Source organism: Cupriavidus pauculus (assembly GCF_008693385.1).
Taxonomy (GTDB): Bacteria; Pseudomonadota; Gammaproteobacteria; order Burkholderiales; family Burkholderiaceae; genus Cupriavidus; species Cupriavidus pauculus_D.
In genome coordinates, this window is the sequence record NZ_CP044065.1 from 3,474,460 (window position 1) to 3,588,385 (window position 113,926).

Below are 113,926 nucleotides of genomic sequence, written 5' to 3' on the forward strand. Positions count from 1 at the left end.
TGATCAGCCGCTTGCGCGAAAACGCGAGAAAAAATGGGCAAAAAAAACCCGCGCAGGTTTGTGCGCGGGCTGGAATCCACCGAGGTGGTGGAGGAGACAGACTTCACTATACATGACTTGCTGCGTCGCACCAAGCTTCTTTTCGCCGGATGACTACAGCACCGCACATTCGTTGTCATCGTACAACACGGTCGTTCAGAATTTAGCGAAACAGATAGGCAATCCACACGGCCGCGCCGAGTCCCACGACATCCGCGAACAGCGCGCAGGCGAGGGCATGGCGGGTGTTGCGCACATTCACGCTCCCGAAGTAGACCGCGAGGACATAGAAGGTCGTCTCGGTCGATCCCTGGATGATCGCGGCCAGCCTTCCCTGGAACGAGTCGACGCCGTACGCGGTCATCACGTCCACCATCAGCCCGCGGGCCCCGGCGCCAGACAGTATCTTCATGAGCCCGACAGGCAAGGCCGGCACGAAGTCCGTGTTCATCCCCACCCAGGCGAACAACGCGGTCAGGCCGCCCATGAGCACATCCATGCACCCGGTCACGCGAAAGAGGCCGATCGCGACCAATATGGCAACCAGATAGGGAATGATCTGCACCGCGACGCCGAACCCTTCCTTGGCGCCATCGATAAATGCGTCATAGACGTTGACGCGCCGAATCGCGCCGCACAGCAGGAAGATCATGATCAACGTCATGATGAACCCGGCGCCGGCCAGCGCGGTCACCTGGCTGACCCGATCGGGTGGCGCATGCCGCAGCCACAGAAAGAGCAGCCCGATGAACGCCGCCACCACGGCAAACGCTCCCAGCACGGCCGGCTTCCATAGATTGAGCCGCTGCACCCACGCTACCGCGAGAAAGCCGGCCAGGCAGGAGGCGCCCGTGGCGAGCAGTGTCGGCAGAAAGATATCCGCCGCATTGAATCCCACCAGCCCTTGCTTGACCGCAATCGCCTGGCGGATGGCGATCACCGAGGTCGGGATCAATGTCAGGCCCGCCGTATTGAGCACGATGAACATGATCTGCGCGTTGGTCGCCGTATCGGGCGTCCGATTCAACGTCTGCAGCTCGCGCATCGCGGTCAGCCCGAGCGGCGTCGCCGCGTTGTCCAGTCCAAGCAGGTTGGCGGACACGTTCATCATCATCGCGCCCTGCGCCGGGTGGCCCTGGGGCACGCCGGGGAAGAAGTGCCGCAGCAGCGGGTTCACCAGCCGCGCGAAGAGGTCGATCACGCCCGCGCGTTCGCCCACGCGCATGATCCCGATCCACAGGCTCATCACGCCGGCCAGCCCCAGGGAGATCTCGAACGCCGTGCGCGCGCTGTCGAACAGGCTGGCGAGCATCGCGGGGAAGACGGCCGTATCGCCGAGCGCCAGCTTCACGCAGGCGGCCAGAAAGGCGAGCAGGAAGAAACCGAGCCAGACCAGGTTCAGTGCCATGGAGAGTTCACGTGCCGGCAAAGCTTGGCATCTTAGCCTGCCGACGCGCCGCTCAGATCAGCTTCGCACCCCGCTCGGCCAGCAGCGCCCGAAGAATCGACCGATGGCAGTAGTGCTCCTCCTCGCAGTAGCACCCGAGAGAGAAGTTCGTCTGATGCGATAGCGCCGCCAGCAGATCGAGCGTGCGGCTGGTATCGGCGACGGCCATCTCCGCCCGAAATTTCCGGACGAAGACGCGCCACGCCTTGTCATCCCGGGCGTGCTGGGCCGCCAGCGCCTCCGCCACCAGCTCCGCGGTCGGCGCAAGCACCGGGTACCAGACATCGTAGTAGTCGCGACTGGCAAACTCGGCCCGCGGCACCCCGCGCGGCGGCCGCCGCACCGTACCAAGACGCAAGCCCTCCTCCGCAGCGCGCGGCGATCCGAGACGGACGATACGAATGGCCAACGGAGCCTCCTGAACAAGAAAAAAAGCGATCGTGAAAAAAGTCCTTGCCAACCTCGTTTGCCCAGCTTAATATTCGCCCCCTCGCAACACAAACCGAACGCAGCAGCAGGCGGAAACGCAGCAGCGGCGCGGGTTGCGGGGAGATGGGGAGTAGGTCAGCAAGCGAGTCGGTTGAAAAAATAAATCGACGAACTAGTTGACGCGAAGCAAGAAACGCTACATACTCTCGCTTCTTCGCTGCAACGAAATACGCAGCGACAAGGCAGCAAAAAACGCAGGCGACAAAGTCGAATGCGCAAGTTCTTTAACAAACAAACAACCGATAAGTGTGGGCGCTTGATGACGGCGCACCGAAAGATCTTTGGTCTCTCGGCAAGCTTCAAAAGTTATCAGTGCTCGCACAGTAAAACATGTTGGTTTCGTCTTCGGACGGAGCCAGTCAGTTTTCTGAGAGTGAGCGACCGCTCGAAAGAGCGAGGTGCTTCGGCACCACACAGGTATTGAACTGAAGAGTTTGATCCTGGCTCAGATTGAACGCTGGCGGCATGCCTTACACATGCAAGTCGAACGGCAGCGCGGACTTCGGTCTGGCGGCGAGTGGCGAACGGGTGAGTAATACATCGGAACGTGCCCTGTTGTGGGGGATAACTAGTCGAAAGATTAGCTAATACCGCATACGACCTGAGGGTGAAAGCGGGGGACCGTAAGGCCTCGCGCAATAGGAGCGGCCGATGTCTGATTAGCTAGTTGGTGGGGTAAAGGCCCACCAAGGCGACGATCAGTAGCTGGTCTGAGAGGACGATCAGCCACACTGGGACTGAGACACGGCCCAGACTCCTACGGGAGGCAGCAGTGGGGAATTTTGGACAATGGGGGCAACCCTGATCCAGCAATGCCGCGTGTGTGAAGAAGGCCTTCGGGTTGTAAAGCACTTTTGTCCGGAAAGAAATCGCGTTGGATAATACCTGACGTGGATGACGGTACCGGAAGAATAAGCACCGGCTAACTACGTGCCAGCAGCCGCGGTAATACGTAGGGTGCGAGCGTTAATCGGAATTACTGGGCGTAAAGCGTGCGCAGGCGGTTTTGTAAGACAGGCGTGAAATCCCCGGGCTCAACCTGGGAATTGCGCTTGTGACTGCAAGGCTAGAGTGCGTCAGAGGGGGGTAGAATTCCACGTGTAGCAGTGAAATGCGTAGAGATGTGGAGGAATACCGATGGCGAAGGCAGCCCCCTGGGACGTGACTGACGCTCATGCACGAAAGCGTGGGGAGCAAACAGGATTAGATACCCTGGTAGTCCACGCCCTAAACGATGTCAACTAGTTGTTGGGGATTCATTTCCTCAGTAACGTAGCTAACGCGTGAAGTTGACCGCCTGGGGAGTACGGTCGCAAGATTAAAACTCAAAGGAATTGACGGGGACCCGCACAAGCGGTGGATGATGTGGATTAATTCGATGCAACGCGAAAAACCTTACCTACCCTTGACATGCCACTAACGAAGCAGAGATGCATTAGGTGCCCGAAAGGGAAAGTGGACACAGGTGCTGCATGGCTGTCGTCAGCTCGTGTCGTGAGATGTTGGGTTAAGTCCCGCAACGAGCGCAACCCTTGTCTTTAGTTGCTACGCAAGAGCACTCTAGAGAGACTGCCGGTGACAAACCGGAGGAAGGTGGGGATGACGTCAAGTCCTCATGGCCCTTATGGGTAGGGCTTCACACGTCATACAATGGTGCATACAGAGGGTTGCCAACCCGCGAGGGGGAGCTAATCCCAGAAAATGCATCGTAGTCCGGATCGTAGTCTGCAACTCGACTACGTGAAGCTGGAATCGCTAGTAATCGCGGATCAGCATGCCGCGGTGAATACGTTCCCGGGTCTTGTACACACCGCCCGTCACACCATGGGAGTGGGTTTTGCCAGAAGTAGTTAGCCTAACCGCAAGGAGGGCGATTACCACGGCAGGGTTCATGACTGGGGTGAAGTCGTAACAAGGTAGCCGTATCGGAAGGTGCGGCTGGATCACCTCCTTTCCAGAGGCTGCGCGCCTTAAGTCAAGCGTTCACACTTATCGGTTTGTTTGCTGTTACAGCCAAGGGTCTGTAGCTCAGGTGGTTAGAGCACCGTCTTGATAAGGCGGGGGTCGTAGGTTCAAGTCCTACCAGACCCACCAAGTCACGATGGTGCGAGCGAAAGTTCTACGGTAATTCACAAGAACCAAGCGAGACGCGAAGCGAGGTTGCGCAGCATAGCGGAAGCTATGTAAGCAGCCGAGCGACAAAGTATCGCGCCGGTTATTGTGGATTAGCGACGGGGGATTAGCTCAGCTGGGAGAGCACCTGCTTTGCAAGCAGGGGGTCGTCGGTTCGATCCCGTCATCCTCCACCACTACCTTGGATTGGTCGCCAAATGAAAGCACTTAAGACTGAGTGCTTTCATTTGGCTTTGCCAAGATCGTTCAGACGAAGTCTGATCGGCTGTTCTTTAACAATATGGGATGTAGTAAAGGTGTCGCGAAGCGTTGATGAGACGCTGAATTACCCAACGCGATACCGGGTTGTGATTGTATCAACCAAATGTAATCCAGTGATCGAAAGATGACTTGGAATACGGCACAAACGCGAGAACTCAGAACCTATGGTGAGCAGTGTCCTTGAGACACACTCGTTATAGGGTCAAGCGAACAAGTGCATGTGGTGGATGCCTTGGCGATCACAGGCGATGAAGGACGCGGTAGCCTGCGAAAAGCTTCGGGGAGCTGGCAAACAAGCTTTGATCCGGAGATGTCCGAATGGGGAAACCCGGCCCGAATGGGTCATCCCTTGCTGAATACATAGGCAAGGGAAGCGAACGCGGCGAACTGAAACATCTAAGTAGCTGCAGGAACAGAAATCAACCGAGATTCCCAAAGTAGTGGCGAACGAAATGGGAAGAGCCTTGTACTCTTTAGCAGTGGTGTTAGCAGAACGGGATGGAAAGCCCGGCCATAGCAGGTGATAGCCCTGTATGCGAAAACACGATTGTGGAACTAGGTGTACGACAAGTAGGGCGGGACACGTGAAATCCTGTCTGAAGATGGGGGGACCATCCTCCAAGGCTAAATACTCGTGATCGACCGATAGTGAACCAGTACCGTGAGGGAAAGGCGAAAAGAACCCCGGGAGGGGAGTGAAATAGATCCTGAAACCGCATGCATACAAACAGTCGGAGCCTGGAAACGGGTGACGGCGTACCTTTTGTATAATGGGTCAGCGACTTACATTCAGTGGCAAGCTTAACCGATTAGGGAAGGCGTAGCGAAAGCGAGTCCGAACAGGGCGTTGAGTCGCTGGGTGTAGACCCGAAACCAGATGATCTATCCATGGCCAGGTTGAAGGTGCGGTAACACGTACTGGAGGACCGAACCCACTAATGTTGAAAAATTAGGGGATGAGCTGTGGATAGGGGTGAAAGGCTAAACAAATCTGGAAATAGCTGGTTCTCTCCGAAAACTATTTAGGTAGTGCCTCGTGTCTCACCTTCGGGGGTAGAGCACTGTCATGGTTGGGGGGTCTATTGCTGATTACCCCGCCATAGCAAACTCCGAATACCGAAGAGTGCAATCACGGGAGACAGACATCGGGTGCTAACGTCCGGTGTCAAGAGGGAAACAACCCAGACCGCCAGCTAAGGTCCCCAAGATTGGCTAAGTGGGAAACGAAGTGGGAAGGCTAAAACAGTCAGGAGGTTGGCTTAGAAGCAGCCACCCTTTAAAGAAAGCGTAATAGCTCACTGATCGAGTCGTCCTGCGCGGAAGATGTAACGGGGCTAAGCCAGTCACCGAAGCTGCGGACGCGCGCAAGCGCGTGGTAGGAGAGCGTTCTGTAAGCCTGTGAAGGTGTCTTGTAAAGGATGCTGGAGGTATCAGAAGTGCGAATGCTGACATGAGTAGCGATAAAGGGGGTGAAAGGCCCCCTCGCCGTAAGCCCAAGGTTTCCTACGCAACGTTCATCGGCGTAGGGTGAGTCGGCCCCTAAGGCGAGGCAGAGATGCGTAGCTGATGGGAAGCAGGTTAATATTCCTGCACCGTCGTATGATGCGATGGGGGGACGGATCGCGGAAGGTTGTCCGGGTGTTGGAAGTCCCGGTCCCTGCATTGGAGAAGGCGCTTAGGCAAATCCGGGCGCGGAATTCAAGAGTGTGGGGCGAGCGGCTTTATGCTGCGAAGCAATCGGAAGTGGTTCCAAGAAAAGCCTCTAAGCTTCAGTCATACGAGACCGTACCGCAAACCGACACAGGTGGGCGAGATGAGTATTCTAAGGCGCTTGAGAGAACTCGGGAGAAGGAACTCGGCAAATTGGTACCGTAACTTCGGGATAAGGTACGCCCTGGTAGCTTGACTGGCCTGCGCCAGAAGGGTGAAGGGGTTGCAATAAAATGGTGGCTGCGACTGTTTAATAAAAACACAGCACTCTGCAAACACGAAAGTGGACGTATAGGGTGTGACGCCTGCCCGGTGCCGGAAGATTAAATGATGGGGTGCAAGCTCTTGATTGAAGTCCCGGTAAACGGCGGCCGTAACTATAACGGTCCTAAGGTAGCGAAATTCCTTGTCGGGTAAGTTCCGACCTGCACGAATGGCGTAACGATGGCCACACTGTCTCCTCCCGAGACTCAGCGAAGTTGAAGTGTTTGTGATGATGCAATCTCCCCGCGGCTAGACGGAAAGACCCCATGAACCTTTACTGTAGCTTTGCATTGGACTTTGAACCGATCTGTGTAGGATAGGTGGGAGGCTTTGAAGCGTGGACGCTAGTTCACGTGGAGCCGTCCTTGAAATACCACCCTGGTTTGTTTGAGGTTCTAACCTTGGCCCGTGAATCCGGGTCGGGGACAGTGCATGGTAGGCAGTTTGACTGGGGCGGTCTCCTCCCAAAGTGTAACGGAGGAGTTCGAAGGTACGCTTGGTACGGTCGGACATCGTACCTAAAGTGCAATGGCAAAAGCGTGCTTAACTGCGAGACCGACAAGTCGAGCAGGTGCGAAAGCAGGACATAGTGATCCGGTGGTTCTGAATGGAAGGGCCATCGCTCAACGGATAAAAGGTACTCTGGGGATAACAGGCTGATACCGCCCAAGAGTTCATATCGACGGCGGTGTTTGGCACCTCGATGTCGGCTCATCTCATCCTGGGGCTGTAGCCGGTCCCAAGGGTATGGCTGTTCGCCATTTAAAGAGGTACGTGAGCTGGGTTTAAAACGTCGTGAGACAGTTTGGTCCCTATCTGCCGTGGGCGTTGGAATCTTGACGGGGGCTGCTCCTAGTACGAGAGGACCGGAGTGGACGTACCGCTGGTGTACCTGTTGTCTCGCCAGAGGCATCGCAGGGTAGCTATGTACGGAAGAGATAACCGCTGAAAGCATCTAAGCGGGAAACTCGCCTGAAGATGAGGATTCCCTGGAGGCTTGACCTCCTTGAAGGGTCGTTCGAGACCAGGACGTTGATAGGCTGGGTGTGGAAGCGCAGTAATGCGTTAAGCTAACCAGTACTAATTGCCCGTAAGGCTTGATCCTATAACCAGTGTGTCTTGCCTGGTGATAGCGTTCCGCTAATGTGCCGGCCATATACGACACAACCCCCTTTACTACACCCAGATTCGTCACGCTGACCTCCGGTCAGCGTGACAACCCCTTATGCCTGGTGACCATAGCGAGTTGGAACCACCCCTTCCCATCCCGAACAGGACCGTGAAACAACTCCGCGCCGATGATAGTGCGGATTACCCGTGTGAAAGTAGGTCATCGCCAGGCTCTTATGCTCAGAACCCCTCAGCGCACTCCGCTGAGGGGTTTTGTTTTTGGTGCGATCGACGGTGCGATCGTGCCGCGATGAGATCGTTACGCTGCTTTCAGCGCCCTGGCGGCGCCCCTATAGGGTGAGAGCGTGATGTTCATCGCGTCGGTTGTGGTTCGCTTCTGCGGCGTTTCTTGCCGCGGCAGGCAGTCTGACAAGACTTACCGCAAAGCCTCCGCCTGTAAGGTTTCAGGGCGAAGTGCTTGACAGTCTTGGCCAGATTCACCATAATCTCAAGTTCTCTGCGGAGAGGTGCCCGAGTGGCTAAAGGGGGCAGACTGTAAATCTGTTGGCTTACGCCTACGCTGGTTCGAATCCAGCCCTCTCCACCAGAATGCAAGACAGCAACCCGGCTTAGCCGGTGTGAAGCAGGAAGTAGCCCGGGCGGGTGTAGCTCAATGGTAGAGCAGAAGCCTTCCAAGCTTACGACGAGGGTTCGATTCCCTTCACCCGCTCCAGCGTCGCGGTTGCCGTCAGCGAAGTAGTTCCAAGTTTCGCCCATGTGGCTCAGTGGTAGAGCACTCCCTTGGTAAGGGAGAGGTCGGCAGTTCGATCCTGCCCATGGGCACCAAATACCCGCACTGGCAGTTGCTACCGAGACAGGAGTCGCGAAATGGCAAAGGAAAAGTTCGAACGGACCAAGCCGCACGTGAACGTTGGCACGATTGGTCACGTTGACCATGGCAAGACGACGCTGACGGCGGCAATCGCCACGGTGCTGGCTTCGAAGTTCGGCGGCTCGGCAAAGAAGTACGACGAAATCGACGCGGCGCCGGAAGAGAAGGCACGTGGTATCACGATCAACACGGCACACGTGGAGTACGAAACGGCGAACCGCCACTACGCCCACGTTGACTGCCCGGGCCACGCTGACTATGTGAAGAACATGATCACGGGTGCGGCGCAGATGGACGGCGCGATCCTGGTGTGCTCGGCCGCTGACGGCCCGATGCCGCAGACGCGCGAGCACATCCTGCTGGCGCGCCAGGTTGGTGTGCCGTACATCATCGTGTTCCTGAACAAGTGCGACATGGTGGACGACGCCGAGCTGCTCGAGCTGGTGGAAATGGAAGTGCGCGAGCTGCTGTCGAAGTACGACTTCCCGGGCGACGACACGCCGATCATCAAGGGTTCGGCCAAGCTGGCGCTGGAAGGCGACAAGGGCGAGCTGGGCGAAGTGGCGATCATGAACCTGGCCGACGCGCTGGACACGTACATCCCGACGCCGGAGCGCGCGGTTGACGGTACGTTCCTGATGCCGGTGGAAGACGTGTTCTCGATCTCGGGCCGCGGTACCGTGGTGACGGGTCGTATCGAGCGCGGCGTGGTGAAGGTCGGCGAAGAAATCGAAATCGTGGGTATCCGCCCGACGGTGAAGACGACCTGCACGGGCGTGGAAATGTTCCGCAAGCTGCTGGACCAGGGTCAGGCTGGCGACAACGTGGGTCTGCTGCTGCGCGGCACGAAGCGCGAAGACGTGGAGCGTGGTCAAGTTCTGTGCAAGCCGGGCTCGATCAAGCCGCACACGCACTTCACGGGTGAGGTCTACATTCTGTCGAAGGACGAAGGTGGCCGTCACACGCCGTTCTTCAACAACTACCGCCCGCAGTTCTACTTCCGTACGACCGACGTGACCGGCTCGATCGAGCTGCCGAAGGACAAGGAAATGGTCATGCCGGGTGACAACGTGTCGATCACGGTCAAGCTGATCGCCCCGATCGCCATGGAAGAAGGTCTGCGCTTCGCTATCCGCGAAGGTGGCCGTACCGTCGGCGCCGGCGTCGTGGCAAAGATCCTCGACTAAGCAGTATCACTGGCGAACGCGATACCAACCGGTCGCGTTCGTTTGCCAGAGGGGTTGGCCTGGTGCCGACCCCGCAGTTGTTTTAGGGGTATAGCTCAACTGGCAGAGCGTCGGTCTCCAAAACCGAAGGTTGGGGGTTCGATTCCCTCTGCCCCTGCCAATTCAATCAGCCGCGTCGCGAGGAGCAATCGCGACGCGGCTTAGTCTCGTTTGCGAAACATGGCCAATCCCAATGTCGAAACCGTAGGTGCCTCGAGCGGCAAGTGGCTGCTCGCGGTGGCGGTGCTGCTGGTGGTTGCCGGAGTCATCGGATTCTACGTGCTGGCGCAGCAGCCGGCCTACGTGCGTGGTGCTGCGCTGTTCGCCGGGCTCGCGCTCGGCGTCGTCGTCGCGCTGGTCTCCGCCCCCGGCAAGGACTTCGTTGGATTCGCCAAGGAATCGTATCGGGAAGTTCGCAAGGTCGTATGGCCGACGCGCAAGGAAGCAGGTCAGATGACGGGACTGGTGTTCGTCTTCGTCGTTGTCATGGCGCTGTTCCTGTGGTCGGCCGACAAGCTGATCGAATGGGTGATCTTCTCGCTCGTTCTTGGCTGGAAATAAGAGGTAGCACATGACGGATAACGCCCAGCAGGAAACCACCGCCGCGGAATCGCCTTCGTCGAAGAAGCGCTGGTATGTCGTGCATGCTTATTCCGGCATGGAAAAGAGCGTGCAGCGCGCGCTGCAGGAGCGCATCGATCGCGCCGAGATGCAGGACAAGTTTGGTCGCATCCTCGTGCCGTCGGAAGAAGTTGTCGAGATCAAAGGCGGTCACAAGTCGGTGACCGAGCGTCGTTTCTTCCCGGGCTACGTGCTCGTGGAAATGGAAATGACCGACGAGACGTGGCACCTCGTGAAGAACACGAGCAAGGTCACCGGTTTCGTGGGCGGGGCGCGTAATCGCCCGAGCCCGATTTCCCAGCGGGAAGTCGACAAGATCATGACCCAGATGCAGGAAGGGGTCGAGAAGCCGCGTCCCAAGACGCTGTTCGAAGTGGGCGAAATGGTGCGCGTCAAGGACGGCCCGTTCACCGACTTCAACGGCAACGTCGAGGAAGTGAACTACGAGAAGTCGCGTCTGCGCGTCTCGGTCACGATCTTCGGACGCGCGACGCCGGTCGAGCTCGAGTTCGGCCAGGTCGAGAAGGTGTAAGGAGCTTTGCCCGGCGCGACCCGAAAGGGAAGCGACGGGATGATCCGGCCACGTGCCGGATCCAAAGAGGAGCGTGAGGTCACGCCAGGCGTGGCGACAGCGCGTTATGACTCAACTGGATCGTTCCGTGAACGGAAGATCCGTATGGAGTAAAGATGGCCAAGAAGATCGTTGGCTTTATCAAGCTGCAAATTCCGGCTGGTAAGGCGAATCCCTCCCCGCCCGTTGGTCCCGCACTGGGTCAGCGTGGTCTGAACATCATGGAGTTCTGCAAGGCGTTCAACGCCCAGACCCAGGGCATGGAACCTGGTCTGCCGGTGCCGGTGGTGATTACCGCCTTCGCCGACAAGAGCTTCACGTTCGTGATGAAGTCGCCCCCCGCGACCGTGCTGATCAAGAAGGCAGCCGGCGTGACCAAGGGCTCGCCGAAGCCGCACACCGACAAGGTGGGCAAGATCACCCGCGCCCAGGCTGAAGAAATCGCCAAGGCCAAGAACGCCGATCTGACCGCTGCCGATCTGGACGCAGCCGTTCGCACGATCGCCGGCTCGGCACGTTCGATGGGCATCACCGTGGAGGGTCTGTAAATGGCTAAGGTTTCGAAGCGCGTCGCCGCCAACAAGGCGAAGATCGAGCGCACCAAGTTCTACGCGATCGACGAGGCTCTGGGCCTGGTGAAGGGTGCTGCCACCGCCAAGTTCGACGAGTCGATCGACGTGGCCGTGCAACTGGGCATCGATGCGAAGAAGTCGGACCAGGTGGTTCGCGGTTCCGTGGTGCTGCCGGCCGGTACCGGCAAGTCGGTGCGCGTGGCTGTGTTCGCCCAGGGCGACAAGGCACAAGCCGCCAAGGACGCTGGCGCCGACGTGGTCGGCATGGAAGACCTGGCCGAGCAAGTCAAGGCCGGTAACCTGAACTTCGACGTCGTGATCGCTTCGCCGGACACGATGCGTATCGTCGGTACGCTGGGCCAGATCCTCGGCCCGCGTGGCCTGATGCCGAACCCGAAGGTCGGCACGGTGACGCCGGACGTGGCCCAGGCTGTGAAGAACGCCAAGGCCGGTCAGGTGCAATTCCGTGTGGACAAGGCCGGTATCATCCACGCCACCATCGGTCGTCGTTCGTTCGAAGACACCGCGCTGAAGAGCAACCTCGCCGCGCTGCTGGACGCGCTGGTGAAGGCCAAGCCGGCCACGAGCAAGGGCGTGTACCTGCGCAAGATCGCCGTGTCGTCCACGATGGGCGTTGGCGTGCGCGTTGACCAGGCTTCGCTGGCAGCCTGATCGCTGCTGGCAGTCGCTGACCGGAACCCGATAACGCCGGTTGGACAGAAATGAGAGATCCCGCTTCGCGCGGGATCGGCCCCGGGCCCGGAAGGGCAGGGGGCAAGGCTTTGGGCAGTGGAGCTCGCTCCGCTGGTTATCAAAGACCGCTGGTGTCCGCGGGCGCAGGTTGGCCTCGTGGACTTAATCGGAAGGCTGGGCGTGAAACGCCCTGATCCGACCCGCCAGCGCAGATGGCGAACCCGAAGGAATTGAAGGATCCGGGCAACCGGGTGATTCGGTTCAATCGGACGCCGTTCGTTTGGACTGATGCGTGACGTTGGATCGTGGATTCGACACCGCATCGTTTTGGAGCTTAACCGTGCCACTCAATATTGAAGATAAGAAGGCCGTCGTTGCTGAGGTATCGGCGCAAGTCGCCGCCGCCCAGACCATCGTCGTCGCCGAATATCGCGGCATCACGGTTGGCGATCTGACCAAGCTGCGTGCTACCGCCCGCCAGCAAGGTGTGTACCTGCGCGTTCTGAAGAACACGCTGGCCCGCCGCGCTGTGGAAGGTACGCCGTTCGCTGGCCTCGCAGAGCAGATGACCGGTCCGCTGATCTACGGTATTTCCGCAGATGCAGTCGCTCCGGCCAAGGTTCTGAACGACTTTGCCAAGACCAACGACAAGCTGGTTCTGCGTGCAGGTTCGTTCGACGGCAAGGTCCTCGATGCTAACGCCGTCAAGGCGCTGGCTTCGATCCCGAGCCGCGACCAGCTGCTGGCTCAGCTGCTTGGCGTCATGCAGGCACCGGTGTCGGGCTTCGCCCGTCTGCTGGCTGCAGTGGCTGCCAAGAAGGCAGAAGGCGCACCTGCGGAGGCCGAAGCGGCTCCCGCGGACGCAGCCTGAGCTTCGCGTCGTCTCGCATAGACAGATCGCAATACCGATACCGAATCACATCTAGGAGTAATTCCAAATGGCAATCACCAAAGACGACATCCTCGAAGCCGTAGGCGCGATGTCCGTGATGGAACTGAACGACCTGGTCAAGGCGTTCGAAGAGAAGTTTGGCGTGTCCGCTGCTGCGATGGCTGTTGCCGCCGCTCCGGGCGCTGGTGGTGGCGCTGCCGCTGCTGAAGAAAAGACCGAGTTCAACGTTGTTCTGGCCGAAGTCGGCGCAAACAAGGTTGGCGTGATCAAGGCCGTTCGCGAAATCACCGGTCTGGGCCTGAAGGAAGCCAAGGACCTGGTCGATGGCGCACCGAAGCCCGTCAAGGAAGGCGTGGACAAGGCTGCTGCCGACGAGGCCAAGAAGAAGCTGGAAGACGCCGGCGCGAAGGTCGAAGTCAAGTAAGTGGTATGCGCGTGCCCTCAGGCACGCCATCAGGGCTGGCAAAGGGGAATCCCGGCGCCAGCCTTTTTGCGCTTCTGTGGGGTGTGTTTGATGCGGCACCCGAAACGTTCGTCGGAAGGCTTCGGCGGCGCGGAATGCGCAAGAATGTGATTTAACAGGTACTGCGACGGCGAAGATTCGATCTTGCCGCAGCAGAAGCCAAACATCAGTGGCACACTAGGTGGTTGCTGATGTTTGTCTTCTGAACCGACTGCAGAAGACAAGTTTGGTCGGGTGTCCCCCGGGCGAGTACAGGCATTGCGCCGATGCAATGACCACACCGCCCGCAGCGTGCGGACACCGTCAGCCAGAGGTTGGTAGCGGCCAACCGCCAAATCCCCTCCCAGTCGCTGAACACCTCAGGGTAGGACAGGTCCACCTGCCCTGCGATGATTCGGAGATCCCATGGCGTACAGCTTCACCGAAAAGAAGCGCATTCGCAAATCGTTTGCGAAGCGCGCGACGGTCCATCAGGTTCCATTCCTGCTTGCCACTCAGATTGAATCCTACACCCAGTTCCTGCAAGCGGATACCGCTGCCGCACGCCGCAAGAGCGAGGGGTTGCAGGCTGCTTTCAACGCGATCTTCCCCATTTCGTCCCATAACGGGCTTGCCCGTATGGAATTCGTTTCGTATCACCTGTCCAACCCGCCGTTCGACGTCAAGGAGTGCCAGCAGCGTGGCCTGACGTTCCACTCGGCGCTTCGTGCCAAGGTTCGCCTGATCATCAACGATCGCGAGAACCCGGGCAAGGTGAAGGAAGTGAAGGAGCAGGAAGTCTACATGGGCGAGATTCCGCTCATGACGTCGACCGGCTCGTTCGTGATCAACGGCACCGAGCGTGTCATCGTGTCCCAGCTGCACCGTTCGCCTGGCGTGTTCTTCGAGCACGACAAGGGCAAGACGCACAGCTCGGGCAAGCTGCTGTTCTCGGCACGGATCATCCCGTACCGCGGTTCGTGGCTCGACTTCGAATTCGATCCGAAGGACATCCTGTACTTCCGCGTCGACCGCCGCCGCAAGATGCCGGTGACGATCCTGCTGAAGTCGATCGGCCTCACGCCCGAACAGATCCTCGCGCACTTCTTCGTGTTCGACAACTTCACGCTGCAGTCGGAAGGCGCGCAGCTGGAGTTCGTGCCCGAGCGCCTGCGCGGTGAAGTCGCGCGCTTCGACATCGCCGACAAGAACGGTCGCGTGGTCGTCGAGAAGGACAAGCGTATCAACGCGAAGCACATTCGCGACCTGGACTCGGCTGGCACCAAGCTGATCAGCGTGCCGGAAGACTATCTGCTCGGCCGCGTGCTGGCGAAGAACATCGTCGATCCCGACACGGGTGAGGTGATTGCCAACGCCAACGACGAGCTGACGGAAACGCTGCTCGAGAACCTGCGCGAAGCCGGCGTCAAGGAAATCCAGACGCTGTACACGAACGACCTCGACCAGGGCCCGTACATGTCGCAGACGCTGCGCGTGGACGAGACCGTGGATCAGACCGCCGCGCGTATCGCGATCTATCGCATGATGCGCCCGGGCGAGCCGCCCACCGAGGAAGCCGTGGAAGCGCTGTTCCAGCGCCTGTTCTACAGCGAGGAATCGTACGACCTGTCGCGCGTTGGCCGCATGAAGGTCAACAGCCGTCTGTCGCGCCCGAGCGGCGAGGGCAGCATGGTGCTGCAGGACGAGGACATCCTCGAGACGATCAAGATCCTCGTGAACCTGCGTAACGGCAAGGGCGAGGTCGATGACATCGATCACCTGGGCAATCGTCGTGTGCGTTGCGTGGGCGAACTGGCCGAAAACCAGTTCCGCGCCGGTCTGTCGCGTGTGGAGCGCGCGGTCAAGGAACGTCTGGGCCAGGCCGAGACGGAAAACCTGATGCCGCACGATCTGATCAACTCGAAGCCGATCTCGTCGGCGATTCGCGAGTTCTTCGGTTCTTCGCAGCTGTCGCAGTTCATGGACCAGACCAACCCGCTGTCGGAAATCACGCACAAGCGTCGTGTCTCCGCACTGGGCCCGGGCGGTCTGACGCGCGAACGCGCGGGCTTTGAAGTCCGCGACGTGCACCCGACCCACTATGGCCGTGTGTGCCCGATCGAAACGCCGGAAGGTCCGAACATCGGTCTGATCAACTCGCTGGCACTGTATGCGCGCCTGAACGAGTACGGCTTCCTCGAGACGCCGTACCGCAAGGTCGTGGACAGCAAGCTGACTGACCAGGTGGATTACCTGTCGGCCATCGAGGAAGGCAAGTACGTGGTGGCCCAGGCCAACGCGACCGTGGATGCCGAAGGCAACCTGATCGACGAACTGGTTTCCGCGCGCGAAGGTTCCGAGCGCGAAACCCGTATGGTCACGCCGGACCGCGTGCAGTACATCGACGTGGCGCCGTCGCAGATCGTGTCGGCGGCTGCCTCGCTGGTGCCGTTCCTCGAGCACGACGATGCAAACCGTGCACTGATGGGCGCGAACATGCAGCGTCAGGCCGTGCCTTGCCTGCGTCCGGACAAGCCGCTGGTGGGTACCGGTATCGAACGTACCGTGGCCGTCGACTCGGGCACCGCCGTCCAGGCGATGCGCGGTGGCGTGGTCGACTACGTCGATGCGATGCGTATCGTGATCCGTGTGAACGACGACGAAGCCGTGGCCGGTGAAGTCGGCGTGGACATCTACAACCTGATCAAGTACACGCGCTCGAACCAGAACACGAACATCAACCAGCGTCCGATGGTCAAGGTGGGCGACATCGTGGCCCGCGGCGACGTGGTGGCCGACGGTGCGTCGACCGACCTCGGCGAACTGGCGCTCGGCCAGAACATGCTGGTGGCGTTCATGCCGTGGAACGGCTACAACTTCGAAGATTCGATTCTGATCTCCGAACGCGTGGTGGCCGAAGACCGCTACACCTCGATCCACATCGAGGAACTGTCGGTCGTCGCCCGTGACACGAAGCTGGGACCCGAGGAAATCACGCGCGACATCTCGAACCTCGCCGAAGCGCAACTCGCGCGTCTGGACGAGTCGGGCATCACGTACATCGGCGCCGAAGTGGAAGCCGGTGACGTGCTGGTCGGCAAGGTGACGCCGAAGGGCGAAACCCAGCTGACGCCGGAAGAGAAGCTGCTGCGCGCGATCTTCGGCGAGAAGGCATCGGACGTGAAGGACACCTCGCTGCGCGTGCCGTCGGGCATGAGCGGCATCGTGATCGACGTCCAGGTCTTCACGCGTGAAGGCGTGACGCGCGACAAGCGCGCCCAGTCGATCATCGACGACGAACTGAAGCGCTACCGCCTGGACCTGAACGACCAGCTGCGTATCGTGGAAGGCGATGCGTTCCAGCGTCTGGAGCGTCTGCTGCTCGACAAGACCGTCAACGGCGGTCCGAAGAAGCTGGCCAAGGGCGCCAAGCTGACGCGCGAGTACCTGGCCGATCTGGACAAGTACCACTGGTTCGACATCCGTCCGGCCGACGAGGAAGTGGCTGCCCAGCTGGAAGCCGTCAAGGAAGCCATCGAGCAGAAGCGCCACGAGTTCGACCTCGCGTTCGAAGAAAAGCGCAAGAAGCTCACGCAGGGCGACGAACTGCCGCCGGGCGTGATCAAGATGGTCAAGGTGTACCTGGCCGTCAAGCGCCGCCTGCAGCCTGGCGACAAGATGGCAGGCCGTCACGGTAACAAGGGTGTCGTGTCGAAGATCACGCCGATCGAAGACATGCCGTACATGGCGGACGGTACCCCGGCCGACATCGTGCTGAACCCGCTGGGCGTGCCGTCGCGGATGAACGTGGGCCAGATTCTGGAAACCCACCTCGGCTGGGCCGCGCGCGGTCTGGGCGAGCGCATCGGCAACATGCTGAAGGCGCAGGTGAAGGCCCAGGAACTGCGCAAGCTGCTTGCTCAGATCTACAACGAGAGCGGCAAGGCCGAAGACCTGGACAGCCTGTCCGACGCGGAAGTGCTCGAACTGGCCACGAACCTGAAGAAGGGCGTGCCGTTCGCGACGCCGGTGTTCGACGGTGCGCACGAAGACGAAATCCGCCGCATGCTGGATCTCGCCTATCCGGAAGACATCGCCAAGGAGAAGGGTCTGACCGCCTCCAAGCAGCAGGTCACGCTGCACGATGGCCGCACCGGCGAAGCGTTCGAGCGTCCGGTCACGCTGGGCGTGATGCACATGCTGAAGCTGCATCACCTGGTCGATGACAAGATGCACGCGCGCTCGACGGGTCCGTACTCGCTGGTGACGCAGCAACCGCTGGGCGGCAAGGCGCAGTTCGGTGGCCAGCGTTTCGGTGAGATGGAAGTGTGGGCACTGGAAGCCTACGGCGCGTCGTACGTGCTGCAGGAAATGCTGACGGTCAAGTCCGATGACGTGAACGGCCGTACCAAGGTGTACGAGAACATCGTCAAGGGCGAGCACTCGATCGATGCCGGCATGCCGGAGTCGTTCAACGTGCTGGTGAAGGAAATCCGCTCGCTGGGTATCGACATCGACCTCGATCGCTACTGATCGCGGCACCCCGGCTAAGCAGGATTTCTCACAGGATGAATGCCACCCCTTCGGACAATGTCCGGGAGGGTGGCGAAACAAGGAGTTGCAATGAAAGCATTGCTCGATCTCTTTAAGCAGGTACAGCAGGAAGAGCAGTTCGACGCGATCAAGATCGGTCTCGCCTCGCCCGAGAAGATCCGTTCGTGGTCGTACGGTGAAGTGAAGAAGCCGGAAACGATCAACTACCGCACGTTCAAGCCCGAGCGCGATGGTCTGTTCTGCGCCAAGATCTTTGGCCCGATCAAGGACTACGAGTGCCTGTGCGGCAAGTACAAGCGCCTGAAGCACCGCGGCGTGATCTGCGAGAAGTGCGGCGTGGAAGTAACGCTGGCCAAGGTTCGCCGCGAGCGCATGGGCCACATCGAACTGGCTGCGCCGACCGCGCACATCTGGTTCCTGAAGTCGCTGCCGTCGCGTCTGGGCATGGTCCTGGACATGACGCTGCGCGACATCGAGCGCGTGCTGTACTTCGAAGCGTTCGTGGTGCTCGAGCCCGGCATGACCCCGCTCAAGAAGAGCCAGATCATGTCCGAGGACGACTACATCGCGAAATGCGACGAGTACGGCGAGGGCGAGTTCGTGGCGATGATGGGTGCCGAGGGCATCCGTGAACTGCTGCGCGGCATCGACATCGAGAAGCAGATCGAACAGATCCGCGCCGAACTGCAGGCCACGGGTTCGGAAGCCAAGATCAAGAAGTTCGCCAAGCGCCTGAAGGTGCTCGAGGCCTTCCAGCGTTCGGGCATCAAGCCCGAGTGGATGATCCTCGAAGTGCTGCCGGTGCTGCCGCCCGAGCTGCGCCCGCTGGTGCCGCTGGATGGCGGCCGCTTCGCGACCTCGGACCTGAACGATCTGTACCGCCGCGTGATCAACCGTAACAACCGGTTGAAGCGTCTGCTCGAGCTGAAGGCGCCCGAGATCATCGTGCGCAACGAAAAGCGCATGCTGCAGGAAGCAGTGGACTCGCTGCTGGACAACGGCCGTCGCGGCAAGGCGATGACCGGCGCCAACAAGCGTCCGCTGAAGTCGCTCGCCGAAATGATCAAGGGTAAGGGCGGTCGTTTCCGTCAGAACCTGCTGGGCAAGCGCGTGGACTACTCGGGCCGTTCGGTCATCGTGGTGGGCCCGACGCTCAAGCTGCATCAGTGCGGCCTGCCCAAGCTGATGGCGCTCGAACTGTTCAAGCCTTTCATCTTCCACAAGCTGGAAACGATGGGCATCGCCACCACGATCAAGGCGGCGAAGAAGGAAGTGGAAAGCCAGACGCCGGTGGTGTGGGACATCCTCGAAGAGGTGATCCGCGAGCACCCGGTGATGCTGAACCGCGCGCCGACGCTGCACCGTCTGGGTATCCAGGCGTTCGAACCCGTGCTGATCGAAGGCAAGGCCATCCAGCTGCACCCGCTCGTCTGCGCGGCGTTCAACGCCGACTTCGACGGTGACCAGATGGCCGTTCACGTGCCGCTGTCGCTGGAAGCGCAGATGGAAGCGCGCACGCTGATGCTGGCGTCGAACAACGTGCTGTTCCCGGCCAACGGCGATCCGTCGATCGTGCCGTCGCAGGACGTGGTGCTGGGTCTGTACTACACGACCCGCGACAAGATCAACGGCAAGGGCGAAGGCATGACCTTTGCCGACGTGAGCGAAGTGCTGCGTGCGTACGAGAACAAGGAGGTCGAACTGGCTTCCCGCGTGAACGTGCGTATCGTCGAGTACGACCTCGTGGACAAGGACGCGCAGGGCGATGCCCGCTTTGCGCCGAAGATCACGCTGCAGGCCACGACGGTCGGCCGCGCGATCCTGTCCGAGATCCTGCCGAAGGGTCTGCCGTTCTCGGTGCTGAACAAGCCGCTGAAGAAGAAGGAAATCTCGCGCCTGATCAACACGGCATTCCGCAAGTGCGGTCTGCGCGAAACGGTGATCTTCGCGGACAAGCTGCTGCAGTCGGGCTTCCGTCTGGCTACGCGCGCCGGTATCTCGATCGCGATCGACGACATGCTGGTGCCGCCGCAAAAGGAGAAGATCATCTCCGAAGCGGCTGCCAAGGTGAAGGAATACGACAAGCAGTACATGTCGGGTCTGGTGACGGACCAGGAGCGTTACAACAACGTCGTGGACATCTGGGGCGCCGCCGGCGACCAGGTGGGCAAGGCGATGATGGAACAGCTCCAGCACGAAGACGTGGTTGACCGCGAGGGCAAGACCGTCAAGCAGGAATCGTTCAACTCGATCTACATGATGGCCGACTCGGGCGCGCGGGGTTCCGCGGCGCAGATTCGTCAGCTGGCCGGCATGCGGGGCCTGATGGCCAAGCCGGATGGCTCGATCATCGAAACGCCGATTACGGCGAACTTCCGTGAAGGCCTGAACGTTCTGCAGTACTTCATCTCGACCCACGGCGCGCGTAAGGGCCTGGCGGATACGGCACTGAAGACCGCGAACTCGGGTTACCTGACCCGTCGTCTGGTCGACGTGACGCAGGATCTGGTCGTGGTGGAAGACGATTGCGGTACGTCGAACGGCGTGGCCATGAAGGCGCTGGTCGAAGGCGGTGAAGTCATCGAAGCCCTGCGCGACCGTATCCTCGGCCGCGTGACCGTGGCCGACGTGGTGAACCCGGAAACGCAGGAAACCGCGATCGAGACGGGCACGCTGCTCGACGAAGATCTGGTGGACCTGATCGACAGCCTGGGCGTGGACGAAGTGAAGGTGCGCACGCCGCTGTCGTGCGACACGCGCTACGGTCTGTGCGCGAAGTGCTATGGCCGCGATCTGGGCCGTGGCGTGCTGGTGAACTCCGGCGAAGCGGTGGGCGTGATTGCCGCGCAGTCGATCGGTGAGCCGGGTACCCAGCTGACCATGCGTACGTTCCACATCGGTGGTGCGGCATCGCGTGCGGCAGTGGCCTCGAGCGTGGAAGCCAAGGCGACCGGTACGGTCCGCTTCACGGCGACCATGCGCTACGTGACCAACGCCAAGGGTGAACTGATCGTGATCTCGCGTTCGGGCGAGACGCTGATCACGGACGACCATGGCCGCGAGCGCGAGCGTCACAAGATCCCGTACGGCGCCACGCTGCTGGTGCAGGACGGTCAGTCGATCAAGGCCGGTACGCAGCTGGCCACGTGGGATGCACTGACGCGTCCGATCGTCTCGGAGTACTCGGGCACCATCAAGTTCGAGAACGTCGAGGAAGGCGTGACCGTTGCGAAGCAGATGGACGAAGTGACGGGCCTGTCGACGCTGGTCGTCATCGACGCCAAGCGCCGTACCGCCGCGACGAAGGGTCTGCGCCCGCAGGTGAAGCTGCTGGACGCGAACAACCAGGAAGTGAAGATCCCGGGCACGGACCACTCCGTGACCATCGGCTTCCAGGTTGGCGCACTGATCACCGTGAAGGACGGTCAGCAGGTGCACGTGGGTGAAGTGCTCGCGCGTATCCCGACCGAGTCGCAGAAGACCCGCGACATTACCGGTGGTCTGCCGCGTGTGGCCGAGCTGTTCGAAGCGCGTTCGCCGAAGGATGCCGCCGTGCTGGCGGAAGTCACCGGCACGACGTCGTTCGGCAAGGACACCAAGGGCAAGCAGCGTCTGGTCATCACGGATCTCGACGGCAATGCGCACGAGTTCCTGATCGCCAAGGAAAAGCAGGTGCTGGTGCACGATGGCCAGGTGGTGAACAAGGGCGAAATGATCGTGGAAGGTCCGGCGGACCCGCACGACATCCTGCGCCTGAAGGGCATCGAGGAACTCGCGCACTACATCGTCGACGAAGTGCAGGACGTGTACCGTCTGCAGGGCGTGAAGATCAACGACAAGCACATCGAAGTGATCGTGCGTCAGATGCTGCGCCGTGTTCAGATCGTGGACGTGGGCGACACCAAGTTCATCCCGGGTGAACAGGTGGAGCGTTCGGAACTGCTCGACGAGAACGATCGCGTGATTGCCGACGGCAAGCGTCCGGCCACGTACGAGAACCTGCTGCTCGGTATCACCAAGGCGTCGCTGTCCACGGACAGCTTCATCTCGGCGGCATCGTTCCAGGAAACGACGCGCGTGCTGACGGAAGCCGCGATCATGGGCAAGACCGACGACCTGCGTGGTCTGAAGGAAAACGTGATCGTGGGTCGTCTGATCCCCGCCGGTACCGGCCTGGCCTACCACCGTGCCCGCAAGGCGCGCGAGGCAGCCGAACGCGAACGCGCCCAGGCGATCTCGGACGAAGAGCAATCGCTCTTCATCGAGCCGCCGGTGGTGCAGGCGACCGAAGGCGACGGCGACGCAGTCTGAGCCCCGCATCTCGCCACCCCTGTGGTGGCGACGTGAAAAGCCCGGCCTTCTGGCCGGGTTTTTTTTTGCCTGCCGCGCGCGTGTTGCGCATATTTCGCGGGAATGCGATTTCCTGTTTTCTGGTGCATGCGGATGCTATGCGTGTCGATCGCACGCAAAGGAGGCGTCCGTGACCGTTGGCCCGCTGTTGCTCTGTCCCATGCCGCTGACCGTCGCCGCGCTGTGCGCCCTGGCGTTCCCGGGCGATGCGGGGCCGCAGGCCGCCTCCCGGCTGTCTCCCGGCGCGTCGGTGACGCAGGCCGCGCCGAAGGCATGGCTCGACCTCACGCCCGGCGCCGCGATGCTGAACCTCAATGATTTGCACACGCGCGAGCGCGTCGAGCGCGCCTGCGCAAGTGGCCGGCCCACGTCCCCCGACGATTGCGCGCAACTGGAGGCGCTGCGCCGGCACGAGGCCTCGCAACGCCCCGGCGCGCCCGACCGGGGCGGCGTGGCGCCGCCGCCCGAACAGCGCTGGCCCACGGATACGGGATTTCCGCCGCCGGGCGGGAGGGGGGATGCGATGCCGTATCCGTGCGCCCCGGCGAACCCATGTCAGCGCTGATTGCAAACATGCCGGCTTCAGGCACGGGGCTTAGTGGTAAGGTTACGGCCTTTACGGCTTTCCGCATTTCCGTTGTCTATGTCGCGCGCGCTGGCGATTCTCAAGGATGTCTTCGGCTACCACGCCTTTCGCGGCCGGCAGGCGGAGATCATCGACCATGTCGCCGACGGCGGCGACAGCCTCGTGCTCATGCCTACGGGCGGCGGCAAGTCGTTGTGCTATCAGATTCCCGCGCTGCTGCGGCAGCGAGCGGGCCATGGCACGGGCATCGTCGTGTCGCCGCTGATCGCGTTGATGCAGGATCAGGTGGCCGCGCTCACGGAAGCGGGTGTCCATGCGGCCGTGCTCAACTCCACGCTGACCAGCGCGGAGGCGTCCGCGGTCGAGCGTGACCTGCTCGCGGGCCGGCTCGAGATCCTCTACGTGGCGCCGGAGCGGCTGATGACCCCGCGCTTCCTCGATCTGCTCGAACGCACCCGCGTCGGCGTGTTCGCGATCGACGAGGCCCACTGCGTATCGCAGTGGGGCCACGATTTCCGCCCCGAGTACATCCAGCTGTCGGTACTGCACGAGCGGTTCCCGCGCGTGCCGCGCATCGCGCTGACCGCCACCGCCGATGCGGTCACGCGCAACGAGATCGTCGAACGGCTCGCGCTGGACGAAGCGCGCGTGTTTATCTCCAGCTTCGACCGGCCCAATATTCGCTATCGCATCGTCGAGAAGGACAACGCGCGCCAGCAGCTGCTGGCCTTTATCAAGGCCGAGCACATGGGGGCTGGCGGGTCGCACGACAGCGGCATCGTCTATTGCCTGTCGCGCAAGAAGGTCGAAGAGACCGCGAGCTGGCTCGCGAGCCATGGCATTCAGGCGCTCGGATACCACGCGGGCATGGATGCGCAGGTGCGCCAGCACCATCAGGCGCGTTTCCGCGAGGAAGAAGGCATCGTGATGGTCGCGACCATCGCGTTCGGCATGGGGATCGACAAGCCCGATGTCCGGTTCGTCGCCCATCTGGATCTGCCCAAGAGCATGGAGGGCTATTACCAGGAGACCGGCCGCGCCGGCCGCGACGGCCTGCCCGCCAATGCCTGGATGGCTTATGGCCTGGGGGACGTCGTGCAGCAGAAGCGCATGATCGACGAGTCCGAGGCAGACGAAGCGCACAAGCGCGTCTCCTCGTCGAAGCTCGATGCCCTGCTGGGTTTGTGCGAGACGCCGGGATGCCGGCGCGTACGGATTCTTGCGTACTTCGACGAGTCCGCCGAGCCCTGCGGCAACTGCGATACGTGCCTCGAGCCGCCCGCGACCTGGGACGGCACGCGCGAGGCGCAGATGGCGCTGTCCTGCGTCTACCGGACCGCCCAGGCCAGCCGCGTGCATTTCGGAGCGACGCACCTGATCGACGTGCTGCGCGGCAATGCCTCGGAAAAGGTGCGGCAGTGGGGGCACGACAAGGTGTCCACCTTCGGCATCGGCGCCGACCGCTCGGTGTCCGACTGGCATGCGATCTTCCGCCAGCTGATCGCGCACGGGCTGCTCGTCATCGACCACGGCGGCCACGGTGCGCTGCTGCTCGGCGATTCCGCGCGCGCAGTACTCAAGGGCGAGCAGTCGATCACGCTGCGGCGGCAGGTCAGCAAGCCCGGCCGGAGCACCGACCGGGCCGCACGGGGCAGCCGCACCGACCATACCGCGGACATGGACGAGGATGCGCTGGCCAACTGGGAAGCGCTGCGCCGCTGGCGCACGGAAACCGCGCGCGAGCACGGCGTACCGGCCTATGTCATCTTCCATGACGCCACGCTGGCAGAGCTCGCGCGCAGTGCGCCCGAAACCCACGATGCCCTCGCGGAAGTGCCCGGCATCGGTGCCTCGAAGCTCGAACGGTACGGCGACGACATCCTCGAAACACTGCGCGCGGTGCCGTAATCGGGCGCGCTCGGTATACCTGTCGCGGTATACCGCCGAGACGCTTGACCGTTGCCAGTCACCCCGCTATAGTGCCAGATTCGAGTTTTTGGCTTCGGATTTCGCGCGCCTGTGAAAATGTGAACGTCTGTTCGCTACAGGTTGTGTCGGCGGGATCCAGGCGAGCTCGCGCTCTTTGGCAAGTCTGTCACTTCACAGTCCCTTCCCTCGAGCGTTCGCTCAATCCTCTCGCCCAAAATTCGTAGTGCCCCTCCGGCCGGCTGATGCGGTGGAGGGGTGTTTTTGTAAAACCAAGCTGGATTGAACAATGCCAACTATCAACCAACTGGTTCGCAAGCCGCGCGTCTCTGAAGTCGTCAAGAGCAAGAGCCCCGCGCTTGAGAACTGCCCGCAGCGTCGCGGCGTGTGCACCCGCGTGTACACCACGACGCCGAAGAAGCCGAACTCGGCACTGCGTAAGGTCGCCAAGGTGCGCCTGACCAACGGTTTCGAGGTCATCTCGTACATCGGCGGTGAAGGCCACAACCTGCAGGAACACTCGGTCGTGCTGATCCGCGGCGGCCGTGTGAAGGATCTGCCGGGTGTGCGTTACCACATCGTCCGTGGCTCGCTCGACCTGCAAGGCGTGAAGGACCGCAAGCAGGCACGTTCGAAGTACGGCGCGAAGCGTCCGAAGGCTGCCTAACTGGCAACCTGGGCATAACGCCCGAAGCAACAAGCGATGGCCTGTGGCGCATGCGTCATGGAGCTGTCACCAGGCGGCGGTACAACGGAGTGTTTAGCGCCGTGCCGTCGAGTAAGTGGTCACCCGGCGAATTTGCCCGAAGCGAATACCGAGGCAAGCTAGTTGGTGGCCGGAGAGTGCGAATTGAAATCCGCTCTCAACTGAATCTAGAGGAAAGAAGATGCCACGTCGTCGTGAAGTCCCCAAGCGGGAAATTCTGCCTGATCCGAAGTTCGGTAACGTTGAAGTTGCCAAGTTCATGAACGTGCTGATGCTGGACGGCAAGAAGTCGGTTGCCGAGCGTATCGTGTACGGCGCGTTCGATCAGATCGAAAAGAAGGCAGGCAAGGCCCCGATCGAAGTGTTCTCCGTTGCCATCAACAACGTGAAGCCGGTGGTCGAAGTGAAGAGCCGCCGCGTTGGCGGTGCCAACTATCAGGTTCCGGTCGAAGTTCGTCCGTCGCGTCGTCTGGCATTGGCGATGCGTTGGCTGCGCGAGGCCGCGAAGAAACGCAGCGAGAAGTCGATGGCGCTGCGCCTGGCAGGTGAACTGCTCGAAGCATCGGAAGGCCGTGGCGGCGCGATGAAGAAGCGCGACGAAGTGCACCGCATGGCCGAAGCCAACAAGGCGTTCTCGCACTTCCGCTTCTAAAGCGCGCGATTACGCGGTTGGTTGCCGGGCGGGCTGTGTCGTTACACATCTCGCCCGTTTGTGTTAGGGGCGTAGACGAAGAGATGTCTGCGCCTCATGGACGAAATAGAGGATTAAAGTGGCTCGTAAGACTCCCATTGAGCGCTACCGTAACATCGGTATTTCGGCTCACATTGACGCGGGTAAAACCACCACGACCGAGCGGATCCTGTTCTACACCGGTGTGAACCACAAGATCGGTGAAGTGCACGACGGCGCGGCCACCATGGACTGGATGGAGCAGGAGCAGGAGCGTGGCATCACGATCACGTCCGCTGCGACCACCGCCTTCTGGAAGGGCATGGGCGGCAACTACCCCGAGCACCGCTTCAACATCATCGACACCCCGGGACACGTGGACTTCACCATCGAGGTGGAGCGTTCCATGCGCGTGCTGGATGGCGCCTGCATGGTGTACTGCGCGGTGGGTGGCGTGCAGCCGCAGTCGGAAACCGTCTGGCGTCAGGCCAACAAGTACGGCGTGCCGCGTCTGGCGTTCGTCAACAAGATGGACCGTACCGGCGCGAACTTCTTCAAGGTCTACGACCAGCTGAAGACCCGCCTGAAGGCCAACCCGGTGCCCGTCGTCGTGCCTATCGGCGCTGAAGACGGCTTCCAGGGCGTCGTCGATCTGCTGGAAATGAAGGCGATCATCTGGGACGAAGCCAGCCAGGGCGTGAAGTTCGAGTACCAGGACATCCCGGCCGAACTGAAGGCTACCGCTGACGAATGGCGCGAGAAGATGGTCGAGTCCGCCGCCGAAGCCAGCGAAGAGCTGATGGAAAAGTACCTGGGCGGCGAAGAGCTGACCCGTGCCGAGATCGTCAAGGCACTGCGCGACCGTACCATCGCCTGCGAAATCCAGCCGATGCTGTGCGGCACCGCGTTCAAGAACAAGGGCGTGCAGCGTATGCTCGACGCCGTGATCGACTTCCTGCCTTCGCCGGTCGATATCCCGCCGGTCAAGGGCGTGGACGAGAACGACGACGAGAAGAAGCTCGAGCGCAAGGCCGACGACGGCGAGAAGTTCTCGGCGCTGGCATTCAAGATCATGACGGACCCGTTCGTGGGCCAGCTGATCTTCTTCCGCGTCTACTCGGGCAAGATCAATTCGGGCGACACCGTGTACAACCCGGTGAAGCAGAAGAAGGAGCGTTTGGGCCGTATTCTGCAGATGCACGCCAACCAGCGCGAAGAAATCAAGGAAGTGCTGGCCGGCGACATCGCCGCGGCCGTCGGCCTGAAGGACGCGACCACCGGCGATACGCTGTGCGATCCGGCTGCACCGATCGTGCTCGAGCGCATGATCTTCCCGGAGCCCGTGATCTCGCAGGCCGTCGAGCCGAAGACCAAGGCCGACCAGGAAAAGATGGGTATCGCCCTGAACCGCCTGGCTGCCGAAGATCCTTCGTTCCGCGTGCGCACCGATGAAGAATCGGGCCAGACCATCATTTCGGGCATGGGCGAGCTCCACCTCGAAATTCTGGTCGACCGCATGAAGCGCGAATTCGGCGTGGAAGCCAACATCGGCGCGCCGCAGGTGGCTTACCGCGAAACCATCCGCAAGACCGCGGAAGGCGTCGAGGGCAAGTTCGTCAAGCAGTCGGGCGGCCGTGGCCAGTACGGTCACGCCGTGATCACGCTGGAACCGCAGGAGCAAGGCAAGGGCTTCGAGTTCATCGACGCGATCAAGGGCGGTGTGATTCCTCGCGAATACATCCCCGCGGTCGAAAAGGGTATCGTGGACACGCTGCCGTCCGGTATCCTCGCCGGCTTCCCGGTGGTGGACGTGAAGGTCACGCTGACGTTCGGTTCGTACCACGACGTGGACTCGAACGAAAACGCGTTCCGCATGGCCGGCTCGATGGCTTTCAAGGAAGCCATGCGCAAGGCCAGCCCGGTGCTGCTCGAGCCGATGATGGCCGTGGAAGTGGAAACGCCGGAAGACTACACGGGTACCGTGATGGGCGATCTGTCGTCCCGCCGCGGCATCGTGCAGGGCATGGACGACATGGTTGGCGGCGGCAAGATCATCAAGGCCGAAGTCCCCCTGTCGGAAATGTTCGGTTATTCCACGTCGCTGCGCTCGGCCACGCAAGGCCGCGCCACGTACACCATGGAATTCAAGCACTACGCTGAAGCACCGAAGAACATTGCCGAAGCCGTGATGTCGGCCAAGGCCAAGCAATAAAAGCTTCGCCGCCACGCGCGATCCGCGTGGCGGCGCAATGAATTGAATCAGACTGCATTCCATTAGGAGCTGAAAAATGGCAAAGGAAAAGTTCGAACGGACCAAGCCGCACGTGAACGTTGGCACGATTGGTCACGTTGACCATGGCAAGACGACGCTGACGGCGGCAATCGCCACGGTGCTGGCTTCGAAGTTCGGCGGCTCGGCAAAGAAGTACGACGAAATCGACGCGGCGCCGGAAGAGAAGGCACGTGGTATCACGATCAACACGGCGCACGTGGAGTACGAAACGGCGAACCGCCACTACGCCCACGTTGACTGCCCGGGCCACGCTGACTATGTGAAGAACATGATCACGGGTGCGGCGCAGATGGACGGCGCGATCCTGGTGTGCTCGGCCGCTGACGGCCCGATGCCGCAGACGCGCGAGCACATCCTGCTGGCGCGCCAGGTTGGTGTGCCGTACATCATCGTGTTCCTGAACAAGTGCGACATGGTGGACGACGCCGAGCTGCTCGAGCTGGTGGAAATGGAAGTGCGCGAGCTGCTGTCGAAGTACGACTTCCCGGGCGACGACACGCCGATCATCAAGGGTTCGGCCAAGCTGGCGCTGGAAGGCGACAAGGGCGAGCTGGGCGAAGTGGCGATCATGAACCTGGCCGACGCGCTGGACACGTACATCCCGACGCCGGAGCGCGCGGTTGACGGTACGTTCCTGATGCCGGTGGAAGACGTGTTCTCGATCTCGGGCCGCGGTACCGTGGTGACGGGTCGTATCGAGCGCGGCGTGGTGAAGGTCGGCGAAGAAATCGAAATCGTGGGTATCCGCCCGACGGTGAAGACGACCTGCACGGGCGTGGAAATGTTCCGCAAGCTGCTGGACCAGGGTCAGGCTGGCGACAACGTGGGTCTGCTGCTGCGCGGCACGAAGCGCGAAGACGTGGAGCGTGGTCAAGTTCTGTGCAAGCCGGGCTCGATCAAGCCGCACACGCACTTCACGGGTGAGGTCTACATTCTGTCGAAGGACGAAGGTGGCCGTCACACGCCGTTCTTCAACAACTACCGCCCGCAGTTCTACTTCCGTACGACCGACGTGACCGGCTCGATCGAGCTGCCGAAGGACAAGGAAATGGTCATGCCGGGTGACAACGTGTCGATCACGGTCAAGCTGATCGCCCCGATCGCCATGGAAGAAGGTCTGCGCTTCGCGATCCGCGAAGGCGGCCGTACCGTCGGCGCCGGCGTCGTGGCAAAGATCCTCGACTAAGCATCCTTTCGGGGCGTGCCTCCGGGCATGACCCCTTTATCCCGGGCCGCTGGCCCATCGCTCTTTAAGGAACAATCATGCAGAACCAGAAGATCCGTATCCGCCTGAAGGCTTTCGACTATCGCCTGATCGACCAGTCGGCCGCCGAAATCGTGGATACCGCCAAGCGCACCGGCGCGATCGTCAAGGGTCCCGTGCCCCTGCCGACCCGCATCCAGCGCTTCGACATCCTGCGTTCGCCGCACGTCAACAAGACCAGCCGCGATCAGTTCGAGATCCGCACGCACCAGCGTCTGATGGATATCGTCGATCCGACCGACAAGACCGTGGACGCGCTGATGAAGCTCGACCTGCCGGCTGGCGTGGACGTCGAAATCAAGGTGTAAGCATGAACCCAGGCGGCGCCAGCCGCCTGTGATCGGCTCGGAACGGCGGACTTCGGTCCGCCGTTTTGCTTTCGGAAGCGCTCAAAGTATCCCCCGCGCCGCAAACGTGTCGCATTCACGTCGTCTACGCGCACCGTACACACACGATCATCTAGAAATATGCGCGATGGTTGTTGTTCTTTCCAAAGTACTGAGATATAGTGTACGGCTACCCGTTTCTTCGGGTAGTGGGTGGCCATTTTGGCCGTGCGCAATCTTCTTCGCGCAACCCGCTCACACAGTTTTCGTGTATCAATCAGCCCCGGCCAATCGCAGCTGGGAATGGAGCAAACCATGAGCCTTGGCCTTGTAGGTCGCAAGGTTGGCATGACCCGTATTTTCACGGACGACGGTGATTCGATTCCCGTTACCGTGGTCGAGGTCGGCGACAACCGCGTGACGCAAATCAAGACGGACGAGACCGACGGTTATACCGCGGTTCAAGTCACCTTCGGCAGCCGACGCGCAAGCCGTGTCACCAAGCCGCTGGCGGGTCACCTCGCCAAAGCCGGTGTCGAAGCCGGTGAAGTCATCAAAGAGTTCCGTATCGATGCCGCAAAGGCTGCCGAGCTGCAAGCCGGCGCCGCGCTGTCGGTCGACCTCTTCGAAGTCGGTCAGAAGATCGACGTTCAAGGCGTGAGCATCGGTAAGGGCTACGCCGGTACCATCAAGCGCTACCACTTTGCGTCGGGTCGTGCCACCCACGGTAACTCGCGTTCGCACAACGTGCCGGGTTCCATCGGTATGGCGCAGGATCCGGGCCGTGTGTTCCCCGGCAAGCGCATGACGGGCCACCTGGGTGACGTCACCCGCACCGTCCAAAACCTCGAGATCGCCAAGATCGACGCAGAGCGCAAGCTGCTGCTGGTCAAGGGTGCCATCCCGGGTTCGAAGGGCGGCAAGGTCATCGTTACCCCGGCCGTCAAGGCCAAAGCCAAAGCTTAAGGAGCGCATCAATGGAACTCAAGCTCCTCCAGGACAATGGCCAGATCGGCGCCGGCGTGAACGCCTCGCCGGAAGTGTTCGGCCGTGACTACAACGAAGCCCTCGTTCACCAGATCGTGGTTGCTTACCAGGCTAACGCGCGTAGCGGTAACCGTAAGCAGAAGGATCGTGAAGAGGTCAAGCACACGACCAAGAAGCCGTGGCGCCAGAAGGGTACGGGCCGTGCTCGTGCCGGTATGTCTTCCTCGCCGCTGTGGCGCGGGGGCGGCCGTATCTTCCCGAATTCGCCGGAAGAGAACTTCAGCCAGAAGGTCAACAAGAAGATGTTCCGTGCCGGTATGCGCTCGATTTACTCGCAGCTCGCACGTGAAGGTCGTATCAACGTCGTGGACGGTTTCACGGTCGACGCGCCCAAGACCAAGCTCTTGGCCGACAAGTTCAAGGCCATGGGCCTGGACTCGGTGCTGATCATCACCGACAGCCTCGACGAAAACCTCTACCTGGCTTCGCGCAACCTGCCGCACGTGGCAGTTGTCGAGCCGCGCCAGGCAGATCCGCTCTCGCTCGTGCACTACAAGAAGGTGCTCGTGACCAAGGCGGCTGTCGCGCAGATCGAGGAGTTGCTCAAATGACGCAAGTAGCCAAGAACGATCATCGTTTGATGCAGGTGCTGCTCGCGCCGGTGGTTTCCGAAAAGGCAACCCTGGTCGCCGACAAGAATGAGCAGGTTGTGTTCGAAGTGGCCCGCGATGCTAACAAGCTCGAAGTGAAGGCCGCCGTCGAACTGCTGTTCAAGGTCGAGGTGCAGTCCGTTCAGATCCTGAACCAGAAGGGCAAGCAAAAGCGTTTCGGTCGCTTCATGGGTCGTCGTAACCACGTGAAGAAGGCCTACGTTTCGCTGAAGCCGGGTCAGGAAATCAATTTTGAAGCGGAGGCCAAGTAATCATGGCACTCGTCAAGACCAAGCCGACGTCGCCGGGTCGTCGCACCATGGTGAAGGTCGTCAACAAGGACCTTCACAAGGGCGCGCCGCACGCTCCGCTGCTGGAAAAGCAATTCCAGAAGTCGGGTCGTAACAACAACGGCCACATCACCACCCGTCACAAGGGCGGTGGTCACAAGCACCACTACCGTGTGGTCGACTTCAAGCGCAACGACAAGGACGGTATCCCCGCCAAGGTCGAGCGCCTGGAATACGATCCGAACCGCAGCGCGAACATCGCGCTGGTGCTGTTCGCCGACGGTGAGCGCCGCTACATCATCGCCACCAAGGGCATGGTTGCCGGTCAATCGCTGCTGAACGGTTCGGAAGCGCCGATCAAGGCCGGTAACAACCTGCCGATCCGCAACATTCCGGTCGGTACCACGATCAATAACGTCGAAATCCTGCCGGGCAAGGGTGCGCAAGTCGCACGCGCTGCTGGCGGTTCCGCCGTGCTGCTGGCCCGCGAAGGCGTGTACGCCCAGGTGCGTCTGCGCTCCGGTGAAGTGCGCCGCGTGCATATCGAATGCCGCGCCACCATCGGTGAAGTGGGCAACGAAGAGCACAGCCTGCGTGTTATCGGCAAGGCCGGTGCAACGCGCTGGCGCGGTATTCGCCCGACCGTCCGCGGTGTGGTGATGAACCCGGTCGACCACCCGCACGGTGGTGGTGAGGGTCGTACTGCCGCCGGTCGCGATCCGGTCTCGCCGTGGGGTACCCCGACCAAGGGCTACCGTACCCGCAGCAACAAGCGCACTGCCAGCATGATCGTGCAGAAGCGCCACAAGCGTTAATCGGTAGGTAGGAGCTAAAGATATGACTCGTTCCGCAAAAAAGGGTCCGTTCTGCGACGCCCACCTGCTGAAGAAGGTGGAAGCTGCAGTCAGCGGCAAGGACAAGAAGCCCATCAAGACATGGTCGCGCCGCTCGACCATCATGCCGGACTTCATCGGTCTGACGATCGCCGTGCACAACGGCCGTCAACACGTGCCGGTGTATGTCACGGAAAACATGGTTGGCCACAAGCTCGGCGAATTTGCGCTCACGCGTACGTTCAAGGGCCACGCGGCTGACAAGAAAGCGAAGAGGTAAGGTGCCATCATGGAAGTGAAAGCGATTCATCGCGGTGCCCGCATCTCCGCCCAGAAAACGCGTCTGGTCGCTGACCAGATCCGTGGTCTGCCGATCGAGCGCGCGCTCAACGTCCTGACGTTCAGCCCGAAGAAGGCCGCCGGTATTGTGAAGAAGGTGGTCGAATCGGCCATCGCCAACGCCGAGCACAACGAAGGCGCCGACATCGACGAGCTGAAGGTCAAATCGATCTTCGTCGACAAGGCCACCTCGCTCAAGCGTTTCACGGCACGGGCAAAGGGCCGCGGCAACCGCATCGAGAAACAAACCTGTCACATCACTGTGACGCTCGGCAACTAAGGAGTCACGATGGGACAGAAGATTCATCCGACTGGCTTCCGTCTGGCCGTCAGCCGTAACTGGGCTTCGCGTTGGTACGCCAACAACACGAAGTTCGCCGGCATGCTGAAAGAAGACATCGAAGTTCGTGACTTCCTGAAGAAGAAGCTCAAGAACGCATCGGTTGGCCGCGTCGTGATCGAGCGCCCCGCCCGCAATGCACGTCTCACCATTTACAGCTCGCGTCCGGGCGTGGTGATCGGCAAGAAGGGTGAGGACATCGAACTGCTCAAGGCCGAGCTGCAACGTCGCATGGGTGTGCCCGTGCACGTGAACATCGAAGAAATCCGCAAGCCGGAAACCGATGCGCAGCTGATCGCCGACTCGATCACCCAGCAGCTCGAGCGCCGTATCATGTTCCGTCGCGCCATGAAGCGCGCGATGCAGAACGCGATGCGCCTCGGTGCTCAAGGTATCAAGATCATGAGCTCGGGTCGTCTGAACGGCATCGAAATCGCCCGTACCGAGTGGTACCGCGAAGGTCGTGTGCCCCTGCACACCCTGCGTGCCGACATCGACTACGGCTTCTCCGAAGCAGAAACCACCTACGGCATCATCGGTGTCAAGGTGTGGGTCTACAAGGGGGATCACCTGGGCCGCAATGACGCGCCCGTGGTGGAAGAGCCGCAAGACGAACGTCGCCGTCGCCCGGCCCGTCCGGAAGGCCGTCGCCGCGAAGGCGAAGGTGGCCGTCCGTCGGGCAACCGTCGCGGTGGCGCCGGTGGTGGTGCCGGTCGCCGCGCTGCGCCGGGCGCAGATGCGAAGAGTGGAGAATAACGATGCTGCAACCCAAGCGCAGAAAGTATCGCAAGGAGCAGAAAGGCCGCAACACGGGTAAGGCTACCCGTGGTAACGCCGTGTCTTTCGGCGAATTCGGCCTGAAGGCCATGGGCCGTGGTCGTCTGACCGCGCGCCAGATCGAATCGGCCCGTCGTGCGATGACCCGTCACATCAAGCGTGGCGGCCGCATCTGGATCCGGATTTTCCCGGACAAGCCGATTTCGAAGAAGCCCGCTGAAGTCCGTATGGGTAACGGTAAGGGCAATCCGGAGTACTACGTGGCTGAGATTCAGCCGGGCAAGATGCTGTACGAAATGGATGGCGTGAGTGAAGAGCTGGCACGTGAGGCGTTCCGCCTTGCCGCCGCCAAGCTGCCGATCGCCACGAACTTCGTTGTGCGTCAGGTCGGGACGTAAGGAGAGCAGGGATGAAAGCATCCGAACTTCGCGGCAAGGACGCCGCCGGGCTGAACCAGGAGCTCTCCGAGCTGCTGAAGGCCCAATTTAGCCTGCGCATGCAAAAGGCCACCCAACAGCTGCAGAACACCAGCCAGCTGAAGAAGGTGCGCAAGGACATCGCGCGGGTGCAAACCGTGCTGAATGAGAAGGCAAGCTCGAAATGACTGAAACTGCAAAAACGGAATCGTCGCTTCGCCGCACGCTGGTTGGCCGGGTTGTGAGCGACAAGATGGACAAGACCGTAACGGTCCTGATCGAAAACCGCGTCAAGCATCCGCTGTATGGCAAGTACGTGCTGCGTTCGAAGAAGTACCACGCACACGACGAAGCCAACCAGTACAAGGAAGGCGACAAGGTCGAAATCCAGGAAACGCGTCCGCTCTCGCGGACCAAGTCCTGGGTGGTTTCCCGGCTGGTAGAAGCGGCGCGCGTCATCTAAGAACAACGTTCTCAAGTTGACTTGCAAGGTCCAGGGTTATGTTGCTATAATCCTGGACTTCCGCTTTATTGCGCCCGTCTTAGCAGTACCAACCGGACAGGCCTGTAAGGCGAACCCCGCCCAGATGATGTTGCCGTAGCAGTTCCGCGGCTCTCGTTGTCTGGTGACTACCGACTTCAAAGTTGATCAACCCAAGCGGTTCTGGCGCAAAGCCTTGGACCGACGGGACCAAGACTGACCGACAGGCTCGCCTGACGGATTAAGTTGGGAAGATAACACCATGATTCAGACAGAAAGCCGGCTCGAAGTGGCCGATAACACTGGTGCGCGCGAAGTGCTGTGCATCAAAGTGCTGGGTGGGTCCAAGCGCCGCTATGCGAGCGTGGGCGACATCATCAAGGTGACCGTGAAGGACGCAGCGCCGCGCGGTCGCGTGAAGAAGGGCGACATCTACAACGCCGTTGTCGTGCGCACCGCCAAGGGCGTGCGTCGCGCGGACGGTTCGCTCGTCAAGTTCGACGGCAACGCCGCCGTCCTGCTGAACAACAAGCTCGAGCCGATCGGCACCCGCATCTTCGGGCCGGTGACTCGTGAACTCCGTACCGAGCGCTTCATGAAGATCGTGTCGCTCGCGCCGGAAGTGCTGTAAGGAGCCGCCATGAACAAGATTCGCAAGGGCGATGAAGTCATCGTGCTGACTGGCAAGGACAAGGGCAAGCGCGGTACCGTGCAAGCCGTTCTCGGCGAGAAGATCGCCGTGGAAGGCGTGAACGTCGCGAAGAAGCACGCTCGCCCGAACCCGATGCTGGGCACCACTGGTGGCGTGGTCGACAAGGTCATGCCGCTGCATATTTCCAACGTTGCGCTCGTGGATGCCAATGGCAAGCCGTCGCGCGTCGGCTTCAAGGTGGAAGACGGTAAGCGCGTGCGCTTCCTGAAGACCACTGGCGCCGTCGTCGCCGCTTGATTCTGGGCACGGATAGGAGTTGAGCATGGCAGCACGTCTGCAAGAGTTTTACAAAGAGAAGGTTGTACCGAAGCTGATCGAGCAATTCGGCTACAAGTCGGTCATGGAAGTGCCGCGCATCACCAAGATCACCCTGAACATGGGTCTTGGCGAAGCCATCAATGACAAGAAGGTCATTGAACTGGCAGTCGGCGACCTGACGAAGATCGCTGGTCAGAAGCCCGTGGTGACGAAGGCCAAGAAGGCTATCGCCGGCTTCAAGATTCGCCAGGGCTACCCCATCGGTGCGATGGTGACCCTGCGCGGTGAGCGCATGTTCGAATTCCTCGATCGTTTCGTGACCGTGGCACTGCCGCGTGTGCGTGACTTCCGTGGTGTGTCGGGCCGTTCGTTCGACGGTCGTGGCAACTACAACATCGGTGTGAAAGAGCAGATCATTTTCCCCGAAATCGAGTACGACAAGATCGACGCACTGCGTGGTCTGAACATCAGCATCACGACGACGGCGAAGAACGACGAAGAAGCCAAGGCGCTTCTCGGTGCGTTCAAGTTCCCGTTCCGTAATTAAGGGGTAACCGTGGCTAAACTGGCTCTGATTGAACGTGAGAAGAAGCGCGCAAAGCTCGTGGCGAAGTTCGCCCCGAAGCGCGCTGCCCTCAAGGCCATCATCGACGACCAAGAAAAGTCGGAAGAAGAGCGTTATCTGGCGCGTCTCGAGCTGCAACAGCTCCCGCGCAACGCGAACCCGACCCGTCAGCGCAACCGTTGCGCGATCACCGGTCGTCCCCGCGGCACCTTCCGCAAGTTTGGCCTGGCGCGTAACAAGATCCGCGAAATCGCCTTCAAGGGCGAAATCCCGGGTCTGACGAAAGCCAGCTGGTAATTACGCACAGGCTACAGGAGAAACAGTATGAGCATGAGCGATCCGATCGCCGATATGCTGACGCGCATCCGCAACGCTCAAGGCGTGCAGAAGGCGTCCGTTGTCATGCCCTCGTCGAAGCTGAAAGCAGCGATCGCCAAGGTCCTGAAGGACGAAGGCTATATCGATGACTTCGCCGTCCAGGAAGATGGCGGCAAGGCACAACTGACCATCGGTCTCAAGTACTACGCCGGCCGTCCGGTTATCGAGCGCATCGAACGCGTGTCGAAGCCCGGTCTGCGCGTGTACAAGGGCCGTACCGACATTCCCCAGGTGATGAACGGCCTCGGCGTAGCGATCATCTCGACCCCCAAGGGTCTGATGACCGACCGCAAGGCACGTGCCACCGGCGTGGGCGGCGAAGTTCTTTGCTACGTCGCTTAAGGAGGAACCATGTCCCGTGTAGGTAAGGCTCCCATCGCGCTGCCGAAAGGCGCGGAAGTGAATGTGGCAGGCGGCGTGCTCTCCGTGAAGGGCCCGCTCGGTACGCTGTCGCAACCGATTCATGGCCTGGTGAAGGCCAATGTCGAAAACGACACGCTGACGTTTGCTCCGGCAGACGAGTCGCGTGAAGCTAACGCCCTGCAAGGCACCATGCGCGCCCTGGCGGCAAACATGGTCAAGGGCGTGACCACCGGTTTCGAGCGCAAGCTGACCCTGGTAGGCGTGGGCTATCGTGCCCAGCTCCAAGGCACCGCGCTGAAGCTCCAGCTTGGTTTCTCGCACGACGTGATCCATGAGATGCCGGCCGGCGTGAAGGCGGAAACGCCGACGCAGACCGAGATCATCATCAAGGGTGCGGACAAGCAGAAAGTCGGTCAGGTTGCCGCGGAAGTCCGCGCGTACCGTCCGCCTGAGCCCTACAAGGGCAAGGGTGTTCGCTACGCCGACGAGCGCGTCATCCTGAAGGAAACCAAGAAGAAGTAAGGGGTGCAATGATGAACAAGAAAGACGCTCGTTTGCGCCGTGCACGTCAGACCCGCGCCAAGATCGCGGAGATGAAAGTCAATCGTCTGACCGTGTTCCGTACGAATTCGCATATCTACGCTCAGGTCTACTCGCCGTGCGGCACCCAAGTGGTGGCGTCGGCTTCGACGGCCGAAGCAGAAGTGCGCAAGGAACTGACCGGCAGCGGTGCTACCGTCGCCGCCGCCACCGTGGTTGGCAAGCGCGTCGCCGAGAAGGCGAAGGCAGCTGGCGTGGAAGTCGTTGCGTTCGATCGCGGCGGTTTCCGTTTCCACGGCCGCGTGAAGGCCCTGGCTGACGCTGCCCGCGAAGCCGGCCTCAAGTTCTAAGCGAGAGAGAGATACGTCATGGCAAAGATGCAAGCAAAAGTCCAGCAGGACGAACGCGACGACGGCCTCCGCGAGAAGATGATCTCGGTCAACCGCGTCACCAAGGTGGTGAAGGGCGGCCGTATCCTCGGTTTCGCCGCGCTGACCGTGGTTGGTGATGGCGATGGCCGCATCGGCATGGGCAAGGGCAAGGCGAAGGAAGTGCCCGTGGCCGTGCAGAAGGCGATGGACGAAGCCCGTCGCAAGATGGTCAAGGTTTCGCTGAAGAACGGCACGCTCCAACACGAAGTGGTTGGCAAGCATGGCGCCGCCAAGGTGCTGATGATGCCCGCGAAGGAAGGTACCGGCGTGATCGCCGGCGGCCCGATGCGCGCCATCTTCGAAGTAATGGGCGTGACGAACGTCGTTACCAAGTCCCACGGCTCGACGAACCCGTACAACATGGTTCGCGCCACTCTCGACGGCCTGCAGAAGATGAGCACGCCGAGCGAGATCGCTGCGAAGCGTGGCAAGTCGGTCGAAGACATCCTCGGTTAAGGTGAACGACATGTCGCAGAAAACCGTAAAAGTGCAACTCGTGCGCAGCCTGATCGGCACGCGCGAGGATCATCGCGCCACCGTCCGTGGCCTGGGCCTGCGCCGAATCAACTCGGTGTCGGAACTGCAGGACACGCCCGCCGTGCGCGGCATGATCAACAAGGTCTCGTACCTGGTCAAGGTTCTGGCCTGATACCGGGAACTCGGAGAGCAACATGCAACTGAACAACCTGAAACCGGCCGCCGGTTCGAAGCACGCCAAGCGTCGCGTCGGCCGCGGTATCGGCTCCGGCCTGGGCAAGACCGCCGGTCGTGGTCACAAGGGTCAGAAGTCGCGTTCGGGCGGCTTCCACAAGGTGGGTTTCGAAGGCGGTCAAATGCCGCTGTATCGTCGTCTGCCGAAGCGTGGTTTCACCTCGCTGACGAAGGCGTTCACCGCCGAAGTGACCCTGCGCGACATCGAGCGCCTGGAAGCTGCTGAAGTGGACCTTCTGGTCCTGAAGCAGGCCGGCCTCGTTGGCGAACTGGTCAAGACCGCGAAGGTGATCAAGGCTGGTGAGCTGACCCGCAAGGTCACGATCAAGGGTCTGGGCGCCACCGCTGGTGCCAAGGCAGCGATCGAAGCCGCTGGCGGCCAGATCGCCGAGTAATTACCAGCAGCCATCGCAGCAGGACGCGAGTCATAGTCGGAGCATCGTTTGGCCACGGCGAAACCTAACGCAAGCACGCAAGCCAGGAACACTGCGAAGTACGGCGATCTAAAGCGCCGTCTGATGTTCCTGGTGCTGGCCCTGATCGTCTACCGCATCGGTGCGCATATTCCGGTGCCGGGAATCGATCCGGATCAGCTCGCGAAGCTTTTCCAGAGTCAGTCGGGTGGCATCCTCGGGATGTTCAACCTGTTCTCGGGCGGTGCGCTGTCGCGCTTCACCGTCTTCGCGCTCGGCATCATGCCGTACATCTCGGCGTCGATCATCATGCAGTTGCTGACGATCGTGCTGCCGCAGCTGGAGTCGTTGAAGAAGGAAGGGCAGGCGGGCCAGAGGAAGATCACGCAGTACACGCGCTACGGCACGGTGGTTCTGGCCACCTTCCAGGCGCTGTCGATCGCAGTCGCGCTGGAGTCGCAGCCGGGTCTGGTCATCGATCCGGGCCTGATGTTCCGGGCTACGGCGGTGATTACGCTGGTGACCGGCACGATGTTCCTGATGTGGCTCGGTGAGCAGATCACCGAACGCGGACTGGGCAACGGGATTTCGATCATCATCTTCGGTGGTATCGCCGCGGGCTTGCCCAACGCGATCGGCGGACTGTTCGAACTGGTCCGTACGGGTTCCATGAGCATCATCGCGGCGATCCTGATCGTGGCGATCATTGTGGGTGTGACCTTCGCCGTGGTGTTTGTCGAACGCGGTCAGCGCAAGATCCTCGTGAACTATGCCAAGCGTCAGGTCGGCAACAAGGTGTACGGCGGTCAGTCGTCGCACCTGCCGCTGAAGCTGAACATGGCCGGGGTGATTCCGCCGATCTTCGCGTCGTCGATCATTCTGTTCCCGGCGACGATCGCGGGGTGGTTCACGTCTGACTCGACAGGCTCGGTTGGCCGGTTCATCAAGGACCTCGCCGCCACGCTGTCGCCGGGTCAGCCGGTGTACATCCTGCTGTATGCGGCTGCGATTATTTTCTTCTGCTTCTTCTATACGGCCCTGGTGTACAACAGCCGGGAAGTTGCAGACAACCTGAAGAAAAGCGGTGCCTTCATTCCGGGTATTCGTCCGGGCGAGCAGACGACGCGCTACATCGACAAGATTCTGGTGCGATTGACGCTGGCTGGCGCGATCTACATCACGCTGGTCTGCCTGCTGCCTGAATTCCTGGTGCTGCGCTGGAACGTTCCGTTCTATTTCGGCGGAACCTCACTGCTGATCATCGTGGTCGTCACGATGGACTTCATGGCGCAAGTGCAGTCGTACGTCATGTCGCAGCAGTATGAGTCCCTGCTGAAGAAGGCGAATTTCAAGGGTAACCTGACCTTGCGATAAAGCGGGGTTGGACCAGGCTCTAGGTATGGCAAAAGACGACGTCATCCAGATGCAAGGGGAGGTCCTGGAAAATCTCCCCAACGCGACGTTCCGCGTCAAGCTCGAAAATGGCCACGTAGTGCTGGGCCACATCTCCGGCAAGATGCGAATGAACTACATCCGGATTCTTCCGGGTGACAAGGTGACCGTAGAATTGACGCCATATGATCTGTCACGCGCGCGCATCGTCTTCCGGACGAAGTGAAGCGAACAGGAATTGAAGGAAGAGGAAAATCATGAAAGTGCTGGCTTCTGTGAAGCGCATTTGCCGCAACTGCAAAATCATCAAGCGCAACGGTGTGGTGCGTGTGATCTGCTCGTCGGATCCGCGCCACAAGCAACGCCAAGGCTAATCGGAAAGAGGATTGACGAATGGCACGTATCGCAGGGGTTAACATCCCCAACCACAAGCATACCGAGATCGGTCTGACGGCCATTTTCGGTGTCGGTCGCTCGCGCGCTCGCAAGATTTGCGAGGCCACCGGTGTTCCGTTTGACAAGAAGGTCAAGGATCTGACCGACGCCGACCTGGAAAAGCTTCGTGACGAAGTGGGCAAGGTTACGGTTGAGGGTGACCTGCGCCGCGAAAACACGATGAACATCAAGCGTCTGATGGACCTTGGTTGCTATCGTGGCGTCCGCCACCGCAAGGGTCTGCCGCTCCGCGGCCAGCGTACCCGCACGAACGCCCGCACCCGCAAGGGTCCGCGTAAGGCCGGCGTGGCTCTGAAGAAGTAAAGCCGAAGGCATAGGAACAGACACATGGCAAAAGGTCCGAACAACGCCGCCCAGCGCGCGCGTAAGAAGGTCAAGAAGAACGTTGCCGACGGCATTGCGCACGTTCACGCTTCGTTCAACAACACCATCATCACGATCACCGACCGTCAGGGCAACGCCCTGTCGTGGGCGACTGCCGGTGGCCAGGGCTTCAAGGGTTCGCGCAAGTCGACCCCGTTCGCTGCCCAGGTTGCTGCCGAGAACGCCGGCCGCGTGGCGCAGGACCAGGGCATCAAGAACCTGGAAGTGCGCATCAAGGGCCCCGGTCCTGGCCGCGAATCGGCTGTCCGCGCGCTGAACGCGCTGGGCATCAAGATCGCCGTGATCGAAGACGTGACGCCGGTGCCGCACAACGGCTGCCGTCCGCCGAAGCGTCGTCGTATCTAAGCATCGACAGCAGACCTCGTCATCGTGCCGACATAAATGGCGCGATGCCGATGTTTCATTGATGTGGTAGTATCGCGCGTTGACCTGCTGCAACCTGTTGCGGCAGGTTTTCGTTTTGCGTCTCATGCTTTTGCGTTACTCCGTGGTGTTTCGGCGCCACGGATGCCAATAAGCCCACCGTCCGTCAGATTTGCTGACGGACTCGCGGCGTGCCCGGAGCGTACCGATTTGTCGGCGCTGACCGAGGCGGCGTCGCGATCGATCAAAGGAAGATAAAGTGGCACGTTATACCGGCCCGAAGGCCAAACTTTCCCGCCGCGAAGGCACCGATCTGTTCCTGAAGAGCGCCCGTCGCTCGCTGGCTGACAAGTGCAAGCTGGACAGCAAGCCCGGTCAACACGGCCGCACCTCGGGTGCCCGTACGTCGGACTACGGCAACCAGCTGCGCGAAAAGCAGAAGGTCAAGCGTATCTATGGCGTGCTCGAGCGTCAGTTCCGCCGCTACTTCGCTGAAGCCGACCGTATCAAGGGCAATACCGGCGAAAACCTGCTGCGTCTGCTGGAATCGCGTCTCGACAACGTCGTGTATCGCATGGGTTTCGGCTCGACCCGCGCTGAAGCGCGTCAGCTGGTTTCGCACAAGGCGATCCTGGTGAACGGCATTGCACTGAACGTGCCGTCGGCCCAGATCAAGTCGGGTGACGTGGTGACCGTGCGTGAGCAGTCGCGCAAGCAGGTTCGTATCGCCGAAGCGCTGTCGCTGGCCGAGCAGTCGGGTTTCCCGACCTGGGTGGCCGTCGATTCCAAGAAGTTTGAAGGCACCTTCAAGCAAGCCCCGGATCGCGCCGACATCTCCGGCGACATCAACGAGAGCCTGATCGTCGAATTGTATTCGCGTTAATCGAGCCAATCGATCCGCGAACGGTTCCCGCGCTTGCGTCTCCCGCAACGCCTCGTTATCAGCCCGACGCGCACTACGCGCGGTCGGGCTTATTGCCCATCATGCGATGGGTTTTTTCAGGTTCCAAACGTCAGCCTTATCGGTGTAACGAGCCGAGGGTATTGAAAAGGACAACCTAATGCAAACAGCACTCCTCAAGCCAAAAATCATCGCCGTCGAACCGCTTGGCGACCATCACGCCAAGGTCGTGATGGAGCCGTTCGAGCGCGGCTACGGCCATACGCTCGGTAACGCGCTGCGTCGCGTGCTGCTGTCGTCGATGGTCGGCTACGCGCCGACCGAGGTCACGATCGCTGGAGTGGTGCACGAGTATTCCACCATCGACGGTGTGCAGGAAGACGTGGTCAACCTGCTGCTGAACCTGAAGGGTGTCGTGTTCAAGCTGCACAACCGCGACGAAGTCACGGTGTCGCTGCGCAAGGATGGCGAAGGCGTGGTCACGGCTGCCGATATCGAGCTGCCGCACGACGTCGAGATCATCAACCCGAATCACGTGATCGCGCATCTGTCTGCCGGCGGCAAGCTGGACATGCAGATCAAGGTCGAGCAAGGCCGCGGCTACGTGCCGGGCAACGTGCGCAAGTTCGGCGACGAAGCGGGCAAGGTCATCGGCCGCATCGTGCTGGACGCATCGTTCTCGCCGGTCCGCCGCGTGTCGTACGCCGTGGAATCCGCCCGTGTGGAACAGCGTACCGACCTCGACAAGCTCGTGATGAACATCGAAACCGACGGCGTGATCTCGCCCGAGGAAGCGATTCGCCAGTCGGCTCGCATCCTGGTCGATCAGCTGTCCGTGTTCGCCGCGCTGGAAGGCACCGAGTCGGCCGCTGAAGCCGCTTCGAGCCGTACGCCGCAGATCGATCCGATCCTGCTGCGCCCGGTCGACGACCTCGAGCTGACGGTGCGCTCGGCCAACTGCCTGAAGGCCGAGAACATCTACTACATCGGCGACCTGATCCAGCGTACCGAGAACGAACTGCTCAAGACCCCGAACCTGGGTCGCAAGTCGCTCAACGAGATCAAGGAAGTCCTCGCCTCCCGTGGCCTGACGCTCGGCATGAAGCTCGAGAACTGGCCGCCCGCAGGCCTGGAGAAGTAATTGGCATGGCAGGGCCGCGGCAACGTGGCCCTGCCTGTCGAGTTGCCGCCAGCATGGTGCTGACGGCTCGGAAGCACTACCGGCCCGCGCCAATGTCCGTCGAATCGTTGACGGCGTGGCGATAGAAGAGCTGGTCAAACACTGTTATCGAAAGGAATCATCATGCGTCACCGTCATGGTTTGCGGAAGCTGAACCGCACCTCGTCGCACCGTCTCGCGATGCTGCGCAACATGTCCAACTCGCTGTTCCAACACGAGCTGATCAAGACCACCCTGCCGAAGGCCAAGGAACTGCGCAAGGTCGTCGAGCCCCTCATCACGCTGGCCAAGAAGGACACCGTGGCGAACCGTCGCCTGGCGTTTGCCCGCCTGCGCGATCGCGACATCGTGACCAAGCTGTTCACGGAACTGGGCCCGCGTTACAACGCACGTCCGGGCGGCTACACCCGCATCCTGAAGTTCGGTTTCCGTCAGGGCGACAACGCGCCGATGGCGCTGGTCGAACTGGTCGACCGTCCGGAAATCACCGAAGCCCCGGCTGAAGAAGCTGCGGAATAAGGTATCGGACCTGCGGCAGCCTGTCTCACGACGGGTTCGCACGCAACGCTTACAATCGAGCCAGGCTTTTGCCTGGCTCTTTTGTTTTCGGGCCCAACACAGAACAGGAATCGAAGGTATGCGGGTGCAGGCGGGATTCGGTTGGCGACAGTTTGCGGCGGCGTTGCTGCTCGTGCTGCTTGGCATGCTCGGGCTGCAGGGTGCCGCGCGGGCGGCGTCCGAGGACGACTTTCTGCCTCCCGAACAGGCGTTTCGATTTGCCGCGCGCCAGCTCGACGACCGGACCATCGAGGTGCGCTTCGACGTGGCCGATGGGTACTACCTCTACCGGGAGCGCTTCGCGTTCGCGGCGCAGCCCGCGTCGGTGAAGCTTGGTGCGCCGGAATTCCCGGCGGGCAAGGTCAAGTTCGACGAGACCTTCAACAAGGACATGGAGACCTACCGCGGCAGCGTAACGATTCGCGTGCCCGTGGAGGCCGGGCCGCCCGACGGCAAATGGGCGCTGACCGTGACATCGCAGGGCTGCGCGGACAAGGGGCTGTGCTATCCGCCGCAGGAGCATGTGTTCCGTGTGGGCGGGGCGCCGCTGGCGAACCTGTTTGGCGATCGCGCGCCCGCCGGCACATCGGGTGCCACCTCGGCGGGGGCGGCGGTGTCCTCCGCGCCCTCGCAGGCCGCTAATGCGGCGGTGGCCGAGGACGGCGACCGCATCGCGCGCGCGCTGGCCAGCCGCAACCTCGGCGTGATCGTCGCGCTGTTCTTCGGGCTCGGGCTGCTGCTGACCTTCACGCCCTGCGTGCTGCCAATGGTGCCGATCCTGTCGTCGATCGTGGTGGGCGAGCATGTCACGCGCGGCCGCGCGCTGACCGTGTCGCTGGCCTATGTGCTCGGCATGGCCGTCGTGTACACCGCGATCGGCGTGGCCGCGGGGATGATTGGCGAGGGGCTGGCCGCGGCGCTGCAGACGCCATGGGTGCTCGGTGCCTTCGCGGTGCTGATGATCGCGCTTGCACTGTCGATGTTCGGCCTCTATGAACTCCAGCTGCCGCAGCGCTGGCAGACGCGGCTGACCGAGTCGTCGAACAAGCGGCAGGGCGGGCAGATCGCCGGCGCCGCGGTCATGGGGGCGATCTCGGCGCTGATCGTCGGGCCGTGCGTCACGGCGCCGCTCGCGGGCGCGCTCGCGTATATCGCGCAGACCGGCGATGCGGTGACGGGCGGCAGCGCGCTGTTTGCCATGGCCATCGGCATGGGCGTGCCGCTCGTGCTGGTCGGGGTGGGGGCGGGCAATCTGCTGCCGCGCGCGGGCCGCTGGATGGAGGCGACCAAGCGCTTCTTCGGCTTTCTGCTGATCGGCGTGGCGATCTGGATGGTGACGCCGGTGCTGCCCGCATGGATCGTGATGGTCGCGTGGGCGGCGCTTCTGCTTGTGGGCGCCGTGTATCTGGGCGCGTTCGATGCGCTTGGCGCCGATGCACGCGGTCTGGCGCGGCTGGGCAAGGGGCTGGGCCTGCTGGCGGCACTGGCCGGCGCGATCGTGCTGGTGGGGCTCGCGTCCGGCGGGCGCGATCCGTTGCAGCCGCTGTCGCATCTGAGCTTCAATGGCGCGGCGGGCGGCGCCAGTGGCGCAGGGGAGAAGGAAGCGATGCGCTTCGAACGCATTCGCACCGTGGCGGACCTCGATGCGCGCGTGGCGGCCGCCGCGGCGGCGGGCCGGCCGGTCATGCTCGATTTCTACGCGGACTGGTGCGTGAGCTGCAAGGAGATGGAGAAGTTCACGTTCTCCGATGCGAAGGTCGGCGCGCGCATGGCGCAGCTGACCTTGCTGCAGGCCGACGTCACGGCCAACAATGCCGACGATCGCGCGCTGCTGAAGCGCTTTGGACTGTTCGGGCCGCCGGGGATCATCCTCTTCGGTGCCGACGGCAAGGAGCGGCCCGTGCGCGTGATCGGCTATCAGTCGGCCGATCGGTTCCTCGACAGCCTCGAGCGCGCGTTCGGGACGTCCAGCGTCGCGGCGCGCTAGCGGTCGAGCCAGCGGCCGAGTGCCCAGAGCGCGCCGATGGCGGCCACCACGCCGCCCATCAGGCCGATCGACCACCAGAATCCTTCGGGCGCATGCAGCCACGGCATGCGATCGAAGTTCATGCCGAAGATCCCCGTGATCAGCGTCAGCGGCATAAACAACGCCGTGAGGATCGTCAGCGTGCGCATCGTGCGGTTGGTCCGATGCGCGACGGCCGAGAAGTGAATCTGCACGGCCGACTCGATCGAGTCCTCGAGCCGCCTTGCATGGGCCAGCACGCGCTGGATATGCTCCATCAGATCGGTCAGCCGGACCAGCAGCACCTCGTCGCGGCTGGCCGCGGTCGGCCGCGGCGCACCGTCTTCCTCACTGCTGTAGCGATTGTCGAGCAGACTGTCGCGGAATTCCTGCAGCGCATCGCGCTGTTCCTCGCTCAGGTGTTCGAGCCGCCGCAGCTGGATGCGCGCGTCGAGCAGGCCCTCCCAGCTCGAGAAACTGCGTCGCGCGCTCAGCAGCGCGCGCTGCCAGCGGTCGAGCTGGCGCGTGAGCGGCGAGCGGAGTTCGAGGTAGCGATCCACCATCGCGTTGAGAAGCCGCAGCATCAGGTCCTCGGGGCGCGTGGGCGGACGGACGCCGTGTACGAGCGCGGCCTGCCCGTTCGTGCCGGAGGCGCCCGCAGGGCGTGGGGCCTGGCAGAGATCGAGCAGACGCTGGCGTACCTGATCCAGCGTGCGCGACGGGCCCGGCCGCACGGTGATGAGCACCGTGTCGAAGACGAAGAACGTGACCGGTTGCGTGTCGATGCGCGCGAGGGCGGGCAGGAATCCCGGCGGATACTTGCGCGCGGGCCTTTGCGCCGAGACGGGTACGCCTGACGGCGCCGGCGCGGATGCCGCGTGTGCCGCGTCCGCCTCCGCGAACAGGCGGCTCGTCTCGAACGTGAGCTTGCGGAAGATCACCATGTCGTACGCATTCGTCGTGTCGAAGAACGACGGATGCGAGGGATTGGTGGCATCCACCAGATGCAGGTCGAGGACGGGCGCGCCCGTCAGCGGCGTCAGGCTGTCGCGCCACGCGGACGGTGCGGGCGCGACCTCTTCGGTGTCGAAGTCCGCCCAGACGAAGCGCGCCGCGGCGTTGCCGGCGAGAAACTCGCGCGCCGCCTCGAGGGTGGCCAGCGGATGGACCTGGCTGGCCGAGAACCCGAGCAGTTGCATCGGCGGCGATCAGTCCCGCAGCAGACGCGCGGCGTCGCGCGCGAAGTACGTAAGGATGCCGTCGGCCCCCGCACGGCGGAAGGCGAGCAACGATTCCATCATGACCTTGTCGTGATCGAGCCAGCCGTTCTGTGCCGCGGCCTTGAGCATCGCGTACTCGCCGCTGACCTGATACACGTAGGTCGGAAAGCGGAACTCGTCCTTCACACGGCGCACGATATCGAGGTACGGCATGCCGGGCTTGACCATGACCATGTCCGCGCCTTCCATGATGTCCTGCGCTACTTCGCGCAGGGCCTCGTCGGTGTTGGCCGGATCCATCTGGTACGTCATCTTGTTGCTCTTGCCCAGATTCGCGGCCGAGCCCACGGCATCGCGGAACGGGCCGTAGAACGCGGACGCGTACTTGGCCGAGTACGCCATGATGCGCGTGTGGATGTGGCTGTTCTCTTCGAGCGCGGCACGGACCGCGCCGATCCGGCCATCCATCATGTCCGACGGGGCGACGATATCGACGCCCGCTTCGGCCTGCGCCAGCGCCTGTTTGACGAGGATCTCGACCGTGATGTCGTTGATCACGTAGCCGTTGTCATCGAGCACGCCGTCCTGGCCGTGGCTCGTGTACGGATCGAGCGCCACGTCGGTGAGGATGCCGAGTTCGGGGAAGCGGTCCTTGAGCGCGCGCACCGCGCGCGGCACGAGGCCTTCGGCCCGGGTGGCCTCGATGCCGTCGGGCGTCTTCAGCGACGGGTCGATCACCGGGAACAGCGCGATGACGGGAATGCCGAGCTTCACGCAGTCTTCGGCGATGGGCAGCAGCAGGTCTACCGAGACGCGCTCCACGCCAGGCATCGACGCGACGGTCTGACGCTGGTTCTGGCCTTCGAGAATAAAGACCGGGTAGATGAAGTTGTCGGGGGACAGGCGGTTTTCGCGCATCATGCGGCGCGAGAAATCGTCGCGGCGCATGCGGCGGGGACGATATTCGGGAAACGTGGACATGTGCAGTTCCGGGGGAGGCGGCGCGATCATGTTGACGCTGGAGGTGACGCAACTACTGCGCGGCACGCATCCCGTTGCAGTGCGTCAGATCGCGTTGAAAGAAAAACTAAACTTTTGTGCGTGCCCGCTATCATACTCGCGGACACTCTGTGTTGCTTCGTGCAGCGCGGTGTCCCCCGCTACTCCTCCCTGAGCGGGTACCCGCCCCAACCGGCGGGAAGTTGGTCCCCGTTGCCACGCAACGGGGCTTTTTTTGCGCGTGCTTCGGGCCTTCGGTCAAACCTTCGATTTGGCTTTCGATGGCTGGGCGATCTTCGGGCGCAGCGCTTTGGGGACGCGGTGCTTGGGGGCCTTTTTCGCAGGGGCCTTTGCGGGCGTTTTCGCGGGGTTTTTTGCAGCGGCCCTCGTGGCGGGCTCTGCGGCGACCGGTTCCGTCGCGACCGGCTCTGCGCCATCCGCTTCCGGCGAGCCATCCGATGTCGCCTCCGATGTGCCTTCCGACGCCGACGCTAGCGCTTCCGGCAACGCGAGCCAGCCCGCGATCACGCGTTGCGCTTCCTCGATGCCACGGCGCTTGATGCTCGAAAACAACTGCGCGGTCATCGGCACCGGCGTTTCGAGCTGTTCCGCATAACCGGCGAGCACCTTGCGCGTTTCGCGCAGCGCCAGCGCGTTCTCGCTGTTGGTCAGCTTGTCCGCCTTGGTCAGCAGGACGTGAATCGGCCGGCCCGTCGGCAGGAACCACTCCACCATCTGGCAATCGAGATCCGTGAACGGACGGCGCGCGTCCATCATCAGCACCAGGCCCGACAGCTGCGTGCGCGTCTGCACGTAGTCGCTGAGCAGACCCTGCCAGTGATACTTGGCCGTGCCCGAGACCTCCGCGTAGCCGTAGCCGGGGAGGTCGACGAGGAAGGCGAGCGGGTCCGGCGCCTTGACCGGGGCCACCGAGAAGAAGTTGATGTGCTGCGTGCGGCCCGGCGTGCGCGACGAGAAGGCGAGCCGCTTCTGGTTGCAGAGGATGTTGATGGCCGTCGATTTGCCGGCGTTGGAACGGCCGGCGAAGGCCACCTCGGGGACAGCCGTGGCGGGCAGGTCGCGCAGGTGGTTGACGGTAATGAAGAAGCGGGCCTGGTGTAGAAGCGACATGCGAAAGAGTGAAGGCGGGAGCGTCGGGTGACGGGGACTGACGAGCGGATCGTCAGGCAGGGTTGGGGGCACGTTGCGGCATCTCGTCACAGTGGCGTGCAGCCGTCAATCCGGAAAGCGATTTATTGTACAATACGCCGGTTTACGGTCTCCTGAGCGGGTGACGTGTGACATCCATTTGTCGCATCGAATGCTTGCACAGTCCGTTGCCCGAGGCGTTCCCACCGTCAGGGCTCCGGGTCGGCCGACCTTGCATTCGGTATTTATAACAATTCTGACAAGGTGTGCGAATGAACCGCATTGCGAAAATTCTGGCTGTCATGGCGCTCGCTGTCCCTGCGCTGACCATGACGGGAATGGCTACCGCCGCAGAACAGGCCCCCGCAAAGGCCGATCCTGCCAAGGGCGAAACGCTGTATTCGCAAGGCGCTCCCGATCGCAATGTTCCCGCGTGCCTGAGCTGCCACGGCGCGGCGGGCAACAGCGGCGCGGCCGCCAATCCCAAGCTCGCCGGCCAGCAGGCCGAGTACGTGCACAAGCAACTCGAAGACTTCAAGGCCAAGACGCGCAACAACGCGATCATGACGCCGTACGCCTCGGTGCTGACCGATCAGGAAATGCGTGATATCGGCGCCTACCTCGCCAAGCAGCAACTGAAGCCGGCCACGGCGAAGAGCAAGGATACGATCGAAGCCGGCCAGAAGATCTATCGTGCCGGGATCGCGGCGAAGGGCGTGCCGGCCTGCGCGGCCTGCCACGGACCGACGGGCGCGGGGATTCCGGCGCAGTATCCGCGTATCGGCGGCCAGTTTGCCGAGTATACGGAGGCACAGCTGATCGCATTCCGCCAGGGCACCCGCAAGAACAACTCGGTGATGAGCACCGTCGCCGCGCGCATGTCGGACGCCGAGATCAAGGCCGTTGCCGACTACGTGGCCGGCGTGCGCTGATTTCTCCATGCCGGACGCCGGTCGATGAAACCCGGCGTCCTGCCAGTAATCGAAGAGGGTGGCCTGCTTGCAAAGCAGGTCCACCCTCTTTTATTTTTTACCCCACGCAACAGCTGATTTGCCTCGGCGTTACCGTTCATGTCGACCGCTTCCACTTCGGGCCTGCACCTGAAGACCTCCCATCGCGTGCTGCGCGACACCGTCGAGCTGTTGTCCTCGATGCGCTTTGCGATCACGCTGCTGACGGTCATCGCCATCGCGAGTGTGATCGGTACCGTGCTCAAGCAGAACGAGCCGTACCCGAACTACGTGAACCAGTTCGGTCCGTTCTGGGCCGATCTGTTCCATGCGCTGTCGCTGCAGAAGGTATATAGCTCGTGGTGGTTCCTGCTGATCCTGGCGTTCCTCGTGGTGTCGACGTCGTTGTGCATTGCACGAAACGGCCCGCGCATGATTGCCGACATGCGGTCATGGAAGGACCACGTGCGGGAGCGCAGCCTGCGCGCGTTCCATCACCGCGGCGAGTTCGAGGGCGGCATGGCGCGCGCCGATGCGGTCGCCCGACTGGGCGCGCTGTTGCGGAACCGCGGTTACCGGATCAAGCCGGTGGAGCACGAGGGCGCCACGCTGCTGGCCGCCAAGGCGGGCGCATTCAACAAGCTCGGCTATATCCTCGCGCACACGGCGATCGTCGTGATCTGCATCGGCGGCCTGCTCGATGGCGACATGCTGATCCGCGCGCAGATGTGGTTTGGCGGCAAGACGCCGATCAGCGGGAATGCGGTGATCACCGACGTGCCGCCGCAACACCGGCTGTCGCCGAACAATCCGGGTTTCCGCGGCAACGCCTTCGTGCCCGAGGGCGCGACGGTATCGACCGCGATTCTCAATATCGCCGATGGCGCCCTGGTGCAGGACCTGCCGTTCACGCTGACGCTCAAGAAGTTCACGGTCGATTTCTACTCGACGGGCATGCCCAAGCTGTTTGCGTCGGACGTGGTCGTGACCGACCGCGCGACGGGCAAGCGGACCGAGGCGACGATCAAGGTGAACGAGCCGCTGATCGTCGATGGCATCGCGATCTATCAGTCGAGCTTCGAGGATGGCGGTTCGAAGCTCAAGTTCGTCGGCTATCCGATGAGCGGCACCTCGGGCTCGACGTTCGCGCTTTCCGGCGCCATCGGTGGCAGCGCCACGCTGACGGGCACCGGCACGGGCGCCGACGATGAGAGCCTGACGGTCGAGTTTAGCGACTTCCGCCTGATGAACGTGGAGAACGTGACCGACGCGTCGGGCAAGCCCGATGCGCGCGGCGTGGCGCGCAAGTCCATGGGCGCGACGCTGGAGAAGCACCTCGGCTCCGCGGCCAACCTGGACAAGGAAAAAGAGTTCCGCAACGTCGGTCCCTCCGTGCAGTACAAGCTGCGCGACCGTAACGGCCAGGCGCGCGAGTTCAACAACTACATGGTGCCCGTGGAACTGGACGGGCAGCTCGTGTTCCTGGCGGGCATGCGCGAGGCGCCGGACGAGCCGTTCCGCTACCTGCGTATTCCGGCGGACGACCAGCGTTCGGTGACGGACTGGATGCGACTGCGCGCCGCGCTGCAGGATCGCGCGATGCGTGGCGAGGCCGCGCGCCGGTTTGCCGCGATCTCCATGCCGGGCGAGGGCAAGGAGACGCTGCGCGCCCAACTGGCCGAGAGCTCGCTGCGTGCGATGGATCTGTTCGCAGGGGCTGCGCGCGCGCAGAAGGACGCGCCGCCCGGAGGCTTCACGGCGATTGCCGCGTTCCTCGAGAAGACCGTGCCCCCCGCCGAGCAGCAGAAGGCCGCCGATGTGCTGCTGCGCATTCTCAATGGCAGCATGTGGGAGCTGTGGCAGCTGTCGCGCGAGAAGGACAAGGCGCCGGCCGTGGCCAACGACGCGAAGAGCAGTGCGTTTCTGCAACAAGCGGTCAACTCGCTGTCGGACAGTTTTTTCTACGCCGCACCGGTTTTTCTGCAACTGGATGATTTCGAGCAAGTGCGCGCGAGCGTGTTCCAGATGACGCGTGCGCCGGGCAAAAACATCGTGTATCTTGGGTGCTTGCTGCTCGTACTTGGCGTTTTTGCGATGTTCTACATCCGTGAGCGCCGCGTATGGATCTGGGTCAAGGATAAGCACGAAGGTCACGGCAGCGAGGTACTGATGGCGATGTCCACACAACGCCGGACCCTCGATTTCGAGCGGGAGTTTGCCGCACTGCGCGACGACGTCGGCCGCGCGGCCGGCGCTGACCCGACGGAGGGCAAGTCGGGCCACGCGTGAGACGGGTATCCGCAACATCCACGCGCCATGATGTGGACGTGCCATTGTTATCGTAAAACGGCTTCGTACGTCGAATACGAAGCGACACGAACCACAAGAGCAGGAATGCCATGTCTTCCAATGTGAACCCCGCCACGCACGGACTGCGCGCACAAGCGCAGGCACCGTCGTCGCCTCCGGCCGCCCACGCCGACGAGGCGTATCTCGAACCTTCGTTTTTGCGCCGCCTGTCGTGGATCGACTGGGTCTACGCGCTGCTGCTGACCGTCGGTGCCGGCGTGGCGCTGATGGAGTACGGCCAGTGGATGAACGTCTACGACAAGGCGATCCTGATCGGCGCGGTGCCGACGTTCGCGCTGCTGGGCTGGCACTGGAAAGCCGTGCGGCCGCTGATGGCGGGGCTGGCCGTGCTGTCGATCGGCGCGATCCAGCTGTATCACGGCGACCTCGCGCGCGCCGAGCAGGCGTTCTTCCTCAAGTACTTCCTGTCGAGCCAGTCCGCGATCCTGTGGATGAGCGCGCTCGTGTTCCTGTCCACGCTGTTCTACTGGGTCGGGCTGGCCACGCGTGCCGAGACCGGCTACAGCATCGGCAGCAAGCTCTGCTGGGCCGCGGTGGTCCTGGGCTTCACGGGTCTGCTCGTGCGCTGGTACGAGTCCTATCTGATCGGCACCGATATCGGCCATATTCCGATCTCGAACCTGTACGAAGTGTTCGTGCTGTTCACGCTGATCACGTCGCTGTTCTACCTCTACTACGAACGCCGTTACGCGACGCGCGCGCTCGGGCCGTTCGTGATGCTCGTGGTGTCCGCCGCGGTCGGCTTCCTGCTCTGGTACACGGTGAGCCGCAATGCGCAGGAGATTCAGCCGCTGGTCCCCGCGCTGCAAAGCTGGTGGATGAAGATCCACGTGCCCGCGAACTTCATCGGCTACGGCACGTTCTCGCTCGCGGCGATGGTCGCGGTCGCCTATCTGCTCAAGCAACGCGGCATCCTCGCCGAACGCCTGCCGTCGCTCGAACTGCTCGACGACGTCATGTACAAGGCGATTGCCGTGGGTTTCGCGTTCTTCACGATCGCGACGATCCTCGGTGCGCTGTGGGCCGCGGAAGCCTGGGGCGGTTACTGGAGCTGGGATCCGAAGGAGACCTGGGCCCTGATCGTCTGGCTCAACTACGCGGCCTGGCTGCACATGCGCCTCATGAAGGGGCTGCGCGGCACGATGGCGGCCTGGTGGGCGCTGGTGGGCCTGCTGGTCACCACCTTCGCGTTCCTCGGCGTGAACATGTTCCTGTCGGGGCTGCATAGCTACGGTGAGCTTTGAGCCGCTTCGCACCCTGAAATATGAAGAGCCCGTCGCATTTCGTGACGGGTTTTTCATTTCAGGCGAAAAAAGTCGCACTCTGCCGGAATAAACGCGTCACATCCGTTGTTTACTGAGAGAACCGGGCGCCGACCCTCGGCGTCCCAAAACGAGAAGGAGAACTCACCATGGCATTGCACACCAAGTTCCGTCCGTTGTTCCGTCCGGCCACCATCGCGCTGGCATCCGCCTCGATTCTGCTCGGCGCCTGCTCGGGCATGGGCGGCATGGGTTCGGGCGGCAACATGCCGCCGACCGTCAAGGTGACCGACGGCGTTCTGACCGATCCGCAGGGGCTGACGCTGTACACGTTCGACCGCGATACCAATGGCAGCGGCAAGAGCGTCTGCAATGCCACGTGCGCCACCAACTGGCCGCCGCTGCTGGCCAGCCCGGGCACGAGCTCGACGGGCAGCTACTCGATCATCACGCGCGACGACGGCACGCGCCAGTGGGCCTACAAGGGCAGCCCGCTGTACCGCTTTGCCAAGGACGCCAAGCCCGGCGACAAGACCGGCGACAACCTGAACAACGTGTGGCACGTCGCCAAGCCGTAATCCGTCCCACTGGCGCCGTGCAGGACCCGACCGCGGGTCTTGCACGGACGCTTCTGTTTCGCATCCCCTCGGCATGACCGTTCAAGGCGGCGACGGCGACACAGTGGAATACAAAATTGTTGTCAGGATTGCCCGCACCAACCGACGAAGCGGAAAGTCCAACGCTGCAATGGGTACGCTCCGGCCTGCCCGTCATGGCCGAACCGAGGTGATTCTGAAATGCTGATTCCTTCCCCCAAATGGCTCCGTGGCGATGATGTCGCCGCATCGGAAATTACGCCGCGCGAAGTATTCGAATCGCGCCGCCGGTTGTTGATGCTGGCCGCTGCGGGAGCCGCTGGCGCCACGCTCTCGCCATGGGCGATGCGGCAGGCGCACGCCGCGCAGCCGCACGGTGCCAAACTCGCGGCGAAGCCGAACACCGCGTATGCGATCACCGAGAAGGTGACGCCCTACGACGACGCGACCACGTACAACAACTTCTACGAATTCGGGACGGACAAGTCTGATCCCGCGCGTTACGCGGGCACGCTGCGGCCGCGGCCCTGGCAGGTGTCGGTGGAAGGGCTCGTGAAGCAGCCCAAGGTGTATGACCTCGACGAGCTGCTCAAGCTCGCGCCGCTCGAGGAGCGTGTGTACCGCATGCGCTGCGTGGAAGGCTGGTCGATGGTGATTCCGTGGATCGGCTACTCGCTGTCGGAGCTGATCCGGCGCGTGGAACCGCAGCCCGGTGCCAAGTTCGTGCAGTTCATCACGCTGGCCGACAAGAAGCAGATGCCCGGCCTCGGCAGTCCGGTACTGGACTGGCCGTACAGCGAGGGACTGCGCATGGACGAGGCCATGCATCCGCTGGCCCTGCTGACGTTCGGTCTTTATGGCGAGGTGCTGCCGAATCAGAACGGCGCGCCGGTGCGCATGGTGCTGCCATGGAAGTACGGATTCAAGAGCGCGAAGTCGATCGTGAAGATCCGCTTCGTGGACAAGCAGCCGCCCACGAGCTGGAACCTGGCCGCGCCGAGCGAGTACGGGTTCTACTCGAACGTGAATCCCGATGTCGATCATCCGCGCTGGAGCCAGGCGACCGAACGCCGGATCGGCGAGGACAAGGGATCGGGCGGGTTTGCCGCGCTGTTCGCGCCCAAGCGCAAGACGCTGCCGTTCAATGGCTACGGCCAGCAGGTGGCGCCGTTGTACGCGGGCATGGACCTCAAGAAATTCTTCTGATGGCGCGGGAGCGGGACGTGATTGCAGACAATGCCGGCGCCCCGACGGGCGCACCCCCCCGGCGTGGGACAGCGGGTGGTAAAGCTTCGGGCGGCTCGCTGTCGATGCTTTCGCCCGGGCGGCTTCGCGCGGTCAAGGCCGTGGTGTGGCTCCTCGCGCTGCTGCCGTTTGCGCGGCTGATGTTCCTGGGAGCGACCGCGCAGTTCGGCGCCAATCCGCTCGAGTTCGTCACGCGCTCCACGGGCACGTGGACGCTGGTGCTGCTGTGCGTGACGCTGGCCGTGACGCCGCTGCGGCGGCTGACGGGCTGGAACTGGCTGATCCGCTTGCGCCGGCTGCTGGGGCTGTTCACGTTCTTCTACGGCCTCCAGCATTTCCTGTTGTGGCTCGCCGTCGATCGCGGTTTCGACGTGGCGTACATGATCGAGGACGTGGCCAAGCGCCCGTTTATCACGGTGGGATTTGCGGCGTTCGTGCTGATGATTCCGCTCGCGCTGACGTCGACGAACGCGATGGTGAAGCGCCTGGGAGGCAAGCGCTGGCAGGTGCTGCACAAAGCGATCTATGCGGTCGCCGTGCTGGCCATCCTGCACTACTGGTGGCACAAGGCCGGCAAGAACGACTTCAGCGAAGTATCGATCTACGCGGCCGTCGTGTTCGTGCTGCTGGGCCTGCGCGCCTGGTGGGCGGTGCGCAGGCGCACGGCGGTCGGCGCCTGATCAGCCCTTGAGCAGATGCTCGTTGCGGAACAGGTCTTCGGGGCGCTCGCGATCGCGGACCAGGTGCACGGCGTCGCCATCGACGAGCACTTCGGCCGCGCGGCCGCGCGTGTTGTAGTTCGAGCTCATTACGAACCCATAGGCACCCGCTGACATCACGGCGAGCAGGTCGCCGGGCTGCACGGCCAGCGCGCGGTCGCGGCCGAGCCAGTCACCCGATTCGCAGACCGGACCCACGATGTCGTAGGTCACGGCATGGTCGGTGCGCGGCGTGACGGCCTCGATGCGGTGGTACGCCTCGTACATGGCGGGGCGGGCCAGATCGTTCATCGCCGCGTCCACGATGCAGAAGTTCTTGCTCGCGCCCGGCTTCAGAAATTCGACCGTGGTCAGCAGCGCGCCCGCGTTGCCCACCAGCGAGCGGCCCGGTTCGAACAGGACTTCGCGATGGCCATGGCCGCGCGCGGCGACGCGCTCGAGCAGCGTGGTGGCGAAGCCCGTGATGTCCGGCGGGGTTTCGTCGTCGTACGTAATGCCGAGGCCGCCGCCCACATCGATGTGTTCGAGGTCGATGCCCTCGCGCGCAAGCGCTTCCACGACGTCCAGCACCTTGTCCAGCGCTTCCAGGTACGGGGAGACTTCCGTGATCTGCGAACCGATATGGCAGTCGATACCGGTCACGGCCAGATTCGGCAGCGCGGCCGCCGCGCGGTACGTCTGCATGACGTCCTCGAACGCGACGCCGAACTTGTTGCCCTTGAGGCCCGTGGAGATATACGGGTGCGTCTTGGCGTCCACGTCCGGGTTGATGCGCAGCGACACGCGCGCGCGCTTGCCCACGCGGCCGGCCACGGCGTTGAGGCGGTCCAGTTCGGGGATCGATTCGACGTTGAAGCCGCGCACGTCGTGCGACAGCGCCAGTTCCATTTCCGCTTCGGTCTTGCCGACGCCGGAGAACACGACCTTGCGCGGGTCGCCGCCGGCGGCCAGCACGCGCAGCAGTTCACCGCCCGACACGATGTCGAATCCCGCGCCGAGCTTCGCGAACACCTGCAGCACCGCGAGGTTCGAGTTGGCCTTCATCGCGTACTGCACATGCGCGCGGCGGCCCTTGCAGGCGGCGGCGTAGGCCTCGTAGGCGGTGGTCAGCGCGGCGCGCGAGTAGACGTAGGTCGGCGTACCAAATTCGGCGGCAATGCGGGCGAGCGGTACCTGCTCGACGGCGAGCGCGCCGTTCTGGCGATGGAAGAATGCGGTCATGTTCAGCGTGCGTTGGGGGCGGATGCCGGGCGGCTTGGCGTGCCGGCGGCGTTCTGGGCGGCCGTGTCGGCCGGCATCGACGTGGTTGCCGGCATGGGCGTGTTCGGGTTGCCGAGCCCGGTGTCGGGGGCCGTCGGCGCGGTGGGGGCGGGCGGAATCGTCGGCATATACAACGGCCCGCGAATGCCGCAGCCGGCGAGGGTCATCGCGAGGCCGGCTGCAAACGCCGATACAATCGCACGGCGCGGCATCGGAATCTGGCGCAGCATCGGAATGTCCTTCATGGTCTGGATGGCTAGGGGGAGGACGACCGGCTGCATGGCTGTGCCGCCATACCGTCGTGCCGCTGAACCGATGAACGGCGGCCCGCGGAATTCCGATCGTCGCACCCTGAAATCAATCGCGCCGGGCGCGTGCGTCCGGCGGCCTTGGAGTTTAGCATGCCCCCCCTGAGTGAAACCGAGTTCCTGACGCTGGCCACGGCCGAACTGGACCGTCTGGAGGCCGCGATCGAAGCCGCCGCCGATGCGGCCGACGCGGATGTCGAGATCAACCGTACCGGCAACGTGATGGAGCTGGAGTTCGAGGACGGCACCAAGATCATCGTCAACAGCCAGGCGCCGATGCAGGAGCTTTGGGTGGCCGCGCGGGCCGGTGGCTTCCACTTCCGGCACGACGGTGCCAGGTGGATGGATACGCGGGGCGGTGGGGAGCTGTATGCGGCGCTGTCCGGCTATATGAGCCAGCAGGCCGGTGCGGAGATCGTGCTGAAGGATTGAAGGGCTGAAGGGTGGAGGGGTTGAAGGGGCCTGTGCCCCTTCAACCTCGGTACCTTCCGGTATCCCCGGACGTCAGGCGCCGCCGAACATTTCCAGGATCTTGCGCTTCTCGGAATCGGCTTCCGGCGACGGTGCATGCTGGCCGCTGTCGTCGGGTTTGCCCGGCCACGGATCGCCCAGGCCGACCGATGCCACGCCGGCGCCGCCCGCGTTCTCTTCGAAGGTCCAGTCGCCCGCGACCATGACCACGCCTTCCGGCGGCTGGCGGTCCGGGGACTCGGGGACGCCCTTGAGCACCTTGCTCATGTAGCTGGTCCAGATCGGCAGCGCGAGGCCGCCACCGGTTTCGCGCGCGCCCAGGCTCTTGGGCTGGTCGTAGCCCATCCACGCAATGCCCACCAGCTTCGGCGTATAGCCCGCGAACCATGCATCGACCGAGTCGTTGGTCGTGCCGGTCTTCCCGGCGAGGTCGTTGCGGCCCAGACGCTGCTTGGCCGGATTCGCGGTGCCCGAGCGCACCACTTCACGCAGCATGCTGTCGGCGATAAACGCGGTACGGGCGTCGAGCACGCGCACGGCGTCCTGGCCCGCGCGCTGCGGCTGCGTCTCCGAGAGCACCTTGCCGCGCGAGTCGACGACACGCTGGATCAGGTACGGATTGACGCGGTAGCCGCCGTTGGCGAACACCGAGTAAGCGCCCGCCATCTGCAGCGGCGTCACGTTGCCGGCGCCGAGCGCCATCGGCAGGTAGGCCGGATGCTTGTCCGCCTCGAAGCCGAAGCGCGTGATGTAGTCCTGCGCGTACTGCGTGCCGATGGCGCGAAGAATGCGGACGGACACGAGGTTCTTGGACTTGGCGAGCGCGCGGCGCATCGTCATCGGGCCCTCGAACTTGCCGTCGTAATTCTTCGGCTCCCACACCTGGCCGCCCGTATCCGGACCGATCGTCAGCGGTGCGTCGTTGATCACGGTCGCTGGCGAGAACCCCTTCTCGAGCGCGGCCGAATAGATAAACGGCTTGAAGCTCGAACCCGGCTGCCGCCAGGCCTGCGTCACGTGGTTGAACTTGTTCCGGTTGAAGTCGAAGCCGCCGACCATCGCGCGGATCTGGCCATCTTCGGGGCTCATCGAGACGAACGCGGCCGAGACCTCGGGCAGCTGGGTCACCGCCCACGACTTGTCCTTCTCGTCCTGCGTCACGCGGATGATCGCGCCTGGCCGGATGCGGACCTTCGGCTGCGCGTTGCTCGCGAGGGACGGCGCGATAAAGCGCAGCGCCTGGCCTTCGATCGTGGCGACCTCGCCCGACAGCAGCGTGGCTTCCACGCGCTTGGCGGTCACGCTCGTCACCACGGCGGAGCGCATGTCGTCGCTGCCCGGGTGCTCGACCAGCGCGTCGTCGATGGCCTGCTCGCGCTCGGCCGCGCCCGACGGCAGATCGATGAATGCTTCCGGGCCGCGATAACCGTGGCGGCGCTCGTAGGCCATGATGTTCGCGCGCACGGCATCGTACGCGGCGTCCTGATCGGGCTTGGCCAGCGTGGTGTAGACCGTGAGGCCGCGCGTGTACGTTTCCTCGCGGTACTGCGCGTACATCAGCTGGCGCACGATTTCGGCCACGTATTCGGCGTGCGTCGAGAACTCGTTGCCTTCACTGCGCACCTTGAGGTCTTCCCGCACGGCCTGGTCGTACTGCTCGGGCGTGATGTAGCCCAGGTCGCGCATGCGCTGGAGGATGTATTCCTGGCGAACCTTGGCGCGGCGCGGGTTGACCACGGGGTTGTAGGCCGACGGCGCCTTGGGCAGGCCGGCCAGCATGGCGGCCTCGGCCGGCGAGACGTCCTTGATCGACTTGCCGAAGTACACGCGCGCGGCGCTCGCGAAACCGTAGGCGCGCTGACCCAGATAAATCTGGTTCATGTACACCTCGAGGATCTGGTCCTTCGTGAGGTTCGCCTCGATCTTGTAGGCGAGCAGCATCTCGTAGATCTTGCGCGTGTACGTCTTCTCGCTCGAGAGGAAGAAGTTGCGCGCCACCTGCATCGTGATGGTCGACGCGCCCTGCGACAGCCCGCCGCGCAGGTTGGCCAGGCCGGCCCGCAGCACGCCCACGAAGTCCACGCCGCCATGCTCGTAGAAACGATCGTCTTCGATCGCGAGCACGGCCTTCTTCATGACGTCCGGGATCTCGCCGATCGGCACGAAGTTGCGGCGCTCCTCGCCGAACTCCCCGATCAGCACGTTATCGGACGTGTAGATACGCAGCGGGATCTTCGGGCGGTAATCGGTGATGGTGTCGAGCGACGGAAGGTTCGGCTCGGCAACCAGCAGCGCATAGCCGACCAGCAGCGCGACCGTGACGATTCCCGCGACGAACAGTCCGACCAACCAGAACATCGCGCGCACCCAGAGTGGGCGGCGAACGGGAAGGGACGGCTTCTGTTGTGCTGTGGCCATGGAGGGTCTACTTGATCTGAGTGCCCGGATTATATCGTTGCGGATGGCTGCAATCCGCCAAGCGGTGCGGCAAAAGGCGCTATCGCGCTGTTACAAGATGTAATGCCGCTGAGATCTGCATGTAACGCGATTGATGTCACGTTGGGGGTGGACACTTGGCGTCACCACGATGGCGAGGGGAGGCTGGGGGAGCGTCGGATTTTGGCAACGCTTTCGCAGGCGCGTTCACAAAAAGAAAGCGTGTTGAAACGGCCACATTGCCACCGCCCCGGCTTTTTGTGAGAATCCAGCAACATAAAGAGAAACGTTTCATCCAAGAAACAGAATCGCACTATTAGAGCATTCATGCCGGGTGCGAGTTCAATGTCAGGGGGTCACCTTGCGACGGGGCATCTTGTCGGGTCTTCTGCGCCGGACTACGGTCGGCGTGGATATTGGGTCGTCCAGCGTCAAGGTTGTCGAGCTGTCCGTTGGTGCGGGCAGGAACGACTACCGGCTGGAAAAATGCGCCAGTGAATTGCTGGACCGCAATGCCGTTGCCGATGGCAACGTCATCAATATCGAGGCTGTCGGCATCGCGCTCAAGCGCGCGCTCGGCAAGGCCGGTATCCGTACCAAGGACGTGGTCCTCGGCGTGCCGTCCATGCTGACCGAATCGCAGACGGTCAGTCTTCCGGACAACCTGTCCGAGGACGAACTCTATTCGCAGGTCGAATCGGAGGCGCATCGCCTCTATCCGCCATCGCAGGCGGTCAATTTCGACTTCGCGGTCATCGGTCCGAACGAAACCGAGGGTGGCATCGGCGTCCGCGTGACGGCGGCCAACAGCGACCGCGTGCAGGAGCGTGTGACGGCCGCCGAGATGGCGGGCCTGAAGCCGCAGGTCATGGATGTCGAGGAGTACGCCGTACAGCGCTCCATCGTGCAGATGCTCGGCGTGTCCGAGACGCTGACCGAGGCCGATGCCAAGGACCTGCCCGTCATTGCCGTGGTGCACCTCGGCGGCAGCCGCTCCAAGGCCATCTTCTATCAGGGTTGGAAAGAGCTGTACGAGCAGCCGCTCAACAGCTACGGCGATCAGCTTACGCAGAGCGCGGCGCGCATGTTCACGCTCGACGCGCTCAAGGCGGAGATCAAGAAGCGCAAGAACACGCTGCCGGAAGCCTGGCGCGCCCAGTTGCTCAAGCCCTCGCTCGAGGCGCTGGCGATGGAGGTGCAGGGCGCCATCGGCAATTTCATCGCGAGTTCGAGCCTCGGCCGGGTCGACGAGATCCTGCTGTCGGGCGGCCATGCGTCGCTGTTCGGCGTGCAGGCCGCCATCCAGCAGCAAACGCAGATCACGACCACGCTGGCCAATCCTTTCGCCAACATGACGACCGCGGGCAAGGTCAACGAGCGCTATCTCCAGCGCGACCTGCCGGCCTATATCGTCAGCGCGGGACTGGCGTTGCGCGGGCTGCAATAACCCAACCGGGGGGCGAAGCATGTCCACGAACACGATCCCGTCGGTCAACCTGCTGCCGTATCACGAAGCACGCAAGGCGGCCCGGCGCAAGAAGGTCTACACGATGCTGGGCGGCGCGGCGGGTGCCGGCGCGCTCGTCGTGCTGATCGGCGGCCTGTATATCGACCATCGCATCGATGCCGAGGTGGCGCTCAACGAGCAGCTGAAGTCGGCCAACGCGAAGATGGATGTCCAGATCAGCGAGGTCAACACGCTGAAGAAGGATATCGAATCGCTGCTGGACCGCCAGCGCGCGATCGAGAGCCTGCAGGCCCAGCGCAATCTGCCCGTGCAGCTGCTCGAGGAACTCGTGCGCCAGGTGCCGGAGGGCGTCTACCTGTCCACGCTCAAGCAGACCGGCGACAGCTTCGTCATGACGGGCGTTGCCCAGTCGAACGAGCGCATCTCCGAGCTGCTTCGCAACCTGAGCCTCGTGGGCTGGCTCGACCGCGCCGAACTCGGCGAGTCGAAGGCCGTGACGATGACGAACAACCTGCGCGAGCAACGCCGGCTGTTCGACTTCTCCATGCGCTTCTCCTATCGCGCGCCCGAGGCGCCGGCGGACAAGAAGGGCGGGTCGGCAACCGGTGCCGGAGCGGCCGCGGGCGCGAAGGGCGGGAAGGTCTGATCATGGCATTCAATCCGAATCTGAATCTCTCGCTGACGGACCTCTCCACGCAGTTCCGCGGCCTGAACCTCAACGAACCCGAGACCTGGCCGACCGCGCCGCGTATCGTCTTCTCGATTCTCGCGGCGGTGCTGGTGCTCGCGCTCGGCTGGCAGTTCTACTGGAGCGACAAGTCCGACGAGCTCGAGCGCAAGCAGGCGGAGCAGCAGCAATTGCGCGATGCCTACAAGAGCAAGGTGGCACAGGTTGCAAACCTCGCCGCGCTGCGCGAGCAGAAGGTCGAGGTCGAGAAGCGCGTGGCGCTGGCGGAACGGCAGTTGCCGAACAAGACCGAGATGGACGCGCTGCTCGCCGACGTGAACCATGCGGGCGTGGCGCGTGGGCTGCAGTTCGAACTGTTCAAGCCGCAGGCGGCGACGGTCAAGCCGTACTACGCGGAGATTCCGGTCAACCTCAAGGTCACGGGCCGCTATCACGACATCGCGCAGTTCAACGCCGACGTCGCCGCCATGTCGCGGATCGTGTCGATGCGCGGGCTCAACCTCGCGATGGGCAAGGACGGCGTGCTCTCGATGGAAGCGATCGCGATGGCATATCGCGCGCTCGATCCGGACGAGCAGGCCGCGCAGCGACGCGCCGCCGCGGATGCCGCGGCCAAGAACAAGAAGGGCGGCAAGGCCGGAGGTGCCAAATGAGCGGGGCGATCGATCGCGAGGGTCCGGGCGGGCGCCGTGCGCTTGCGCTGGCCGTGCTTGCCACGATGACCGTTGTCGCGTTGGGAGGCTGCGGGGGCGGCCAGGAAGAGGAACTGCAGCACTGGATGGCAGAGACGCGTGCGGCGAAGGTGCCGCCGCCCGAGCCATTGCCCGACGTAACGCCGTACGTGCCGCGCGAGTACGGCGGCCGCAGTGCACCGGAGCCCTTCGCGCAGACGAAGATCGGTGAGCTGAACAAGACGATGTCCGAGTCGCCGGAGGCCGGCCGGCGACACGAGCCGCTTGAAGACTATCCGCTGGAGAACTTCAAGATGCTCGGCATGATGAGAAAGAACGGCGAGACCTACGGTGTCGTACGCGTAGATAACAAGATCCACCACGTCAAGGTGGGTCAGTATCTCGGCCAGAACTATGGCCGGGTGGTCCGCATCAGCGATCAGGAGATCGTGTTGCGCGAATTGGTTCGGGAAGGGGTCACAGATTGGAAAGAGAAAATGACCAGCCTGAAGCTGGAGGGGTCCGCATGAACACGTCACGTTGGTATCGTGCGCTCGCGGGCGCCGCAGCGATGGCGCTCGTGCTGGCCACCCCGGCCGCATGGGCTCAGACAAACCAGGTCAAGCAGGTGGACGCCAACGTGATTGGCGAACAGACCGTATTCACGGTGGACCTGCAGACGCCGCCGCGCGAGAAGCCGGCGGACTTCACGACGCAGAATCCCGCGCGTATCGCCATCGACCTGATGGACACCGGCTTTGCGCCGGGCCGCGCGCAGTATGACTACGCGGGCAAGGTGCTCAAGGGCGCCAACGTGATGCAGATCGGGAACCGTACCCGCGTGGTGCTGGATCTCGTGCGCACCGCGCCGTACCGCACCGAGATTCGCGGCAACCAGTTCGTGGTGCTGATCGAGAACGCGTCGCAGGCCACCAAGCCGGCGGCACCGACGTTCGCGCCGAGCGCCACGGCAGCCGCTGCCGCGGCATCGTCGCGGCCGAGCGTGCGCAACATCGACTTCCGCCGCGGTACCGACAATGCCGGCCGCGTGGTGGTGGATCTGTCGTCGCGCGATTCGGGCATCAATATCGCGCAGCAGGGCCAGAACCTCGTGGTGGACTTCCTCGGCACGACGCTGCCCGCGGATCTGCGCCGCCGCTTCGACGTGAGCGACTTCGGCTCGCCCGTGCAGTCGATGCGCGCGACCGATACGACCGGGAACGCGCGTCTGACGATCGAGCCGCGTGGCAACTGGGAATACAGTTCGTACCAGACCGACACGCAGTTCGTGGTCGAGGTGCGTCCGGTCAAGGAAGACCCCAACAAGCTGATCTCGGGGCAGGGCTTCCGGGGCGAGCGCATGTCGCTGAACTTCCAGAACATCGACATCCGTTCGCTGCTGCAGGTGTTCGCGGACTTCACGGGCCTCAACATCATCACGAGCGAATCGGTGCAGGGCAACCTGACGCTGCGCCTCAAGGATGTGCCGTGGGATCAGGCGCTGCAGATCGTGCTCGATGCCAAGGGCCTGGCTTCGCGCCGCAGTGGCAACGTGCTGTGGGTCGCCCCGAAGAACGAACTGGCCGAGAAGGAAAAGGCCGAGCTCGAGGCGCGCGCGCAGATCGTGGAACTGGAGCCGATTCGCAGCCAGGTGTTCCAGCTGAACTACCAGCGCGCCGACGACGTGCGCCGCATGCTGCTCGGTATCGCCCCGACGGGTGGTGCCGGTGGTGGCGCGGCACCGGCCGTGGGTGGCGTGGGCGGAGCGGCGGCAAACCGTATCCTGTCCAAGCGTGGCTCGCTCACCGCGGACCCGCGTACGAACCAGCTGTTCGTGTCGGACATCGGCAGCAAGCTCGAGGAAGTGCAGTCGTTCCTGCTGAAGATCGACATTCCGGTACGCCAGGTCATCATCGAGGCGCGGATCGTCGAGGCGTCGGACACGTTCAGCCGCAACCTCGGCGTGAAGCTCGGCTTTGCCTCGCAGCGCAGCGGCGCGGGCTACGGCAACTCGTACACCAACGTGGTGAGTCCGGTGACGCAGGACGCGACGTGGGATAACGGCCCGGCGGTGAGCCTGCCGGCGGCCGCGATCAACACGATCAACCCGGCGTCCGTGGCGGTGAGCCTGTTCAACGCGGGTGCGGGCCGGTTCCTGGCGCTGGAACTGTCCGCGCTGGAAGCGGACGGCAAGGGCAAGATCATCTCGAGCCCGCGCGTGGTCACGGCCAACAACGTGAAGGCGCTGATCGAGCAGGGTACCGAGTTCCCGTACCAGCAATCGACGTCGAGCGGCGCGACCGCGGTCAGCTTCAAGAAGGCCAACCTGAAGCTCGAGGTGACGCCGCAGATCACGCCGGAAGGCAACGTGATGCTGGAAGTGGACGTGAACAAGGACAGCCCGGGCATCCAGACGCCGGTCGGTTTCGCCATCGACACCAAGCACGTGCAGACGCAGGTGCTGGTCGAGAACGGCGGCACGGTGGTTATCGGGGGGATCTATCAGCAGACGCTGAAGAACAACTCGAACAAGGTGCCGCTGCTTGGCGACATTCCTGTGCTGGGCTACCTGTTCCGCGACAACTCGAAGCAGGACGATCGCACGGAACTGCTGGTGTTCCTGACCCCGCGTATCCTGAACGACAATGTGTCGCTGAAATGACGCCGCGGGTGCGCCGCACCCGTGGGATGCAGTAGACTGGCAGGCCGCGTCACATCGACGCGGCCTTTTTTATATGTGAGGCAAAGCTTACTTGCCTCCTCAAAGACAGTGACAGCAGCTCCGAACCTCTATTTTGTCGGCCTGATGGGCGCCGGCAAGACGACCGTCGGCCGCACCGTGGCCCGGCGCCTCGATTACCCGTTCTTCGATTCCGACCACGAACTCGAAGCGCGCTGCGGCGTGAAGATTCCGGTGATTTTCGAGTGCGAGGGAGAGGCGGGCTTCCGCGATCGCGAGGAACAGGCGATTGCCGAGCTGACGAGCCGGCAGGGCATCGTGCTGGCAACGGGCGGTGGCGCGGTGCTGCGCCCGGCCAACCGGGCCGCGCTGAAGGCCAACGGCACGGTGGTGTACCTGCGCGCGAGCCCGCACGACCTGTGGCTGCGTACGCGGCACGACCGCAACCGTCCGCTGCTCCAGACCGAGAATCCGAAGGCCCGGCTGGAGGCCCTGTTCGCCGAGCGCGACCCGCTCTACCGCGAGGTGGCGGACTTCATTATCGAAACCGGCAAGCCGTCCGTGGCGCAGCTTGCTAATATGGTTCTCATGCAACTTGAAATGGCCGGCTACGTGTTTCCGCGCGCGGCGATATCCGAGGACGCGGAGAACGAACCGGTGCAGGGTTCCCACACATGATTACGCTTGAAGTCGACCTCGGGGCGCGTAGTTACCCGATCCATATCGGCGGCGGCCTGCTTGGCCGTGCCGACCTGCTGGCGCCGCATATCCGCGGCCAGCACGCGGTCATCGTCACCAACGAGACGGTGGGCCCGCTCTACGCCGCGCGCGTGGAGGCCGCGCTGACGTCGCTCGGCAAGACCGTGCGCGTGGTGACGCTGCCCGATGGCGAGCGTTTCAAGCAGTGGGATACGCTGAATCTGATCTTCGACGCGCTGCTGCGCGCCGGGGCGGACCGCAAGACCACGCTGGTCGCGCTGGGCGGCGGTGTGGTGGGCGACATGACCGGGTTTGCCGCGGCCTCCTATATGCGCGGTGTGCCGTTCGTGCAGATGCCGACCACGCTGCTGGCGCAGGTGGATTCGTCGGTGGGCGGCAAGACGGGCATCAACCATCCGCTCGGCAAGAACATGATCGGCGCGTTCCATCAGCCGAACGCGGTCATTGCCGATATCGACGCGCTGCGCACGCTGCCGCCGCGCGAACTGGCGGCCGGCATGGCCGAGGTCATCAAGCACGGTGCGATCGCCGATGCCGAATACTTCGAATGGATCGCCACGCATATCGACGCGCTGAACGCGTGCGATACGGACCGCATGGCCGAGGCCGTGCGCCGCTCCTGCGAGATCAAGGCGTCCGTGGTGGCCCAGGACGAGCGCGAAGGCGGCCTGCGCGCGATTCTGAACTTCGGCCACACGTTCGGCCATGCGATCGAAGCGGGCATGGGCTACGGCGAGTGGCTGCACGGCGAGGCCGTCGGCTGCGGCATGGTGATGGCGGCCGATCTGTCGCACCGCCTAGGCTTTATCGACGTGGAAACGCTGGCGCGCATCCGCACGCTGACGCAGAAGGCGATGCTGCCCGTGGTGGCGCCGGACCTCGGCGTCGATCGCTATATCGAACTGATGAAGGTGGACAAGAAGGCCGAGGCCGGCAGCATCAAGTTCATCCTGCTGCGGAAGCTGGGCGAGGCGTTCATCACCACCGTGCCGGACCCGGACCTGCGCGACACGCTGCGTCACGCGGTGTTGAAACCCCCGACCGAGGCGCCGGTCGCCTGACCGAACGGCCATGCCTCGCAACCCAAACGCCGACCCCATGTTGGACTCACGGATTGCCGCATGACCGATTTCGAATCCCACCTCGCCCCCTACGCCGCCCGCTCCGCGCAGTCGCGCGGCCGGGTGCACGCGGAAGCCGCATCGTCGTCGCGCAGCGAGTTCCAGCGCGATCGCGACCGCGTGATCCACAGCACGGCGTTCCGGCGGCTCGAATACAAGACGCAGGTCTTCGTCAATCACGAGGGCGACCTGTTCCGCACGCGGCTCACGCATAGCCTCGAGGTGGCGCAGATCGCGCGCTCCATCGCCCGTAACCTGCGGCTCAACGAGGACCTCGTCGAGGGGATCTCGCTGGCCCACGACCTTGGCCACACCCCTTTCGGCCATGCGGGGCAGGACGCGCTCAATACCTGCATGAAGAACCATGGCGGCTTCGAGCACAACCTGCAGAGCCTGCTCGTCGTCGATGAACTGGAGGAGCGCTACGGCGGCTTCAACGGCCTGAACCTCACGTTCGAGACGCGCGAAGGCATTCTCAAGCATTGCTCGCGCGTCAACGCGGCGGCGCTCGGGGAACTGGGCCGCCGCTTCCTGGAGGGTGCGCAGCCCTCGCTCGAGGCGCAACTGGCCAACCTTGCCGACGAGATCGCGTACAACAACCACGATATCGACGATGGCCTGCGGTCGGGATTGCTGACGCTCGACCAGCTCGATGAAGTCCCGATGTGGGCGCGCCACCGCGCCGAGGTGGCCAAGGCCTTCCCCGGGATCAATGGCCGCCGCGCGATCAACGAGACGGTCCGGCGCATGATCAATACGCTGATCGTCGATCTGATCGAGACCACGACGCAGAACATCGCGGCCGCGAACGTGAAGTCGATCGACGCCGTGCGCGCGGCCGGCACGCTGGTCGCGTTCAGCCCGAAGGTCCACGAGGAAGCGGCCACGCTCAAGCGCTTCCTGTTCCGGCACCTGTACCGGCATTACCTCGTGATGCGGATGTCCGCGAAGGCGCAGCGCATCGTGTCGGACCTGTTCTCGGCATTCATGGCCGATGCGCGCCTGCTGCCGCCGCAGTACCAGGCCGGCCACGGCGGCGATCAGCCGCGGCTGATCGCGCACTACATCGCCGGCATGACGGACCGGTACGCGATTCGCGAGCACCGCCGTATCTTCGCGGTCAGCGAGAGCGACTAGCCGCCCACCGTTCCCAAAAAAATGGGGACGGATAAGCCGCGGGAACGGCTATCATGGCGGCATTCGCGATCCAATCCGCTGATGCCGCCCGATGGCCCGCTTACCCCGACTCTCCCCGACCGGTCTTCCCGCCCACGTGTTGCAGCGTGGCAACAACCGCCAGCCCATTTTCCAGGGGCCCGACGACTACGCCGAGTACCTCGACTGCCTGCGCATGGCCGCGCGCGAGCACGATCTGGCCGTGCACGCCTATGCCCTGCGCCCGAACCACGTCCATCTGGTCGCCACGCCGAAGGGGCCGGACGCGCTGAGCCTCGTGATGCAGGCCGTGGGCCGCCGCTATGCGCGGTACTTCAACCGCGTGGCGTCGCGGACCGGCACGCTGTGGGAAGGGCGCTTTCGCTCCGCGGTGCTCGACCCCGAGGCCTGGCTGCTCCCGGCCATGCTCTACGCGGAAAGCAACGCGGTCCGTGCCGGCGAGTGCGCATCGCCCGAACTCGACCGGTGGAGCAGCTACCGTCACCACGCGGGGATCGAGGCCAGTCCACTGGTGAGCGATCACTCTCTTTACTGGGCCTTAGGCAATACCCCGTTCGAACGCCAATCGAATTACCGCACGCTAACCGCGGAAGGCCTGTCCGGCAAGACCCTCGCGACGCTGCAGCAGCATGCCCATAGTGGATGGCCGTTGGGCGACGAGGCATTTCTGGCCCAGCTGGGGCGGCAGGGGACGCGCCGCGTGCACCCGCTGCCGAAGGGAAGGCCCAGGCGTGCTGTGGCGCAAGTCGGTGCAGAAGTGGATGCCGAGTAATATGTCCCCATTAAAATGACCGTAAAAAATGGTGCAGATTTAATTATGTTCTGACCCCATTTAATAAGTTTTGCGAGTCATTCGGGATTCTCATATAGTTGCTCCACCCACATTTCATTGTGCGGCGCGTCACGCTTGTGTACGCCGCAGCGGTACCGCTGTCCCGACATCTGCCCTGAAGAGCGATCTTCCCTGACAAGCGATGCGACAGCCGAGCCCTACGGTCCCCTGCTGATAGCGCGGCCTTCACCGGATTACTGCCCGTGGACCAAACGCAACACACCACCGACCTGCCCATCGAAGTCGAGTCCAGCGGGCTTCCGCAGGCACAGGGCCTCTATGACCCGACCAACGAAAAGGACGCCTGCGGCGTCGGCATGGTCGCGCATATCAAGGGCAAGAAGACCCACGAGATCGTCAGCCAGGGCCTGAAGATCCTCGAGAACCTCGACCACCGGGGCGCCGTCGGCGCGGACCCGCTGATGGGCGACGGCGCGGGCATCCTGATCCAGATTCCGGACCAGTTCTATCGCGAAGAGATGGCCAAGCAGGGCGTGACGCTGCCGCCCAACGGCGAATACGGCGTCGGCATGATCTTCCTGCCGAAGGAACACGCCTCCCGCCTGGCCTGCGAGCAGGAGCTCGAGCGCACGGTCCGCCTGGAAGGCCAGGTCGTGCTGGGCTGGCGCGATGTGCCGGTCGACTGCAACATGCCGATGTCGCCGACGGTCCGCAAGACGGAACCCGTGATCCGCCAGATCTTCATCGGTCGCGGCCGCGACATCATGACCACGGACGCGCTGGAACGTAAGCTGTACGTGATCCGCAAGACCGCGAGCCACGCGATCCAGGCGCTCAAGCTCAAGCACGGCAAGGAATACTTCGTGCCGTCGATGTCGGCGCGCACGGTGGTCTACAAGGGCCTGCTGCTGGCGAACCAGGTCGGCGAGTACTACCTGGACCTGCAGGACTCGCGCACTGTGTCGGCGCTGGCGCTCGTGCACCAGCGCTTCTCCACGAACACGTTCCCCGCATGGGAGCTGGCCCACCCTTACCGCATGGTCGCCCACAACGGCGAAATCAACACGGTGAAGGGCAACGTCAACTGGATCAACGCGCGTACCGGCGCGATCTCCTCGCCGGTGCTCGGCGACGATCTGCCGAAGCTGTGGCCGCTGATCTATCCGGGCCAGTCGGATACCGCATCGTTCGACAACTGCCTCGAGCTGCTGACGATGGCCGGCTATCCGCTCGTCCACGCGATGATGATGATGATTCCGGAAGCGTGGGAACAGCACACGCTGATGGACGACAACCGCCGCGCGTTCTACGAGTACCACGCCGCGATGATGGAGCCGTGGGACGGCCCCGCCGCCATCTGCTTCACCGACGGCCGCCAGATCGGCGCGACGCTCGACCGTAACGGCCTGCGTCCCGCGCGTTTCTACGTGACCGAGGACGATATCGTCGTGCTCGCGTCGGAAGCCGGCGTGCTGCCGTTCCCCGAGTCGCGCGTGGTGCAGAAGTGGCGCCTGCAGCCGGGCAAGATGTTCCTGATCGACATGGAACAGGGCCGCATCATCGACGACAAGGAACTGAAGGACAACCTCGCCAACGCCAAGCCGTACAAGAGCTGGATCGACGCCGTGCGGATCAAGCTCGACGAGATCGACGCGAAGGCCGAGGACGTGGCCGCCGAGAAGAAGCCGGTGGCGCGTCTGCTCGACCGCCAGCAGGCGTTCGGCTACACGCAGGAAGACGTCAAGTTCCTGATGGCGCCGATGGCCATCGCGGGCGAGGAAGCCACGGGCTCGATGGGCAACGACTCGCCCCTGGCCGTGCTGTCGTCGAAGAACAAGACGCTGTACCACTACTTCAAGCAGCTGTTCGCGCAGGTGACCAACCCGCCGATCGATCCGATCCGCGAAAACATGGTCATGTCGCTGGTGTCGTTCATCGGCCCGAAGCCGAACCTGCTCGAGCTGAACAACATCAACCCGCCGATGCGCCTCGAAGTGTCCCAGCCCGTGCTGGACTTCAAGGACATCGCGAAGATCCGCAACATCGAGCACTACACGGGCGGCAAGTTCCGTTCGTACGAGCTCAACATCTGCTATCCGGTCCAGTGGGGCAAGGAAGGCATCGAGGCGCGCCTCGCGTCGCTGTGCGCCGAGGCCGTGGATGCCGTGCGCTCGGGCTACAACATCCTGATCGTGACCGACCGCCGCGTCGATGACGGCCAGGTGGCGATTCCCGCGCTGCTGGCCACGTCGGCCGTCCACCACCATCTGGTGGAGAAGGGCCTGCGCACGTCGACGGGCCTGGTCGTCGAAACCGGTTCGGCCCGCGAAGTGCACCACTTCGCGCTGCTGGCCGGCTACGGCGCGGAAGCCGTGCACCCGTACCTCGCGATGGAAACGCTGGCCGACATGGCTTCGGGCCTGTCGGGCGACCTGTCCTCGGACAAGGCCGTGAAGAACTTCGTCAAGGCGATCGGCAAGGGCCTGTACAAGGTCATGTCGAAGATGGGCATCTCCACGTACATGTCGTACACGGGCGCCCAGATCTTCGAAGCCATCGGCCTGTCGCGCGAGCTCGTGCAGAAGTATTTCCACGGCACGCCGTCGAACGTGGAAGGCATCGGCATCTTCGAGGTGGCCGAGGAGGCGCTGCGTCTGCATCGCGACGCGTTCGGCAACAACCCCGTGCTCGAGAGCATGCTCGACACTGGCGGCGAATACGCCTATCGCGTCCGTGGCGAGGAGCATATGTGGACCCCGGATTCGGTGGCCAAGCTCCAGCACTCGGTGCGTGCCGACGACGGCAAGGGCGCGTACCAGACGTACAAGGAATACGCGAACATCATCAACGACCAGAGCCGTCGCCACATGACGCTGCGCGGCCTGTTCGAGTTCAAGGTGGACCCGGCGCGCGCGATTCCGCTCGAGGAAGTGGAGCCGGCCAAGGAGATCGTCAAGCGTTTTGCCACGGGCGCGATGTCGCTCGGCTCGATCTCGACCGAAGCCCACACCACGCTGGCCGTGGCGATGAACCGCATCGGCGGCAAGTCGAACACGGGCGAGGGCGGCGAGGACGAGAAGCGCTATCGCAACGAACTGCGCGGCATTCCCATCAAGCAGGGCGAGACGCTCAAGGGCCTGCTCGGCGACAACGTGATCGAACGCGACCTGCAACTGCAGGCCGGCGATTCGCTGCGCTCGAAGATCAAGCAGGTGGCGTCGGGCCGTTTCGGCGTGACCGCCGAATACCTGGCATCGGCCGACCAGATCCAGATCAAGATGGCGCAGGGCGCCAAGCCGGGCGAAGGCGGCCAGCTGCCGGGCCACAAGGTGTCCGACTACATCGGCAAGCTGCGTTGCTCGGTGCCGGGCGTGGGCCTGATCTCGCCGCCGCCGCACCATGACATCTACTCGATCGAGGATCTGGCACAGCTGATCCACGACCTGAAGAACGTCAACCCGGTGTCGGATATCTCGGTGAAGCTCGTGTCCGAAGTGGGCGTGGGTACGATTGCCGCGGGCGTTGCCAAGGCCAAGGCCGATCACGTCGTGATCGCCGGCCATGACGGCGGCACCGGCGCATCGCCGTGGTCGTCGATCAAGCATGCCGGTACGCCGTGGGAACTGGGCCTGGCCGAGACGCAGCAGACGCTGATGCTCAACGGTCTGCGCAACCGCATCCGCGTGCAGGCCGACGGCCAGATGAAGACGGGCCGCGACATCGTCATCGGCGCATTGCTTGGCGCGGACGAGTTCGGCTTTGCCACGGCACCGCTGGTCGCCGAGGGCTGCATCATGATGCGCAAGTGCCATCTGAACACCTGCCCGGTGGGCGTGGCCACGCAGGATCCGGCGCTGCGCAAGAAATTCCAGGGCAAGCCCGAGCATGTCGTCAACTTCTTCTTCTTCGTTGCGGAAGAAGCGCGCGAGATCATGGCGCAACTGGGCATTCGCACGTTCGACGAGCTGATCGGCCGCGCCGACCTGCTCGACACGCGTGCCGGCATCGAGCACTGGAAGGCGCGCGGCCTGGACTTCGGCCGCATCTTCTACCAGGCGCCGATCGCCGCCGACGTGCCGCGTTTCCATACGGACACGCAGGACCACGGCCTGTCGGTGGAAGCCGGCAAGGCGCTGGACCACGTGCTGATCGCCAAGGCCCGTCCCGCGATCGACAAGGGCGAACGCGTGTCGTTCATCCAGCCCGTCAAGAACGTGAACCGTACCGTCGGCGCGATGCTGTCGGGCGTGGTGGCCAAGCAGTACGGCCACGAAGGCCTGCCTGACGACACGATCCACATCCAGCTGCAGGGCACGGCGGGTCAGTCGTTCGGCGCGTTCCTCGCGCACGGCATCACGCTGGACCTGGTCGGCGACGGCAACGACTACGTGGGCAAGGGCCTGTCGGGCGGCCGCGTGATCGTGCGCACGCCGCACGAGTTCCGCGGCGACCCCACGCGCAACATCATCGTGGGCAACACGGTGCTGTACGGCGCGATTGCGGGCGAGGCGTTCTTCAACGGCGTGGCCGGCGAGCGTTTCGCCGTGCGTAACTCGGGCGCGGTGGCCGTCGTAGAAGGTACCGGCGATCACGGTTGCGAGTACATGACCGGCGGCACGATCGTCGTGCTGGGCGGCACGGGCCGTAACTTCGCGGCCGGCATGTCGGGCGGCGTCGCTTACGTCTACGACGAGGACGGCCTGTTCGACAAGCGCTGCAACACGTCGATGGTCGCGCTCGAGGCCGTGCTGGCCGGGGCCGATCAGGAGAAGGGCCAGCCGAAGGCGCAATGGCACAAGGTGGACGGCGAGCGCGTGCTGGACGAGACGATCCTGAAGAACCTGATCGAGCAGCATTTCCGCTACACCGGTTCCGAGCGCGCGAAGGCACTGCTCTCCGACTGGGCGACGGCACGCCGCAAGTTCGTCAAGGTCTTCCCGACCGAGTACAAGCGCGCGCTGGGCGAGATGTTCGAGAAGGAACAGGCCGCGCGCGACGCCGATCGCGAGCCCGTGGCAGCCTGACGCTTCGTCACAGGCCACACCAGAAACGCGCCGCGGCACCGTTCAGGGCCCGCGGCGCATACAAGATGACCTCACAGCGAGGCCGGTCCGCTAGCCGGCCTCGCGCAGCAAGACCAAGGACGCAACATGGGTAAGGCGACTGGCTTTCTCGAATTTCCGCGCCAGAACGAAGGCTACGAGACCGTAGTCAAGCGCGTGAAGCACTACAAGGAATTCGTGTTCGCGCTGTCGGACAGCGAAGCGAAGATCCAGGGTGCGCGCTGCATGGACTGCGGCATTCCGTTCTGCAACAACGGCTGCCCGGTCAACAACATCATTCCCGACTTCAACGACCTCGTGTATCGCCAGGACTGGAAGTCGGCGATCGAGGTGCTGCACCAGACGAACAACTTCCCCGAGTTCACGGGCCGCATCTGCCCGGCACCGTGCGAGGCCGCCTGCACGCTCGGCATCAACGAACTGCCGGTGGGCATCAAGTCGATCGAACACGCGATCATCGACAAGGCCTGGGAAGAAGGCTGGGTGGCGCCGCATGTGCCGAAGCACAAGACCGGCAAGACCGTCGCCGTGGTGGGTTCGGGCCCCGCGGGCCTGGCTGCCGCGCAGCAGCTGGCACGCGCCGGCCACGATGTGACCGTGTTCGAGAAGAACGACCGCATCGGCGGCCTGCTGCGTTACGGCATTCCCGACTTCAAGATGGAGAAGACGCTGATCGACCGCCGCATCGAGCAGATGCAGGCCGAAGGCGTGACCTTCCGTGCCGGCGTGATGGTGACCGACGGCGCGCTGCCGGCCGGCATCAAGAACTACGCCCGCGAGACGGTCAGCGCGCAGGCGCTGATGGACCAGTTCGACGCCGTGGTGCTGGCCGGCGGCTCCGAAGTGCCGCGCGATCTGCCGGCGCCGGGCCGCGAGCTGGATGGCGTGCACTATGCGCTGGAGTTCCTGATTCCGCAGAACAAGGAAGTCGCGGGCGATGGCCTGAACGACATCCGCGCCGAAGGCAAGCACGTGATCGTGATCGGTGGCGGCGATACGGGCTCCGACTGCGTGGGTACGTCGAACCGCCATGGCGCCGCGTCCGTGACGCAGTTCGAACTGCTGCCGCAGCCGCCGGAAGAAGAGAACAAGCCGCTGGTGTGGCCGTACTGGCCGATCAAGCTGCGCACGTCGTCGTCGCACGACGAAGGCTGCTCGCGCGACTGGTCCGTGGCCACGAAGGAATTCATCGGCGAGAACGGCAAGATCAAGGCCCTGAAGGCCTGCCGCGTCGAGTGGAAGGATGGCCGCATGCAGGAAGTGCCCGACAGCGAGTTCGTGCTGCCGGCCGACCTCGTGCTGCTGGCGATGGGCTTCACGAACCCCGTGGGTTCGGTGCTCGAAGCGTTCGGCGTCGATACCGATGCGCGCAAGAACGCCAAGGCCTCGACCGAAGGCGATCGCGCGTACTACACCAACGTGCCGAAGGTGTTCGCGGCCGGTGACGTGCGCCGTGGCCAGTCGCTCGTGGTGTGGGCGATCCGCGAAGGCCGCCAGGCCGCGCGCTCGGTGGACGCCTTCCTGATGGGCCACACCGAACTGCCGCGTTAATTCGCAGCCGTGGTATCGAAGCGCCTGTCGCCTTCGGGAGACAGGCGCTTTTCCATGAGTACCGCCGTATTGCCATATGCGGCCAGTTTGGCCGCGTACGACGCTTCCGCATCCACCGGCGCGTACCCAAGCCTGCGCCACCATGGCGCCGCCGACTGCACGGCGATCAGGCGCGACATCTCCAATCCCTGTTCCACCGCCGCCGCGCGCGCCGCGTCGTAGAGCCGCATCGCGACGCCCGTGCCGCGCCCCGTGGGGGCGACCGCCATGTCGTGGACGAACCAGACCAGTGGCGTCTGCGCGGTCCAGCCGCGCGCGAGCACGCCATCCCATGGCGGAAGCGAGGCCGCCGGCCACGGATGTGTGAGCAGGTAGCCGAGCCATTCGCCGTCGGCGCGTGCCGCCATCCAGCAGGTTTGTGGAGAGAGGGCGATGCGGCTGGCCAGCGCCGCTTCGGATTCGATCAGGCTGTCGCCATAGCATTGGGCCTGCACCGCGATCACGCCGGCCAGGTCGGCGCCAGTCATGCGCCGCAGTACGAGTTCGGACATGCGTGGATTATAGGGAGCCGCGCGCACGCGCCGTCCCCTGCGCCACCACGCGCGGCGCCACAGGGGCGCCACAGGAGCCATTGGGGTCCACCCGGCTATGGTTTACGTGGTCTGTGCCCGCCGGGGGCGAGTTCGTACAATTTTCCTGTACGGCTTCCATTCCTGTAACACCCAACGCGAAACCACCTCGCAATCCTTTCAGCCGACGGTATGCCGTGGCTCAGCCGCGGCGCGGAGGAAATTGATGCCCGAAGTGCGCACGTTGTCGCGGCTTTGGCGAGGTCGAGCGAAGTTGCCGGCGAGCCTTCGAAGGCGCCCGGCATTACTCGCGGCCATGGTGCTGGTGGCCAGCCTGACAGCCAGTCTGGCGGCACCCGCCCGCGCGCAGTCGTCTGACGCCATGGCGTCCCGGCCCATGTCGTATCCCGCGCGATCGATGCGACTGATCGTGCCGTTCCCCGCGGGCGGCGTGGCGGACGCGGTCGCGCGCCTGCTGGCCGAGCGCCTGTCCGCGCGGCTCGGCGTGGCCGTGGAGGTGGACAACCGCCCCGGCGCCGCGGGCACGACGGCCGGCGATGTGGTGGCCAAGGCCAGTTCCGACGGCCATACACTGCTGTTCCATCAGGCCAATATGCTCATCCAGCCCGGACTCGAGCCCGTCCCTTACGACGTGGTGCGCGACTTCACGCCGGTCGGGCGGGTGGCGACGATGCCGCTGTTTCTCGTGATCGACGGCCGCCTGCCGATGCAGACGCCGCAGCAGTGGAACACGGCCGTGCGGTCGAATCCTTCCGCGTACAGCTATGGCTATGGCCAGCCCGGCAGTCCCGCGCATCTGTATGCCGAATACGCCGTACGTGGCCTGGCCAACGGCGTGCCGCTGGTGGCGGCGAAGGGCGAGAACGCGGTCGTGCAGGAAATTCTGGCGGGCCGCATCAGTGCCTGTTTCTGCTCGTTTGCGGCGGTGCAGAGCCATCTGCGCAATGCCGGGCCCGGCGGCGGTCCGGCCGGCCTGAAGCTGCTCGCGGTGACGGGCATGACGCGCTCGCCGCTGGCGCCGCAGGTGCCGACGCTGCAGGAAGCGGGGCTCGAGGGCTATGCCGCCGCGGCCTGGTATGGGGTCATGGCGCCAGCCAAGACGCCGCGCGCGATCGTGGCGCGGCTGGCGTACGAACTGGACGGCGTCACGGGCGAGCGCGAGGTGCGCGCGCGGCTGATGGCGGCCGGCCTGACCCCCGTGCGCGACTCCCCCGAGGCGTTTGCAACGGCCATTCGATCGGAGTCCATCCAGTGGCAGGTGATCCTGCGCCAGGCCTCGCACGGCGGCGAACCGTGAAAGTTGCAGGCTATTTGCGACAAGTTCGCTGACCAAGCTGGCAATTTCTTCAAATGTAACGGCAGTCACACGGCATCCGGCACGTCTAGGTGGTAGCCCTTATAATGGCCGCCTGTCCAATCCGGTGTTAATGTGACCGCTACCACTCCCGACCTTTCCGACCCGTCCGCGTTCTCCACGGCTTCGACTGGCCGTGCGCAGGCAGCGGAAGACATCGTCGTGCTCGACGATGTCGACTTCGCGTACGCGGATGGCGACAAACCGATTCTCTCGGGCCTGACCATGCGCTTCCCGCGCGGCAAGGTGGTTGCCGTGATGGGCGGTTCCGGCTGCGGCAAGACCACCGTGTTGCGCCTGATCGGCGGACAGGTGCGGCCGCGGCGCGGACAAGTGACGTTCGCGGGCAAGAACATCGACGCCCTCGACCAGCGCGGCCTGTACGCCGTGCGACGGCAGATGGGCATGCTGTTCCAGTTTGGCGCCCTGTTCACTGATCTGTCGGTATTCGACAACGTCGCGTTTCCGCTCCGGGAGCACACCGATCTGCCCGACTCGATGATTCGGGACCTCGTGCTGATGAAGCTCAATGCGGTGGGCCTGCGCGGCGCGCGCGACCTCATGCCCGCGCAGATCTCTGGCGGCATGGCCCGTCGGGTGGCGCTGGCGCGCGCGATCGCGCTCGATCCGTCGCTGCTCATGTACGACGAACCGTTTGCGGGACTCGACCCCATCTCGCTGGGCCTGACGGCACGCCTGATCCGCAATCTCAACGATGCGCTCGGCGCGACCACGATCATCGTGTCGCATGATGTGCAGGAGACCTTCCAGATCGCGGACTACGTCTATTTCATCGCCAACGGCCGCATCGCCGCGGAGGGCGAGCCCGAAGCGCTGCGGGCCTCGACCGACCCGTTCGTGCATCAGTTCGTGCACGCCGAGGCCGACGGCCCGGTGCCGTTCCACTATGGCGGCCCGACGCTCGCCGAAGATTTTCTGGCGGGCAATGGCCGGTCGGGAGGTGGACGATGAACGCCGTCGTGTCGTTCTTCAGCGCCATCGGCGCATTCGTGCGGCTCGGCATCAGCGGCATCGGCAATGGCGCGCGGATGTTCGCCTCGATGGTGGCGCTGTCGCCCGCGCTGCTGCGCCGTCCGCGGCTCGTGACCGATCAGGTCTTCTTCGTCGGCAACCTGTCGCTGGTGATCATCGCCGTATCGGGGCTGTTCGTCGGCTTCGTGCTCGGTCTGCAGGGCTACTACACGCTGAACCGCTATGGCTCCGAACAGGCGCTGGGCCTGCTCGTGGCGCTGTCGCTCGTGCGCGAGCTCGGGCCCGTGGTGTCCGCGCTGCTGTTCGCGGGCCGGGCGGGCACGTCGCTGACCGCCGAGATCGGCCTGATGAAGGCGGGCGAGCAACTGACCGCGATGGAGATGATGGCCGTGAACCCGCTGCAGCGCGTGATCGCGCCGCGCTTCTGGGCCGGCGTGATTGCCATGCCGATTCTCGCGGCGATCTTCAGCGCGGTGGGCATTCTCGGCGGCTACCTCGTCGGCGTGCAGCTGATCGGCGTGGACTCGGGCGCGTTCTGGTCGCAGATGCAGGGCGGGGTGGATGTGCGCGCCGACGTGCTCAATGGCGTGATCAAGAGCTTTATTTTTGGCGTTGCGGTGACGTTTATCGCGTTGTACCAGGGCTTCGAGGCACGTCCGACGCCGGAGGGCGTGTCGCGCGCCACCACGCGGACCGTGGTGCTGGCCTCGCTGGCCGTGCTCGGGCTGGACTTCCTGCTGACTGCGCTGATGTTCAGCTGAGGCAGCACCGACAGAACAGAAAAACAGAATGGAAAAGACAATCGCATGAAGAAAAATTCCCTCGATTTCTGGGTGGGGCTGCTGGTGGTGGCGGGGTTTGCCGCGTTGCTGTTCCTCGCGCTGAAGGCCGGCAACCTGAGCTCGTTTTCGTTCGAGCAGACCTACCGCGTGCGGGCCGACTTCGACAATATCGGCGGCCTCAAGGCGCGCGCGCCGGTCAAGAGTGCCGGCGTGGTGGTGGGCCGCGTGGCCGAGATCCGCTTCGACGACCAGAGCTACCTCGCGACGGTGGAGCTGAACATCGACAAGCGCTACCAGTTCCCGAAGGACACGTCGGCCAAGATCCTGACCTCGGGTCTGCTCGGCGAGCAGTACATCGGGCTGGAAGCCGGCGGCGACACGAAGATGCTCGCCGATAACAGCAAGATCACGATGACGCAATCCGCGGTGGTGCTCGAGAACCTGATCGGCCAGTTCCTGTACAACAAGGCGGCCGACTCGGGCGCCGGCGGTGGCAGCACCGCGCCCGCGGCCCCGGCGGCATCGGGCGCCGCCGCGCTGCCGGCCGCGCCGGGCACGAACGGGGGTGCGAAATGAAACGCGCCGTCCGCTCCCGAAAACTGATCGCGACGGCAACCTTTGCCGCCGCTGCGTTACTGTCGGGCTGTGCAACCGGTCCCGACGCCAATCCGAAAGATCCGCTCGAACCGTTCAACCGCGGGGTGTCGCGCGTCAACGACGAGATCGACAAGTACGCGCTGAAGCCTGCGGCGCAGACCTATGCCGACTACGTGCCGTCGCCGATCCGCACGGCGATCGGCAACGTGTTCTCGAACGTCAGCGATGTCTACTCGGCGGTGAACAACCTGCTGCAGGGCAAGCCTTCGCGCGCGGCCGAGGACACGATGCGCGTGGCCATCAATACGATTCTCGGGATCGGCGGCCTGATCGACATCGCCACGCCGGGCGGCCTGCCCAAGTACAAGGAAGACTTCGGCCAGACGCTGGGCGTATGGGGCGTGCCGCCGGGCCCGTACCTCGTGCTCCCGCTGTTCGGCCCGAGCACCGTGCGCGATACGGGCGGGATGGTCGTGGACCGGCTCATGGATCCCACCTCGTATATCTATCCGGTCTGGGCACGCTATGCGGTGTCGGGCGTGCGCGTCGTGGACGGGCGTTCCCAGCTGCTGGCCGCGACCAGCCTGATCGATGCCGCCGCGCTGGACCGTTACGCGTTTCTGCGGGACTCGTACCTGCAGCGCCGTGAATACCTGATCTACGACGGCAACCCGCCGGGCGGTGACGACGAAGAAGGCGCGCCGGCCGATGGCGGCAAGCAAGGCGACCAGCAGGCGCTGCCTGCCTCGCCGGCCGGGCGCCTCGTGCCCGGCAACCCCGGTTTCCGCTTTGGCCGCTGACGCCCGCGGGCGTTAGGGTGCTCGATCGCCCCCCACCTGTGAAGGTGATGTGAGCGCGGAAACAAATTGTATGGAAGTGGCGTCCAAGCCCTTAGTGGTCCCGCTGTGGCAACGCACAGCGTGGATGCCTGTGTTTCAATGCGTGCGTTGGCCGGTTGTCCCCACGACCCGCACAAGATAGAAAGGAAAACGCTCATGCTGAAGCGACTGTTGGCCCCGTTCCTCACCGTTATCGCGCTGTCTGGTGTCGCATTCACCAGCGCCGCACAGGCCCAGGTTTCCGCCGATGCCGCCGCCACGCCCGATGGCCTGGTCAAGGCCGTCGTGACCGACGTCATGAACACCGTGAAGAGCGACAAGGACATGCAGGCCGGCAATATCGGCAAGATCACGCAGCTCGTCGAACAGAAGATCCTGCCGCATGCCAATTTCGAGAAGACCACGCAGATCGCGATGGGCCGTAACTGGTCGAAGGCTTCGCCGGAGCAGCAAAAGGTCATCACCGACCAGTTCAAGACGCTGCTGATCCGCACCTACGCGGGCGCCATCGCGCAGATTCGCGACCAGGCCGTGCAATACCGTCCGTATCGCGGCACTGCCGACGACACCGACGCGACCATCCGCACGCAGGTGATCAACAAGGGCGAGCCGATCCAGATGGATTACCGCCTGGAGAAGACGCCCGAGGGCTGGAAGGTCTACGACATCAACGTGCTGGGCGCGTGGCTGACCGAGGCCTACAAGGGCAGCTTCAACACGATCGTGACGCAGCAGGGCATCGATGGCGTCATCAAGACCCTGCAGGACCGCAACAAGCAGCTCGCGAACGCCAAGTAACAGCGACTTCGCGTACAATGGGCTTTCGTGCCCGAAACGCCCGTGGCCTGCCACGGGCGTTTTTACTTCTCCGTGTTGGCTTCCCAACTGCTGAATATCGATGCTTTCGCTCGGAACCTCGCTGACCAACCAGAACGCCGCCGCCGTGCTGCGTGACGGGCTGGCGCGCGTGGCGCAGGGCGATGTCGCGGTGGATTGCGCGGGCCTCACGCATGTCGATTCGTCGGCCGTCGCCGTGCTGCTCGGCTGGCAGCGCGCGGCCGCGGGCCGTGGCCAGACGCTCTCGATCGTCAACGTGCCGCCGCAGCTCGGCGAGCTGGCCGCGCTCTATGGCGTCGCGGGCCTGATCGGCCTGGCATCGGGCCTGCCCTCGGACGGCGCCCACCCCCAAGGCCACCACCGACATTGAACCGGCATCCCTTGGCTGCGCGACGTACCTGAAACAGCGGTGCGCCAGCCCAAGCGATGCCCCGGCGGTGGGTCCGGAGCGGGACCTATCCCTCATCCCCTATAATTCCGGGTTATTCGCCCCCACATGCCCCTGACATCGTTCCGCCAGGTGCTGCGCGGCAGACCCGGGGGCTCCAAACTCCAAGCCAGGCCGGTCCCGAAAGCGGACCCGTCACAAGACATTCGGCCATGAAAGCCATCGAAATCACCGACGTTCGCAAGCGCTACCGCAGTCTGCAAGCGCTCAAGGGCGTCAGTTTCACCGTCGAGCAAGGTGAGTTTTTTGGTCTGCTCGGCCCGAACGGCGCGGGCAAGACCACGTTGATCTCGATTCTCGCGGGCCTCAATCGCGCGGATTCGGGCCGTATCCAGGTGCTGGGCCACGATGTGGTGGGCGACTACCGCATGGCGCGCCGCATGCTCGGCGTGGTGCCGCAGGAACTCGTGTTCGACCCGTTCTTCACGGTCCGCGAGACGCTGCGGCTGCAGTCCGGTTACTTCGGCATGCGCAACAACGACGACTGGATCGACGAGATCATGGCCAACCTCGATCTCACGAACAAGGCCGACAGCAACATGCGCCAGCTCTCGGGCGGCATGAAGCGCCGCGTGCTCGTGGCGCAGGCGCTCGTGCACCGTCCGCCTGTGATCGTGCTCGACGAGCCGACCGCGGGCGTGGATGTGGAACTGCGCCAGACGCTGTGGAAGTTCATCTCGCGCCTGAACCGCGAGGGCCATACGATCATCCTGACCACGCATTACCTCGAGGAAGCCGAAGCGCTGTGCGATCGCATCGCGATGCTCAAGTTCGGCGAGGTGGTCGCGCTCGATCGCACGAGCAGCCTGCTCAATCAGTTCGCGGGCCTGCAGTTGGTACTCACCCTCTCGCGTGGCGTTCTGCCTGCTGCGCTCGAAGCCCTGCGCATGCCCGCCAACCCCGGAGAGCGCGCCCATCGGCTGCGCCTCTCGGGCTACGAGGCCGTGGAACCCATCCTGGCCGCGCTGCGCGAGGCCGGTTGCGAGATCGAAGACATGGAAGTGAGCAAGGCCGACCTCGAGGACGTGTTCGTCCAGATCATGCGCCGCGAGGGGCACATGCCCGGCTCGACGCCGGCCACCGCGATGGAGGCCGCAGCATGAAGACGCCGGCGGAAATCGAACTGGCCGAGAATGCGCGCCTGTCGGCCATGTCCGTGGGTGGATTCGTGGGCTTTCGCACGCTGCTCTACAAGGAGGTGTTGCGCTTCTGGAAGGTTGCCTTCCAGACTGTGGCGGCACCGGTGATGACGGCGGTGCTGTACCTGCTGATCTTCGGGCATGTGCTCGAAGGGCGCGTGGAGGTGTACGACCGCATCAGCTACACCGCGTTCCTCGTGCCCGGGCTCGTGATGATGAGCGTGTTGCAGAACGCGTTCGCGAACAGTTCGTCGTCACTGATCCAGTCGAAAATCACGGGCAACCTCGTGTTCATCATGCTGCCGCCGCTGTCGCACTGGGAGATGTTCGGCGCGTATGTCACCGCCTCGGTCATCCGCGGTATCAGCGTGGGGCTGGGCGTGCTGATCGTGACGGGCCTGCTTGCGCCGCTGCATCTGGCCAGTATCGGCTGGGTGCTCGTGTTCGCGGTCCTCGGTGCCGGCATTCTCGGCACGCTGGGGCTGATTGCCGGGATCTGGGCCGAGAAGTTCGACCAGCTCGCGGCGTTTCAGAATTTTCTGATCATGCCGGCCACCTTCCTGGCAGGCGTGTTCTATTCGATTCATAGCCTGCCGCCGTTCTGGCAGGCGGTGTCGCATGCCAACCCGTTCTTCTACATGATCGACGGGTTCCGCTACGGCTTCTTTGGCCAGTCGGACGTATCGCCGCTGTTCAGCCTGGCCGTGGTGAGCGTGGCGTTCGTGGTGCTCGCGGCGCTCGCGCTGCGGATGCTGCGCACCGGATACAAGCTGCGGCACTGAACGGGGCGATTGCCCGACGCACCGCACCACCGAATTTGGAAGTTTTACAAGAGACAGAGATGCTGCCCACACCGGAACAAGTCAGGGACTACATTGCCCAAGGATTGCCCTGCGACCATCTGGAGGTCGAGGGCGACGGCCAGCACTTCTTCGCGACGATCGTGAGCGCGGAGTTCGACGGCAAGCGCCTGATCCAGCGGCACCAGCGCGTGTACGCGGCGCTGGGCGACCGCATGCGCGCGGAGATCCACGCGCTGTCGATGAAGACGCTGACGCCCGCCGAATGGAGCGCGGGGCAGGCTGGCGCAGGCCAGCAGTAACCAGACATAACGATCGAACATGGACAAATTCCAGATTCAGGGCAATGGCCCGCTGTCCGGAGAGATCCGGGTCTCGGGCGCGAAGAATGCCGCGCTGCCGATCCTGTGCGCGGGTCTGCTGACCGCCGATGACGTGATCATCGACAACGTGCCCAATCTGCAGGACGTGCGCACGATGCTCAAGCTGCTGCGCCAGATGGGCATGCGCGCGGAGCTCGATGGCGCGCGCGCCACGCTCAACGGCGCGGACGTGAACCTGCCCGAGGCGTCGTACGACCTGGTCAAGACCATGCGTGCGTCGATTCTCGTGCTCGGCCCGCTGGTCGCGCGCTTCGGCGAGGCACGCGTGTCGCTGCCGGGCGGCTGCGGCATTGGCGCGCGTCCGGTCGATCAGCACATCAAGGGCCTGCAGGCGATGGGCGCCGAGATCTCGATCGAGCATGGCTTTATCCATGCCCGCGCGTCGCGCCTCAAGGGCACGCGCGTGGTGACGGACATGATTACCGTGACGGGCACCGAGAACCTGCTGATGGCCGCGACGCTGGCCGAAGGCGAAACGGTGCTCGAGAACGCCGCGCGCGAACCCGAAGTGACCGACCTCGCGAACCTGCTCGTCGCCATGGGCGCGCGCATCGAGGGGATCGGCACCGATCGCCTGGTCATCCAGGGCGTGGAGCGCCTGCATGGCGCCACGCATTCGGTCGTGGCCGATCGCATCGAGGCCGGCACATTCCTGTGCGCGGCCGCCGCGACGCTCGGCAATGTCGTGCTGCGCGACGTTCCGCCGCTGATCCTCGACGCCGTGCTCGCCAAGCTGCGCGAGACCGGTGCGCAGATCGAGACCGGCGACAACTGGATCAAGCTGGCCATGCCGACCCGTCCGCAGGCCGTGAGCTTCCGCACCTCCGAGTACCCGGCGTTCCCGACCGACATGCAGGCCCAGTTCATGGCGCTGAATGCGGTGGCGGAAGGCACGGCGCGGATCACCGAGACGATCTTCGAAAACCGCTTCATGCACGTGCAGGAGCTGAACCGGCTCGGCGCGAACATCACGGCCGAAGGCAATACCGCCGTGGTGACCGGCGTGCCGCGTCTCTCGGGTGCCACCGTGATGGCGACGGACCTGCGCGCATCGGCGAGCCTCGTGATCGCGGGCCTCGTGGCCGAAGGCGATACCGTCATCGATCGCATCTACCATCTCGACCGTGGCTACGATCGCATGGAAGACAAGCTGTCCGCGGTGGGCGCCAAGATCCGCCGTATCTCCTGACGCGCCCCACAGAACAAGATAGAGAAGAATTCGATGAGTCCCGCTGCTTTTGCCTCGCTCAATGCCACGTCCGGTCAGTTGACGCTGGCGCTGTCCAAGGGCCGTATCTTCACGGAGACCCTGCCGCTGCTCGAAGCCGCGGGTATCCACGTGACCGAAGATCCGGAGACCTCGCGCAAGCTGATCCTGCCGACGTCCGATCCGGCCGTGCGCGTGATCATCGTGCGCGCCTCGGACGTGCCGACGTACGTGCAGTACGGCGCCGCCGACTTCGGCGTGGCCGGCAAGGATGTGCTGCTCGAGCATGGCATGACGGGCCTGTATGCGCCGATCGATCTCAATATCGCGCGCTGCCGCATGTCCGTGGCGGTGCCGGCGGGATTCGACTACGCGAACGCGGTGCGCCAGGGGGCGCGTCTCGCGGTGGCAACCAAATACGTGCAGACCGCGCGCGAGCACTTTGCCAAGAAGGGCGTGCACGTGGATCTGATCAAGCTGTATGGATCGATGGAACTGGGCCCGCTCGTGGGCCTGTCCGACGCGATCGTCGACCTCGTGAGCACCGGCGGCACGCTGCGCGCGAACAATCTGGTCGAGGTCGAGGAGATCATGCAGATCTCGTCGCGGCTGGTCGTGAACCAGGCCGCGCTGAAACTCAAGCGCGAACGCCTTGCGCCGATTCTCGAAGCGTTCGAAGCGGCCTCGGCGGCGATGGCTTGAGGTTGCGAGGAAGGAAGTCATGAACGAAACCGATATGGACAACCTGTCGATCCGCCGGCTCGACTCCACCGAACCCGGCTTTGCCACGGCGCTGCGCCAGGTGCTGGCGTTCGAGGCGGGCGAGGACGAGGCCATCGATCGCGCCGCCGCGCAGATCCTGGCCGACGTGCGCGCGCGCGGCGACGACGCGGTGCTCGAATACACGGCCCGTTTCGACCGCGTGGAAGCGGCATCGCTGACCGCGCTGGAACTGTCGCAGGCCGAACTCGAAGCCGCGCTGGAAGAGCTCGAACCCAAGCGCCGCGCGGCGCTGGAAGCCGCCGCGGCACGCGTGCGCGCCTACCACGAGAAGCAGAAGATCGAATGCGGCAGCCATAGCTGGGAATACACCGAGGCCGACGGCACCATGCTGGGCCAGAAGGTGACCCCGCTGGACCGCGTGGGCCTGTACGTGCCCGGCGGCAAGGCCGCGTATCCGTCGTCCGTGCTGATGAACGCGATTCCCGCGCGCGTCGCCGGCGTAAAAGAAGTGATCATGGTCGTGCCCACGCCCGGCGGCGTGCGCAACGAACTAGTGCTGGCCGCCGCGCAGATCGCGGGCGTGGACCGCGTGTTCACGATCGGCGGCGCGCAGGCCGTGGGCGCGCTCGCGTTCGGTACCGCGACGATTCCGCAGGTGGACAAGATCGTCGGTCCCGGCAATGCCTATGTGGCCGCCGCCAAGCGCCGCGTGTTCGGCACGGTCGGCATCGACATGATCGCGGGTCCGTCGGAAATCCTCGTTATCTGCGACGGCACCACCGATCCGGACTGGGTCGCGATGGATCTGTTCTCGCAGGCCGAGCACGACGAACTTGCCCAGTCGATCCTGCTGTGCCCCGATGCCGCGTACCTCGACCGCGTGGAAGCCAGCATCCAGCGCCAGCTCGGTACCATGCCGCGCCGCCAGGTCATCGCCGCGTCGCTGTCCGGCCGCGGCGCGCTGATCAAGGTGCGCGACATGGAAGAAGCCTGCGAGATCGCCAACGCGATCGCGCCCGAGCACCTCGAGATCTCGGCCGAGAATCCGCGCCAGTGGAGCGAGAAGATCCGCCACGCGGGCGCGATCTTCCTGGGCCGCTACACGAGCGAGTCGCTCGGCGACTATTGCGCGGGTCCGAACCACGTGCTGCCCACCTCGCGCACCGCGCGTTTCTCGTCGCCGCTAGGCGTCTACGACTTCCAGAAGCGCTCGAGCCTGATCGAGGTCAGCGAGGGCGGCGCGCAGATGCTGGGCCAGATCGCCGCCGAGCTCGCCTATGGCGAAGGCCTGCAGGCGCATGCCCGCAGCGCCGAATACCGTTTCAAACGCTAAGTTTTTCCACCCATTACTGATCTACAGAGGATTTTCATGTCAGCCGCAGCGCCTTCCCTGATCGACCGAATCATCCGTGACGATGTACGCGCCATGGGCGCCTACCACGTGCCGGATTCGCACGGTCTGGTGAAGCTGGACGCGATGGAGAACCCGTACCGCCTGCCGCCCGAACTGCGCGAACAGCTCGGCAAGCGGCTGTCGGAGGTCGCGCTGAACCGCTACCCGGTGCCGACCAGCGAGGCCCTGCGTGCGAAGCTGAAGTCCGTGATGCAGGTGCCGGCCGGCATGGAGATCCTGCTCGGCAACGGTTCCGACGAACTGATCAGCATCATCGCGATGGCGGCCGCAAAGCCGGGCGCGAAGGTGATGGCGCCCGTGCCGGGCTTCGTGATGTACGCGATTTCCGCGCAGTTCGCGGGCCTCGAGTTTATCGGCGTGCCGCTGCGCGAGGATCTGACGCTCGACCGCGCGCGGATGCTGCGGAAGATGGCCGAGGAACAGCCGGCGATCATCTACCTCGCGTACCCGAACAATCCGACCGGGAACCTGTTCAACGCCGAGGACATGGAAGTGATCGTGCGCGCGGCCAATGGCGACGTGTGCAACAGCCTCGTGGTCGTGGACGAGGCCTACCAGCCGTTCGCGCAGGACAGCTGGATGCCGCGCCTCGCGGACTTCGGCAACCTGGTGGTCATGCGCACCGTGTCCAAGCTGGGTCTGGCCGGCATCCGCCTTGGCTACATGGCCGGCTCGCCGGCATGGATGGAGCAGTTCGACAAGGTGCGTCCGCCGTACAACATCAACGTGCTGACCGAAGCCACCGCGCTGTTCGCGCTGGAACATGTGGACGTGCTCGACGAACAGGCCGCCAGCCTGCGGGAGCAGCGCGCCATTCTGGCCGCGCAACTGGCCGCGCTGCCGGGCGTGACGGTGTTCCCGAGCGACGCCAACTTCCTGTTGATTCGCGTGCCGGATGCGGCACAGACGTTCGAACGTCTCGTTTCCCGCAAGGTACTGATCAAGAACGTGAGTAAAATGCACGCATTGCTGGCCAACTGTCTGCGCGTGACGGTCAGCACGCCCGAAGAAAACGCGCAGTTCATGGAAGCCTTTGTCGCTTCGTTGCAGGATTAACACCACCATGCGTGTTGCAGAGGTCACCCGCAATACCTCGGAAACGCAGATCCGCGTTTCGCTGAATCTCGACGGTTCCGGTCGCCAGAAACTGGCGTCCGGCGTACCGTTCCTCGACCACATGCTGGATCAGATCGCCCGCCATGGCATGTTCGACCTCGAGGTCGAAGCCACCGGCGACACCCATATCGACGACCATCACACGGTCGAGGATGTGGGCATTACCCTCGGGCAGGCCGTCGCCCGCGCGATCGGCGACAAGAAGGGCATCACCCGTTATGGGCACAGCTACGTGCCGCTGGACGAATGCCTGTCGCGCGTGGTCATCGACTTCTCGGGCCGTCCGGGCCTGGAATTCCACGTGCCGTTCACGCGCGCCCGTGTGGGCAGCTTCGACGTCGACCTGACCATCGAGTTCTTCCGCGGCTTCGTCAATCATGCCGGCGTGACGCTCCATATCGACAACCTGCGTGGCATCAATGCGCACCATCAATGCGAGACGGTGTTCAAGGCCTTTGGCCGTGCGCTGCGCATGGCGGTGGAGCTGGACCCGCGCGCGGCCAACACGATTCCTTCGACCAAGGGTACGCTCTAACGGGAAACTTCCCCAGGACACCTGTCTGGCGAGCCGGCTGGTTGCGGCGCTGCCGATCGTTCGCGACCGACCGCAACCATGGACACGCTCAAGTCATTTATCTCGCTGCTGGCGCTGATCAATCCGATCGGGGCGATCCCGTTCTTCATCAGCCTGACGAGTCAGCAGACCGAGGCCGAGAAGATGCGGACGATCAAGACCGCATCGGTCTCGGTGGCGATCGTCGTGGGGGTGTCGGCGCTGCTGGGGCAGCAGATCATCGAGTTCTTCAATATCTCGGTGGCCTCGCTGCAGGTGGGCGGTGGACTGATCATGATCATGATGGCCATGAACATGATCAACGCGCAGGCAGGCCGTACGCGCGCCACGCCCGAGGAAGAGGACGAGGCGGAAGCCAAGGCGAGCATTGCGGTGGTGCCACTGGCGCTGCCGCTGCTGACCGGGCCGGGATCGATCAGCACGGTCATCGTGTATGCGGGCAAGACGCAGCACTGGTACCAGTTGCTGATTCTCGTCGGCATCGGCATCGTGCTTGGCGGCGTGGTGTACATGACGTTTCGCGCGGCCGATCCGATCGCGCGGGTGATTGGCCGTACCGGCATCAATATCGGCACGCGCCTGATGGGGCTGATCCTGTCGGCGCTGGCCGTGGAATTCATCGTGGACGGGCTGAAGACCCTTTTGCCTGTTTTGAAATCATGACTACCATAGCTATTGTGGATTACGGCATGGGCAACCTGCGCTCGGTGGCGCAGGCGCTGCGCGCCGCGGCGCCGGAGGCGAATGTCCAGGTCGTGGACCGCCCCGAGCAGATTCGCGCGGCGGACCGTGTGGTCCTGCCGGGCCAGGGTGCCATGCCGGATTGCATGGGTGCGCTCGGCGCGTCGGGCCTGCAGGAAGCGGTGATCGAAGCGGCCGCCAACAAGCCGATGTTCGGTGTGTGCGTTGGCGAACAGATGCTGTTCGACCGCAGCACCGAAAGTCGTCCTGGCGACGCGGCCACGCCGTGCCTCGGACTGATGCCCGGTGAGGTCATCCGTTTCGAGTTGGAAGGCCAGTTGCAGGCGGACGGTTCGCGCTTCAAGGTGCCGCAGATGGGCTGGAACCGTGTGCGTCAGACGCGGGAGCACCCGATCTGGCAGGGCGTTCCGGACAACAGCTGGTTTTATTTCGTGCACAGCTACTACGTGCATGCGCAGGACCCGGCCGATACCGCCGGGGAGACCGAATACGGTGTCGTGTTTACCAGCGCGGTAGCACGCGATAATATTTTTGCCACGCAGTTCCACCCCGAGAAGAGCGCAGCGATGGGTTTGCAGCTATACCGGAACTTCGTGCACTGGAATCCCTGAAGTACTCCTGATCGAAGGCCGTCATTGCGGCGGCCCTGCTTTCATTTTTTCTTTTTTACACAACCTCGCTCGTCACGCATATGTTGCTCATTCCGGCCATCGACCTGAAGGACGGTCAGTGTGTACGCCTCAAACAAGGCGACATGGACCAGGCCACCGTCTTTTCCGAAGATCCCGCCGCCATGGCACGTCACTGGGTGGACCAGGGCGCGCGCCGCCTCCATCTCGTCGACCTCAATGGTGCCTTTGTGGGCAAGCCCCGCAACGAAGCCGCGATCAAGGCGATCATCGCCGAAGTCGGCGACGAGATTCCGGTGCAGCTCGGTGGTGGCATCCGTGACCTGAATACGATCGAGCGCTGGCTCGACGATGGCCTGTCGTACGTGATCATCGGCACCGCCGCGGTCAAGAATCCCGGTTTCCTCAAGGACGCGTGCTCCGCGTTCGGCGGCCACATCATCGTCGGGCTCGATGCCAAGGACGGCAAGGTGGCGACCGACGGCTGGAGCAAGCTGACCGGCCACGAGGTGGTGGATCTCGCGCGCAAGTACGAGGACTACGGCGTGGAAGCGATCATCTACACCGACATCGGCCGCGACGGCATGCTCCAGGGCATCAATATCGACGCGACGGTCAAGCTCGCGCAGTCGATGTCGATTCCGGTCATTGCCAGCGGCGGCCTCTCGAACCTCACCGATATCGAACGCCTGTGCCAGGTGGAGCGCGAAGGGGTGGAGGGCGTGATCTGCGGTCGCGCGATCTACTCGGGCGACCTCAATTTTGCCGACGCCCAGGCGCGCGCCGACGTCCTCGGCGCCGAGTAATTTTTATACGCACGCATGCTAGCCAAACGCATCATCCCCTGCCTGGACGTCACGAACGGGCGGGTGGTCAAGGGCGTCAACTTCCTAGAGTTGCGCGACGCTGGCGACCCGGTTGAAATCGCTCGCCGCTACGACGAGCAGGGCGCCGACGAAATCACTTTCCTCGACATCACCGCGACCAGCGACGGCCGCGACCTGATTCTGCACATCATCGAGGCCGTGGCTTCGCAGGTGTTCATTCCGCTGACGGTGGGCGGTGGCGTGCGCGCCGTCGAGGACGTGCGCCGCCTGCTCAATGCGGGCGCGGACAAGATCAGCGTCAACTCGTCGGCCATCGCGAATCCGCAGCTGGTGTCGGATGCCACGGGCAAGTACGGCTCGCAGTGCATCGTCGTGGCCATCGACGCCAAGCGCAGTTCCGCGCCGGGCGAGCCGCCGCGCTGGGAAGTGTTCACGCATGGCGGCCGCAAGGCCACCGGGCTCGACGTGGTGGCGTGGGCGCGCCAGATGGCCGAACGCGGCGCCGGCGAGCTGCTGCTCACGAGCATGGACCGCGACGGAACGAAGAGCGGCTTCGACCTCGAACTCACGCGCGCTGTCAGCGACGCGGTGTCGATTCCCGTTATTGCATCGGGGGGTGTCGGCGGCCTGCAGGATCTGGCCGATGGCATTACCGTGGGCCGCGCCGACGCGGTACTGGCGGCGAGCATTTTTCACTACGGCCAGCACACCGTCGGTGAAGCGAAGGAATTCATGGCCCGGCAGGGCATCCCGATGCGGACGTGATCATGGCAAAGAAGTGGCTGAATAAAGTGAAGTGGGACGACAACGGGCTGGTGCCCGTCATCGTCCAGGAAGTCGGCTCGAACGACGTGCTGATGTTCGCATTCATGAATCGCGACGCGCTGCAGCGGACCGTCGAGCTCGGCGAGGCCGTGTTCTGGTCGCGCTCGCGCAAGCGTCTGTGGCACAAGGGCGAGGAGTCCGGTCACGTGCAGAAGGTGCACGAGATTCGCCTGGACTGCGACGAGGACGTGGTGCTGCTGAAGGTCACGCAGGTGGACAGCATCGCCTGCCACACGGGCCGTCACTCGTGCTTCTTCCAGAAGTTCGAGGGCGATGTCGAGAGCGGGGACTGGCAGACCGTCGAGCCCGTGCTCAAGGATCCGTCCACCATCTACGCCAAGCCATGAGCGCCCCGCAACCCGATGCAGCGGGCCCGAACGCGGCGGACGTGCTTGCGCGCGTCGCCGCCACGCTGGAGTCCCGCAAGCCCGAGAACGGCGGCGACCCCGACAAGTCGTACGCCGCCAAGCTGTTCCACAAGGGCGACGACGCCATCCTGAAGAAGATTGGCGAGGAAGCGACCGAGACGGTCATGGCCGCCAAGGACGCGCGCGCGGCGGGCCTGACGGCCGAGGCCACGGGCAAGGTCGTCTACGAGGTGGCCGACCTGTGGTTCCACAGCATGGTCCTGCTCGCGAAGTTCGGCCTGACCCCGGCCGACGTGATCCACGAGCTGGCGCGCCGCGAGGGCATGTCCGGGCTCGAGGAGAAGGCCAGTCGCAAGGAGTGACGCCGGAGGAGTAAGGTAGAGGCTGTGAGGCCTTACCAGGCTACCAGGCAAGGAGGAGTGCGACGATGGCTAACGACTTTACCGGGCAGGTGACGACGACTCCCGATGGCGCGGAGCTGGACAGCCTGCGCAAGCTGACCCACATCCTGTACGCGCTGTACGCGATCTTCTGGATCACCGGTGGCGTGACGGCGCTGATCGCGATCGTCATCAACTACGTCAAGCGCGACGATACCCACGGCACGCTCTACGCCTCGCACTTCGCGTGGCAGATCCGGACGTTCTGGTGGTATCTGGGGTGGATGGCCCTCAGCGGGGTCTTTGCAATCACCGTTTTGCTGTTCCCGCTGGCGATTGCCATGTGGAGCGTATTGTCGTTGTGGATGCTTTACCGTATCGTCAAGGGTTGGTTGTATCTGAACGATAACAAGCCCATGTACCGGGGCCCCGCCGAGTACGCCGGCCGGTAGGGTTCGGTTTGGTTAACAAACCGTAATCCATCGGTCAGCGACAGGTCAGCGGCCGATTGGTAAATTGGCAATTGTGAAACGGATGCCCCGCGCGGCGGCAGCGTGACAGAACACACTGGTGTAATGTTCCATCAAGCCGCAACGAAACCTTCACGGAATCTCGGGATAATTGCGTTTTTTGCATGATCCCGAGGCGAAGGCAGGGCAAATCTGTGCAAATAAGGGGGCCGGGAAGTCGTTTCCCGGTCTGATGTCACGCCGGGAACCGTCGTCCGGCGCGATCTTCGAAGGACGGTAATTTCGGGGCGGAACGGCGCAATCGCCGTTCGAGGCTTCATCAGGAGCAAGAAATGGGTTCGTTTAGCATTTGGCACTGGCTGATCGTGCTGGTGATCGTCATGCTCGTGTTCGGTACCAAGAAGCTGCGCAATATCGGCCAGGATCTGGGCGGCGCGGTGAAGGGTTTCAAGGACGGCATGAAGGATGGCGAGAAGGAAGCGCAAGCCGACGCCCCGGCCAAGGAACTGCGCGACGCCACCACGATCGACGTCGAGGCCAAGGAAAAGTCGCGCCAGCAGTAAGCGGCCGGCAGCTTCCTTGCAATTCGCCTTGTCTTCCGCCTCCCCGGCGGCCACGCCCAGCGTGGCCCGCTTTTCTTGTGTCCCAGGTTCGACGCCCGCATGATCGATCTCGGCATTTCCAAGCTGGCACTGATCGGCGCCGTGGCGCTGATCGTGATCGGTCCCGAGCGCCTGCCCAAGGTGGCCCGCACCGTGGGCGCACTGGTCGGCCGTGCGCAGCGCTATATCAATGACGTCAAGGCGGAAGTCAGCCGCGAGGTCGAACTCGACGAACTGCGCAAGATGCGCACGGAGTTCGAGAGCGCGGCGCGCGACGTCGAGCAGACGATCCACAAGGAAGTGAACGACCTCAACCAGGAGGTCAAGGATCAGGCGCAGGCCGTCAGCGACGCGCTGAACGGCACCGCCACGGATGGCGCGGACAGCGGCAGCCCGTTCGGCAGCAGCGAGGGTCTCGGCTTCGTCCCGTCGTGGGACGCTGCCCACAAGTCGCACAATGGCCGCAAGAGCTGGCGCGTGAAGCAGGGCGCGCGGCCCATCTGGTTCAAGCGGCAGCAGAACACGCGCGTGTGGGTGCAGTCCGGCGCCGCGCGCGTCAAGCGACATCGCCCCGCCCGCGGCGCGGCGCGGTCCTTCTTCGAATAGGCATGCAGCTCGCCCACCGACCACAAGCATCCAGCCCGCGCGGCTGAGCGGTTTACGCCATGAGCGACACGCATTCCCCAGATCCCCAGAATCCTCAGGACGAAGCGCAGGAAACCTTCATCTCCCACCTGATCGAGCTGCGCGAGCGGCTCGTGAAGGCGGTGGCCGGGGTGCTCCTCGTATTCGTCAGCCTGGTCTATTGGGCGCCCCTGATCTTCAACCTGTTCGCGCGGCCGCTGATGGAATCGCTGCCGAAGGGCGGCAAGATGATCGTCACGGACGTCACGGGCTCGTTCTTCGTGCCGATGAAGGTCACGCTGCTGGTGGCGTTCCTGATCGCGCTGCCGTGGGTGCTGTACCAGATCTGGCAATTCGTCGCGCCCGGCCTGTACCAGCATGAGAAGAAGCTGATCATGCCGCTGGTCTCGAGCAGCTACCTGCTGTTCCTGTGCGGCGTGGCGTTTGCCTATTTCCTCGTCTTTCCGACGGTGTTCCACTTCATGGCGCACTACAACGCGCCGCTCGGGGCGGAGATGTCCACGGACATCGACAAGTACCTGAGTTTCGCGATGACGACGTTCCTGGCGTTCGGCATCACGTTCGAGGTGCCCGTCGTGGTGGTCGTGCTCGTGCGCTTTGGCGTGGTGGAGCTGGCCAAGCTCAAGCAGATTCGTCCTTATGTGATCGTGGGCGCGTTCATCATCGCCGCAGTGGTCACGCCGCCGGATGTGCTGTCGCAGCTGCTGCTGGCTGTGCCGCTTATCGCACTTTACGAGCTCGGGCTGATCCTCGCGCGCTTCATCACGCCCCCCGCAGTCGCCGAACCGGCGGCCAGCGAGACCCCGGCCGAGTGATATCGGTCCGCCGGACGCCTCGGTGTCCGGCGCGCGCGGTCTGCGCTGTATACCGTCCCTCCCGCCTTCTTCCGCACCGCCCCCGCGCAGCCACGGATTCGTCCGATACCTGCAGCTAAGTCATTGATTGGATGCGCTTCATGCGCTGCATCATTGCGCAGGTCACATGGCGGAAGATGCGGCGCGGAAGGCGCGGGGACGTGGAAATTTCCTGCAGACGCAAGGCCGGTGTGCACATCCGGGCTGTTGTTTCATGACAACAAAACGCGTCGGCATTCCGTGTTTACGGCGAAAAAGTCTTCTGGCGAGCGGGACCCCTGTCACATAATACGACGCAGACGTGAAGGTTAATGCGTCGCCCAAGCACTTGGGCAACCAAGATTTCCCAATCAGTTGACAAGGAAAGTGTCGATATGAAGATGAAACTGTTTGCAGCTGCCGTTGCCGCTCTGGCCGCCGGCGGTGCGTATGCCCAGTCGAGCGTGACCCTGTACGGCGTGGTTGACGCCGGTATCGAATACCAAAACCACCAGCCCAACGTTGCTGGCAGCCACGACGTGGTTCGCCTGACCTCGGGCAACATGTCCGGCAGCCGTTGGGGCCTGCGTGGCGTGGAAGACCTCGGCGGTGGCCTGAAGGGCGTCTTCGTGCTGGAAAGCGGTTTCAGCGTTGACACCGGTACGTCGGGCCAAGGCGGCCGTCTGTTCGGTCGTCAAGCGTTCGTCGGTGTGCAGAGCCAGTACGGCACCCTGACCCTGGGCCGTCACCAAACGCCGTTCTATGACTTCGGTCTGGCCTTCGACCCGATGGCCATTTCGACGAACTACTCGATCACCTCGCAAGGTACCGAGTTCCAGTCGCGTGCTGACAACTCCGTCAAGTACATCGGCACGTTCGGTGGCCTGACCACCCAGTTGCTGTACTCGACCGGTAGCAACACCGGCGCGACCGCTGGCACGATCTACCAAGGTAACGCCGGCGAACTGGCTGGTAACTACCACACCGGCCGTGAGTACAGCGCAAGCGTGGTGTACAACGCTGGCCCGTTCTCGCTGGGCGCGATCTATGACGAAACCAACGTTGGTATCGTCGGTACGCCTGACGCCAAGATCCGCCGCGCTTCGGCTGCTGGTACGTACTCCTTCGGCCCGGCCAAGGTGTTCGCTGGCTACCGTTACGCCAAGGCTTCGGACGGCGCACGTCTGCCGGGCGGCACGCTGGCTAACGGCGTAGTTGCTGCTGACCGCTCGAACCTGTACTGGGCTGGCCTGGGTTACCAGCTGACCCCGGCTCTGTCGCTGACGGGCGCGGCTTACTACCAAGACTTCCGCAACACCGGTGCTGATCCGTGGAGCTTCGTTGTGTCGACGGACTACGCTTTCTCGAAGCGTACCGACGCCTACCTGAACCTGGCATACGCCAAGAACAAGGATGGCTCGACGCTGGGTCTGTCGGGTTCGGGCGCAGCAGGTTCGGGCTTCGGCGCGACCAGCGGCTCGGCCAACCAGTTCGGCGCTGTGGTTGGTGTTCGCCACAAGTTCTAATTTGACGCAGGCGTAAGCCTGCATCGAATTGGGCTGAATCAAAACCCCGGCATCCGTGAGGATGTCGGGGTTTTGTTTTGTGGGATGCCAATGGGGAGGGTGGTGCGCAGGCTCGCACGACTGCCGAGCGGTCCCCGGTCCCTACTCCCGGCTCCCAGCTCCCGGCTCCCGGCTCCCGGCTCCCGGCTCCCAGCTCCCAGCTCCCGGCTCCCGGCTCCCGGCTCCCGGCTCCCGGCTCCCGGCTCCCGGCTCCCGGCTCCCGGCTCCCGGCTCCCGGCCCCGGGCCCCCGGTCCCCGGTCCCCGGTCCCGGTCCCGGTCCCCGGCTTCTCGGACCGCGGGTCATAGGTCCGGGTCACAGGATCGGGTCACGGGTCACGGGTCCGGGTCCGGGTCGTGGGCGTGGGCGTGGGCGTGGGGCGTGGGGCGTGGGTCGTGGGCGTGGAGCGGGAAGCGCGAAGCGGGAAGCGGGAAGCGGGAAGCGGGAAGCGGGAAGCGGGAAGCGGGAAGCGGGAAGCGGGAACCGCGTCGAGCCATCTCTCCGGCAACCACAGCCAAAAAAAAGCCAGGACACAGCGTCCTGGCTTTTCACATCCGCTACCGAAACACACCTCAATCCGGCTCATCCAGCGGCAGCGCACGCCGCGGCGGTGGCGGCCGCTTGCCGATCGTCACCGCCACATCCACCGGCTTGCTGCGCCGAATCACCTTCATCTTGATCTCCGCCCCCGGCTTCAACTGGGCAATGGAGTTCAGCAACGCCGTCGTATCGGTAATCGACTGGTTATCGACCGACACGAGCACATCGCCAGGTCTGACCCCGGCCTTGTCAGCCGGCCCGCCCTGAACCACCGCCGCAATCAGCGCCCCTTCCTTCGCATCGAGGCCGAACGACTCGGCAATCTCGGGTGTCATGTCCTGCGGCTCGACCCCGATCCATCCACGCGTCACGCTGCCGGTGGAGATGATCGACTCCATCACCTGCTTGGCCGTGGAGACCGGAATCGCAAAGCCAATCCCCAGCGAACCGCCCGAGCGCGAATAGATCGCGGTGTTGATGCCGAGCAGATTGCCCTGGGCATCCACCAGCGCGCCACCCGAGTTGCCCGGGTTGATCGCCGCATCGGTCTGGATGAAGTTCTCGAACGTATTGATACCGAGGTGGCTGCGGCCTAACGCGGAGACGATACCCATCGTCACGGTCTGCCCGACGCCGAACGGGTTGCCGATGGCCAGCACCACATCGCCGACCTTGACGTTCTCCAGCCGGCCGAGCGTAATGGCGGGCAGGTCCTTGAGCGTGACCTTGAGCACGGCCAGATCGGTCTCGGGATCCGAACCGACGACCTTCGCGTTGGCCTTGCGGCCATCGGTCAGCGCGATCTCGATCTCGTCCGCGCCATCCACGACGTGGTGGTTGGTTAGAATGTAGCCCTCCGCGCTGACGATCACGCCGGAACCCAGGCTCGAGACCGGCTCCTGCCGCTGTTCGGGCGGACGATCGCCGAAGAAGAAGCGGAACCACGGATCTTCCGCCTGCGGATTGCGGGAACGCTTGGAGCCGTTCTTGCTCGTGAAAATATTGACGACGGCCGGCATGGCCAGTCTTGCCGCATCGCTGTAAGACCCTTCGGCAGCGCTGCCGGCGACATTGGGCACGACTTCCTTCAGTGCCACGATCGGCGAGCCGGATTGCACGGCGACGCGCCCCCGCTGCAGCCACTCAGGTTTCAGTGTGGCGACGACGAACCACACGGCCAGCACGACGGTGACAGCCTGCGCGAAGAACAGCCAGAAGCGGCGCAACATATCGGAGATTGGACGAGGAATGGAAACAAAAGAGTTTGAATTGTACTTGAACGATCTGCTGGAAGTTCCCCGTTTCAAGGACTATTGCCCGAATGGACTGCAAGTGCAGGGTCGGCCCGAGATCACCCATATCGTCACGGGCGTGACGGCCAGCCTGGCGCTGCTCGATGCGGCGATCGAGGCAGGGGCGGATGCGATCCTCGTCCATCATGGCTACTTCTGGAAGAACGAAGATGCGCGCGTGATCGGGCAGAAGCATGCGCGGCTCAAGCGCCTGCTGACCGCGGATGTGAACTTGTTCGCCTATCACCTGCCGCTGGACAACCATCCCGAGCTCGGCAACAACGCGCAGCTCGCCGCGCAACTCGGCATTTCGCCGACGGGCCGGTTCTCCGACGATCAGCTCGGATGGACGGGCACGCTGCCGTGGCCGATGACGCTGCGCGAGTTTGCCGCGCACGTGGCGGGCGTGCTCCAACGCGAGCCGCTCGCACTCGGCGATCCGGAGAAGGTCGTGCGCAATGTGGGCTGGTGCACGGGCGGTGCACAGGGTTACTTCGATGCGGCAGTGGCCGCGGGCGTAGACGTGTACGTGAGCGGCGAGGTATCGGAGCAAACCACGCACCTGGCGCGGGAGAGCGGCGTGGCGTACCTCGCGGCGGGGCATCATGCCACCGAACGCTACGGTATTCGCGCGCTCGGCGAACATCTGGCGCAGCGGTTCGCGCTGCGCCATACCTTCATCGATATTCCGAACCCGGTCTGATTACGGACGCGCCTTCAGGCTGTCGCGAATCTCGCGCAGCAGCACGATATCTTCGGGCGGGGCGGCCGGTGCCGGCGCTTCTTCATGCTTGGCGCGCATCTTGTTGAAGGCGCGAACCATCATGAAGATGATAAAAGCCAGAATGATGAAGTTGACCGCAATGGTCAGGAAATTACCGTACGCGAAAACCGGGACACCCGCTTTTTTCAAAGCATCGAGGGTGTAAGGCGTATTGGGTGGCGGATCGGCGAGCACGATGAACATGTTCGAGAAGTCCAGCTTGCCGACCACTCTGCCGACAAGCGGCATGATCAGATCGTTGACCACCGAGTCCACGATCTTGCCGAAAGCCGCGCCAATGATGACACCGACGGCAAGATCGATCACGTTGCCGCGCATCGCGAAGGTTCTGAACTCTTGCATCATGCCCATGCGTTTTCTCCTTCTTTGTAGCTGCTGAGAGCTGGTGAGTTGGCGTTCCGAAGAGACCTCCGAAGTCTTCAAGACTGCCGGAGGACCTTCGCGGATGCAAGTACCGATCCACCTATCGCACGGCCATGACCGATAATCGACCAATAACCTATAGGTAGTTCGCCTATCGCCGTCAGATGTGCCTCGGGTATAATTTTTGGTTGACGCAAGATCAAATTGACATCCCCTGGGGTTTGGAATGAGTGACCAGCAGAACGTGAATAACGTGGACAAAGGTCGCCGCAATTGGTTGATCGCAACTTCGGTTGCGGGCGGCGTAGGAGGCGTGGCTGTAGCAGTTCCTTTCGTCAGTACCTTTGCACCCTCGGAGAAAGCCAAGGCCGCCGGCGCACCGGTGGAAGCTGACATTGGCGGACTCAAGCCTGGCGAGATGATGACCGTGGAATGGCGAGGCAAGCCGGTCTGGATTCTTCGCCGTACCCCGGAGATGCTGGCATCGCTCAAGAAGACCGATGCGGAAGTCGCCGATCCCAATTCCGACGTGCCCTTCACCATGAAGACGCCGGAATACTGCAAGAACGAAACGCGTTCCCGCGAAGACCACAAGGATCTGCTGGTCGTCGTCGGTATCTGCTCTCACCTCGGGTGCTCGCCTTCCGGCCCGTTCGCGGCCGGGTCCAATCCCCAGCTGGGCGCCGACCCGGGCTTCCTGTGCCCGTGCCACGGTTCCACCTTCGACCTCGCCGGCCGCGTGTTCAAGAACAAGCCGGCGCCGCAGAATCTTGACGTACCCCCGTACCAGTTCCTCACCGACACCAGGATCGTGATCGGCAAGGACGAGAAAGGAGAAGCGTGACCATGGCGGCCGAAAAAGAAGTCAAGACAACTGGCCTGCTGGGCTGGATCGACGCCCGCTTCCCCGCCACGCAACTCTGGGAAGATCATCTCTCCAAGTACTACGCCCCGAAGAACTTCAACTTCTGGTATTTCTTCGGTTCGCTCGCGCTGCTGGTGCTGGTCATCCAGATCGTCACCGGCATCTTCCTCGTGATGAACTACAAGCCGGACGGCACGCTGAACGCCGCGGGCATTCCGGTGGCGTTTGCCAGCGTGGAATTCATCATGCGCGAGGTCCCCTCGGGCTGGCTCATCCGCTATATGCACTCGACGGGCGCGTCCGCGTTCTTCGTCGTCGTGTACCTGCATATGTTCCGCGGGCTGCTGTACGGTTCGTACCGCAAGCCGCGCGAGCTGGTCTGGATCTTCGGCTGCCTGATCTTCCTGTGCCTGATGGCGGAAGCCTTCATGGGCTATCTGCTGCCGTGGGGCCAGATGTCGTACTGGGGCGCGCAGGTGATCGTGAACCTGTTCTCGGCGATTCCCGTGATCGGCCAGGACCTGTCGCTGTTTATCCGCGGTGACTACGTGGTGAGCGATGCCACGCTGAACCGGTTCTTCTCGTTCCACGTGATTGCGGTGCCGCTGGTGCTGCTGGGCCTGGTGGTGGCGCACATCATCGCGCTGCACGAAGTGGGCTCGAACAACCCGGACGGCGTGGAGATCAAGGCGAAGAAGGACGAGAACGGTGTGCCGCTCGATGGCATTCCGTTCCATCCGTACTACTCGGTGCACGACCTGATGGGCGTGGCCGGGTTCCTGATGATCTTCTCGGCGGTGATCTTCTTCTTCCCCGAGGTCGGTGGCTACTTCCTGGAAGCGAACAACTTCTTCCCGGCGGATCCGCTCAAGACGCCGCCGCACATCGCACCGGTGTGGTACTTCACGCCGTTCTACTCGATGCTGCGTGCGACGACATCGAACTTCCTGCCGATTCTGTGGCTGTTCTTCGCGGTGGTGCTGGGCATGGTGATCCTGCGCAGCAAGGACACGCGCGTGAAGATCGGCTCGGTACTGATCCTCGTGATTCTGGCGCTGGGTTTCTGGAAGATCGACGCGAAGTTCTGGGGCGTGCTGGTGATGGGCGGCTCGGTGATCGTGCTGTTCTTCATGCCGTGGCTCGACTGCTCGCCGGTCAAGTCGATCCGCTATCGTCCTTCGTTCCACAAGTCGATCCTGATCGTCTTCGTGGTGGTGTTCCTGGTCCTCGGCTACCTCGGCGTGCAACCGCCGTCGCCGGTCGGTGAGAAGGTGTCGCAGCTCGGTACGCTGCTGTACTTCGCCTTCTTCCTGACCATGCCGCTGTGGAGCCGCGCCGGTACGTTCAAGCCGGTGCCGGATCGTGTCACGTTCCACGCCCACTGAGCGTCGCGCGACATCCCGACAAGAGGACAAGGACACAAGATGAAAAAGCTGCTTTCGATTCTCGCACTGGTCGGCGCCTGTTTTGCGACCGCGCCCGCCATGGCGTCCGAGGGGGGGTATCCCCTCGAGCCGGCACCGCTCGACACCAGCGACATTTCGTCGCTGCAGCGTGGGGCCAAGCTGTTCGTCAATTACTGCCTGAACTGCCATAGCGCATCGATGATGCGCTACAACCGGCTGCGCGATCTGGGTCTTTCCGACGAGCAGATTCAGCAGAATCTGTTGTTTTCCGCGGACAAGGTGGGCGAGCTGATGACGATCTCGATGCCGCCGAAGGATGCCAAGGCGTTCTTTGGCGTGCAGCCGCCGGATCTGTCGGTGATCTCGCGCGCCCGCGGCAACGACTGGCTCTATACGTACCTGCGCACGTTCTACCGTGACGACTCGCGCGCCACGGGCTGGAACAACCTGGTGTTCCCGAACGTCGGCATGCCGCACGTCCTGTATGAACTGCAGGGCCAGCGCGGCGCGAAGTTCGCCGAGGTGGAGGAGCATGGCGAGAAGGTGCACAAGTTCGCCGGCTTCGAGCAACTGACGCCGGGCAAGCTGAACACGCAGGCCTACGATCAGGCCGTGGCCGACCTGGTCAATTACCTGAACTGGATGTCCGAGCCGGCGCAGAACCACCGCAAGCGCCTGGGCGTCTGGGTGCTGCTGTTCCTGGGCGTGCTGACCGTCTTCGCATGGCGCCTGAACGCGGCGTACTGGAAAGATATCAAGTAATTTGTAACAAAAAAGCCCGATGATGACGGGGGCCGGCGTCGGAGTTGCCAGGGGCAGCAACGCGTCGGCCCTTGTGCTGTGCGGCTTGCGGGGCGATTGGTGCCCCCGGCGGCACGTCGGCTATTTGTAACTTATTTGCTTTTCAATGGGCCGTTCTGACAGAATGTTTGCCCTGTCTGAACTAGCGCTGCCCGGTTCGCCGATTCGAAGCAAAAGCGTCTCTGCCGAGGCGCTTTTTTCGGTCGTCCGAACCCCCACCCAAGGAATCCAACCATGATGGTGTTGTATTCGGGAACGACTTGCCCGTTTTCCCAACGTTGCCGCCTTGTCCTGTTCGAGAAGGGCATGGATTTTGAAATCCGCGACGTGGATCTGTTCAACAAGCCCGAAGACATCTCGGTGATGAACCCGTACGGTCAGGTCCCCATCCTGGTCGAACGCGATCTCATCCTGTACGAATCGAACATCATCAACGAGTACATCGACGAGCGCTTCCCGCACCCGCAGCTGATGCCGGCCGACCCGGTCCAGCGCGCGCGCGCCCGCCTGTTCCTCTTCAACTTCGAGAAGGAACTGTTCACGCATGTGTACGTGCTCGAGAACGAGAAGGGCAAGGCTGCCGAGAAGAACCACGAGCGCGCCCGCGCCGCGATCCGCGACCGCCTGACGCAACTCGCGCCGATCTTCGTCAAGAACAAGTACATGCTCGGCGAAGAGTTCTCGATGCTGGACGTGGCCATCGCGCCGCTGCTCTGGCGCCTGGACCACTACGGCATCGAACTGTCGAAGAACGCCGCGCCGCTGCTGAAGTACGCGGAACGCATCTTCAGCCGCCCGGCCTATATCGAAGCACTGACCCCGTCCGAGAAGGTGATGCGTCGTTAAGACGCGGAGCCCGCGGAAACGCACAAAGGATGGACGCCACCAAGCGAATCAATGTCTGAAACTTCCACCAAGCCCTACCTGATCCGCGCCATCTACGAATGGTGCACCGATAACGGCTTTACGCCGTATATCGCGGTCTTTGTCGACGCCAACACCAGCGTGCCGCGCGAGTTCGTGAAGAACAACGAGATCGTGCTGAACGTGAGCTTCGACGCGACCAGCGGCCTGGATATGGGCAACGAGTGGATTACGTTCAGCGCACGCTTCGGTGGCGTATCGCGCAAGATCGATGTGCCGGTGGAAAACGTACTGGCCATCTACGCGCGCGAGAACGGCCAGGGCATGGCGTTCCCGGTAGAGCGCAGCGTCCCCGAGACGCAGGCGCTGACGGAACGCGAAACCAATCCGCCGCCGAAGCTGGCATCGGTGGAGTCGACCACTGACGAGGCGGCTCCGGTTTCGGCTTCCGAGAACCCTGCATCGTCGGATTCTGAAGACGACCCGACACCGCCGCCGGTGCCCCGCATCGGTGGAAAGAAGCCGTCGCTGAAGGTAGTCAAATAAGGCTTCATCGTTGAGACCGCATGCGATAGAATCGCGGTCTCCACACATGCCGGCTTAGCTCATCAGGTAGAGCAGTTGATTTGTAATCATCAGGTGGCGGGTTCGAGTCCTGCAGCCGGCACCAAGGTTTGAGAAGCGGCCTCCCAACTGGGAGGCCGTTTTGTTTGGTACTGCCGAACGAGCGTGGCCAGGGGCGCTTTCAAGAAATGCCGATAGCGGCTACTGGCCCTCAGCGATATGTTCGTCGCCTGAAGCAACCACGTGAAGGTTGCAGTCATGGGGTCGAACAGAATGCAATCGCCACCTGCACCTCCACCTCCACCCACTGAACTGCGTGATTACCTGCAGGCCCAGGGTTGGTCGTTGCTGGATGAAGCTTTGGCAGACGGCTTATACATCGTCGAGAACGCCAACTTCCCGAGGCGTCAGCTCGCTTTCCCGATGGACGCCGCGGCCGCGGATTATGAGGAGTCGGTCGATACCGTCATCGCCAAGCTCGCCGAGATGACGGGGCAGGCGCCGGCGTCGTTGATGTTCAAGGTGCGCGCGCTGAAGGATGACGTCCTGCGCCTGAGAGTGCTCTGTAATGGAAACGACAGCACATTGCCGTTGAGCTTCGCATCGACGCTGATCTCCAACACCGAGAAGCTGCTCAGAGCTGCCGCATGCACGGTGCTGCAACCGCGCACGCACCATGGTCGCCTCGATCTCCGCGAAGCCGCTCAGTTTGTAGACGCTGCTCGCTTCGGTCAAATGGAAGAGGGAAGCTTTGTACTGAAGGTCGCGTGTCCGATTCGTGCGATGCAGGTTCAGAGCGGTCTCGAGCCAGGTAACAGCGACGAGCCCTTCGTACGACAGGTAACACCTGACGCTGCATCGAGCGCTGTCGCAGCTGATTTCCGCGATCGAACGAGATGAACTGGAGCGCTTGGTCGACGACCTGAAACAATCGCCTAGGCCTCTCGTGTCATCGAACCTTTGTGAAGCCCTATCGGCGATGTACGAGGAGAGGGCAGACAACTCCTTGGATATCGCCGTCGATTGGTCAGTGCTTCGAGCCGTCACCGACAGCGCCGCAATTCGTACCATTCGCATTCAGCGCGACCACTTCTCTCGCATCGAAGCGGTGCGACGGGAGTTGAGGCCTGTAGAGCTCCATGGAGAGGACACGTTCATCGGCACTGTCGAGCGCCTCGAGGGAGAGAGGGGGCCAGACGGCCGCAGGGCCGGCGACGTAGTCCTATCGCTGTTCTTGCCCGATGCGGGAGAGACGGTGCGGGCAACGGTGACGCTTTCCGCGGATGAGTACGAGCAGGCCGATCGCGCGCATATGCGTAAGGGTGCTTACGTCCGCGTAATGGGACGAATCGGACCTGGCCACCAACCTCGGCAATTGACCCACGTGCTGCGGTTCGAGTTGCTAGGTGAGAAATAGAAAACCCGACCGCGCTTGCGCAGAGGGTCGGGCCGTATTGGTCGGTAGTGTATGTCGCAACGTCGGCGTGCAATGGTCTATTGCGGTGACGCTTGACTCCGATCAAGTGCACCTAGCCTTAGCCTCTTGGGCAACGCGCCTTACCGATCCGGTAATCCTGGATAGCCAACCATGCCTGAGATCAACCCTTCTCGAATTACCTTTGCCCGAGTCAGGAGATGTCTCACAACGGAGCAACTGGCCAAGGCGCTGGGCATCACGAGCCGTAGCATCCAAGACTACGAATCAGGAAGCGCCACTCCCGATTCGGCGACCGTGGTCGAAATGGCGCTACTGCTGAACTTCCCTAAACAGTTCTTCTACCTTGAAGAAGCAATGCCCGTCATCGGAGAGCATGCAGTCAGCTTTCGCTCGCTCTCCAAGACGAACGAGGTGATGAGGAATTGCGCGCTCAGCCTAGGCGCCATTGCGTTCACCCTCAACGATTGGATCGAGGAGCGATTCAACCTGCCCCAAGCTGACTTGCCTGATCTCAGCGATCTCCCGCCAGAAGAGGCCGCGGCCACTTTGCGCAGAATGTGGGGCCTCGGCAACGCGCCCATCTCCAACACGATTCACCTGCTTGAGTCCAAGGGCATTCGTGTTTTCTCGCTAGCGGAAGAAGTCCGCGAGGTGGACACGTTCTGCACCTGGCATGACGGCAAGCCGTTCGTGTTTCTCAACACGATGAAGTCGGCGGAGCGTAGCCGGTTTGACGCGGCCCATGAGCTCGGTCATTTCGTGCGCGATGTCTACAGCATGCGGCACGGTGAGGCGCGCGGGATTGAGATGGAGCGTGAGGCGAACGCCTTCGCCGCAGCTTTCCTGATGCCGAGGGAAAGCGTGGTTGCCAACAAGCCTCCAGCGTTCACGATCAAGTATTTGCTCAAGCTTAAGCACCATTGGGGCGTGTCCCTCTCAGCGATTGTCAATCGCTTCAACGCATTGAGATTGGTCAAAGAGTGGGCGTATCGCAATCTATGTATCGAGATTGCTAGGAGTGGCTTTCGCACTGATGAACCGGAGCCGATGGAGCAGGAAGCCTCGCAGCTGCTGCGAAAGATTCTGAGTGTGCTGCAGGCGCAGAGGGTAGGGCGATCGGAGATTGCCAGATGTCTATGCGTTAGAGCTGATGAGATTAATTCATTGACCTTTGAGTTGGCACGATCGCCGGTTGCTTCGGAAGGCGCATCAGTGAGCGTTGGCTCCAAACGGCTAGCTGACCTGAGATGGCTTAGGCCAGAGCACGACGTAAGCCTGTAGGGTTGAGTCAGCTGCGCGAGGTATGTGATCTTTGTGTCAACCGCCACCGGGCTCTGTGGGGGTGCGGCAAGATTTCCTGGACTATTTGGCGGTAGTCCAAGTACCCAAACAGTGGGCGGATGTGTTCGCCGACCATCAGACCTTGACCGCCGCCATGCTGGATCGCCTGCTGCATCACGCGCACATCGTTCAGATCATGGGCGAGAGCTCCCCTCTTAAGGACAGACGTGAGGCAGGTCAGACCAGCAGGAGAGCCGCGCTGACGTAACAAATGAGGCCAAGCGAGAGTCCGGCCAGTGGCCCAAGTGGGTCAGTTTCATTTCGGCGAACAGAGCCACCGCTCCGAATTAGAAGTGGCTCACCGACATGACAAAGTTTCAGATCGTGGCCGGCAAGGTGTATCTGTCCTCGTGACCGACTGCTTTGATGGCCTAGTCGTCAGTTAGTTGATCGGCACGCAGCCCGACGCCGGACAGGTGAACACGATGCTGGATGCCGCGATTGGGGCCATGAACGATGGCAGTGCTAGGCCCATCATCCACTCCGACCGAGGCGCACGTTACCGCTGGCCGGGATGGCTCTCACGGGTACGAGATGCCAAGTTGATTCGATCGATGTCACGCAAAGGATGTTCACCGGATAAAGCGGCCCGCGAAGGCTTCTTTGGGCGTTTGAAGACGGAGTTGTTCTATCCGCGTGACTGGCGGACCACGACCATTGAGCGGTTCATTGAGATCCTAGACTCCTACGTGCGCTGGTACAACGAGAAGCGGATTAGATCTCACTTGGCTCACGCAGTCCTGTCGAATACCGAAGAAGTCTAGGATTGTCAGCATAAATCGAGTCCAAGCACTCTGCCGCACCCCCATTCATGCAACATTCGATTGGCGTTGACACCGAGTCCTGTCGACTGATTGCACCACGCTCTGAACGGGCTTTGGGATACACGACCGGGCACTGGGATACCTTTCAGCGCGTTGTGCAGAGCGTCCCTAACTGTATAGGCCCAGAATCGCCTCCGCGACGCGTCCGGCACCTGCGACGGGGTTGCCCAAGCGGATCGTTGCGGGAAGTTCCACGCGGAAGGTGACCGACTGGGCATCCACATGCTGGTGGGTGATGACGTCATCGCGCCGCAGGACCTCGACGGCCGGGTCTGCCATGTCATACCCACGGACGAAGGTCACGGTAAACGGAGCGGTAAACGGTGCCTCGTTGACCATCGTGGCATGCTCGTATCCGATGCCCGACTCTGAGCCGTACGAGGACACCCGCGTGAGGAACTCATCGACCAAGCCGCTAGCCCCGGTGGCGGTGAGTCGCTCAACAATACTCTCCACCAAGGAAGGGATCGACAAAGCAGGCGCATTGGGATCCGCCTGGCGCAGACCGATGCTTACGAGGAGCAGGCGCGCTTCCCCGGGGGCGTCATCACTGGTAGGAGTGGGCTCGATTTGGTGGATGCCATGGATGGCGTGACTTGAGGTGGCGCGAGTAGTGGTCTTTATCTCTACGCCTGTGCCCTCCCATGTGAAGTCCCTTGCAGAGCGGCGCCAGCCATCCCAAGCCTGGACGACTGGTCCGACCTGGGGATCGGCCGCGCGGCGGCACAGAGCTTCGAGAAGGAGCAGTTCCCCAACGAGTCCGAGGATGGCGCTCTCGGAGATCTCCAGGCGCTTAATGGCGAGTTCGATCAGCGGCTCGGTGACGGCAAAGGCGCGCTCCAAATCGGCGTCAGCTTTCTCGCGCAGCAATTCAGCGGCGATGAATGCACCGACCTGGTCGAAATGCCCCAGCGCGGGCAAGCAAATGCGGTTTGCGCTCAGCGGAGGCAGGGTGTCACGGTGCCAGGAGTGGTAGTGCATCGCAGACTTCACTGTGCCGGTCCGGGGCCTCAACTCGCCGCCTGCAAGGAACAGTTCCAAGTGACCGCGACTATTCCGAGCGATCCCAACCACCATCGCATCGGTCAACCAGGTAATGGCTCGGTCATCTCCGGTGGTGCCCGCCGGAACGACGTTGATCTGGTTTAGAACTGCTTCGTAGCTGATCATGGGAGTCCCCTCGTAACGATGGTCACCCCAGCACGGGTGGCTGAGAACTGCTCCGGACCTCCCGCAGGGAGGCAGACTCCAACTGCGACCGTGGGGTGCTGGTCGTCCGGATGTTGATTGACGTAGAAGAGGATTTGACCGTCGGAGCCGCTGGGTCGCCATCCCGTGTTGTTGCTCGACGGCACGTCAGCGTAACGGTGGTAGTAGTCGAAGTAGACGTCGCCGCGATACTGGCTCGGGCCGGCGTTGGGGTCGCTCGCACCCCAAGTCGTCTTGAGTTCGCCTCCGATCACTCTCTTTGTGGTGGCGCGTATTTTAAATGGGAGCAGTGCCAGCGGACCCTTGGACACGGTGACACCATCTCCGTAACGAATGCCGATCCAGAACCGCGGTCGCTCAGCGTTCTTGCGCCTTAGGTCGGCGTAGGACCATAGATCCCCGGGGTGGCCGGTGACAAAAAGGCCCGTGATCGGGCGAGTGAGACTGGCCGACCAGAGTCGAAGGTAGGCGGCGATGGCATAGGGGCAGGCACGCCGAGTCTGGTCTCCCCTACCCCTCACTGGCGGGCGATAGAAAGGTGAATCCGGCAGCGGGGCAACTGCGTTTGCTCGGGCTTCGATACCGTTCCAGAAGTCCGCGTGGAACCCCTCGCTCCCGGGCCGATAGTCGGCGAAAGTGAGGCGATCCAAGAGTCCGGCGGCCTCGGTAAGTTCGAGTGGAACGTCTAGGATTCGGCCCCGCAGCACATTGGCGACAGTGAGGTCGCTGGATGGCCGGATGAAGAGTCCAGCCACGACGTCTGCATTTGGATCCGCCAGCCGGCTGTCATTAATGACTGTAACGAAGGGGCGAGCCCCTGGTGATAGGGGATGGTTGCCCACGCCCGCGATCTTGCCGGTGGCCTCGAAATTGAGCCCCTGCAGAACGGTGGGTTCGGGCGCGCCGCTCACCATGCGCTCGGTGATGGCAGTGCGAACCGCTTCGTCGACATCGTGATACGCACGGAAGAGGGAGAGTTGGTCGGTGGAGGCGAAGATGCGGCACAACTCAATATATGACCCGCGGTAGCCGAACCAGCGCTGCATCTGCATCTGGGTGTCGGCCAGCGGGTTGGCCGATGAACGCTGGAACAATGCCGTGGTCATCCCTTCCAGCGTCAGTCCCCGGGCCATGACATTCCCTGAGACGAAGATCGTGCAGAGGTCGCGGGCGGCGTTCCATTTGCCGGTGTCTGGGTCCTGTCTCGGTGCGTAGGCAGGGCGATCGTCAGCGTTGGGGTCGCTGTTGACCACGGCGATCCTAGTTCCAGGGATCACTTCCCTAATTAGTAGGGTTTCGACGGTATGCCAGTCCGGGAAAACCGTCAGTGGCAGGACGTCGAACTCGTCCTCGATTGCTCTGGCGGAGGCTCGATACTTTTCGAGCCATTGCGCCCATGGGGCGGGGTCCGCCTGCAGTTGGTCCACCAACGCGTGGGGAAGCCTGGCATCTCCCGCGTCGAGCATATCTCGAGCCGTCGCTCGATCCTGAATTCCCGCCCAGAGCAGGACGTCCTCAGCACCCCGGAAGTGGTCCTGGATTGCGGCAGAAGGGTGATACAGCATCGAGTGCGGCGAAGCCGCGCTGTCAAGGGCTTCCTCCTTGGTGTCGAACTGCTGTGTGATCGCGGACGCTGGGCCCAGCCTGCCAGAGCGGTGCAGGCGAATAGCGCCCGCCACCAAGAAGGCTCGGACGGCGTCGGCGAGGTCCTGCTGGACGGAGTTGGTGGTGGGCACGCAGAGTTTGGCTGCCTCCGCGCGGCGGTAGAAGACCTCACCGCCGGTGTAGTAGGAACGGATCCCTGCCGCCTCGGGGTAGGTCGATGAGCGAGGGGCGTTGAGATTGCCAGGGTCGGTTGTGTCTACTGGCTGGCCGATGTCGAGCGGCGTGCGAAGAGAGATCACGAAGTCTCGCGGCGCCAGGGGGTTGTGGTCCTCCTGAAGGAGATTGGCCTGAGGTGTCGCCGTGTAGGCGATGTAGGTCGAGAACAGATTTTCAGGCGAACCCTGGGGCGGATCCCAGAGGTTGGCGATCGCACGCGGGATCTGCTTCAATCTGCCGTAAATGGGGTCCTGCGAGGACTCAACGATGGCATCGAGAATCGAGCCATCGTCGGCCTCGTCGTCAAGCACGAGCATGTGGACGGTGCGATCAAGCTCCTTGACTGCGCTAAAGACATTGGCGCGGAGGCTTGCTGCCAAGGCATGCAGATGGTCAGTCTGCTTCATCGCCACGATGATCAGTGGCCTGCCCTGACTCAACCGTTGTCGAACCTGAGCCGGCGGCAGCCGGTAGGTGGCTGACAGTGGGTGCGTCTG

Annotated in this window: 111 protein-coding genes, 7 tRNA genes, 3 rRNA genes and 2 pseudogenes (1 of these 123 cut by a window edge); 110 read left to right on the plus strand and 13 right to left on the minus strand. The window is 63.1% G+C overall.

The window, feature by feature from the left end; genetic code table 11:
- Positions 1-202: 202 nt before the first annotated feature.
- A complete protein-coding gene (locus FOB72_RS15920) occupies positions 203-1,447 on the minus strand; it encodes a nucleoside recognition domain-containing protein (RefSeq protein WP_150373500.1) in 1,245 nt (414 codons plus the stop codon).
- Between the two features lie 52 nt (positions 1,448-1,499).
- A complete protein-coding gene (locus FOB72_RS15925; protein ID WP_150373501.1) occupies positions 1,500-1,895 on the minus strand; it encodes a DUF488 domain-containing protein in 396 nt (131 codons plus the stop codon).
- A gap of 502 nt (positions 1,896-2,397) precedes the next feature.
- Here FOB72_RS15925 and FOB72_RS15930 point away from each other — a divergent pair.
- From FOB72_RS15930 to dsbD, 54 genes are all read left to right on the plus strand, one after another.
- Positions 2,398-3,929, plus strand: a 16S ribosomal RNA gene (locus FOB72_RS15930).
- Between the two features lie 63 nt (positions 3,930-3,992).
- Positions 3,993-4,069, plus strand: a tRNA-Ile gene (locus FOB72_RS15935).
- 139 nt (positions 4,070-4,208) lie between these two features.
- Positions 4,209-4,284: transfer RNA gene (locus FOB72_RS15940), tRNA-Ala, on the plus strand.
- Between the two features lie 285 nt (positions 4,285-4,569).
- Positions 4,570-7,448 (plus strand): 23S ribosomal RNA (locus FOB72_RS15945).
- A 123-nt stretch (positions 7,449-7,571) separates the two neighbouring features.
- Positions 7,572-7,685, plus strand: a 5S ribosomal RNA gene (gene rrf / locus FOB72_RS15950).
- Together the 16S, 23S and 5S rRNA genes with 5 tRNA genes alongside form the textbook arrangement of a ribosomal RNA operon.
- Positions 7,686-7,974: 289 nt before the next feature.
- Positions 7,975-8,060 (plus strand) — tRNA-Tyr (locus FOB72_RS15955).
- Positions 8,061-8,112: 52 nt separating this feature from the next.
- Positions 8,113-8,186, plus strand: a tRNA-Gly gene (locus FOB72_RS15960).
- 38 nt (positions 8,187-8,224) lie between these two features.
- A tRNA-Thr gene (locus FOB72_RS15965) sits at positions 8,225-8,299 on the plus strand.
- 42 nt (positions 8,300-8,341) lie between these two features.
- Positions 8,342-9,532 (plus strand): elongation factor Tu, encoded by a 1,191-nt coding sequence (gene tuf / locus FOB72_RS15970; protein ID WP_150373502.1) that lies wholly within the window; start codon positions 8,342-8,344, stop codon positions 9,530-9,532.
- 84 nt (positions 9,533-9,616) lie between these two features.
- Positions 9,617-9,692, plus strand: a tRNA-Trp gene (locus FOB72_RS15975).
- Positions 9,693-9,751: 59 nt separating this feature from the next.
- Positions 9,752-10,132: a preprotein translocase subunit SecE gene (gene secE, locus FOB72_RS15980; protein ID WP_150373503.1), complete on the plus strand. Its 381-nt coding sequence runs from the start codon at positions 9,752-9,754 to the stop codon at positions 10,130-10,132.
- A 10-nt stretch (positions 10,133-10,142) separates the two neighbouring features.
- A complete protein-coding gene (nusG, locus tag FOB72_RS15985) occupies positions 10,143-10,724 on the plus strand; it encodes a transcription termination/antitermination protein NusG (RefSeq protein WP_109585069.1) in 582 nt (193 codons plus the stop codon).
- A gap of 155 nt (positions 10,725-10,879) precedes the next feature.
- A complete protein-coding gene (rplK, locus tag FOB72_RS15990; RefSeq protein ID WP_109585070.1) occupies positions 10,880-11,311 on the plus strand; it encodes a 50S ribosomal protein L11 in 432 nt (143 codons plus the stop codon).
- On the plus strand, positions 11,312-12,007 hold the full coding sequence (rplA, locus tag FOB72_RS15995) for a 50S ribosomal protein L1 (protein ID WP_109585071.1): 696 nt from the start codon (positions 11,312-11,314) through the stop codon (positions 12,005-12,007).
- 361 nt (positions 12,008-12,368) lie between these two features.
- Positions 12,369-12,899: a 50S ribosomal protein L10 gene (gene rplJ, locus FOB72_RS16000; protein ID WP_150373504.1), complete on the plus strand. Its 531-nt coding sequence runs from the start codon at positions 12,369-12,371 to the stop codon at positions 12,897-12,899.
- Positions 12,900-12,966: 67 nt separating this feature from the next.
- Positions 12,967-13,344: a 50S ribosomal protein L7/L12 gene (gene rplL / locus FOB72_RS16005; protein WP_109585073.1), complete on the plus strand. Its 378-nt coding sequence runs from the start codon at positions 12,967-12,969 to the stop codon at positions 13,342-13,344.
- A 444-nt stretch (positions 13,345-13,788) separates the two neighbouring features.
- Positions 13,789-17,895 carry a DNA-directed RNA polymerase subunit beta gene (gene rpoB, locus FOB72_RS16010; RefSeq protein WP_150373505.1) on the plus strand — a complete coding sequence of 1,369 codons (4,107 nt, stop codon included), beginning with the start codon at positions 13,789-13,791 and terminating at the stop codon, positions 17,893-17,895.
- A gap of 90 nt (positions 17,896-17,985) precedes the next feature.
- Entirely contained in the window at positions 17,986-22,227 is a 4,242-nt protein-coding gene (rpoC, locus tag FOB72_RS16015; RefSeq protein ID WP_150373506.1) for a DNA-directed RNA polymerase subunit beta', read from the plus strand.
- Positions 22,228-22,396: 169 nt separating this feature from the next.
- A complete protein-coding gene (locus tag FOB72_RS16020; protein ID WP_150373507.1) occupies positions 22,397-22,831 on the plus strand; it encodes a hypothetical protein in 435 nt (144 codons plus the stop codon).
- 78 nt (positions 22,832-22,909) lie between these two features.
- Positions 22,910-24,760 (plus strand): DNA helicase RecQ, encoded by a 1,851-nt coding sequence (gene recQ / locus FOB72_RS16025; protein WP_150373946.1) that lies wholly within the window; start codon positions 22,910-22,912, stop codon positions 24,758-24,760.
- A gap of 307 nt (positions 24,761-25,067) precedes the next feature.
- A complete protein-coding gene (rpsL, locus tag FOB72_RS16030) occupies positions 25,068-25,445 on the plus strand; it encodes a 30S ribosomal protein S12 (protein ID WP_010810460.1) in 378 nt (125 codons plus the stop codon).
- Positions 25,446-25,665: 220 nt separating this feature from the next.
- Entirely contained in the window at positions 25,666-26,136 is a 471-nt protein-coding gene (gene rpsG, locus FOB72_RS16035; RefSeq protein ID WP_109585078.1) for a 30S ribosomal protein S7, read from the plus strand.
- 118 nt (positions 26,137-26,254) lie between these two features.
- Positions 26,255-28,366 carry an elongation factor G gene (gene fusA / locus FOB72_RS16040; RefSeq protein WP_150373508.1) on the plus strand — a complete coding sequence of 704 codons (2,112 nt, stop codon included), beginning with the start codon at positions 26,255-26,257 and terminating at the stop codon, positions 28,364-28,366.
- 76 nt (positions 28,367-28,442) lie between these two features.
- On the plus strand, positions 28,443-29,633 hold the full coding sequence (gene tuf, locus FOB72_RS16045) for an elongation factor Tu (protein WP_150373502.1): 1,191 nt from the start codon (positions 28,443-28,445) through the stop codon (positions 29,631-29,633).
- 77 nt (positions 29,634-29,710) lie between these two features.
- On the plus strand, positions 29,711-30,019 hold the full coding sequence (gene rpsJ, locus FOB72_RS16050; RefSeq protein WP_006160488.1) for a 30S ribosomal protein S10: 309 nt from the start codon (positions 29,711-29,713) through the stop codon (positions 30,017-30,019).
- A gap of 333 nt (positions 30,020-30,352) precedes the next feature.
- On the plus strand, positions 30,353-31,003 hold the full coding sequence (rplC, locus tag FOB72_RS16055; RefSeq protein WP_115955550.1) for a 50S ribosomal protein L3: 651 nt from the start codon (positions 30,353-30,355) through the stop codon (positions 31,001-31,003).
- A gap of 11 nt (positions 31,004-31,014) precedes the next feature.
- Entirely contained in the window at positions 31,015-31,635 is a 621-nt protein-coding gene (gene rplD, locus FOB72_RS16060) for a 50S ribosomal protein L4 (protein ID WP_150373509.1), read from the plus strand.
- Complete coding sequence (rplW, locus tag FOB72_RS16065; protein WP_109585082.1) at positions 31,632-31,946, plus strand: 50S ribosomal protein L23; 315 nt, start codon at positions 31,632-31,634, stop codon at positions 31,944-31,946. Before rplD ends, rplW begins: the two co-directional genes overlap by 4 nt.
- A gap of 2 nt (positions 31,947-31,948) precedes the next feature.
- The gene (rplB, locus tag FOB72_RS16070; RefSeq protein ID WP_150373510.1) at positions 31,949-32,779 is read left to right on the plus strand and encodes a 50S ribosomal protein L2; all 831 of its coding nucleotides are present in this window, start codon (positions 31,949-31,951) and stop codon (positions 32,777-32,779) included.
- 22 nt (positions 32,780-32,801) lie between these two features.
- Positions 32,802-33,077, plus strand: coding sequence for a 30S ribosomal protein S19 (gene rpsS / locus FOB72_RS16075; protein ID WP_109585084.1), 276 nt, complete (start codon positions 32,802-32,804; stop codon positions 33,075-33,077).
- A 9-nt stretch (positions 33,078-33,086) separates the two neighbouring features.
- Positions 33,087-33,416 (plus strand): 50S ribosomal protein L22, encoded by a 330-nt coding sequence (gene rplV, locus FOB72_RS16080; protein WP_010812393.1) that lies wholly within the window; start codon positions 33,087-33,089, stop codon positions 33,414-33,416.
- Between the two features lie 9 nt (positions 33,417-33,425).
- Positions 33,426-34,232, plus strand: a complete 807-nt coding sequence (gene rpsC / locus FOB72_RS16085) for a 30S ribosomal protein S3 (protein WP_150373511.1) — start codon at positions 33,426-33,428, stop codon at positions 34,230-34,232.
- 2 nt (positions 34,233-34,234) lie between these two features.
- On the plus strand, positions 34,235-34,651 hold the full coding sequence (rplP, locus tag FOB72_RS16090; RefSeq protein ID WP_006576240.1) for a 50S ribosomal protein L16: 417 nt from the start codon (positions 34,235-34,237) through the stop codon (positions 34,649-34,651).
- A gap of 11 nt (positions 34,652-34,662) precedes the next feature.
- Entirely contained in the window at positions 34,663-34,857 is a 195-nt protein-coding gene (gene rpmC / locus FOB72_RS16095; protein WP_109585086.1) for a 50S ribosomal protein L29, read from the plus strand.
- The gene (gene rpsQ / locus FOB72_RS16100) at positions 34,854-35,132 is read left to right on the plus strand and encodes a 30S ribosomal protein S17 (RefSeq protein ID WP_150373512.1); all 279 of its coding nucleotides are present in this window, start codon (positions 34,854-34,856) and stop codon (positions 35,130-35,132) included. The genes rpmC and rpsQ overlap by 4 nt, the downstream gene beginning before the upstream one ends.
- Before the next feature lie 280 nt (positions 35,133-35,412).
- A complete protein-coding gene (rplN, locus tag FOB72_RS16105) occupies positions 35,413-35,781 on the plus strand; it encodes a 50S ribosomal protein L14 (RefSeq protein ID WP_006576237.1) in 369 nt (122 codons plus the stop codon).
- A gap of 9 nt (positions 35,782-35,790) precedes the next feature.
- The gene (gene rplX / locus FOB72_RS16110) at positions 35,791-36,099 is read left to right on the plus strand and encodes a 50S ribosomal protein L24 (protein WP_150373513.1); all 309 of its coding nucleotides are present in this window, start codon (positions 35,791-35,793) and stop codon (positions 36,097-36,099) included.
- A 25-nt stretch (positions 36,100-36,124) separates the two neighbouring features.
- Positions 36,125-36,667, plus strand: a complete 543-nt coding sequence (rplE, locus tag FOB72_RS16115) for a 50S ribosomal protein L5 (protein WP_109585089.1) — start codon at positions 36,125-36,127, stop codon at positions 36,665-36,667.
- A gap of 9 nt (positions 36,668-36,676) precedes the next feature.
- Entirely contained in the window at positions 36,677-36,982 is a 306-nt protein-coding gene (rpsN, locus tag FOB72_RS16120) for a 30S ribosomal protein S14 (protein ID WP_109585090.1), read from the plus strand.
- 27 nt (positions 36,983-37,009) lie between these two features.
- Positions 37,010-37,405: a 30S ribosomal protein S8 gene (gene rpsH, locus FOB72_RS16125; protein ID WP_109585091.1), complete on the plus strand. Its 396-nt coding sequence runs from the start codon at positions 37,010-37,012 to the stop codon at positions 37,403-37,405.
- A gap of 9 nt (positions 37,406-37,414) precedes the next feature.
- Positions 37,415-37,948 (plus strand): 50S ribosomal protein L6, encoded by a 534-nt coding sequence (gene rplF / locus FOB72_RS16130; RefSeq protein WP_109585092.1) that lies wholly within the window; start codon positions 37,415-37,417, stop codon positions 37,946-37,948.
- 11 nt (positions 37,949-37,959) lie between these two features.
- Positions 37,960-38,316, plus strand: coding sequence for a 50S ribosomal protein L18 (gene rplR / locus FOB72_RS16135; RefSeq protein WP_109585218.1), 357 nt, complete (start codon positions 37,960-37,962; stop codon positions 38,314-38,316).
- Positions 38,317-38,334: 18 nt separating this feature from the next.
- A complete protein-coding gene (rpsE, locus tag FOB72_RS16140; protein WP_011299302.1) occupies positions 38,335-38,853 on the plus strand; it encodes a 30S ribosomal protein S5 in 519 nt (172 codons plus the stop codon).
- Positions 38,854-38,863: 10 nt separating this feature from the next.
- Positions 38,864-39,046, plus strand: a complete 183-nt coding sequence (gene rpmD / locus FOB72_RS16145) for a 50S ribosomal protein L30 (protein ID WP_010812381.1) — start codon at positions 38,864-38,866, stop codon at positions 39,044-39,046.
- Positions 39,047-39,068: 22 nt separating this feature from the next.
- Positions 39,069-39,503 (plus strand): 50S ribosomal protein L15, encoded by a 435-nt coding sequence (rplO, locus tag FOB72_RS16150; protein ID WP_109585094.1) that lies wholly within the window; start codon positions 39,069-39,071, stop codon positions 39,501-39,503.
- Positions 39,504-39,551: 48 nt separating this feature from the next.
- Entirely contained in the window at positions 39,552-40,895 is a 1,344-nt protein-coding gene (gene secY, locus FOB72_RS16155; protein WP_150373514.1) for a preprotein translocase subunit SecY, read from the plus strand.
- Between the two features lie 25 nt (positions 40,896-40,920).
- Positions 40,921-41,139, plus strand: coding sequence for a translation initiation factor IF-1 (gene infA, locus FOB72_RS16160; RefSeq protein WP_010812378.1), 219 nt, complete (start codon positions 40,921-40,923; stop codon positions 41,137-41,139).
- A gap of 31 nt (positions 41,140-41,170) precedes the next feature.
- Entirely contained in the window at positions 41,171-41,287 is a 117-nt protein-coding gene (rpmJ, locus tag FOB72_RS16165) for a 50S ribosomal protein L36 (protein ID WP_008642959.1), read from the plus strand.
- A 19-nt stretch (positions 41,288-41,306) separates the two neighbouring features.
- Positions 41,307-41,672: a 30S ribosomal protein S13 gene (gene rpsM / locus FOB72_RS16170; protein ID WP_150373515.1), complete on the plus strand. Its 366-nt coding sequence runs from the start codon at positions 41,307-41,309 to the stop codon at positions 41,670-41,672.
- Positions 41,673-41,696: 24 nt separating this feature from the next.
- Positions 41,697-42,098: a 30S ribosomal protein S11 gene (gene rpsK, locus FOB72_RS16175; protein ID WP_008642963.1), complete on the plus strand. Its 402-nt coding sequence runs from the start codon at positions 41,697-41,699 to the stop codon at positions 42,096-42,098.
- Between the two features lie 277 nt (positions 42,099-42,375).
- Positions 42,376-42,999: a 30S ribosomal protein S4 gene (gene rpsD / locus FOB72_RS16180; RefSeq protein ID WP_150373516.1), complete on the plus strand. Its 624-nt coding sequence runs from the start codon at positions 42,376-42,378 to the stop codon at positions 42,997-42,999.
- A 178-nt stretch (positions 43,000-43,177) separates the two neighbouring features.
- Positions 43,178-44,158 carry a DNA-directed RNA polymerase subunit alpha gene (locus tag FOB72_RS16185; protein WP_109585098.1) on the plus strand — a complete coding sequence of 327 codons (981 nt, stop codon included), beginning with the start codon at positions 43,178-43,180 and terminating at the stop codon, positions 44,156-44,158.
- Positions 44,159-44,320: 162 nt separating this feature from the next.
- Positions 44,321-44,716, plus strand: a complete 396-nt coding sequence (gene rplQ / locus FOB72_RS16190) for a 50S ribosomal protein L17 (RefSeq protein WP_029043791.1) — start codon at positions 44,321-44,323, stop codon at positions 44,714-44,716.
- Positions 44,717-44,834: 118 nt separating this feature from the next.
- Positions 44,835-46,742 (plus strand): protein-disulfide reductase DsbD, encoded by a 1,908-nt coding sequence (gene dsbD, locus FOB72_RS16195; RefSeq protein ID WP_150373517.1) that lies wholly within the window; start codon positions 44,835-44,837, stop codon positions 46,740-46,742.
- On the opposite strand, the gene FOB72_RS16200 is transcribed toward dsbD, so the two are convergent.
- The 3 genes from FOB72_RS16200 to yihA all read right to left on the minus strand — a co-directional run bounded on the left by FOB72_RS16200 (position 46,739) and on the right by yihA (position 50,110).
- The gene (locus FOB72_RS16200) at positions 46,739-47,959 is read right to left on the minus strand and encodes a magnesium transporter CorA family protein (protein WP_150373518.1); all 1,221 of its coding nucleotides are present in this window, start codon (positions 47,957-47,959) and stop codon (positions 46,739-46,741) included. The genes dsbD and FOB72_RS16200 overlap by 4 nt on opposite strands.
- A 9-nt stretch (positions 47,960-47,968) precedes the next feature.
- Positions 47,969-48,961, minus strand: a complete 993-nt coding sequence (hemB, locus tag FOB72_RS16205; protein WP_150373519.1) for a porphobilinogen synthase — start codon at positions 48,959-48,961, stop codon at positions 47,969-47,971.
- Positions 48,962-49,237: 276 nt separating this feature from the next.
- Positions 49,238-50,110, minus strand: coding sequence for a ribosome biogenesis GTP-binding protein YihA/YsxC (yihA, locus tag FOB72_RS16210; protein ID WP_223851364.1), 873 nt, complete (start codon positions 50,108-50,110; stop codon positions 49,238-49,240).
- Positions 50,111-50,400: 290 nt separating this feature from the next.
- On the opposite strand from yihA, the gene FOB72_RS16215 reads away from it, so the two are divergent.
- The 6 genes from FOB72_RS16215 to msrQ all read left to right on the plus strand — a co-directional run bounded on the left by FOB72_RS16215 (position 50,401) and on the right by msrQ (position 57,231).
- Positions 50,401-51,060, plus strand: coding sequence for a c-type cytochrome (locus FOB72_RS16215; protein WP_150373520.1), 660 nt, complete (start codon positions 50,401-50,403; stop codon positions 51,058-51,060).
- A gap of 138 nt (positions 51,061-51,198) precedes the next feature.
- Positions 51,199-53,367, plus strand: coding sequence for a cytochrome c biogenesis protein ResB (locus FOB72_RS16220; RefSeq protein ID WP_150373521.1), 2,169 nt, complete (start codon positions 51,199-51,201; stop codon positions 53,365-53,367).
- A gap of 110 nt (positions 53,368-53,477) precedes the next feature.
- Entirely contained in the window at positions 53,478-54,692 is a 1,215-nt protein-coding gene (gene ccsB, locus FOB72_RS16225) for a c-type cytochrome biogenesis protein CcsB (protein WP_150373522.1), read from the plus strand.
- A gap of 167 nt (positions 54,693-54,859) precedes the next feature.
- A complete protein-coding gene (locus FOB72_RS16230) occupies positions 54,860-55,288 on the plus strand; it encodes a hypothetical protein (RefSeq protein ID WP_150373523.1) in 429 nt (142 codons plus the stop codon).
- 219 nt (positions 55,289-55,507) lie between these two features.
- Complete coding sequence (msrP, locus tag FOB72_RS16235; RefSeq protein WP_150373524.1) at positions 55,508-56,512, plus strand: protein-methionine-sulfoxide reductase catalytic subunit MsrP; 1,005 nt, start codon at positions 55,508-55,510, stop codon at positions 56,510-56,512.
- A 104-nt stretch (positions 56,513-56,616) separates the two neighbouring features.
- Complete coding sequence (msrQ, locus tag FOB72_RS16240; RefSeq protein ID WP_150373525.1) at positions 56,617-57,231, plus strand: protein-methionine-sulfoxide reductase heme-binding subunit MsrQ; 615 nt, start codon at positions 56,617-56,619, stop codon at positions 57,229-57,231.
- Here msrQ and lysA read toward each other — a convergent pair whose 3' ends face one another.
- Together lysA and lptM are read right to left on the minus strand one after the other, a co-directional pair.
- Positions 57,232-58,491: a diaminopimelate decarboxylase gene (gene lysA / locus FOB72_RS16245; protein ID WP_150373526.1), complete on the minus strand. Its 1,260-nt coding sequence runs from the start codon at positions 58,489-58,491 to the stop codon at positions 57,232-57,234. It lies immediately after the preceding gene.
- 2 nt (positions 58,492-58,493) lie between these two features.
- Positions 58,494-58,811: an LPS translocon maturation chaperone LptM gene (gene lptM, locus FOB72_RS32880; RefSeq protein WP_411859804.1), complete on the minus strand. Its 318-nt coding sequence runs from the start codon at positions 58,809-58,811 to the stop codon at positions 58,494-58,496.
- 120 nt (positions 58,812-58,931) lie between these two features.
- Here lptM and cyaY point away from each other — a divergent pair, with 120 nt between their 5' ends.
- Positions 58,932-59,270 carry an iron donor protein CyaY gene (cyaY, locus tag FOB72_RS16255; RefSeq protein WP_150373527.1) on the plus strand — a complete coding sequence of 113 codons (339 nt, stop codon included), beginning with the start codon at positions 58,932-58,934 and terminating at the stop codon, positions 59,268-59,270.
- Positions 59,271-59,342: 72 nt separating this feature from the next.
- Here the strand turns inward: cyaY and FOB72_RS16260 are convergent, their stop codons facing one another.
- Positions 59,343-61,727 carry a penicillin-binding protein 1A gene (locus FOB72_RS16260; RefSeq protein ID WP_150373528.1) on the minus strand — a complete coding sequence of 795 codons (2,385 nt, stop codon included), beginning with the start codon at positions 61,725-61,727 and terminating at the stop codon, positions 59,343-59,345.
- A 394-nt stretch (positions 61,728-62,121) separates the two neighbouring features.
- On the opposite strand from FOB72_RS16260, the gene pilM reads away from it, so the two are divergent.
- The 11 genes from pilM (at position 62,122) to FOB72_RS16315 (ending at position 77,676) form a co-directional block, all read left to right on the plus strand.
- Positions 62,122-63,192, plus strand: coding sequence for a type IV pilus assembly protein PilM (pilM, locus tag FOB72_RS16265; protein ID WP_191002161.1), 1,071 nt, complete (start codon positions 62,122-62,124; stop codon positions 63,190-63,192).
- Between the two features lie 19 nt (positions 63,193-63,211).
- Positions 63,212-63,859 (plus strand): PilN domain-containing protein, encoded by a 648-nt coding sequence (locus FOB72_RS16270; protein WP_150373529.1) that lies wholly within the window; start codon positions 63,212-63,214, stop codon positions 63,857-63,859.
- A gap of 2 nt (positions 63,860-63,861) precedes the next feature.
- Positions 63,862-64,554 (plus strand): type 4a pilus biogenesis protein PilO, encoded by a 693-nt coding sequence (locus tag FOB72_RS16275; RefSeq protein WP_150373530.1) that lies wholly within the window; start codon positions 63,862-63,864, stop codon positions 64,552-64,554.
- A gap of 65 nt (positions 64,555-64,619) precedes the next feature.
- A complete protein-coding gene (locus FOB72_RS16280) occupies positions 64,620-65,102 on the plus strand; it encodes a pilus assembly protein PilP (RefSeq protein WP_150373949.1) in 483 nt (160 codons plus the stop codon).
- Positions 65,099-67,234, plus strand: a complete 2,136-nt coding sequence (gene pilQ, locus FOB72_RS16285; protein WP_150373531.1) for a type IV pilus secretin PilQ — start codon at positions 65,099-65,101, stop codon at positions 67,232-67,234. Before FOB72_RS16280 ends, pilQ begins: the two co-directional genes overlap by 4 nt.
- A 108-nt stretch (positions 67,235-67,342) precedes the next feature.
- Entirely contained in the window at positions 67,343-67,930 is a 588-nt protein-coding gene (locus FOB72_RS16290) for a shikimate kinase (protein WP_150373532.1), read from the plus strand.
- Complete coding sequence (aroB, locus tag FOB72_RS16295) at positions 67,927-69,033, plus strand: 3-dehydroquinate synthase (protein ID WP_150373533.1); 1,107 nt, start codon at positions 67,927-67,929, stop codon at positions 69,031-69,033. The genes FOB72_RS16290 and aroB overlap by 4 nt, the downstream gene beginning before the upstream one ends.
- A gap of 60 nt (positions 69,034-69,093) precedes the next feature.
- On the plus strand, positions 69,094-70,230 hold the full coding sequence (locus FOB72_RS16300; protein WP_150373534.1) for a deoxyguanosinetriphosphate triphosphohydrolase: 1,137 nt from the start codon (positions 69,094-69,096) through the stop codon (positions 70,228-70,230).
- Positions 70,231-70,321: 91 nt separating this feature from the next.
- Positions 70,322-71,041: a transposase gene (locus tag FOB72_RS16305; RefSeq protein ID WP_150373535.1), complete on the plus strand. Its 720-nt coding sequence runs from the start codon at positions 70,322-70,324 to the stop codon at positions 71,039-71,041.
- Between the two features lie 377 nt (positions 71,042-71,418).
- Positions 71,419-76,086 carry a glutamate synthase-related protein gene (locus FOB72_RS16310; RefSeq protein WP_223851536.1) on the plus strand — a complete coding sequence of 1,556 codons (4,668 nt, stop codon included), beginning with the start codon at positions 71,419-71,421 and terminating at the stop codon, positions 76,084-76,086.
- Between the two features lie 126 nt (positions 76,087-76,212).
- Positions 76,213-77,676 (plus strand): glutamate synthase subunit beta, encoded by a 1,464-nt coding sequence (locus FOB72_RS16315; RefSeq protein ID WP_150373536.1) that lies wholly within the window; start codon positions 76,213-76,215, stop codon positions 77,674-77,676.
- On the opposite strand, the gene FOB72_RS16320 is transcribed toward FOB72_RS16315, so the two are convergent.
- Positions 77,673-78,227, minus strand: coding sequence for a GNAT family N-acetyltransferase (locus FOB72_RS16320; protein ID WP_150373537.1), 555 nt, complete (start codon positions 78,225-78,227; stop codon positions 77,673-77,675). The two genes, FOB72_RS16315 and FOB72_RS16320, sit on opposite strands and share 4 nt — an antisense overlap.
- 244 nt (positions 78,228-78,471) lie before the next feature.
- Between FOB72_RS16320 and FOB72_RS16325 the strand changes: the two genes are divergently transcribed.
- The 26 genes from FOB72_RS16325 (at position 78,472) to FOB72_RS16450 (ending at position 99,279) form a co-directional block, all read left to right on the plus strand.
- Complete coding sequence (locus FOB72_RS16325) at positions 78,472-79,563, plus strand: Bug family tripartite tricarboxylate transporter substrate binding protein (RefSeq protein ID WP_150373538.1); 1,092 nt, start codon at positions 78,472-78,474, stop codon at positions 79,561-79,563.
- A gap of 282 nt (positions 79,564-79,845) precedes the next feature.
- Positions 79,846-80,592: an ABC transporter ATP-binding protein gene (locus FOB72_RS16330; RefSeq protein ID WP_411859839.1), complete on the plus strand. Its 747-nt coding sequence runs from the start codon at positions 79,846-79,848 to the stop codon at positions 80,590-80,592.
- A complete protein-coding gene (gene mlaE, locus FOB72_RS16335; protein WP_150373539.1) occupies positions 80,589-81,374 on the plus strand; it encodes a lipid asymmetry maintenance ABC transporter permease subunit MlaE in 786 nt (261 codons plus the stop codon). Before FOB72_RS16330 ends, mlaE begins: the two co-directional genes overlap by 4 nt.
- Before the next feature lie 45 nt (positions 81,375-81,419).
- Complete coding sequence (gene mlaD, locus FOB72_RS16340; protein WP_150373540.1) at positions 81,420-81,971, plus strand: outer membrane lipid asymmetry maintenance protein MlaD; 552 nt, start codon at positions 81,420-81,422, stop codon at positions 81,969-81,971.
- Positions 81,968-82,792, plus strand: coding sequence for a VacJ family lipoprotein (locus FOB72_RS16345; protein WP_150373541.1), 825 nt, complete (start codon positions 81,968-81,970; stop codon positions 82,790-82,792). The genes mlaD and FOB72_RS16345 overlap by 4 nt, the downstream gene beginning before the upstream one ends.
- Before the next feature lie 195 nt (positions 82,793-82,987).
- Complete coding sequence (locus FOB72_RS16350) at positions 82,988-83,629, plus strand: phospholipid-binding protein MlaC (protein ID WP_150373542.1); 642 nt, start codon at positions 82,988-82,990, stop codon at positions 83,627-83,629.
- 100 nt (positions 83,630-83,729) lie between these two features.
- The gene (locus FOB72_RS16355; protein ID WP_150373543.1) at positions 83,730-84,038 is read left to right on the plus strand and encodes a lipid asymmetry maintenance protein MlaB; all 309 of its coding nucleotides are present in this window, start codon (positions 83,730-83,732) and stop codon (positions 84,036-84,038) included.
- 230 nt (positions 84,039-84,268) lie between these two features.
- Positions 84,269-85,219 carry an ABC transporter ATP-binding protein gene (locus tag FOB72_RS16360; RefSeq protein WP_150373544.1) on the plus strand — a complete coding sequence of 317 codons (951 nt, stop codon included), beginning with the start codon at positions 84,269-84,271 and terminating at the stop codon, positions 85,217-85,219.
- Complete coding sequence (locus FOB72_RS16365) at positions 85,216-86,037, plus strand: ABC transporter permease (protein ID WP_150373545.1); 822 nt, start codon at positions 85,216-85,218, stop codon at positions 86,035-86,037. Before FOB72_RS16360 ends, FOB72_RS16365 begins: the two co-directional genes overlap by 4 nt.
- 59 nt (positions 86,038-86,096) lie before the next feature.
- Positions 86,097-86,357 carry a BolA family protein gene (locus FOB72_RS16370; protein ID WP_150373546.1) on the plus strand — a complete coding sequence of 87 codons (261 nt, stop codon included), beginning with the start codon at positions 86,097-86,099 and terminating at the stop codon, positions 86,355-86,357.
- A gap of 19 nt (positions 86,358-86,376) precedes the next feature.
- Entirely contained in the window at positions 86,377-87,627 is a 1,251-nt protein-coding gene (murA, locus tag FOB72_RS16375; RefSeq protein ID WP_150373547.1) for a UDP-N-acetylglucosamine 1-carboxyvinyltransferase, read from the plus strand.
- Positions 87,628-87,660: 33 nt separating this feature from the next.
- On the plus strand, positions 87,661-88,347 hold the full coding sequence (gene hisG, locus FOB72_RS16380; RefSeq protein ID WP_150373548.1) for an ATP phosphoribosyltransferase: 687 nt from the start codon (positions 87,661-87,663) through the stop codon (positions 88,345-88,347).
- A gap of 19 nt (positions 88,348-88,366) precedes the next feature.
- Positions 88,367-89,701, plus strand: a complete 1,335-nt coding sequence (gene hisD, locus FOB72_RS16385; RefSeq protein ID WP_150373549.1) for a histidinol dehydrogenase — start codon at positions 88,367-88,369, stop codon at positions 89,699-89,701.
- Between the two features lie 36 nt (positions 89,702-89,737).
- On the plus strand, positions 89,738-90,838 hold the full coding sequence (gene hisC / locus FOB72_RS16390; RefSeq protein WP_150373550.1) for a histidinol-phosphate transaminase: 1,101 nt from the start codon (positions 89,738-89,740) through the stop codon (positions 90,836-90,838).
- Positions 90,839-90,845: 7 nt separating this feature from the next.
- The gene (gene hisB / locus FOB72_RS16395; RefSeq protein WP_010812330.1) at positions 90,846-91,433 is read left to right on the plus strand and encodes an imidazoleglycerol-phosphate dehydratase HisB; all 588 of its coding nucleotides are present in this window, start codon (positions 90,846-90,848) and stop codon (positions 91,431-91,433) included.
- 78 nt (positions 91,434-91,511) lie between these two features.
- Complete coding sequence (locus tag FOB72_RS16400; protein WP_150373551.1) at positions 91,512-92,135, plus strand: YchE family NAAT transporter; 624 nt, start codon at positions 91,512-91,514, stop codon at positions 92,133-92,135.
- On the plus strand, positions 92,129-92,785 hold the full coding sequence (hisH, locus tag FOB72_RS16405; protein ID WP_150373952.1) for an imidazole glycerol phosphate synthase subunit HisH: 657 nt from the start codon (positions 92,129-92,131) through the stop codon (positions 92,783-92,785). The genes FOB72_RS16400 and hisH overlap by 7 nt, the downstream gene beginning before the upstream one ends.
- 80 nt (positions 92,786-92,865) lie before the next feature.
- Positions 92,866-93,609 carry a 1-(5-phosphoribosyl)-5-[(5-phosphoribosylamino)methylideneamino]imidazole-4-carboxamide isomerase gene (gene hisA / locus FOB72_RS16410; RefSeq protein ID WP_150373552.1) on the plus strand — a complete coding sequence of 248 codons (744 nt, stop codon included), beginning with the start codon at positions 92,866-92,868 and terminating at the stop codon, positions 93,607-93,609.
- Positions 93,610-93,624: 15 nt separating this feature from the next.
- Entirely contained in the window at positions 93,625-94,395 is a 771-nt protein-coding gene (gene hisF / locus FOB72_RS16415; protein ID WP_150373553.1) for an imidazole glycerol phosphate synthase subunit HisF, read from the plus strand.
- Between the two features lie 2 nt (positions 94,396-94,397).
- Positions 94,398-94,802 carry a phosphoribosyl-AMP cyclohydrolase gene (hisI, locus tag FOB72_RS16420; RefSeq protein WP_109585138.1) on the plus strand — a complete coding sequence of 135 codons (405 nt, stop codon included), beginning with the start codon at positions 94,398-94,400 and terminating at the stop codon, positions 94,800-94,802.
- The gene (locus FOB72_RS16425) at positions 94,799-95,185 is read left to right on the plus strand and encodes a phosphoribosyl-ATP diphosphatase (RefSeq protein WP_150373554.1); all 387 of its coding nucleotides are present in this window, start codon (positions 94,799-94,801) and stop codon (positions 95,183-95,185) included. Before hisI ends, FOB72_RS16425 begins: the two co-directional genes overlap by 4 nt.
- Before the next feature lie 65 nt (positions 95,186-95,250).
- The gene (locus tag FOB72_RS16430; RefSeq protein ID WP_150373555.1) at positions 95,251-95,655 is read left to right on the plus strand and encodes a DUF4870 family protein; all 405 of its coding nucleotides are present in this window, start codon (positions 95,251-95,253) and stop codon (positions 95,653-95,655) included.
- A 350-nt stretch (positions 95,656-96,005) separates the two neighbouring features.
- Positions 96,006-96,236 carry a Sec-independent protein translocase subunit TatA gene (gene tatA, locus FOB72_RS16435; RefSeq protein ID WP_109585141.1) on the plus strand — a complete coding sequence of 77 codons (231 nt, stop codon included), beginning with the start codon at positions 96,006-96,008 and terminating at the stop codon, positions 96,234-96,236.
- Positions 96,237-96,335: 99 nt separating this feature from the next.
- A complete protein-coding gene (gene tatB, locus FOB72_RS16440; RefSeq protein ID WP_150373556.1) occupies positions 96,336-96,881 on the plus strand; it encodes a Sec-independent protein translocase protein TatB in 546 nt (181 codons plus the stop codon).
- A gap of 59 nt (positions 96,882-96,940) precedes the next feature.
- Positions 96,941-97,735, plus strand: coding sequence for a twin-arginine translocase subunit TatC (gene tatC, locus FOB72_RS16445; protein ID WP_150373557.1), 795 nt, complete (start codon positions 96,941-96,943; stop codon positions 97,733-97,735).
- Positions 97,736-98,148: 413 nt separating this feature from the next.
- Complete coding sequence (locus tag FOB72_RS16450) at positions 98,149-99,279, plus strand: porin (RefSeq protein WP_223851367.1); 1,131 nt, start codon at positions 98,149-98,151, stop codon at positions 99,277-99,279.
- Between the two features lie 610 nt (positions 99,280-99,889).
- On the opposite strand, the gene FOB72_RS16460 is transcribed toward FOB72_RS16450, so the two are convergent.
- Positions 99,890-101,086: a Do family serine endopeptidase gene (locus FOB72_RS16460; RefSeq protein WP_150373560.1), complete on the minus strand. Its 1,197-nt coding sequence runs from the start codon at positions 101,084-101,086 to the stop codon at positions 99,890-99,892.
- A gap of 19 nt (positions 101,087-101,105) precedes the next feature.
- Between FOB72_RS16460 and FOB72_RS16465 the strand changes: the two genes are divergently transcribed.
- Positions 101,106-101,852: a Nif3-like dinuclear metal center hexameric protein gene (locus tag FOB72_RS16465; RefSeq protein WP_150373561.1), complete on the plus strand. Its 747-nt coding sequence runs from the start codon at positions 101,106-101,108 to the stop codon at positions 101,850-101,852.
- Here the strand turns inward: FOB72_RS16465 and mscL are convergent, their stop codons facing one another.
- Entirely contained in the window at positions 101,853-102,284 is a 432-nt protein-coding gene (gene mscL / locus FOB72_RS16470; RefSeq protein ID WP_150373562.1) for a large conductance mechanosensitive channel protein MscL, read from the minus strand.
- Between the two features lie 238 nt (positions 102,285-102,522).
- Here mscL and petA point away from each other — a divergent pair, with 238 nt between their 5' ends.
- The 11 genes and pseudogenes from petA to FOB72_RS16525 all read left to right on the plus strand — a co-directional run.
- The gene (gene petA, locus FOB72_RS16475; RefSeq protein ID WP_150373563.1) at positions 102,523-103,140 is read left to right on the plus strand and encodes a ubiquinol-cytochrome c reductase iron-sulfur subunit; all 618 of its coding nucleotides are present in this window, start codon (positions 102,523-102,525) and stop codon (positions 103,138-103,140) included.
- Positions 103,141-103,142: 2 nt separating this feature from the next.
- Positions 103,143-104,546: a cytochrome b gene (locus tag FOB72_RS16480; protein WP_150373564.1), complete on the plus strand. Its 1,404-nt coding sequence runs from the start codon at positions 103,143-103,145 to the stop codon at positions 104,544-104,546.
- A 39-nt stretch (positions 104,547-104,585) separates the two neighbouring features.
- Positions 104,586-105,329 (plus strand): cytochrome c1, encoded by a 744-nt coding sequence (locus FOB72_RS16485; protein WP_150373565.1) that lies wholly within the window; start codon positions 104,586-104,588, stop codon positions 105,327-105,329.
- Between the two features lie 273 nt (positions 105,330-105,602).
- Positions 105,603-106,214, plus strand: coding sequence for a glutathione S-transferase N-terminal domain-containing protein (locus FOB72_RS16490; RefSeq protein WP_008643086.1), 612 nt, complete (start codon positions 105,603-105,605; stop codon positions 106,212-106,214).
- A gap of 51 nt (positions 106,215-106,265) precedes the next feature.
- Complete coding sequence (locus FOB72_RS16495; protein ID WP_150373566.1) at positions 106,266-106,778, plus strand: ClpXP protease specificity-enhancing factor; 513 nt, start codon at positions 106,266-106,268, stop codon at positions 106,776-106,778.
- 48 nt (positions 106,779-106,826) lie between these two features.
- Positions 106,827-106,902, plus strand: a tRNA-Thr gene (locus FOB72_RS16500).
- Positions 106,903-107,039: 137 nt separating this feature from the next.
- On the plus strand, positions 107,040-107,696 hold the full coding sequence (locus FOB72_RS16505; protein ID WP_150373567.1) for a hypothetical protein: 657 nt from the start codon (positions 107,040-107,042) through the stop codon (positions 107,694-107,696).
- A gap of 106 nt (positions 107,697-107,802) precedes the next feature.
- The gene (locus tag FOB72_RS16510) at positions 107,803-108,213 is read left to right on the plus strand and encodes a hypothetical protein (RefSeq protein ID WP_150373568.1); all 411 of its coding nucleotides are present in this window, start codon (positions 107,803-107,805) and stop codon (positions 108,211-108,213) included.
- Positions 108,214-108,384: 171 nt separating this feature from the next.
- Positions 108,385-109,515 carry an XRE family transcriptional regulator gene (locus FOB72_RS16515; protein WP_150373569.1) on the plus strand — a complete coding sequence of 377 codons (1,131 nt, stop codon included), beginning with the start codon at positions 108,385-108,387 and terminating at the stop codon, positions 109,513-109,515.
- A 109-nt stretch (positions 109,516-109,624) separates the two neighbouring features.
- Positions 109,625-109,783 (plus strand): annotated as a pseudogene (locus FOB72_RS16520) (ATP-binding protein); the annotation flags it as partial.
- A gap of 83 nt (positions 109,784-109,866) precedes the next feature.
- Positions 109,867-110,353: pseudogene (locus tag FOB72_RS16525) on the plus strand (IS3 family transposase); the annotation flags it as partial.
- A gap of 154 nt (positions 110,354-110,507) precedes the next feature.
- On the opposite strand, the gene FOB72_RS16530 reads toward FOB72_RS16525, so the two are convergent.
- Both FOB72_RS16530 and FOB72_RS16535 read right to left on the minus strand, forming a co-directional pair.
- Positions 110,508-111,569, minus strand: coding sequence for a PD-(D/E)XK motif protein (locus FOB72_RS16530; RefSeq protein ID WP_150373570.1), 1,062 nt, complete (start codon positions 111,567-111,569; stop codon positions 110,508-110,510).
- On the minus strand, positions 111,566-113,926 hold the 3' portion of the coding sequence (locus FOB72_RS16535; RefSeq protein WP_223851368.1) for a Z1 domain-containing protein. It continues 285 nt past the right edge of the window; only the last 2,361 of its 2,646 coding nucleotides appear in the window; its start codon lies off the right edge, out of view; the stop codon is at positions 111,566-111,568. Before FOB72_RS16535 ends, FOB72_RS16530 begins: the two co-directional genes overlap by 4 nt.

Coding starts and splice junctions, on each gene's coding strand:
- FOB72_RS15920 (WP_150373500.1), bottom strand. CDS start 1,447: ATGGCACTGAACCTGGTCTGGCTCGGTTTCTTCCTGCTCGCCTTTCTG.
- tuf (WP_150373502.1), top strand. CDS start 8,342: ATGGCAAAGGAAAAGTTCGAACGGACCAAGCCGCACGTGAACGTTGGC.
- secE (WP_150373503.1), top strand. CDS start 9,752: ATGGCCAATCCCAATGTCGAAACCGTAGGTGCCTCGAGCGGCAAGTGG.
- nusG (WP_109585069.1), top strand. CDS start 10,143: ATGACGGATAACGCCCAGCAGGAAACCACCGCCGCGGAATCGCCTTCG.
- rplK (WP_109585070.1), top strand. CDS start 10,880: ATGGCCAAGAAGATCGTTGGCTTTATCAAGCTGCAAATTCCGGCTGGT.
- rplA (WP_109585071.1), top strand. CDS start 11,312: ATGGCTAAGGTTTCGAAGCGCGTCGCCGCCAACAAGGCGAAGATCGAG.
- rplL (WP_109585073.1), top strand. CDS start 12,967: ATGGCAATCACCAAAGACGACATCCTCGAAGCCGTAGGCGCGATGTCC.
- rpoB (WP_150373505.1), top strand. CDS start 13,789: ATGGCGTACAGCTTCACCGAAAAGAAGCGCATTCGCAAATCGTTTGCG.
- rpoC (WP_150373506.1), top strand. CDS start 17,986: ATGAAAGCATTGCTCGATCTCTTTAAGCAGGTACAGCAGGAAGAGCAG.
- recQ (WP_150373946.1), top strand. CDS start 22,910: ATGTCGCGCGCGCTGGCGATTCTCAAGGATGTCTTCGGCTACCACGCC.
- rpsL (WP_010810460.1), top strand. CDS start 25,068: ATGCCAACTATCAACCAACTGGTTCGCAAGCCGCGCGTCTCTGAAGTC.
- rpsG (WP_109585078.1), top strand. CDS start 25,666: ATGCCACGTCGTCGTGAAGTCCCCAAGCGGGAAATTCTGCCTGATCCG.
- tuf (WP_150373502.1), top strand. CDS start 28,443: ATGGCAAAGGAAAAGTTCGAACGGACCAAGCCGCACGTGAACGTTGGC.
- rpsJ (WP_006160488.1), top strand. CDS start 29,711: ATGCAGAACCAGAAGATCCGTATCCGCCTGAAGGCTTTCGACTATCGC.
- rplC (WP_115955550.1), top strand. CDS start 30,353: ATGAGCCTTGGCCTTGTAGGTCGCAAGGTTGGCATGACCCGTATTTTC.
- rplD (WP_150373509.1), top strand. CDS start 31,015: ATGGAACTCAAGCTCCTCCAGGACAATGGCCAGATCGGCGCCGGCGTG.
- rplW (WP_109585082.1), top strand. CDS start 31,632: ATGACGCAAGTAGCCAAGAACGATCATCGTTTGATGCAGGTGCTGCTC.
- rplB (WP_150373510.1), top strand. CDS start 31,949: ATGGCACTCGTCAAGACCAAGCCGACGTCGCCGGGTCGTCGCACCATG.
- rpsS (WP_109585084.1), top strand. CDS start 32,802: ATGACTCGTTCCGCAAAAAAGGGTCCGTTCTGCGACGCCCACCTGCTG.
- rplV (WP_010812393.1), top strand. CDS start 33,087: ATGGAAGTGAAAGCGATTCATCGCGGTGCCCGCATCTCCGCCCAGAAA.
- rpsC (WP_150373511.1), top strand. CDS start 33,426: ATGGGACAGAAGATTCATCCGACTGGCTTCCGTCTGGCCGTCAGCCGT.
- rplP (WP_006576240.1), top strand. CDS start 34,235: ATGCTGCAACCCAAGCGCAGAAAGTATCGCAAGGAGCAGAAAGGCCGC.
- rpmC (WP_109585086.1), top strand. CDS start 34,663: ATGAAAGCATCCGAACTTCGCGGCAAGGACGCCGCCGGGCTGAACCAG.
- rpsQ (WP_150373512.1), top strand. CDS start 34,854: ATGACTGAAACTGCAAAAACGGAATCGTCGCTTCGCCGCACGCTGGTT.
- rplN (WP_006576237.1), top strand. CDS start 35,413: ATGATTCAGACAGAAAGCCGGCTCGAAGTGGCCGATAACACTGGTGCG.
- rplX (WP_150373513.1), top strand. CDS start 35,791: ATGAACAAGATTCGCAAGGGCGATGAAGTCATCGTGCTGACTGGCAAG.
- rplE (WP_109585089.1), top strand. CDS start 36,125: ATGGCAGCACGTCTGCAAGAGTTTTACAAAGAGAAGGTTGTACCGAAG.
- rpsH (WP_109585091.1), top strand. CDS start 37,010: ATGAGCATGAGCGATCCGATCGCCGATATGCTGACGCGCATCCGCAAC.
- rplF (WP_109585092.1), top strand. CDS start 37,415: ATGTCCCGTGTAGGTAAGGCTCCCATCGCGCTGCCGAAAGGCGCGGAA.
- rplR (WP_109585218.1), top strand. CDS start 37,960: ATGAACAAGAAAGACGCTCGTTTGCGCCGTGCACGTCAGACCCGCGCC.
- rpsE (WP_011299302.1), top strand. CDS start 38,335: ATGGCAAAGATGCAAGCAAAAGTCCAGCAGGACGAACGCGACGACGGC.
- rpmD (WP_010812381.1), top strand. CDS start 38,864: ATGTCGCAGAAAACCGTAAAAGTGCAACTCGTGCGCAGCCTGATCGGC.
- rplO (WP_109585094.1), top strand. CDS start 39,069: ATGCAACTGAACAACCTGAAACCGGCCGCCGGTTCGAAGCACGCCAAG.
- infA (WP_010812378.1), top strand. CDS start 40,921: ATGGCAAAAGACGACGTCATCCAGATGCAAGGGGAGGTCCTGGAAAAT.
- rpmJ (WP_008642959.1), top strand. CDS start 41,171: ATGAAAGTGCTGGCTTCTGTGAAGCGCATTTGCCGCAACTGCAAAATC.
- rpsM (WP_150373515.1), top strand. CDS start 41,307: ATGGCACGTATCGCAGGGGTTAACATCCCCAACCACAAGCATACCGAG.
- rpsK (WP_008642963.1), top strand. CDS start 41,697: ATGGCAAAAGGTCCGAACAACGCCGCCCAGCGCGCGCGTAAGAAGGTC.
- FOB72_RS16185 (WP_109585098.1), top strand. CDS start 43,178: ATGCAAACAGCACTCCTCAAGCCAAAAATCATCGCCGTCGAACCGCTT.
- rplQ (WP_029043791.1), top strand. CDS start 44,321: ATGCGTCACCGTCATGGTTTGCGGAAGCTGAACCGCACCTCGTCGCAC.
- dsbD (WP_150373517.1), top strand. CDS start 44,835: ATGCGGGTGCAGGCGGGATTCGGTTGGCGACAGTTTGCGGCGGCGTTG.
- FOB72_RS16200 (WP_150373518.1), bottom strand. CDS start 47,959: ATGCAACTGCTCGGGTTCTCGGCCAGCCAGGTCCATCCGCTGGCCACC.
- hemB (WP_150373519.1), bottom strand. CDS start 48,961: ATGTCCACGTTTCCCGAATATCGTCCCCGCCGCATGCGCCGCGACGAT.
- yihA (WP_223851364.1), bottom strand. CDS start 50,110: ATGTCGCTTCTACACCAGGCCCGCTTCTTCATTACCGTCAACCACCTG.
- FOB72_RS16215 (WP_150373520.1), top strand. CDS start 50,401: ATGAACCGCATTGCGAAAATTCTGGCTGTCATGGCGCTCGCTGTCCCT.
- FOB72_RS16220 (WP_150373521.1), top strand. CDS start 51,199: ATGTCGACCGCTTCCACTTCGGGCCTGCACCTGAAGACCTCCCATCGC.
- ccsB (WP_150373522.1), top strand. CDS start 53,478: ATGTCTTCCAATGTGAACCCCGCCACGCACGGACTGCGCGCACAAGCG.
- FOB72_RS16230 (WP_150373523.1), top strand. CDS start 54,860: ATGGCATTGCACACCAAGTTCCGTCCGTTGTTCCGTCCGGCCACCATC.
- msrP (WP_150373524.1), top strand. CDS start 55,508: ATGCTGATTCCTTCCCCCAAATGGCTCCGTGGCGATGATGTCGCCGCA.
- msrQ (WP_150373525.1), top strand. CDS start 56,617: ATGCTTTCGCCCGGGCGGCTTCGCGCGGTCAAGGCCGTGGTGTGGCTC.
- lysA (WP_150373526.1), bottom strand. CDS start 58,491: ATGACCGCATTCTTCCATCGCCAGAACGGCGCGCTCGCCGTCGAGCAG.
- lptM (WP_411859804.1), bottom strand. CDS start 58,811: ATGCAGCCGGTCGTCCTCCCCCTAGCCATCCAGACCATGAAGGACATT.
- cyaY (WP_150373527.1), top strand. CDS start 58,932: ATGCCCCCCCTGAGTGAAACCGAGTTCCTGACGCTGGCCACGGCCGAA.
- FOB72_RS16260 (WP_150373528.1), bottom strand. CDS start 61,727: ATGGCCACAGCACAACAGAAGCCGTCCCTTCCCGTTCGCCGCCCACTC.
- FOB72_RS16270 (WP_150373529.1), top strand. CDS start 63,212: ATGTCCACGAACACGATCCCGTCGGTCAACCTGCTGCCGTATCACGAA.
- FOB72_RS16275 (WP_150373530.1), top strand. CDS start 63,862: ATGGCATTCAATCCGAATCTGAATCTCTCGCTGACGGACCTCTCCACG.
- FOB72_RS16280 (WP_150373949.1), top strand. CDS start 64,620: ATGACCGTTGTCGCGTTGGGAGGCTGCGGGGGCGGCCAGGAAGAGGAA.
- pilQ (WP_150373531.1), top strand. CDS start 65,099: ATGAACACGTCACGTTGGTATCGTGCGCTCGCGGGCGCCGCAGCGATG.
- aroB (WP_150373533.1), top strand. CDS start 67,927: ATGATTACGCTTGAAGTCGACCTCGGGGCGCGTAGTTACCCGATCCAT.
- FOB72_RS16300 (WP_150373534.1), top strand. CDS start 69,094: ATGACCGATTTCGAATCCCACCTCGCCCCCTACGCCGCCCGCTCCGCG.
- FOB72_RS16305 (WP_150373535.1), top strand. CDS start 70,322: ATGGCCCGCTTACCCCGACTCTCCCCGACCGGTCTTCCCGCCCACGTG.
- FOB72_RS16310 (WP_223851536.1), top strand. CDS start 71,419: ATGGTCGCGCATATCAAGGGCAAGAAGACCCACGAGATCGTCAGCCAG.
- FOB72_RS16315 (WP_150373536.1), top strand. CDS start 76,213: ATGGGTAAGGCGACTGGCTTTCTCGAATTTCCGCGCCAGAACGAAGGC.
- FOB72_RS16320 (WP_150373537.1), bottom strand. CDS start 78,227: ATGTCCGAACTCGTACTGCGGCGCATGACTGGCGCCGACCTGGCCGGC.
- FOB72_RS16325 (WP_150373538.1), top strand. CDS start 78,472: ATGCCCGAAGTGCGCACGTTGTCGCGGCTTTGGCGAGGTCGAGCGAAG.
- FOB72_RS16330 (WP_411859839.1), top strand. CDS start 79,846: ATGCGCTTCCCGCGCGGCAAGGTGGTTGCCGTGATGGGCGGTTCCGGC.
- mlaE (WP_150373539.1), top strand. CDS start 80,589: ATGAACGCCGTCGTGTCGTTCTTCAGCGCCATCGGCGCATTCGTGCGG.
- mlaD (WP_150373540.1), top strand. CDS start 81,420: ATGAAGAAAAATTCCCTCGATTTCTGGGTGGGGCTGCTGGTGGTGGCG.
- FOB72_RS16345 (WP_150373541.1), top strand. CDS start 81,968: ATGAAACGCGCCGTCCGCTCCCGAAAACTGATCGCGACGGCAACCTTT.
- FOB72_RS16350 (WP_150373542.1), top strand. CDS start 82,988: ATGCTGAAGCGACTGTTGGCCCCGTTCCTCACCGTTATCGCGCTGTCT.
- FOB72_RS16355 (WP_150373543.1), top strand. CDS start 83,730: ATGCTTTCGCTCGGAACCTCGCTGACCAACCAGAACGCCGCCGCCGTG.
- FOB72_RS16360 (WP_150373544.1), top strand. CDS start 84,269: ATGAAAGCCATCGAAATCACCGACGTTCGCAAGCGCTACCGCAGTCTG.
- FOB72_RS16365 (WP_150373545.1), top strand. CDS start 85,216: ATGAAGACGCCGGCGGAAATCGAACTGGCCGAGAATGCGCGCCTGTCG.
- FOB72_RS16370 (WP_150373546.1), top strand. CDS start 86,097: ATGCTGCCCACACCGGAACAAGTCAGGGACTACATTGCCCAAGGATTG.
- murA (WP_150373547.1), top strand. CDS start 86,377: ATGGACAAATTCCAGATTCAGGGCAATGGCCCGCTGTCCGGAGAGATC.
- hisG (WP_150373548.1), top strand. CDS start 87,661: ATGAGTCCCGCTGCTTTTGCCTCGCTCAATGCCACGTCCGGTCAGTTG.
- hisD (WP_150373549.1), top strand. CDS start 88,367: ATGAACGAAACCGATATGGACAACCTGTCGATCCGCCGGCTCGACTCC.
- hisC (WP_150373550.1), top strand. CDS start 89,738: ATGTCAGCCGCAGCGCCTTCCCTGATCGACCGAATCATCCGTGACGAT.
- hisB (WP_010812330.1), top strand. CDS start 90,846: ATGCGTGTTGCAGAGGTCACCCGCAATACCTCGGAAACGCAGATCCGC.
- FOB72_RS16400 (WP_150373551.1), top strand. CDS start 91,512: ATGGACACGCTCAAGTCATTTATCTCGCTGCTGGCGCTGATCAATCCG.
- hisA (WP_150373552.1), top strand. CDS start 92,866: ATGTTGCTCATTCCGGCCATCGACCTGAAGGACGGTCAGTGTGTACGC.
- hisF (WP_150373553.1), top strand. CDS start 93,625: ATGCTAGCCAAACGCATCATCCCCTGCCTGGACGTCACGAACGGGCGG.
- hisI (WP_109585138.1), top strand. CDS start 94,398: ATGGCAAAGAAGTGGCTGAATAAAGTGAAGTGGGACGACAACGGGCTG.
- FOB72_RS16425 (WP_150373554.1), top strand. CDS start 94,799: ATGAGCGCCCCGCAACCCGATGCAGCGGGCCCGAACGCGGCGGACGTG.
- FOB72_RS16430 (WP_150373555.1), top strand. CDS start 95,251: ATGGCTAACGACTTTACCGGGCAGGTGACGACGACTCCCGATGGCGCG.
- tatA (WP_109585141.1), top strand. CDS start 96,006: ATGGGTTCGTTTAGCATTTGGCACTGGCTGATCGTGCTGGTGATCGTC.
- tatB (WP_150373556.1), top strand. CDS start 96,336: ATGATCGATCTCGGCATTTCCAAGCTGGCACTGATCGGCGCCGTGGCG.
- tatC (WP_150373557.1), top strand. CDS start 96,941: ATGAGCGACACGCATTCCCCAGATCCCCAGAATCCTCAGGACGAAGCG.
- FOB72_RS16450 (WP_223851367.1), top strand. CDS start 98,149: ATGAAGATGAAACTGTTTGCAGCTGCCGTTGCCGCTCTGGCCGCCGGC.
- FOB72_RS16460 (WP_150373560.1), bottom strand. CDS start 101,086: ATGTTGCGCCGCTTCTGGCTGTTCTTCGCGCAGGCTGTCACCGTCGTG.
- FOB72_RS16465 (WP_150373561.1), top strand. CDS start 101,106: ATGGAAACAAAAGAGTTTGAATTGTACTTGAACGATCTGCTGGAAGTT.
- mscL (WP_150373562.1), bottom strand. CDS start 102,284: ATGGGCATGATGCAAGAGTTCAGAACCTTCGCGATGCGCGGCAACGTG.
- petA (WP_150373563.1), top strand. CDS start 102,523: ATGAGTGACCAGCAGAACGTGAATAACGTGGACAAAGGTCGCCGCAAT.
- FOB72_RS16480 (WP_150373564.1), top strand. CDS start 103,143: ATGGCGGCCGAAAAAGAAGTCAAGACAACTGGCCTGCTGGGCTGGATC.
- FOB72_RS16485 (WP_150373565.1), top strand. CDS start 104,586: ATGAAAAAGCTGCTTTCGATTCTCGCACTGGTCGGCGCCTGTTTTGCG.
- FOB72_RS16490 (WP_008643086.1), top strand. CDS start 105,603: ATGATGGTGTTGTATTCGGGAACGACTTGCCCGTTTTCCCAACGTTGC.
- FOB72_RS16495 (WP_150373566.1), top strand. CDS start 106,266: ATGTCTGAAACTTCCACCAAGCCCTACCTGATCCGCGCCATCTACGAA.
- FOB72_RS16515 (WP_150373569.1), top strand. CDS start 108,385: ATGCCTGAGATCAACCCTTCTCGAATTACCTTTGCCCGAGTCAGGAGA.
- FOB72_RS16530 (WP_150373570.1), bottom strand. CDS start 111,569: ATGATCAGCTACGAAGCAGTTCTAAACCAGATCAACGTCGTTCCGGCG.